This is a genomic window from Sphingomonas sp. GW821-FHT10C01, assembly GCF_059415525.1.
This window is the reverse complement of the sequence record NZ_JBWKNK010000001.1, coordinates 2,138,546-2,249,084: the sequence shown is the minus strand read 5'-3', so window position 1 is coordinate 2,249,084 and position 110,539 is coordinate 2,138,546. Positions and strand designations below refer to the sequence as shown.

The following is a 110,539-nucleotide window of genomic DNA, read 5'->3' as shown; positions in this document are numbered from 1 at the left end:
TGCGCGAGCGCGGGATCGAGATGCTCGACGCGGACGCGATCGTCGGTGAGGTCGCCGAGTGGATCGAGAATCACTTCCGCCTTCAGATCTTCCCGATCCTGACCCCGCAGGCGCTCGATCCCGCGCACCCGTTCCCGTTCATCCCGAACAAGGGGCTGAGCGTGATCTTCGACCTGGTCCGCCAGAGCGACGGCGAGCCGATCCGCGAGCTGGTGCTGCTGCCCCCGGCCAGCCCGCGCTTCGTGCGCGTGCCGGGTGAGCGCGCTTGTTACGTGCCGGTAGAAACGCTTCTCAAGCGTTTCTCTTCAATCCTTTTTCCGGGATATGACGTCAAGAAGTCAGCGACCTTTCGAGTGCTGCGCGACAGCGATATCGAACTGGAGGAAGAGGCCGAGGATCTGGTCCTCTACTTCCGCACGGCGATCAAGCGGCGGCGGCGTGGGCGCGTCATCCGGCTCGAGATGGAGGAGGGCATCGACCCCGCGCTCGAGGCGGTGTTGCTGGAGGAGCTGGGCGGCAGCGAGGCGCTGCTGACCGAGACCGGCGGCTTTCTGGGCGTGGGCGACCTGTCGATGATCGTCGAGGAGGACCGGCCCGACCTCAAATTCCCGCCCTATGCGCCGCGTTTCCCGGAGCGAATCCGCGAGTTCGGCGGCGATTGCTTCGCGGCGATCAAGGCCAAGGACATCGTCGTTCACCACCCGTACGAGACGTTCGACGTGGTGCTGGCCTTCCTCAAACAGGCGGCGACCGACCCCGATGTCGTGGCGATCAAGCAGACGCTCTATCGCGCGGGCAAGCAGTCGGCGGTGATCCAGGCGCTGATCGCCGCGGCCGAGGCGGGCAAGTCGGTGACGGCGGTGGTCGAACTGAAGGCGCGGTTCGACGAGGAGCAGAATCTGCTGTGGGCATCGGCGCTGGAGCGCGCGGGGGTTCAGGTGATCTATGGCTTCACCACCTGGAAGACGCACGCCAAGGTTTCGATGGTGGTGCGGCGCGAGGGCGACGAGTTCCGCACCTACTGCCATTTCGGCACGGGCAATTATCACCCGGTGACCGCACGCATCTATACCGATTTGAGCTTCTTCACGGCGGATCCGCGCATCGGCCGCGATGCGGCGAAGATCTTCAATTACGTCACCGGCTATGTCGAGCCTGAGGATCTGGAACTGCTGACGGTGTCGCCACGGCATCTGCGCGATCGGCTGATGGAGCTGGTGGACGGCGAGATCGCCAATGCGCTCGCCGGGAAACCGGCGGCGGTGTGGGCGAAGATGAACTCGCTCGTCGATCCGGCGATGATCGAGAAGCTCTATGAGGCGAGCAATGCCGGGGTTGAGGTCGATCTGGTGATTCGCGGCATTTGCTGCCTGCGGCCCGGCATTGCGGGCATGTCCGAGAATATCACCGTCAAGTCGGTGGTCGGCCGCTTCCTTGAGCACAGCCGCATCTGGGCGTTCGGCAACGGTAAGGCGCTGCCCAATGACGGGGCGAAACTGTTCATTTCCTCCGCCGACTGGATGCCGCGCAACTTTGACCGGCGTGTGGAGTTCATGCTTCCGTTGCAGAATCCGACGGTCCACGATCAGGTGCTGGACCAGGTGATGGTCGCCAATTTGATCGACACCGAGCAGAGCTGGGAGCTGGAAAGCGATGGCCGCTATGTCCGTGAAGATCCGGGTCCCAAGCCGTTCAACCTGCATCGCTATTTCATGACCAATCCGTCGCTGTCGGGCCGTGGCGCGGCGCTGGAGACGAGCGAGGCGGTGCCCAAGCTGTCGTTGCGCCGATGGCGCGCGGAGCGTAGCGGGTGAGCGTGACCTCCATTCTGTTCCGTAAACCTCGCGCCGAGCCGGTGCCATCCGCTCAGCGCACCGCGATCATCGATATCGGCTCCAACTCGATCCGCCTCGTCGTCTATGACGGGGCGGCGCGACTGCCCGCGACTTTGTTCAACGAAAAGGTGATGGCGGGACTGGGCCGCTCGCTCAGCGAAACCGGGGCGATCGATCAGGCCGCGCTGACTATGGCGACCACAGCGCTCGCTCGCTTCGCGAGCCTGGCGCGTGAGATGGAGGCTGATTCGATCCGTACCGTCGCCACGGCGGCGGTGCGCGAGGCGTCGAACGGTGGCCAGCTGATCGCGATCGCGCGGTCGCTGGGGCTGGATGTCGAATTGCTTTCGGGCGAGGCCGAGGCGCTGGCGGCGGGCTATGGCGTGCTTTCAGGCATTCCCGACGCGGATGGCATCGTCGGCGACCTGGGCGGTGGCTCACTGGAGCTGGTGCGGGTAGTGGCGGGCACGGTGACCGATCGGGTTTCCTTCCCGCTGGGTGTGCTGCGCATCGGCGCGATCCGGGAGAAGGGGAAGGGGACGCTCGACCGCACCGTCGCCGACCTGTTGAAGCAGGCGGGCTGGACAGGGCGTGGGGCGGAGCTGCCCTTCTATCTGGTCGGTGGGTCCTGGCGCGCGCTGGCGCGGCTCGACATGCATCTGACCGGCTATCCGCTCCCGGTTATCCACGAATATGCGATGCCGGCGGCGACCGTGACGCGGCTCCAGCGCACGATCCAGCAATTGGGCAAGGGCAAGATCCGCGCGGTGCCCAACCTCTCGTCCGGCCGTGTCACGACGATGGAGGACGCGGCCGCGCTGCTCGGCGTGCTCATCAAGCATCTGGGCAGCCGCGAGACGGTGGCTTCCGCCTTCGGACTGCGCGAGGGGCTGCTGTACGGCGAGTTGACGGTCGATCAGCGCCAGGAAGACCCGCTGATCGTCGCCGCGCGCGACGAGGCGCAACGGTCGGGCCGTTTTCCGGAGCATGGCGACCTGCTCGACGCATGGATCGCACCGCTGTTCGACGATGACGTCGATCTGGCGCGGATCCGACATGCGGCGTGCCTGCTGGCCGATGTGGGCTGGCGCGCGAACCCGGAGTTCCGGGCGGAACGCGGTCTGGAGATCGCGCTTCATGGCAATTGGGTCGGGATCGACGCGCGGGGCCGGGCTTTACTCGCGCAGGCGCTGTTCACCTCATTGGGAGGCGGGTTCGAATCGCCGCCGCCGATCGGCCAGCTCGCCAGTCTCGACGATCTGGAACATGCCAAGCTCTGGGGTCTGGCCATGCGGCTGGGCCAGCGGCTGAGCGGCGGTGTTGCTGGGCCGTTACGGCGCTCGTCGCTGGGCGTAACCGAAGAGGAATTGACGCTGAGCCTAGAGGGTGACGACGCCGCGCTCTATGGTGAGGCGGTCGAAAAGCGCCATCGCGCGCTGGCGGGGGCGTTGGGGCTGACCGCCGCCGTGGAAATCTAAGCGCACATACCGTCATTTTCGGTTCATGTTTCTCAGGTGAAACGAACGCTTCCGTTCTAAAGGAGGCTTCATGCTCGATCGCCGAACCATGCTGGCTGGCTGCCTGTGCGGCGGCGTTGCACTAGGTCCGGCATGGGCGCTTTCTTCGACCGGTAAGGATGATCCGCTGGTCGACGCCTTTGTTCACGCCAACAATTTCCACGGCGTCGTGGTCAAGGCGCACGCGGGTCGCATTCGCTATGCCCGCGCCTTCGGCATGGCCGACATCGCGGCGAAGCGACCGGCGAGTGTGGACAGCGTCTATGCGATCGCATCGATCTCCAAATGGTTGACCAGCGTCACCCTGCTCAAGCTGGTCGAGCAGAGCAAGACGACGTTGGACACACCGATTGCGGCCCTGCTTCCGGACTTTCGCGCTGACACCGGCGCGCGCGTGAAGCTGGTTCATCTGTTGTCCAATACCAGTGGCATTCCAAACGGCTTCATCGCTGCGGCCAAGCTCGATCCGTCGCTCCTGACCACGGATCTCGGTACCGCGGAGTCGCTCCGCCGCTTTTGTCACGGCGACCTCGCGTTCGAGCCGGGGAGCAAGTTCGACTATGCGATGACCAACTGGTTCATCCTGCTGGCGATCGTCGAACGGCTGACGGGCAAGCCGTTCCAAGAGGCGGTGCGTACGATCACGCTCGATCCGCTGGGGCTGAACCACAGCGGGACGGACGGAGCGGGCGCCGCCTCATCCTATCGCACCGTCGAGCCGCCGGTCCTGTGGCCCGATCCGCGTGCGCCGGTGATGGCGGCGGGTGGCGGCTATTTCAGCACCGCCGCCGATCTCGTTCGCGCGGCACATGGCGTGTTCGATCGCGGCTTCCTGAAGCCCGAATCGATCGCGGCGCTGCGGACGATCCATGTGCCCGAGCAGGACTATTCGCTGGGCGGGCGTGTGCGGACGATGACGATCGCGGGCAAGCCGGTACAGGCGGCGTGGCAGACCGGACGGACCGCTGGTTTCCGGTCCGTCCTGGGCCATCGCTATGACGATCGCTCGACCGTCGTGATCCTCAACAACACCGGCCTGTCGCAGAAGCTGCTCGACGAGTTTGCCGACCAGCTGTTCGGCGCGGCGCCGCGAACGGGCTGAGGCTCAGCCGCAGTGCAGGCGGCGGATCATGTTGCGATGATCGACCTCGACATTGAGCCGGTCCGACCGGAAGTCCATCGTCACGGCCTGGCCGGGGCGGATCACACGGACATCGCGGGCGCCGGCCCGCCGCTTGACGTTCTGGATCACGCGGGGCCGCGCTTCACGTCCGACTGCACCCTGCACAATCCCGGCATTGCAGCGGATCGGTCCGGGCATCGGATCCGGCATCGGCGCACAGGCGATCAGGCCAACGGGCAGCAGCAGGGCGGTGAAGCGGATCATGACGCGTTCTCCTAGTCTTGGGGCTGTTCGGTACGAGTCATTTTGAGCTTACCATTTCGCACGGTGAACCCCAACTGCCCCTCGACCAGCGCGAGCGCGTCGCGCCCGAACTGTTCAAACCGCCAGCCGTTCAGGATCGAGAGACCCTCGCGCTGCCCTGCGGCGAGCGCTTCGAGATCGTCCGAGCGGGCGAGAAGGCGCGCGGCGACGTTGATGTCGCGGGCGCGGATCTTGAGCAGCAGCTTGAGCAGATCGGCGACCAGCGCACCTTCCTTGCCGAGCGGGAGTTTGCGGTCGTCACGCGCCGGCATTTCCGATGCGGGCATCGCCGTCGCATTCTCGATCGCCGCCATCAGCCGTCCTCCGATATCATTGCCGCCCCATGAAGCGGACAGCCCGCGGACGCGGGTCAGGTCGGCTTGCTTGCGCGGCGGGTTGGCGGCGAGATCGGCGATCGTTTCATCCTTCACGATACGACCGCGAGGCAAATTCTTCCCCTGCGCTTCCTTCTCGCGCCACGCCGCCAGCGCCTTGAGGCGGCCCAGCACTTCGGCCTTGCGGCTTGAGATGCGGATGCGCTGCCACGCCTGATCGGGGTCGTTGCGGTAGTTCTCCGGGTCGGCGATCCGCTCCATCTCTTCGTCCAGCCAGCCGCCACGGCCGGTCTTGCGCAGCTTTTCCAGCATCTTGGGGAAGATTTCGGACAGGTGGGTCACGTCGGCGATGGCGTAGTCGATCTGGCGCTTGTCGAGCGGTCGCCGCGACCAGTCGGTGAAGCGCGCGCCCTTGTCGACGGTGATGCCGAGATAGGTTTCGACCAGGTTGGAATAGCCGATCTGCTCGCCCTGGCCGAGTGCCATCGCCGCGATCTGGGTATCGAACAGCGGGTGCGGGGTCTTGCCGGTGAGGTTGTAGACGATCTCGAGGTCCTGGCCGCCGGCGTGGAAGACCTTGAGCACGTCCTCGTTATTGACCAGCAGGTCGAGCAGCGGCGTCATGTCGAGCCCGGGCGCCATCGGATCGATCGCCGCCGCTTCGTTGGTGTCGGCGATCTGGATGAGGCAAAGCTCAGGCCAGAAGGTGTTTTCCCGCATGAACTCGGTATCGACCGTGATGAACGGTTGCTGCGCGAGGCGGGTGCAGAGATTGGCGAGAGTTGCCGAGTCTTCGATCAGGCCGTGAATATGCATCGCAGGCCCATAGACGCGCGCGAGCGGGTTGACAAAGGGCTGTGTGAAGGAGAAGCGCCCCACCTTGGAAACAATCCGCAATCGCGGACTGTCCGCATGCGCGGACGAAAACCGAGAGATCGAAGAAATGCACGCCTATCGTTCGCACAATTGCGGCCAGCTGACCGCAGCACAGGTCGGTGAAACCGTCCGCCTTTCGGGCTGGATCCACCGCAAGCGCGACCATGGGGGCGTGCTGTTCGTCGATCTGCGCGACCATTATGGCGTGACCCAGATCGTCGCCGACAGCGACTCGCCGGCGCTTCCTGTGCTGGAAGGACTGCGCGTCGAATCGGTCGTGACGATCGACGGCGTGGTGAAGGCGCGGTCGGACGCGACGGTGAACCCGAACCTGTCGACCGGCGAGATCGAGGTGTTCGCCAAGGGCGTCACCGTCCAGTCGGCCGCGCAGGAGCTACCGATGCCGGTGTTCGGCGATGCGGAATATCCGGAGGAAATCCGCCTCCGCAACCGCTTCCTCGACCTGCGCCGCGAAGGGCTGCACGCCAACATCATGCTGCGCAGCCATGTCATCGCCAGCCTGCGCCGCCGGATGATCGACCAGGGCTTTACCGAGTTCCAGACGCCGATCCTGACCGCGTCGTCGCCGGAGGGCGCGCGCGACTATCTGGTCGCCAGCCGCGTGCATCCGGGCAAGTTCTACGCGCTCCCGCAGGCGCCGCAGATGTTCAAGCAGCTGCTGATGGTCGCGGGTTTCGACCGCTATTTCCAGATCGCGCCCTGCTTTCGCGACGAGGATGCGCGCGCCGACCGTTCTCCGGGTGAGTTCTACCAGCTCGACTTCGAGATGAGCTACGTCACGCAGGATGACGTGTTCGCGGCGATTGAGCCGGTGCTGCACGGCGTGTTCGAGGAATTCGCCAACTGGCAGGGCAAGGGCCGCACCGTCAGCCCGCTGCCGTTCAAGCGCATCCCCTACCGCGAATCGATGCTGAAATACGGCAACGACAAGCCCGACCTGCGCAACCCGATCCTGATTTCGGACGTGAGCGCGCATTTCGAAGGCTCGGGCTTCGGCCGCTTCGCCTCGATCGTTGAAGCCGGGGACGTGGTCCGTGCGATCCCGGCACCGGGCACCGCCGAGAAGAGCCGCAAGTTCTTCGACGACATGAATAGCTGGGCGCAGGCCGAAGGCTTTGCCGGCCTTGGCTATGCGACGCGCAAGGGCGGCGAATGGGGTGGCCCGATCGCCAAGAACCATGGCGAGGACAAGATGTCGGCGCTGGCCGACGAACTGGGCCTTGGCCCGGACGACGGCATCTTCTTTGCCGCCGGCAAGGAAGCCCAGGCGGCGAAGCTCGCCGGCCTCGCCCGTACCCGCGTCGCAGAACAGCTCGAGCTGATCGACAAGAGCCGCTTCGAATTCTGCTGGATCGTCGACTTCCCGATGTTCGAATATGACGAGGACGCCAAGAAGATCGATTTCAGCCACAACCCGTTCAGCATGCCGCAGGGCGAGTTGGAAGCGCTGGAGACCAAGGACCCGCTCGACATCCTTGCCTGGCAGTATGACATCGTCTGCAACGGCATCGAGCTGTCGTCCGGCGCGATCCGGAACCACCGCCCTGAGATCATGTACAAGGCGTTCGAGATCGCCGGGTACAGCCAGCAGGATGTGGACACCAACTTCGCGGGCATGATCAACGCGTTCAAGTTCGGCGCGCCGCCGCACGGCGGATCGGCGCCGGGAGTCGACCGTATCGTGATGCTGCTGGCCGACCAGCCCAACATCCGCGAGGTCATCGTCTTCCCGATGAACCAGAAGGCCGAGGACCTGATGATGCAGGCTCCGTCCTTCGTCAGCGACAAGCAGCTCAAGGAACTGCACATCCGGCTTGCGCCGGGCGTCGCGCCGACCGAATAAGGCCTCTGACGTAAGGGCAGGCGAACAAACGCCGCCCGTTGGAGGGATTTGATGCTGGACGGTTCGGGAATGGCGGCGCGGCAGCGCGTTGAGGCGACGATCGGCTTGGCCGATCTGTTCACCATCGGTATCGGACCGTCGAGTTCGCACACCGTCGGACCGATGCGCGCGGCCTGCGCCTTTTCCGAGGCTGCGCTGGATCGCGGTATCCCGGTGTCGGTCTCATGCGAACTGTTCGGGTCGCTGGCGCTGACCGGCAAGGGCCACGCCACCGATACAGCGGTGATCCTGGGCCTGGCCGGGCATCAGCCCGAGAGCGTCGACCCCGACGCGGTGGCGAGCATCGTCGCGACGATCCAGTCCGAGCAGCGCCTGTCGCTGGGTGGGCAGGTGACAGTGCCCTTCGTCGAGGGCAGGCACCTGATCTTCCGCTCCGATCGGTTCCTGCCCGCGCATCCCAACGGCATGCGCTTCGTCGCGCACTATCCCGATGGCGAGCCGTACGAGACCTTCTGGTACTCGATCGGCGGCGGCGCGGTCGTCGAGGGCGGGTGCGAGGCGCCGCGCTCGAACGTAACGCTGCCGATGAACTTCTCCTCGGGTGCAGAGCTGCTGGCGGTGGCGGAGGAGAAGGGCGTGACGATCGCCGATATCGTCCGCGCCAATGAGGCCGCGTGGCGTGACGATACCGAGACCGATGCCTTCCTCGATTCGCTACGCGCGGCGATGTCTGCCTGCATCGAGCGGGGGATGCGCGGTGAAGGTGAACTGCCCGGCGGCCTCAAGGTCAAGCGCCGTGCCCGCGACCTGCACAACAAGCTGGTCGCGCGTGGACCGCGATCCGATCCGTCCTTGGTGTTCGATTGGGTGAGCCTGTGGGCGCTGGCGGTGAACGAGGAAAACGCCGCGGGCGGCCGCGTCGTCACCGCGCCGACCAATGGCGCAGCCGGCGTGATTCCGGCGGTGCTGCGCTACTACGAAACATTCTGCGCCAGCCCCACACCGGCGGGCGCGCGAACCTTTCTGCTGACGACCGCAGCGATCGGCTTCCTCTACAAGAAGCGCGCTTCGATCTCGGCCGCCGAGATGGGCTGCCAGGGCGAGGTTGGTGTTGCCTGCTCGATGGCTGCGGCGGGGCTGGCGGCGGCGCTTGGGGCGACCAATGCCCAGATCGAGAATGCCGCCGAGATCGGCATGGAGCACAATCTGGGCCTGACCTGCGATCCGATCGGTGGCCTCGTCCAGATCCCGTGTATCGAGCGCAACACGATGGGCGCGATCAAGGCGATCAACGCCGCCTATCTCGCGATGCACGGTGATGGCAGCCATGTCGTCAGCCTCGACGCGGTGATCGAGACGATGCGCCAGACCGGCGAGGATATGCGGTCGAAATACAAGGAAACCGCTCAGGGCGGGCTGGCGGTCAACGTCGTCGCGTGCTGATCTGGGCCTTGGCCAAAGGGAGCAGCCATGCGCGTCGCGGTGTTCGGGACCAAGGGATATGACCGGCGCTTCCTGAGCGAGGCGAACGCGGTCCACGGCCATGAACTGCTGTTCCTCGAGCCGCGGCTGGACATTTCGACCGCGCCGCTCGCCGTCGGATGCGGGGCGGTGTGCGTGTTCGTCAACGACTGCGTCGATGCTGGGGTGCTGGAAACGCTGGCGGAGCTGGGCGTGCGGCACGTCGCGCTTCGCTGCGCCGGGTTCAACAATGTCGATTTGGGGTCGGCTAACCGGCTCGGGATCGATGTGGTGCGCGTTCCTGCTTACTCGCCGCATGCGGTGGCGGAATTCACCATTGGCCTGATGCTGGCGGTCGATCGTCATATCCCGCGCGCCTGGTCACGGGTACGCGACAACAACTTTGCGCTGGATGGCCTGATCGGCCGCAACCTGCATGGCCGGACCGTGGGTGTGGTTGGCACCGGCAAGATCGGGGCGCTGGTCGCGAAGAGCTTGCGCGCCGGCTTTGGGTGCGAAGTGCTGGCGAGCGATGTGGTGACCGACCCGGCGCTTGAGGCGGTCGGGGTACGTTACGTCTCGCGCGCGACCCTGTTGGCGGAAGCGGAGGTCATCACGCTCCATTGTCCGCTGACGCCGGAGACGCGCCACCTGATCGATGCCACGGCGATCGAGCGAGCACGGGAGGGGTTGTTGATCGTCAACACCAGCCGCGGCGCGCTGATCGACACTGCGGCGCTGATCGAGGGCCTCAAGTCGCGCAAGATCGGCGGCGTGGCACTGGACGTCTATGAGCAGGAGGCCGATCTGTTCTTCGAGGATCTGTCGAACGAGATCGTCGGCGACGACGTATTCCAGCGGCTACTAACCTTTCCCAACGTGCTCGTCACCGGGCATCAGGCGTTCCTGACCGAGGAGGCGCTGACCGCAATCGCGGAGACGACGCTGGCGAGCATTGCCGATGCGGAGGCGGGGCGGCCGCTGGTCAACCGCGTCGGGATCGAGCGGGTGGCGGCCTGATGGCGACGCGGACTCTCAACAAGTTCGTTCGGCGCTACACCACGCTGTCCAGCGCGCTCGACACGCTGGTGCACCAACGATTGGTGCTGCTCAGCCCGTCCAAATGGGACGACACCAACGATGTCGAGTTCATGGAGCTGTATCGCGCCCATGCCGATGCCAAGTCGGTGCTGGCGCTGTGCTGTGCGATGGCGAGCGAGACCTATCATCACTGGCGCGTGTTCACCCAGGGGATGGAGGGTGTGTGCATCGAGTTCGAGAAGGCGGCGCTTGAAACCGCTGTGGCCGCCCATCCCGGGGTCATTTCCGGGCCAGTCGACTATCTTCAGATCAGACAGCTCGAAGCACTGACGCCCGAGGACGCGCATCGGCTGCCGTTCGTGAAGCGCGAGGGGTATAGCGACGAGCGCGAATGGCGGATCGTGGCGACATACCTGGAGGCGCCGGCCTTTTCATCGCCGATCACGATCGATCTCGGTTCGATCACCCGGCTCGTGCTCAATCCGTGGATGCCGCCGGTACTGGCCGATAATCTGCGGGGGATCATCCGTGGGCTGCCGGGCTGCGCGAAGCTTAAGATCGAAGCGTCCGCGCTGACGAACAGCGATCGCTGGAAGGCGGCGGGGAAGAAGCTGGCGGGCTGACCCGCGGCGGCCATTTGCGGAAAGCGGTGCTGAAGCGGACCCGGAAGATCCAGAAGAACATCACCGCGAGTACCAGCAGCGGCAACGCGTCCCACAGGTAGAAACCCTGCCACGCCTTCGGAAACTCGTCCCTCTGCCCGTTGAAGAACGACGAGGTGGCGATCAGCATCGCGGTCGACATGCGCCACAGATGCCGGCCGATGCGCTGGACGCCCGACAACTGCCCCTTGCGCAGGAAATTAAGGTCGAGCGCGACCGCGAGCAGGGCAAGGGCGCCGAAGACGAAGTGGACCTGCCACGGCAAGCTGTCGACCTTGCCATCGGGGTCATTGAACCCGGTGAACCCAAGGAACAGTTGGCCGGTCGCGCAGCCGATCGCGATCGCCAGCGCAACCCGGTCGGCTTTCGTCGGCCTGCCGTCTCGTCGCCGCGCGGCCATCCACGCCGTCGCCACGAGATAGCAGGTGAAAGTCCCCACAAGCGCGGTTCCGCGTTCGGGCTTGAGCGCGGCGATCACGGCACCGGTGGCCCCCATGACGAGCATGGAGGCGAAGAAGGCGGTGCCGGCGCGAGCGTGCCAGCGGCCCCCTTTCCGGACGGCCAGTGCCGCGGCTCCCGACAACAGAGCGATGCTTCCCCCGATGATATGCACCAGCATGAATGCGTTCATGCGCGCCTCCCTTGCGTTCGATTTGCAAGGGCGTATTATTTTAATAGTACACTTCCGCCCATGATCGGGGGGATCAAAGACATGATCGAAGGTAACACGGACGAGGGGTCCAGACGGTCGAAGGCGGTGGGGGCGCTACGCTTCATCGCGGGGGAGATCGCGCGTGAAATGCGCAGGTACCGCGTGGGCAAGTTCAGCGTGCGCCGAGAGGTCGAACGGCATATCGAACCGCTGCTGGCATCGGGTGGAGCGCGGATCGACCGCGTGGCGAGCGCGATGGGATGCAGCCGCCAGACGCTCTATCGCCGCCTGAAGGCTGAAGAGGTCACGTTCGAACAGGTGCTCGACGGGGTCCGGCACCGGCTTGCGCTCAAGTTGATGCGAGGCGGGAAGCTTGCCGTGAAGGACGTGGCCTACCGGCTCGGCTTCTCCGATCCCGCGGCCTTCTCCCGCGCGTTCAAGCGGTGGACGGGGCAAAGCCCTGCGACGTTTAAGGCCACCGGGCGCCAGCGCGACGCCCGGTAGGCCGGATCAGAAGCCGAGGCGCAGCGTTGCGCGGACATTGCGCGGTTCGCCATAGACATAGCCGGCAAACCAGAGATTGTTGTTGAAGTAGCGCTTGTCGAACAGGTTATTGACGTTGAGCTGGAGCGAGACATTGTCGTTCAGCTTGTAGCGCGCCATCGCGTTGACCAGCAGATAGGCCGGCTGTCCGACATTCTCACGCAGCTTGGTGGCTGGATTGATGCCGGTCTTGGGCGGCTCGCTCTCCCACCGAGCCGAACCACCGATGCTGAACCCGTCGAGCATGCCGCTGAAGTCGTAGCGCGTGGACAGGCGCAGGATGCGGCGGGGGTGATGCTGCTGTACGTGTTCGCCATTCGCGTCCTTGGCACGGAAGGCGCTCCACCCCAGGCTGAGGTCCCAGCCGGAGAGGATCTTGCCCGCGAGCTCGGCTTCATAGCCTTCGGAAACGGTGCCGCGCGCGGGACGCATGGCGGGGTTGGTGGTGCCGGGGACGAAGAACCCTTCGTCAACCACCGCGAAATTGTCCTGCTCGATCCGGAAGATGGCGGCGGAGGCGCGCAGACGTCCGTTCATCCATTCGCTCTTCAGGCCCGCTTCGTAGCTGTTGCCGACGACCGGGGGCAGATAGTTGCCGTTGCGGTCCTTGCTGTCCTGCGGATTGAAGATGCTGGTGAAGCTCGCATAGGCGGAGATGTTGCCGGTCACGTCGAACACCAGGCCGGCATAGGGCGTCACGCGGCCCCTGTGGCTGATGGTGTAGGCGGTCGGCGTGTACAGCGCGACTTCCTCGTTGCGCTCCCACCAGCTGACCCGCGCACCGGCGATCAGCTTGAGCGGGTCGAGCAACTGGAGGCGGACGGCGCCGTAAAATGCATATTGCTCGGTCGTGCCGAAGCCGCTCATCCGATAGCGGCTGCCCCAGACCGGCTCGGCGTGCTTGCTGCCGTCCCACAGGTTGAAATTGCCGATCGGTGCCATCGTGGCGGGATCGGGATCGCGATTGGTCCAGCCGCCGCTCAGATGGCGATAATTGCCGCCGACGATCAGTTCGTGCTCGCGGCCGAGCAGATTGAAGTTGCCGCGTGCCGAAGCGCTGACGTTCCATTGCTTGGGGCGCGTTTCGTACCAATAGCCCTCGGCGGTCATGCCGATGCCGGTGACGCGATCGGGATAGCCCCCGGTCCACAGAAGCTTCGAATCCTCGAACTGCTCATGATAGGCGACGTCGGCGCGCAGCGACCAGTTGCTGCCGAGGCGCTGTTCGACGGTCAGGAACGCGGTCTTCTCGGTCGTGTCCCACAGGTTCCAGCCCGCGCCAGTGGTCTTGGAGCGTGGCCAGTTGGTGCGCGTGCCGTCGGCGTACCAATAGGGCAGCTGGCCCCAGAGCGTGCCATCGCGCTCGTCGCGCTGATAGCTCGCGCCGATGCTGAGACGGGTGTTCGCGCCGAGATCGGCGTCGATCACGCCATAGAACAGATACCCCTTCGACCTCTCGATATCGACGAACGAATCCTGCCGGTAATATTGCGCGACGAACCGGCCGCGCACCGATCCGTCGGCGGTGATGGGCACGGTGATGTCGCCGGTCGCGGCAAAGCGGTTCCACGATCCGCCCTCAAGTTCCAGCGTGCCGGTCAACTGGCGCGAGGTGGCGTGCTTGCGGACCAGATTGATCGTCGCCGAGGGCTCGCCCGAGCCCTGCATCAGTCCGTTGGCGCCGCGGATCACCTCGATCCGTTCGAACGTCGCGCTGCTGTTCTTCTCCAGCCCGATATTGCCTGTGACGAAGGGCGCACCGTCGATCTGATAGTTGGTGATGTCGAAGCCACGCGCCGCCAGCGTGTTGCGGCCGCGATCGACCGCCTTGACCGAGATGCCCGTGGTGTAGCCGAGCGCTTCGCCGACGTTCGCTGCTGCCTGATCCTCAAGCTGCTCGCGTGTGATGACGCTGATCGACTGCGGCGTCTGGCGTGGGGACAGGTCGAGCCCGGTAGCGAGCGTGTTCTTCTGCTCGCCGCGGCCATAGACGACAATCTCGTCGGACTTCTGTTCCTCGTCCACCGGCGGCTCCTCATGCGCCGCGAGCGCGGTCGTGGGCAGGATCAGCGCCAATGCGGCGGTGGCCAACAAGCCGTAGGTCATCTTCATGGAAACCCCCTGTACTGCGCGCCGCCGTTGAGGCGCCCGACAGGGGCGGGCAGCGCGTTGCGCGTGCCCTGAGCATGATCGCTATTGCGAGTCAATCTTAATTGCAATGAACTCAGCCCGGGTAGCTGATTTCCATCACTTCAAATTCCTTCTCGCCGGCGGGCAGCATCACGCGTCGCAGATCGCCGATCGCGGCGCCGCGAAGTGCGCGGGCGAGGGGGGCGTTCCAGCCGACCAGTCCCTTGCCGGCGTCCGCCTCGTCATCACCGACGAAGGTGAGGGTGCGGTGCTTGTCGTCCTCGTCGGCGATCGTGGCGGTGGCGCCGAACCAGATGCGGCTGCGATCTTCCTGGCGAGCAGGATCGACCACCTTCGCTGCCTTCATCCGCTTCGACAGCCAGCCCAGGCGCCGGTCGATCTCGCGCAGCCGCTTGCGGCCGTAGATGTAATCGCCATTCTCGGAACGATCTCCGTTTCCGGCGGCCCAAGCGATGGTTTCGACCAGCTTGGGGCGCTCGCCGCCGAACAGCGCGTCATATTCGGCCTTGAGCGCCGAATAGCCTGCCAGCGTGATGTAGTTGGGACGATCGATACTCACAGAAGGCGGCCCATGCTGATGATCGGCTCCTCGCCATAACCCATGCGCGCCCAGAAGCGGGCGGCCTCGTCATTGCCGCTGCGTACCTGAAGATTGAGCTTGGTACAGCCCTTTGCAGCGAGCTTCCCTTCCGCGGCGCGGACCAGATTCGTCCCGATTCCGCAATGCCGGGCATTGGGGTGCACGGCGAGCTTGTAGAGCCAGCCACGATGTCCGTCATAGCCGGCCAGGACCGTGCCGAGCACGCGGCCGTCTTCGACGGCGACCAGGAACAGCTCGCGCTGGACCGCCAGCTTCTGCGGAATGGCGGCGGCGGCGTGGCTGTGCGGCGGGTCTTCGGGGAAGACGGTGCGCCACAGTGCATCGACTTCCCCGAACTGTGCTTCGTTGTACGAAAGAACCTCGATCACGTCAGCCGGGGCGGTTCTTGCCGAGGTACCAGCTCAGATGCGCCGGGCCGCGCGATCGGGCGTAGTTCGGGTGCAGCAGGTCGTAGACCACGGCATTCTCGAGCACGCGCTGGACGTAGTTCTTGGTCTCGAAAATCGGAATCGCCTCGACCCAATCGATCACCTCGATGCCGCCGGTGCGCGGATCGCCATAGGCACGCAGCCATTTGTTCACATTGCCGGGGCCGGCATTATAGGCGGCGACCGCCAGCGGGTAGCTGCCGCCATAATAGCTCAGCATGCGCTGGAAATAGCTCGAGCCGAGGCGGATGTTGTAATCCGTGTCCACGGTGAGTGAGGACATGTTGTAGCCAAGGCCGAGCTTGCCGGCGGTCTCGCGCGCGGTCCCGGGCATCAGCTGCATCAGCCCGCGCGCGCCGGCATGGCTGACGGCGGCCTTGTCGAACTGGCTCTCCTGCCGCGCGATGGCGTGGATGATCGTGAAATAGCCTTCCTCGCCCGACGGGACACGCACCGACGGATAGCCAGCGACGGTATAGTCGCTGAGGCCGTTCAACAGCGCACTGCGCCCGACCATCACGCCAAGGTCAGGGCGGCCGATACTGCGCGACAGCTCGCTGGCCAGGACGTGATCCTCGGCGCTGCTCGCGTCGGCGGCGATCTGGCGCAGGAACAGGCTCTGATCCTGCCAGCGTCCGAGCGTGCCGAGCAGCCGCGCGGCCTGAACCACCTCGCGATTGTAGAAGGCGGTGCGCGCGCTCGACGAGGTGCGGGTGCCGTCGAAAGCGGGTGGGGCCTTGAGCGCACGGTTCACGCGCTCGGCCGCGAGCTGGCCATAATAGAGGTCGGAGAAGGCTGCGGCGCGTTCGTAATAGCCCTGCGCCGCGGCCTGTTGCCCCGCAGCCTCGGCGGCGCGACCGGCCCAGTAGAGCCCCTTTGACTGGGTCGTCGGGGTGCGGCTGCCGCGCGAATAGCGGTCGAACATCATCACCGCATCGGCGGGGCGGCGCAGCTTCTGCATCGCGACATTGCCCGCCAGCCAGACCAGGCTGGTGTAATCGTCACGGATGCCCAGGCTCATCGCCGCGACATCGGCGCCCGGCGCCAACGCGTCGTCGACCTGTGAGGCGATGGAGTAGGCGAGTGAGTATTGACCGTCGCTCTCGGCGGCACGGGCGTTGACGAGCAGGACCTCGTACCATTTCTCGACATTGCCGGGCTGCGTCGCGAGGCTGCGCTGGCGGGCGAGGTATGAGCGCGCCGATCCGCTGGCGCCGTTGTTGCGGTACCACATGGCGCGATCGGCGATGAAGCCGGGGTCGCGTGCGCCAAGGGCCTCGGCCGCGGCGGCCTTGTCCTGCGCGTCGGGCCAGCTGCTCCGCATCGACAGGCGCGCGTCGAACAACGAACGGTTCTGCGGCGAGGTATAGGCGATCTGCCGCGCGGCGGCGGTGCGGCCATCCTGCCAGAGCAAAGCGTCCATCCGCGCATCGTGATCGGCCGGTGTCAGCGCGCCGGGGAAGCCGGACAGGATCGCGCTTTCGTCGGTGGGGCGGAGCGCGCCATTGCGCCAGGCACGGCGGGCCTGCTCGTTCGCCTCGGCTCGGCGACCCGTGGCGGCGAGCGCCTCGGCATAGCGGACGCGCCCGGCGGCGGTGGCGGGAGGAAACCGCTCAAAGAAGCGGATGACGAGCGACGGTGCCTCCGTACCCGAAGTCAGCGAGGTCTCCGCCGCGGCGCGACGGCTGGTCTCACCCGGCCAGCCGGGATGCGCGAGCATGAAGTTGGCATAGTCGGTGAACGGCCAGCGATCCGACTGCTGCAGCCGCTTCCACTGGTCGAGATTATACTGAAGCCCCGAACTGGCCGGAGCAGGATAGTCCTGTGGCGTTGCGGTCAACGCCGCAAGCTGACCGCGCGCGCGTTCCGCTCCATCCTGCACGACCTGAGAAGAGACCGCGACACCCGATACGCCGGCGAGCAGAAGCCCGCTCCTGAACAAAGAGGCAAGCATCTGGACATGATACGCAACCGACGCCTATTGGCCACCCCGAAATTCGGAAAATTGGGGCTTTTTGGCGCATATGTTCACCGGTTCGATCCCAGCGCTCATCACGCCCTTCCATAACGGCGACTTTGCCGAGGGTGTCTTCCGTGACTTCGTCGAATGGCAGATCGCCGAGGGATCGTCCGCGCTGGTCCCCGTGGGCACCACCGGCGAGGCCGCGACGCTGAGCAAGGACGAGCATTTCGAAGTGGTCCGCGTCTGCGCCGATCAGGTGCGCGGCCGCGTCCCGGTGATCGCCGGCACCGGATCGAACGATACCCGCGTCGCGATCGGCAACGTCAAGGCGGCGAAGGAAGCCGGCGCCGACGCGGTGCTGATGGTGCCGCCCTATTACAACCGTCCGAGCCAGGAAGGCATCTTCCGCCATTTCGAGGCGGTCGCGGCCGAATGCGAGCTGCCGATCATTCTCTATAACGTGCCCGGCCGCACGGTGACGGATATACAGCCCGAGACGGTGATCCGCATCGTCGAGGCCTTCCCCGGCAAGTTCGTCGCGATCAAGGACGCCACCGGAGACCTGGCGCGCGTCTCGAAGCATCGCGCGGCGCTGCGGTCAGGCTTTGCGCAGCTTTCGGGCAATGATGAAACCGCGCTGGCGTTCAATGCAATGGGCGGGGTGGGGTGCATCTCGGTCGCCGCCAATGTCGCGCCCAAGCTGTGCGCGCAGTTCCAGGCGGCCTGGGCCGAGGGCAACACCGTGGTGGCGCTGGCGCTGCACGACCGGCTGTTCGCGCTGCATCTGGCGCTGTTCACCGACGCTTCGCCGGGTCCGGTCAAGTACGCCGTCAACAAGCTGCGGCCGGAGATTTCGGCCGAGCTGCGACTGCCGATGGTTGAGCCGTCCGAGGCGAGCAAGGCCGCGGTCGATGCGGCGATGCAGGCCGCCGGGATTATCTGACGCTCGCGGCTTCCCTTCCGCGTCGCGCGGGCCTACATCGCCCGTCCTTATGGCCCGCCCGCGTCCCACCGAATTCGACAAGAAGAAGATCGTCGCCGAGAACCGGAAGGCGCGCTTCGAGTATTTCATCGAGGACACCTTTGAAGCCGGCATCGCGCTTCAGGGCACCGAGGTGAAGTCGCTGCGCTTTGGTGAGGGGTCGATCGCGGAGAGCTATGCCGAGATCCGCAACGAACAGGCCTGGCTGGTCAATGCCAATATTCCCGAATTCAGCCACGGCAACCGCTTCAACCACGAGCCGAAGCGCCCCCGTAAATTGCTCCTTCATCTGCGGCAGATAGAAAAGCTGCACGGCGCGGTGGCGCGCGAGGGGATGACCCTGGTGCCGCTGTCGATCTACTTCAACTCGCGCGGTCGCGCGAAGGTGGAGCTGGCGCTGGCGAAGGGCAAGAAGACTCACGACAAGCGCGAGTCGATCAAGGAGCGGGATTGGAAGCGTGAGCAGGGAAGGATCCTCCGCGACCGTGGCTAAGCGGACCTTCTGGGACCGGGCGCGGGCATGGGCGGATCGCAACATGCCGACCCGCGAGAGCCTGGAGGCGAACCGCTTCCTGCGCCCCGTGGCGCATCGCGTGCTGGCGCCGGAGCTGTGGCGCTTCACCCGCCGGTCGGTGCCGCGCGGTGTCGCGCTGGGGATGGTGACGGGGATCATGATCCCGGTCGCGCAGATCTTCTTCTCCGCGCTGCTCGCGCTGCCGTTCCGGGCGAACATCCCGGTAGCGTCGCTGACGACCTTCCTGACCAACCCCTTCACAACCCCGCCGCTCTGGGCATTCGCTTATTGGGTCGGGCGCAAGATCCTGCATTTCGACGCGACCGTGCCCGGCCAGCCGATCGCGACCCATGTCGCGAACGACAGCTGGCTCAACTGGCTGTGGTCCGAAGCGGGACCGGCGCTGATCACCGGGCTGGTGACGATCACGATCATCTCGTCGATCCTGGGCTATATCATCAGCGCGGTGGGCTGGCGGCTGTGGATCGCGAACAAATGGCGCAAGCGGAAGAAGGAACGCGCCGCCGGCAATTGATCCCGGTAACATCCGAGACTTGATCCGCCGTATCATCGGCGTAAGACACGCGCATCCCGACTCCTGTCCATAGGTGGATGATGCGTCTTTTCGTTACCTCGATCCTTCTCGCCGGCACCGCCATCGTGGGGGCGTCGACGGCGCTGACCGCGCGCGAGCCTACCGCGCCCGCACCTGCCCCCGCCGCTGAAACCGGCTCCAAGCCGCAGCTCGGCACCTTCGGCTTCGACGAGAAGGGCATGGACAAGACCGTCGCGCCCGGCGACGATTTCTACGGCTTCGCCAACGGTGCATGGGCCAAGGCGACCGCGATCCCGGCCGACAAGTCCAACTATGGCATGTTCACCGTGCTCGACGACTTGTCGAAGCAGCGCGTGCGCGAGATCCTGGATGCGGTGAAGGGCGATGCGAACAGCGCGATCGGCCGCGCCTATACCAGCTATCTGGATACCTCGACCGTCGAGTATCGCGGCCTCGCGCCGATCCAGCCCTGGCTGAACAAGGTCAAGGCGATCGACAGCAAGGCCGGCTATTCGGCGCTAGTGGTCGAAGCGGCGAAGATGGGCATCAGCGGCCCGTTCGGCGGATATGTCGGCCAGGACGACAAGCACCCGGAGAGCTACATCTTCACCATCTACCAGGGCGGCACCGGTCTGCCCGATCGTGACATGTACCTGCTCGACAATCCCAAGATGGCGGCGATCCGTACCGCCTATGTCGCGCATCTCGCCAAGATGCTGACGCTGGCGGGTGAAGACAATGCCGAGGCGCGCGCCAAGGCGGTGATGGAACTGGAGACCCAGATCGCGAAGGTCCAGTGGACCCGCGAGGATGCGTCGGATTCGGTCAAGGCGTACAACAAGTTCACGCTGGCCCAGACCGCGCAGTTCGCGACCCCGACGCTGGACATGCCCGTGATGCTGAAGGCGATCAGCCCGAAGATCACCGATGTGCTGATCGGCCAGCCGAGCGCGATCAAGGGCACCGCCGATATCCTCGACAAGGCGCCGCTCGGCGTACTCAAGGATCAGATGCTGCTGAACAGCCTGACCGGCCTTGCCAACTACCTGCCCGACGCAATCGCGGACCAGAATTTCGCCTTCTACGGCACCACACTGCAAGGCACGCCCCAGCGTGAGATCCGCTGGAAGCGCGCCGTCAGCTTCACCGAGGGCACGCTGGGCGAGGAAGTCGGCAAGATCTACGCCGCACGCTATTTCCCGCCCGAGTACAAGGCGGAGATGAACAAGCTGGTCGCCAACGTGCTCGACGCCATGGGCCGGCGGATCGATGCGCTCGAATGGATGCAGCCCAAGACCAAGGCGCGCGCCAAGGCGAAGCTCAAGAACTTCACCGTCAAGGTCGGCTATCCCGACCGCTGGCGCAGCTATGCGGGTCTTGAGATCAAGAGCGACGACCTGTTCGGCAACGCCGTGCGCTCCAACCAGTTCGACTATCAATACATGATCGACAAGCTGGGCGGGCCGGTGCGCAAGTGGGAATGGGGAATGCTGCCCCAGACCATCAACGCCTATGCCAATTTCGGCATGATGGAAGTGGTGTTCCCGGCCGCGATCCTGCAGCCACCTTTCTTCGATCCCAAGGCCGACCCTGCGGTCAACTATGGCGGCATCGGCGCGGTGATCGGGCATGAGATCAGCCATCACTTCGACGATCAGGGCGCCAAGTATAACGAGAAGGGCGAGCTGTCCGACTGGTGGACCCCGGCCGACACCAAGGCGTTCGAGGCGGCGAGCAAGGCGCTGGTCGCCCAGTATGACGCCTATGAGGCGCTGCCGGGCGAGCATGTGAAGGGCGAGTTCACGCTGGGCGAGAATATCGGCGACCTTGCCGGCCTGACCATCGCCTATGACGCCTACAAGCATTCGCTGGGCGGCAAGAAGGCGCCGGTCCTCGACGGCTTCACCGCCGACCAGCGCTTCTACCTGGGCTGGGCCCAGGTCTGGCGCCGTAACTATCGCGAGGCGAATCTGCGCGCGCGTCTGCTGACCGATCCGCACAGCCCGTCGATCCAGCGCGCCTGGGTCGTCCGCAACCTCGACCCCTGGTACGGCGCGTTCGGCGCGAAGGAAGGGCAGAAGCTCTACCTCGCTCCGGCGAAACGCGTCCGCATCTGGTAAGCGCACCCTGCGACTCCGGCTGGCGCTGAACGCTTGACCGGAGCGCGGGGGGGCGGGAAAGGAGGCGATGGCCTCCGCACCTTTCGCCGATGATCCTCGCTCCGTTGCCGCACCGCTGATCATCGCGATCGCGGCCGGGACGGCGGCGGCGGGCATCGTGCTGTTCCTGACCGGCTCGATCATGGTCGCGGTCGGATTCCTCGCCGCATCCCTCGCGGTGGCGGGCGTGGTGTATCTCGCCGCAAGGCTGTGGCCGGCGGCGAAGGAGGATGAGCCCGCGATCGACTGGTCGGTTGCGCACACGCTCGCGTCGATGAGCAGCGACGCGCTGGCGGTGACCGATCGCGCGGGTCGCCTGGTCTGCGCCAATGAGCGTTTCGGTGCCTTCTTCCCGACCTATCCGGCACCACCGGGCGTGGTGCCGGGCGAATGGGTCTCGGCGCAGCTCGGCACAGCCGGGCGTACCGCATGGCGCGACGGGCAGGCGTCGAGCGGGGCGTTCGACGCCGCGGGGACCAAGCTGACGGCGCATATCACCCGCGTCGGCGATTCGATGCTGGTGTGGCGCTTCGCCGGCACCGATGTGGTCGATCTCGCCAAGCAGGCGCAGGCACTGGTCGCGGGGCATTCGGGCGATCGTCTTGGCAGCGCCGGGATCATGATGACATTGCTGGGCGCCGACGGGCGCGTCCGTGCCGCCAACCGCGTGGTCCGCCAGCGCGCGATGGGCGACGAGAACGCGATGATCGAGGGGCGCGACTTCACCCGCTTCCTGATCACCGATAATCTCGGCATCGTCCGGTTCGAGCGCGAGGGCCTGTCGGGCACGCCGCTGCGCGTGCTGGAGATTCCGTTCCTCGACGGCGACAATGCGCCGATGCTGGTGGCGCTTCTTGATGACGAGCTGGCGATCCCGCAGCCGGCGATCGGCGATACCGCAGGCGCCCATGTCCGCTCGCTGATTTCACTGCTTCCCTCGGGCATTGCCTTGATCGGCGGGGACGGGCGCTTCGTGCATATGAACGACGCCTTTGTTCGCGCCGCGCATGTCAACCAGGCCAATCCGCCCGTCTATCCGGGCGATCTGGTGGTGAGGGAGGACAAGGCCGCGCTCGCCGATGCGATCCGTCGCTTCGCCAGCGGCGCGGCGCATTCGGTGGATATGACGGTGCGCTTCGCCGAGGCGCCGGACGAGGGCGTCGCCATCTCGATCGCCGCCGCGCGCGGCCTGGGTGAGGCGGCCGTGCTGATCAGCCTGCGCGACGCGGGCGAGGAAGGACGGCTCAAGCGCCAGGTGGCACAGGCGACCAAGATGCAGGCGGTCGGCCAGCTCGCCGGCGGTGTCGCGCATGACTTCAACAACATTCTGACCGCGGTGATCGGCCATTGCGACCTGATGCTGATGCGTCACGCGCCGGGCGACAGCGACTATGACGACATTCAGCAGATCCTGATCAACTCCAACCGTGCCGCCGCACTGACGCGCCAGCTGCTCGCCTTCTCGCGCCAGCAGACGCTGCGGCCGCAGGTGCTTCAGCTGCCGGACGTGATCTCGGAAGTGTCGAACCTGCTCAAGCGCCTGCTCGGCGAGACGGTCGAGCTGGTGGTCAACCATGGCCGCAACCTGGGGCCTGTTCGCGCCGATCCGGGGCAGCTCGAGCAGGTGGTCGTCAACCTTGCCGTCAACGCGCGCGATGCGATGCTGGCGAAGAACCCCAGCGGCGGCGGCACCCTCACGATCGAGACCTTCGGCGTGCCCGCGCATGAAGTACGGGCGATGGACGAGGATGTGTTGCCCGTCGGCGACTATACCGCGCTGCGCATCTCCGACACCGGCACCGGCATTTCGGGCGAGGTGCTCGCGCATATCTGGGAGCCGTTCTTCACCACCAAGGAAGTGGGGAAGGGGACCGGCTTGGGTCTCTCCACCGTCTACGGCATCATCAAACAGTCGGGCGGATTCATCTTCGCCGAGAGCCCCAAGGGCAAGGGCGCGGTCTTCACCATCTATCTTCCCGTCGACTCAGCCGGTGACGCGGCGGCCAAGGCGCCGGTCGCCAAGCCGGTGCAGGGCGATTTGTGGGGCACAGGCACCGTGCTGCTGGTCGAGGATGAGGCGATGGTCCGCGCCGTCGCCGAACGTGCCCTCGCGCGCCAGGGCTATACCGTGCTGACCGCCGAGAATGGCGAGGCGGCGCTGGAATTGCTCCAGACCAGCGCCAAACCGGACCTTCTGATCTCGGACGTGGTGATGCCGACGATGGATGGTCCGACGATGGTCCGCCACGCCCGCAAACGCTATCCCGACCTCAAGATCATCTTCATGTCGGGCTATGCCGAGGAGCAGCTGCGCAAGTCGATCGATCTCGACAATGTCGCCTTCCTGCCCAAGCCCTTTTCGGTCCAGCAACTCGCGGAAGCCGCCCGCGCCGCGCTGACCGCGAAATAAGAGTTTGGTGAGGATCAATTTTCTCAGCTAGATCACCAACAATGACTGCCCATACCCGTTTTTTGATCGTCGAAGACGAGCCGCTGATCGCGATGATGCTCGAGGATTATCTCGATATCCTCGGCAAGAGGGTCGTCGGCGTGGCCGATAGTGTCTCCACCGCGTTGCCGCTGGTGGCGGAGGGCGGGATCGACGCGGCGATCGTCGACGTCAACCTGACCGGGGGCGAGAAATGCTGGCCGGTCGCCGATGCGCTGGCCGCGGCGGGGATCCCCTTCATGGTCGCGACGGGCGGCGGCGACGACATGATCGCCGAAGGGCACAAGCACCGGCCTGTGCTCGCCAAGCCCTTCACCATGGACGCGATCGAGCAGGCGCTAGAGAGCCTCTAGGCGATCCGCCCCGGCACGTCCTCTGCATCGGCGGCAATCGATGCGGCGGACGCTACCGCCTCCCACGGGAACACGAACCAGTCCTTGGTCACTGTCCGGTCGAGGGCGCGCGCGGCATATTCGACGCGCTGGCTCGACGTCATATTGTCGAGCAGTGTGGCGAAGCGGATCGCGCCCGGCGTTGCGCCCGCATCGGCGAGCTTGGCACGCAGCTTGGCGATGGTTGCGCCGCTGTCGTTGATGTCGTCCAGGAACAGCAATTTCTCCCCGGCCCGCGTCCGTTCGGCCAGGCGTTCGAGCGGCGCGTCGGCGAAGTCGTGCACCTGCGAGCTATGATCGACCGACAGCATCGGCATGCCCGTCGCGTGGCTGAGATACACCGCCGGAGCCAGGCCGCCACGGCCGATGCCGATGATGAAATCGGGCCGCCACTCGCGGTCGGCATGGATCGCGGCGGCGATAGCCAGCACGTCGGCGACGAACTGCTCGTGCGAGATGGGGGTGAAGACCGGCATCAGTTCGCCGCCACGAACGCGTCGAGCCGGGTGAGGTGCTCTGCCTTGGTATCCTCGTCCAGGAACGATCCGGTGAAGCTGTTGCGCGCGAGCGTGGCCAGTTCCGCCTTGCTGAGGCCACGCGCTTTCGCGACCGCGCGGTAATTGTCGGCGACATAGCCTCCGAAATAGGCGGGGTCGTCGGAGTTGATCGTGGCGCGAAGCCCCTCACCGAGCATCCGGTCGATCGGGTGGTTGGCCAGATCGTCGACCACGCAGAGCTTGTGGTTGGAAAGCGGGCAGACGGTGAGCGTCATCCCTTCGTCCGCCAGTCGCTTCACCAGCACGGGATCCTCCAGGCTGCGATTGCCATGATCGAGCCGATCGATGCCGAGCAGGTCGAGCGCCTGCCAGACATAATCGGGCGGACCTTCCTCACCCGCATGGGCGACACGCTTGAGGCCAAGACCGCCGGCCGCGGCAAACACCCGCGCGAATTTCTCGGGTGGGTGGCCGACCTCCGAGGAATCCAGACCGACCCCCTCGATCCGGTCGAGCCAGGGTTCGGCGGCCTTGAGCGTGGCGAACGCTGCCTGCTCGTCCAGGTGGCGCAGGAAACAGAGGATCAACTTGGAGCTGAGACCGTGCCTGCTCTCGGCGTCGCGCATCGCCGCCAGCAGGCCATCGGCGACTACCTGAAACGGGATGCCGCGATCGGTATGCGTCTGCGGATCGAAGAAGATTTCCGCATGGACGACACCGTCCGCTGCGGCGCGGGCGAAATAGGCGTCGGCCAGGTCGTAGAAATTCTGCTCGGTCCGCAGCACATCGGCCCCAGCATAATAGATATCGAGAAAGTCCTGGAGCCGGCTGAAACTGTACGCCGCGCGCACCGCCTCGACGCTGCCGAACGGGATCGCGACCTTGTTTCGTCTGGCCAGCGCGAACATCAACTCCGGCTCAAGGCTGCCCTCGATATGCAGATGCAGTTCGGCCTTGGGCAGGCCGGTGATGAAGGCGGAAAGATCATTGCTCATGGCCGCGCAGGATCGCGCGAACGGGCGGGGAGGGCAAGCGTCAGGCGTAGCTCACCCAGCCGCGCCAGGTGAAGGCCGCGTAGAAAGGTGTAACCTCATCAAATCCGGCGGCGCGCAGCACAGCCTCATCCCGTTCGGGCGACAGCATATTGACCGCCGCGCTGACTGCATTGCGCGCGCCATGGGCCTGTTCGGGGATCGCGCCCGCGGCGATGGCGAAGGCGGCATAGCGATCGAGCCAGCGTTCACGCGCTTCGTCTTGGGGATAGCTGCCATGCGCGGCGACGAACGGGGCGCCGGGTTTCAACCGCGCGCGGATCGCCACCGCGGTGCGAGTGCGTTCCTCTTCGCCGAGGAAGTGCAGGGTGAGCAGGCACACGGCGCCGTCGAACGGGCCCGTCGGCGCGTCGTCGATATAGCCCTCGATCAAGTCCGCGCGGTTCGCGTCGGCGCCAAGCGTGCGCGCGGCGAGATCGAGCATGGCGCCCGCCGGATCGACCCCGGTGAAGCGCCAGCCGGGATAGGCGGTCGCCAGTGCCTTTAGTTCCAGCCCGCCGCCCGCGCCGACCACCAGGATATGCGCGTCGTCCGGTACCCGCTCGGCGAGCAGCACGCCGGTCATGCGGTGGAGGTCGGCGAAGCCCGGCACATAGCGCGGCGGGTTTTCGGCATAGTTGGCGACCGCTTCCGGATCGGCGAAACGCTCAAGGAATTGCTGCTCGCCGCTATCGGCCATGGGGCGGGTCCTTCTCGCAAGGGGTGGCGCGCGCGTCGAAGCGGGCGCGGAAATCGGCGTCGAGATCGGCGAGCGTCACCCGGCGCAGCCGTTCGAGCAACAGCGTCTCGGCGGCGGCGAACGTCTCGTCTAGCGCGGCGTTGACCGCCTGCTCGACCAGGCATTGCGGCGCCTGTGACCGGTTGCCGATCGCGAGCAGGGCAGGGCGCCCCAGCGCCTCATAGACATCGTGCAGCGTCAGTTCGGCGAGGCGGCGGGTGAGCGTCCAGCCGCCGCCATGCCCCTTTTCGGAGCGCACATGCCCACGCTCGCGCAACCCGGCCAGCGTACGGCGGATCACCGCCGGGTTGGTGTCCATCGCCTTGGCGAGGGTCTCGGAAGATACCGGCCCTTCGCTCTCGGCAAGATGGAGCAGCAGATGGAGAACGCCCGAAAGGCGGCTGTCGCGAATCATGTAACATTAGATGTTACATGATATTCACGGCGTCAAGGGCGGCTAGACCTGCTCGCGCCGGAAGCAGGTCGCGGCGTGATCATTGACCATCCCGACTCCTTGCATCCAGGCATAGACGATCACCGGCCCCACGAACTTGAAGCCAAGTGTCTTGAGTGCCTTGGAGATCGCTTCGGACGTCGCGGTCTTGGCGGGCACGGTCTTGCCATCACCTTTCAAGGGGGCGCCTCCCGCGAGCCTCCAAGCCCAGTCCCCGAAATCCTCGCCCCGTTCGGCAAAGGCGAGATAGGCGCGGGCATTGCCGATCGCCGCCTCGATCTTGGCGCGGGCACGGACGATGCCGGGATCGGCCATCAGCCGCTCGATATCGGCGGGGCCGAACGCCGCGACCTTCACCGGATCCCACTCCGCAAAGGCGGCGTGGAACCCGTCGCGCTTTTTCAGAATCGTCGACCAGGACAGCCCGGCCTGAAATCCCTCCAGCATTAGCATTTCCCATAACAGCCGCGAGTCGCGGACGGGAACGCCCCATTCGCTGTCGTGATAGGCGATATCCAGCGGGTTACTCTGCGCCCAGCGGCAACGTGTCGGTTCAGTCATTGCGACCCTCGGTGAAATGAGAACAAAAAAAGATCGTTCCACTCTTGTTCTGCCGGAACAAATGCTATACGCAATCGTCAAGAACGGGGCGACAGGCCTGTTGAAGACAAGGCGTAAAGCCTCTAGCGACGGAGACTTCGGATGGCAGCTTCCCTCAAGGTGATCGACGGAAACATGGCGATTTCTTCGGATAAACAGAAGGCGCTCGACGCCGCGCTCGCGCAGATCGACCGCGCGTTCGGCAAGGGCTCGGCAATGCGGCTTGGCTCGAAGGAGACGATGCAGGTCGAGGCGATCTCGACCGGCTCGCTCGGGCTCGACATCGCGCTCGGCGTCGGCGGTCTGCCACGCGGCCGCGTGATCGAGGTCTATGGCCCGGAAAGCTCGGGCAAGACCACGCTGGCACTGCACGTCATTGCAGAGGCCCAGCGGACGGGCGGCGTCGCCGCGTTCGTCGATGCCGAGCATGCGCTCGACCCCGTCTATGCCAAGAAGCTGGGCGTCAACATCGACGAGTTGATCGTCTCGCAGCCCGATACCGGCGAGCAGGCGCTCGAGATCGTCGACACGCTGGTCCGTTCGAACGCGATCGACGTTCTGGTGGTGGACTCAGTTGCCGCGCTGGTGCCGCGCGCCGAGATCGAGGGCGAGATGGGCGACAGCCATGTCGGTCTTCAGGCGCGCCTGATGTCGCAGTCGCTGCGCAAGCTGACCGGCTCGATCAGCCGCTCGCGCTGCATGGTGATCTTCATCAACCAGCTGCGCATGAAGATCGGCGTGATGTATGGCAACCCGGAGACCACCACGGGCGGCAACGCGCTGAAATTCTATGCTTCGGTCCGTCTCGACATCCGCCGCACCGGTCAGATCAAGGATCGCGACGACATCGTTGGCAACGCGACCCGCGTGAAGGTGGTGAAGAACAAGGTCGCACCGCCGTTCAAGCAGGTCGAATTCGACATCATGTATGGCGAAGGCATCTCGAAGATCGGTGAGATCCTAGATCTCGGCGTCAAGGCGGGGCTGGTCGAGAAGGCTGGTGCATGGTTCAGCTATGACAGCATCCGCATCGGCCAAGGCCGGGAGAATTCCAAGACCTTCCTCAAGGAGAACCCGGATATCTGCGCCCGGATCGAAACCGCGATCCGTAGCCGTACGGCACAGGTTGCCGAGGAGATGATGACCGGGCCTGACGCCGAGGACGACGACTCCGAGGACTGACAGGGTACGTTGTGAGCGACGTTCGCCACTTTGGTGGCGGACAATTCACAAATCACATTGGGCCGCGCCGTTTCGTGAAGAACGGGGGCGGTCACGGGACTGGTTCCCATCGGAAGGTCCGGCGCCCCACGCGCCGGGCCTTTCGGTTTTTCAGTGGCTCATTGACCATCGCCGATATGATACGTATACGTTTCATATATTCGAATGATGTAAGAGACTGTCATGGGCATCGTGAAGATCGACGACGACCTGCATGAGGATGTGCGCCGAGCCAGCGCGGTGATGTGCCGCTCGATCAATGCGCAGGCCGAGTTCTGGATGAAGATCGGTATGTTGGCCGAAGCTAATCCAACCCTGTCGTTCAACGAGATCGTCAAGATGCAGCTTGCCACGATTCAGCCGCCGCTGCTGGACACGGTGGCTGCCTGACATGGTGAAGACCCCGGACGAACTCGCGCTGATGCGCATCTCGGGCAAACTGCTGGCATCGGTGTTCGAAATGCTGGACGGACAGCAGCTCGCCGGCATGTCGACGATGCAGGTCAATGATCTGGTCGAGCGCTTCATCACGACGGACCTGGCGGCCCGCCCGGCGAGCAAGGGACAATATGGGTTTGCCTATGTCCTCAACTGCTCGATCAACCATGTCGTCTGTCACGGCATTCCCGATGATGGAGAGGTTATCCGTGACGGCGACATCATCAACCTCGACATCACGCTCGAGAAGAACGGCTTCATCGCGGATTCGAGCAAGACCTACATGGTCGGCACCGTTTCGCCGGCGGCGCGACGGCTGGTGAAGGTTGCCCAGGAAGCCATGTGGCAGGGCATCGGGCAGGTCCGGCCTGGCGCGCATCTGGGCGATATCGGCTTCGCGATCGAGCGCCATGCCAAGCGCAATGGTTATTCGGTCGTCCGCGACTATTGCGGGCACGGGATCGGCCGGGAGATGCATGAGGAACCCTCGGTGCTCAATTTCGGGCGTCGGGGAGCGGGCATGCAGTTGCGCGAGGGCATGGTCTTCACGATTGAGCCGATGCTGAACCAGGGCAGTCGCAGGGTTTCCACGCTGGACGACGATTGGACGGTCGTGACCGCCGATGGCAAGCTTTCCGCCCAGTTCGAGCATACGGTCGCGGTCACCGCCACTGGGGTTGAGGTCCTGACGCTGCGCCGCGACGAGACACGTCCACACGCCACCTAGATTTGCCGCTGGTCATCGCAGCCGTAACGACGCACGTTCGTTGAGTATCAGCGAGGAAGACCGGCCGATGATCACCGTCCACCATCTGGAGAATTCGCGATCGCAGCGTGTGCTGTGGCTGCTCGAGGAGCTCGGGCTGCCCTACGTCATCAGGCGCTATGAACGGAACAAGGCGACCATGCTCGCTCCGCCGGAGCTGCGCGCGGTGCATCCGCTCGGCAAATCGCCGGTGATCGTCGATGACGAAGCGGACGGTGGACTGGGCCGAACGATCGCGGAGACGGGCGCGATCATCGAGTATCTGGTCGAGAAAGCCGACGGACGGCTTGGCCCGCCCGCGCATCGCGACGCCGTGCTGCGCTACCGCCATTTCCTCCACTATGCCGAAGGCTCGCTGATGCCGCCGCTGCTGGTCAAGCTGGTGCTTGGCCGTGTGCCGCTGCTCGGCAAGACCGCGCAGAAGAAGATCCAGCCGATGATCGATGTGCACCTCGACTATGTCGAAGCGCATCTGACCGAACATGGCTGGTTCGCGGGCGACGATTTCAGCGCCGCGGATGTGATGATGAGCTTTCCGCTCGAGGCGGCTCGAAGCCGGGCGGGGCTGGCTGCCTCGCGCCCGGCAACGATCGCATGGCTGGCCAGAATCCATGCGCGGCCCGCCTTTCAGGCCGCGCTGGAAGCTGGCGGGCCTTACGCTTACGCTTGAGAGCCGGCCGGCGGGGGCGCGCCGACCTCACTGAAGCTCTGCACGTTCTCGGCGGGTCCACCACCCGTCGGAGCGTGCGGTGGTTCGGAATCGGCGGGTTCGATCGGATCGAGGCGCCCACCTTCCCATTTCGCGACGACCGCACTCGCCACCGCATTGCCGACGACGTTGGTCGCCGAACGACCCATGTCGAGGAAATGGTCGATACCGAGGATCAGCAACAAACCCGCCTCAGGAATGTCGAAGAAGCCGAGCGTCGCGGCGATCACGACGAGGCTGGCGCGCGGCACGCCGGCGATGCCCTTGCTGGTGACCATCAGCACCAGCAGCATCGTGATTTCCTGACCCAGGGTCAGGTCGATGCCGTAGGCCTGCGCGATGAAGATCGTCGCGAAGGTCATGTAGATCATCGAGCCGTCGAGGTTGAAGCTATAGCCCAGCGGCAGCACGAAGCTGGCGATGCGCGGCGGCACGCCGAAGCGGTCGAGCGCTTCCAGCGTGCGCGGATAGGCGGCTTCGGACGACGCGGTCGAGAAGGCGAGGAGCAAGGGATCGCGGATGTAGCGGACCAGCAGCGTGGTGCGCTTGCCGACGATCAGATAGCAGACGCCGATCAGCAACGCCCACAGGATCAGCATGCCGAGGTAGAAGGTGCCCATGAAGTAGGCGAGGTTACCGATGATCGCCGGACCACGCTCCGCCAGCGTCGCCGCCACCGCCGCGAACACCGCGATCGGGGCGAAGCGCATGACGTAATTCGTCACCTGGAGCATTACATGGACCAGCGCCTCGACCGCGCTGACCAGCGGCTTGGCCTTTTCGCCAACCGCGGTGATCGCAACGCCTATGAACAGCGAGAAGACGACGATCTGGAGAATCTCGTTCTTCGCCATCGCCTCGATCCCCGATTTGGGGAAGACGTGCGTGAAGAAGTCCTTGAGGTTGAAGGCAACCTTGTCGACGCCGCTGGTCGCGTCAACCGGAGGCAACGGGAAGTTGAGACCGACACCGGGCTGGAAGAAGTTGACGAGGATCAGGCCCAGCGTGAGCGAGACGAGGCTGGCGCAGATGAACCACAGGACCGCACGACCGCCCACGCGTCCCAGCGCAGCGGTATCGCCCATATGCGCGATGCCCGCGACGAGGGTCGCGAAGACCAGGGGCGCGATGATCATCTTGATCAGGTTGAGGAAGATCGCGGTGATGATCGAGAAATAGTCGGCGATCTTCTTGAGCTGCGTCTCGGCGCCAGCCGAATCGGCGCCGTAGCTCTGGTGGATGCCGTAATGGAGCCCCAGGCCCACAATCGCGCCTAATACCAGCGCGATCAGGATAAATGTCGTCAGTTTCTTGGCCATTGGGCTCCCCTCGTTGCGGCGCCTAGACAGGGGATTGCGGCCTGCGGGTCAAGAGCCGTATCGCTAGCGACCATGAACTTCTCCCGCCGATCGCTTATCGCCGCTGCTGCTGCGGCCCCCTTTGTTGCTCATGCTAGAGTCCTGCAAACGGGCGAACCCTCTGTTCCCGACCTAAAAAACATCACCGCCGACGCGATTCCGATCGGACCGGAGGAACGCCGGGCGCGATTGGCGCGGGCGCAGGCGCTGATGAAGGCCAACGGCATCGGCGCGATCCTGGTCGAGCCGGGGTCGAGCCTGCTCTATTTCACGGGAGTCCGCTGGGGCCGCAGCGAGCGGCTGACCGCGGCGGTTATCCCGGTGGAGGGCGATCCGATGATCGTCACGCCGTTCTTCGAGGAGCCGTCGGTCCGCGAATCGCTGGGCGTGCCTGCACAGGTACGCGTGTGGCAGGAGCATGAGAGCCCGTTCGCGGTGATCGCGAACTGGCTGCGCGAGAAGAAGCTGCACAACCACCGAATCGGCATCGAGGAGACGGTTCGCCACTTCGCGGTGACCGGTCTGGCGCAGGCGATCGGCGACGCACGCCTGCTCGTCTCCGCCAACTCGGTCGTACGCGGATGCCGGATGATCAAGACCCCGGCCGAGATCGCGCTGATGCAAAAGGCCGCCGATGTGACGATCGCCGCCTATCGCTGGACGCACCCCCAGGTTGAGGCGGGGATGACGCCGCAGGATATCGCCGCGCTGATGAGCGCCGCGACGCGCAAGCTGGGCGGAGAGGTCGCGTTCAACCTGGTCCTGCTGGGCGAGGCGTCGGCCTATCCGCACGGCACCGGCAAGCCGCAACGCGTGGTGAAGGGCGAAGTGGTGCTGATGGACTGCGGCGCGCGGGTCCATGGCTATGAAAGCGACATCTCCCGCACCTTTGTGCACGGCGAGGCGACCGCCGAGCAGCGCAAGGTTTGGAACGAGATGAAGCGCGGCCAGGAAATCGCCTTCGCCGCGGCCCGGATCGGGACGCCGGCGGGCGCGGTGGATGATGCGGTGCGCGGCTACTATACCTCGCTTGGCTATGGGCCGGATTACAAGCTGCCCGGCCTGTCGCACCGCACCGGGCACGGCATCGGCATGGACGGGCATGAGCCGATCAACCTGGTGCGAGGCGAGACGGTGAAGCTGGCCGCTGGCATGTGCTTCTCGAACGAGCCGGGCATCTATCTGCCGGGCAAGTTCGGGGTGCGGCTGGAGGATTGCTTCCATATGACCAAGACGGGGCCGCAGTGGTTTAGCGAACCGCCGAAATCGATCGAGCAGCCGATGGGCTGAGGCGGGTATGGTGACACGCGGTTTACAAAGTTGACAGAAATCGCGGGTTTTCCAGGCGGCCATGGAGGGGTGCATGACATCGGCGCGCCGGTTAAGCGCCGGAAACGCGCCAGCAAGGCGACGCCAACGCTTCGGCGACGCGCCGGTGACGCTACACCGACGCCGCACTAGTGCGCCACAGACGCTACGCTGACGCGCCGGTCGCGCGCCATTGACGCGCCGGCATGGGAAGGGGAGGTCGACCGTTCAAAGAGCGGGGCCGGTGGCAGCCGCAGGATCAAGGCAAGCAGAGCAAATCCAACATTGCAATCGCCTGCTGCCGGGAGATCGAGTTATGTTCCTCAGGCTCTGCTTCCGGATCTCTTTCAATCGTCGCCCCAGCCCTGTGCCGGGGTCCACCGGGAGGCGAGGACTGAGCAAGAGGCTCTGGCGCCGCCGGAGAGGTGGAGTGGACCCCGGCGCGAGGCCGGGGTGACGGAGAAGACAGGGACAGAACCCCAATTCGATCCGGCCGAGCCGGCAAGCGAACGTCAACCGGGTCTTGCGACCCAATGGAGGTGGCCCATGCTGTTTCGCCGCGAGACGGTAGAAGGGATCGCGAACGGGTCCATCACCCTCGCGTTTCGCCGCTGGCGCAGCGCGGCGGCAGTGAGCGGCGGTACCCAGCGTACCGCTTATGGCGTCGTGCAGTTCGGTCAGGTCGAGCGGATCGCGCTGGAGGCGATCGTCGCCGAAGACGTGATCGCCGCGGGCTATGCCGATCGCGATGCGCTGTTGCGAGAGCTGAACGCCCGTGCCGGCGATCTGTACCGGATTGAACTGGCGGGGATCGATAGCGATCCGCGGGAGACGCTGCGTGAAGACACCGATATCCATCCGGACGTGCTGGCATGGCTCAAGCGGATCGACTGGGCGTTGCCTGTGCTGAACGCCATCGACCAATTTCCCGAAGTTAGGGCCGCCGATATCGCGGCTCCGCTGGGCATGCCCCGCGACCGCTTCAAGGCGCGGGTGCGCGAGCTCAAGAATCGCGGTCTGACGATCTCGCTCGAAACCGGCTACCGGATCAGTCCGCGCGGTGCCGCGGCGCTGGCGAAACTGTCCCGATTGTTGTGATCGAAGTGTTTCGCTTGAGCGAAGCGCCGTGCGCCCCTAAGTCGGCGCGATGACTTCGACCAACGATATTCGCCGCAGCTTCCTCGACTATTTCGAAGGCCAGGGACACGCGCGCGTACAGTCCGCACCGCTGGTGCCGCACAACGATCCCACGCTGATGTTCGTCAACGCGGGCATGGTGCCGTTCAAGAACGTCTTCACCGGTCTTGAAACGCGGCCCTATTCGACGGCGACAAGCAGCCAGAAGTGCGTCCGTGCAGGCGGCAAGCACAATGATCTCGACAATGTCGGCTACACCGCGCGCCACCACACCTTCTTCGAGATGCTCGGCAACTTCTCGTTCGGGGACTATTTCAAGGAACAGGCGATCACGCACGCGTGGACGCTGCTGACCCGGGAATGGGGCCTGTCGCCGGACAGACTGACCGCGACCGTCTACCACACCGACGATCAGGCGTTCGACCTGTGGAAGAAGATCGCGGGCCTGCCCGAAGAGCGCATCATCCGTATCCCGACCAAGGACAATTTCTGGGCGATGGGATCGGACGGGCCTTGCGGGCCGTGCTCGGAAATCTTCTACGACCATGGCGACCATATCTGGGGCGGCCCTCCGGGTAGCCCGGAAGAGGATGGCGACCGCTTCGTCGAGATCTGGAACCTCGTCTTCATGCAGTATCTGCAGGAGAATGACGAGATCGTCAGCGAGCTGCCCAAGCCCAGCATCGACACCGGCATGGGTCTAGAACGCGTCGCGGCGGTGCTTCAGGGCGTTCACGACAATTACGACATCGACGTCTTCAAGGCGCTGATCGCCGAGAGCGGCGCGCTGACCGGTGCCTCGACCACGGGCGAGCATCAGGCGAGCCACCGCGTGATCGCCGATCACCTGCGCTCGGCCGGGTTCCTGGTCGCGGACGGCGTGCTGCCCGCGAATGAGGGCCGTGGCTATGTGCTGCGCCGGATCATGCGCCGCGCCATGCGTCACGCCCATATCCTGGGCGCGAAAGAGCCGTTGATGTACCGCATGGTACCGTCGCTGGTGGCCGAGATGGGCGGCGCCTATCCCGAGCTGGTGCGCGCGCAGCCGCTGATCGAGGCGACGTTGCTGCAGGAGGAAACGCGTTTCCGCCAGACGCTGGCGAATGGTCTCAAGCTGCTCGACGAGGCGACGTCGGACATGGGCGAGGGCGATACGCTGTCCGGCGAGACCGCGTTCAAGCTCTATGACACCTATGGCTTCCCCTATGACCTGACCGAGGATGCGCTGCGTCCGCAGGGCATGGCGGTGGATCGCGACGGCTTCGACGCGGCGATGAAGCGGCAGAAGGATGCCGCGCGCGCCGCCTGGAAGGGGTCGGGCGCCAAGGCGTCGGACGATGTCTGGTTCGACATCGCCGAAGAACTGGGCGGCACCGAATTCACCGGCTACACCGCGACCGACGGTGAGGGCCAGGTGGTCGCGCTGGTTAAGGACGGCGTGCGCGTCGACAGGGCCGGGCAGGGCGACGAGGTGTTCATCCTCACCAACCAGACCCCCTTCTATGGCGAGAGCGGCGGCCAGATGGGTGATGCCGGCGTCATCAGCGGCGACAAGGTCAAGGCCGCCGTGAGCGACACCAGCAAGCCGCTGGGCCGCCTTCATGCGCATCACGCAACGATCGAGAGCGGTGAGCTCACGGTCGGCGATACGGTGAAGCTGGCGATCGACGTTGCACGCCGCGACGCCATTCGCGCGAACCACTCGGCCACGCATTTGCTGCATGCCGCGCTGCGCAATCGCCTCGGTGGGCATGTGACGCAAAAGGGCAGCCTGGTGGCACCCGATCGCTTCCGCTTCGACTTCTCGCACCCCTCGGCGCTGACGCCGCAGGAAATTGCCGAGATCGAGGCCGATGTGAACGCGGAGATCCGTGCGAACGAAGCGGTCAGCACTCGGTTGATGACCCCGGACGACGCGGTCGCCGCCGGTGCGCTGGCGCTGTTCGGCGAGAAATATGGCGACGAGGTCCGCGTCCTCTCGATGGGCCGTGTCACCGACAAGCGCTATTCGGTCGAACTGTGCGGGGGCACCCATGTCCGTGCCACCGGCGATATCGCGATCTTCAAGATCGTGAGCGAAAGCGCCGTGTCGAGCGGCGTGCGCCGGATCGAGGCACTGACCGGTGAGGCCGCGCGGCTGTGGCTGGCCGATCGCGATGCCAAGCTGCGCGAGGTGGCGGCGACGCTCAAGACCTCGCCTGACGAGGTGCCCGGACGCATCGCCGCACTGGTCGATGAGCGCCGCAAGCTCGAGAAGGAACTGGCGGAGGCCAAGAAGGCGCTGGCGCTGGGCGGGGGCGCAGGGGCTGCCGCGCCCGCCGGGCCGGAGCAGATTGGCGGCGTGAACTTTGTCGGCCAGATCCTCGACGGGCTCGATCCCAAGGCGCTGCGTGGCGCGGTGGACGAGGCCAAGGGCCGGATCGGTTCAGGTGTGGTAGCTTTTGTCGCGGTAAATGAAGGGCGTGCAGCGATTGCGGTCGGCGTCACCGACGATTTGACCGGAAGCCTGAGCGCCGTTGAGCTCGTCAAGCGTGGTGTCGCCGCGTTGGGCGGGCAGGGCGGCGGCGGGCGCCCGGACATGGCGCAGGGTGGCGGGCCGGAGGGCGAAAACGGCCCGGCCGCGATCGAAGCCGTGAAGGGGGCGCTTGCCGAGGAGAAAGAAGCTGCCTGACCGTGTTTTCCTGACCGCCGCTGCCGCTGCGGTCCTGTTCGTCAGCCCCGGCGTTTCCGCGCAGGGGAAACTGCCGCCTTATCCCGACGCACTGCGCTGCGCCGCGCTGACCAATGCCGCCGCCAAGATCGGCAAGGGCACGCCGCAGGAATCGGCGCTGTTCGATCATGTGATCTTCTGGGGCATGGCGGCGTCCGATGCCGGCCGTGGCGCGGGCAAGACCGCCAAGGCGGTCGAGGCCGAGGTCGCGCGCGATGCCGCCGCGGCTGAATCGCGGCTGCGCGCGCAGGACGGGGCAACCAGCTCCGCGCTGGCGGCCTGCGTCCGCCAGGTACCCGCGCTCAACAACTGATCTGATGGAGTGACAAGACCGATGCCGATGCGCCGCCGTTCGTTCATGGGTTCGGCCGGCGCTGCGGCGCTGGTCGCAGCGCTGCCCGCCACCGCCCGTCAGGCAACCGCGACAGGCAGCGCGGACGCGAAGTTCCGGGTGCTGCTCGACAAGATCTTCGAGGATCGGCTGGCGGAGAACCCCGAAGGCGCGACGTCGCTCGGCCTCGATACCGGCAAGAACGCCGCGCTCAAGTCGCAGCTTTCGGGACGTACGCCGGCGGACGATGCGCGCGATCTCGCGCGGTCGAAGCGTGAGCTGGCGGCGGTGCGAGCGTTCGCCCCGGCGACGTTGGGCGAGGACGCGAAGCTCGATCGGGATGTGCTGACCTATCAGCTCGAGCGCAGCATCGCGGGCCGGCAGCAGTTCACCTATGGCGATAGCGGCGGTCGCTTTGTACCGTTCCGGCTCAGCCAGTTGAGCGGTGCTTACCGCGAGGTGCCCGATTTCCTCGACACCCAGCACCGGGTGAAGGACGCGGTCGATGCCGATGCCTATCTCGCACGTCTCGGCGCGTTCGCGACGGTGCTGGACCAGGAGACTGAGCGGCAGCGAGCGGATGCCGCGCGTGGGGTGTTCGCGCCCGACTATATCCTCGACACCACGCTCAAGCAGTTCGTCGCGCTGCGCGATAAGCCGGCCGCCGAGATGGGGCTGGTGACCGGCTATGCCGACAAGCTCAAGGCCGCGAACCTGCCGCCCGAGCGTGCGGCACAGGCCGCCAAGATCGTGGCGGAAAAGGTTTTCCCGGCGCTCGACCGTCAGCGCGCGCTGGTCACCGAGCTGCGCGCCAAGGCGTCGCATGACGCGGGCGTGTGGCGGTTGCCCGATGGCGAGGCCTATTATGCCTCCGCCGCCGAGGCCGCGACGACGGTGCGGATGACGGGCGACGAGATCCACAAGCTGGGTCTTGAGCAGGTCGCGGAGATCAGCGCGCGGATCGATGCGATCCTGAAGTCGCAGGGCATCAGCGAAGGGACGGTCGGCGCGCGCCTGGTGGCGCTCAATGAGCGGCCGGATCAGCTCTTCCCGAACACCGATCCGGGTAGGGAGGCGCTGCTCGAAACGCTGCGTGCCCAGGTGCGGGCGATGGAAAAGCGGCTGCCCGAGCAGTTCGCGAGCCTGCCCAAGGCGCCGGTTGAGGTCCGCCGCGTGCCGCCGTCGATCCAGGCTGGGGCGCCGGGCGGCTATTATCAGGCCGCGACACTCGATGGCTCGCGCCCGGGCATCTACTATATCAACCTGCGCGACACGTTCGACCGGCCGAAGTTCGGGCTGGCGACGCTGAGCTATCACGAAGCGGTGCCGGGCCATCATCTTCAGGTGATGCTGGCGCTCGAATCCTCGGCCATTCCGTTGATCCGCCGCCGCGGCGGGTTCAGCGGCTATAGCGAGGGGTGGGCGCTCTATACCGAGCAGCTGGCCGACGAGATGGGGATGTACGAGGGCGATCCGCTGGGGCAGGTCGGCTATCTCCAGTCGCTGCTGTTCCGCGCCACCCGGTTGGTGGTCGATAGCGGCATGCACGCCAAGCGCTGGAGCCGCGAGAAGGCGACGGACTATTTCATCGCCACCACCGGTATCGCGCGCGGCCGCAGCCAGGGCGAAATCGACCGCTACACCGTCTGGCCCGGCCAGGCGTGCAGCTACAAGATCGGGCATACCGTCTGGGTCAGGCTGCGCGACGAAGCCAAGGCGAAGGCCGGCGCCAACTGGGATCCGCGCCAGTTCCATGAGGTATTGCGCAAGGGCGCGATGCCGCTTGCGGTGCTCGAGCGCGTGGTACGGGCGCGAATGAGTTAGGCTTCGGCCTCGGTCCGCCTTACCCGCCGCAAGCGCGGTTCGCGCTCCAGACCTGCGGTTTCCTTGATCTCCTTGCGCATCTCGTCGCGCTTCTCGTGGATCGAGGCGATCACGGGTCCGACGGCGACACCGAGATCGACCAGCACGGCTTCGGAGAGCTGGAGCGAGCTTTCGAGCGTTTCCGGAACGGCATCGGTCGCCCCTGCCTTGTAGAGCTCGGCGGCATGAGCGGTGTCGCGAGCGCGAGCAATGATCGGGATATCGGGTACCCAACTGCGCACCCGACGCGTGAGACGAACCGTGAGTACAGGGTCGTCCATGGTCAGAATGAGCGCGTCGGCATGGCCGAGGTTGAGCCGATCGACCAGCTCGCTGCGCGCCACGTCGCCGAACATCACCGTATAGCCTTCGCGCCGGGCGGCCGCGATGCCGTCGATGTCGGCGTCGACGGCGATATAGGGCTTTCCATGCGCTTTGAGCATGTCGGCGACGGTCCGGCCGACGCGGCCAAAGCCCATGATGACCGTGCCGCCGGGCGTGATTTCAGGGTTCGCGGCGACCTCGCCCTCCACATCGCGCTCCTCCAATTTGCGGGACGCGAAGCTCCCGGCCTTGGCCAGTAGAGGCGTAACCGTCAGGCCGATCGCGGTGACCGTGGTCCAGAAGGCGGCGGTTGAGGGCTGGATCAGCCCCGCAGTCGCGGCGACGCCAAGCACGATCAGCGTGGTCTCCGACGGGCTGGCCATCAGCACGCCAGCTTCGGCCGCAGTGCCCGTGCGCGCGCCTGAGAGCTTGAGGAGGGTCATTGTGACCATGACCTTGACCCCCATCACGCCCAAAATCGCGGCGAGCAGCAGCGACCAGTCATTCATCACCATGCGCAGGTCCAGCCGCATTCCGACGGTGATCAGGAAGACGCCGAGCGCGAGACCCTTGAAGGGAGCGGTGATGACTTCGACCTCGCTGTGATACTCGGTCTCGGCGATCAGCAGGCCAGCGAGCAGCGCGCCGACGATGGGCGACAGACCGACCGCGGTGGTGGCCATGCTGGCGACGATCACGACCAGCAGGCTGGCGGCGAGGAACAGTTCGGGCGATTTAGTCCGGGCCGCCTGCGCGAACAGGCGAGGAAGGTACAGGCGACCGCCGATGTAGAGGATCGCGACCACGATGGCGCTGCGGCCAAGCACGACGGCCAGTTCGCTGATTCCGACATCTCCTGCAGCCGGAGCGAGTGCGCCGAGCAGGAAGATGATCGGCACCAGCGCCAGATCCTCGAACAGCAGCATCGCAAAGGCCGAGCGGCCGACGGCACTGGTCGTTCCGGCGATCGGAAGCACCAGCGCGGTGGAGGAAAGGGCGAGCGCAAGCCCGAGGCCGAGTGCGCCTGTCCAGCTCTGGCCGAGGAAATAGAGACCCGCACCGATCAGCAGCGCGGCCCCGAGCAACTCGGCCGCGCCGACCCCGAACACGAGCTTTCGCATCGACCATAGTCGTTTGAAGGAAAGCTCAAGCCCGATCGAGAAGAGCAGCAGGATGATGCCGAATTCGGCAAAGGGTTCGATCGAATGGGGATCGGTGATGGTGAGATAGTAGAGCCAGGGGAACTGCGGAACCAACTGGCCCAGACCGGCGGGACCGACGAGCATTCCGACCAGGATGAAACCGATGACGGGGCTAACCCGAAAGCGGGCGAAGGCCGGGATGACCAACCCCGCGGCCCCCAAGATGACGAGGGTATCGCTGAAGGTGTGGTTGGTCAGATCAAGCGCCATGCCTCACTCTTAACCGGGCGCGACGATTTGTCATGGGTGGGGCGGCCCGATTTTTCGGGTTGGGTCGATATCGGCGCCCTGACGGCTCAGCGTTGCTCCAGTGTTTGTAGTGTCTTGGCCAGTTTCTGGTTTGATGGGTTCAGCGTCAGGGAGCGCCGATAGGCGACGATCGCGGCGGGAACATCACCGGTCAGGGAGTGGAGATAGCCGATGTTCTCGGCGGCATCCGCGCTGTCCGGGTATAGGGAAGCGGCAAGCGCGAAGATCGCCTGCGCACGCTGCGGTCGGGCGGATCTGAGCATCCGGTAGCCCCAGTTGCTCAACTCCCTCTCGGGAAAGACGATCGCCGGATGGGCGCGGCGTAGTTCGTCCGCGATGCTTCCCAGCTGGTCGAACCCGCGCTTCTGTGCCGCAGCGCGCAGCTGAGTGATCGGGGGCAACTCGAACCCCCGCACGTAATTCGCCGCGATGCGATCCAGGAGCAGCTCGGGCGAGGCACCCTGCAGGTTGCTGAGCACGACCACCGCCACATTGTCGTCGGGGTAGATCGCGAATGCGCCGCGATTTCCGCCAGACAGACCGACCCAGCGGTTCGCGGTACGACTATCCGTCGCCCAACCGGCCGCCCGCTGCGTCCTGGTGCCATCGGCAAGGGTCGCGGGCGACCACATCACAGGCAGCGACGCGTGCTCGATCAGGCGTCCATCCAGCACGGCGACGATCCAGCGTGCCATGTCGCCCGCGGTCCCCTCCATCCCGGCGGCGGTGCGTATCATCGGTGAGAACTCGACGTCCGCGCGCTCCAGCGTGCCAGGACTGTTCAGCGTGGGACGGCTGAAACGATAGGATTTCGCCTTGCCCGGCGCCCAGTCGCGGATGTCGCCAAAGCCGGTGTGCCGCATGCCGGCCGGACCGAACTGGCGGGCACGAAAGAAGGCGGTGAAGGGCTGCCCGGCGAGCCGGTCGATGATGCGCCCGAGCAGGACATAGTTGGTCTGGTTGTAGCTGCTGCGCGAGCCGGGGGCCGAGACGAGAGGTAGTGCGGTGACGGCGGTCCAGGCCGCTTCTTCTCCGCCCTTGCCGATCAGATCTCCGGAATCCGGATCGACGATGTCCGGAAGGCCGGAGCTGTGGGTCAGCAGCTGGTGCACCGTGATCGCACGCCATTCGGCTGGAAGATCCGAAAGGTAGCGGGAAATCGGCGCCGAAAGGTCGAGCCTTCCAGAAGCCACCAGCTGCATCGCGGCGACGCCGGTGAACGCCTTGGTCATCGAATTGAACGGGAAGATCGTGTCGCATGTGACCCGTGCGCCGCTCTCGACGTCGGCAACGCCCCATGCGCCTTCGAACACCAGGCGGCCATCGCGCACGACCGCCACCTGAAGCCCGGGAATGCGGCTGTCCCGCATTTCTTCAAGAAGAAGCTCGGTCGTCGCGCGGTTGGCGATGGCAACCGGAGGCTGCGGTGCGGCAACAGCGATAGCGGGAGATGCGATCGTCACCGCTAGCGCGGCGATCAGAGACGAGCCGGATGGCAGCTGGAATGGCATGCCATCAATCTAACCCGCGCTCCGCCGCTGGGCAAACCGTCACGGCGCCGGAACGAAACATCCCGGCGCGGGCGGCTCGCGGAGCAATGCGCCCCACGATCCGGCCCGGCCGGGATGTCTGGAAATCAGCGAATGCTGATTTCGATCAGTTCCACGTCGCCATTTCGGCTTCGAGGTTCGCACGGATCGCCTCGAAGAACTGCTCGGTGGTCATCCAGGGCTGTTCCGGGCCGATCAGCAGCGCGAGATCCTTGGTCATCTTGCCGCTCTCGACGGTCTCGATGCAGACGCGCTCCAGCGTTTCGGCGAACTTCACCACTTCGGGCGTGTCATCGAACTTACCGCGGAACTTGAGGCCGCCGGTCCAGGCGAAGATCGACGCGATCGGGTTGGTCGAGGTCGCCTTGCCCTGCTGGTGCTGACGATAGTGGCGGGTGACGGTGCCGTGCGCCGCCTCGGCCTCGACGGTCTTGCCGTCCGGCGAGAGCAGGACCGAGGTCATCAGACCCAGCGAACCGAAGCCCTGTGCGACCTGATCCGACTGGACGTCGCCGTCATAGTTCTTGCACGCCCACACGAATTCGCCGCTCCACTTGAGCGCCGAGGCGACCATGTCGTCGATCAGGCGGTGCTCATAGACGATGCCGGCTTCCTTGAACTTCTCGGCGAAGCCCTCGGTCTCGAACACTTCCTGGAACAGGTCCTTGAAGCGGCCGTCATAGGCCTTGAGGATGGTGTTCTTGGTCGACAGATACACCGGCCACTTGAGATTGAGGCCGTAGTTGAACGACGCGCGAGCGAAATCGCGGATCGAATCGTCGAGGTTGTACATCGCCATCGCGACGCCCGAACCCGGGAAGTTGAACACTTCGCGGTCGATGACCTGGCCGTCGGCACCTTCGAAGACGAGGCGCAGCTTGCCGGCGCCCGGAACCTTGAAGTCGGTCGCGCGATACTGGTCGCCGAACGCGTGACGGCCGACGACGATCGGCTTGGTCCAGCCCGGGATCAGGCGCGGCACGTTCGAGATCACGATCGGCTCGCGGAACACGACGCCGCCCAGGATGTTGCGGATCGTGCCGTTGGGCGACTTCCACATTTCCTTGAGGTTGAATTCCTCGACGCGCTGCTCGTCCGGGGTGATCGTCGCGCACTTCACGCCGACGCCGAATTCCTTGATCGCGTTGGCCGCGTCGACCGTGATCTGGTCGTTGGTCTCGTCGCGCTTCTCGACGCCCAGGTCGTAATATTTCAGGTCGATGTCGAGGTACGGCTTGATCAGGCGCTCACGGATCCATTCCCAGATGATCCGCGTCATTTCGTCGCCGTCGATCTCGACGACCGGGTTCTTGACCTTGATCTTCGCCATGCTCGCTTTCCTGTTCATGAGGGAGGTTTGGCGGAGCGTCTAGGAGGAAGGGGCGGGGGGATCAAGGGTGGCGACAATAACTGCACGAGGCCGTTCAGTTGGTTGGCAATGTTGACACGAACCGCGTGTTTTCTCGCGGTGACAGGCGCGCATTTCATTGCGGAACGCTGGCACACACCTTCGCGGCGCGAGCACAGCAGGCGAAATCCAACATTGCAAGTCACCCACAGACAAAGTGCGACGAGCGATTGTCAGGGACAGGCGAACCCGGCTAAAGCCCAGCGATGCCTTCACTAGAAAAGCCGCCCACCGGCAATCCCCCGGTCAAATGGCGCTGGCCCGCCGTGCACCCCGAGGGGCGCAAATACGTCCTCATTTCCGCCGCGATCACGGCGCTGTTCCTGTTCGCGATCTGGGACGAGCTGGGCTTCCTGCTGGTCGGCGTGACCATCTGGGTCGCCGCCTTCTTCCGCGACCCGATCCGCGTGACCCCGCAGGCCGAGGGACTGATCGTCTCGCCCGCCGACGGCCTGGTCACGATGATCGAACGCGTGCCGGTGCCGCGCGAAATCGCCGGACCGGAAGGACTGAACGAGGAAACGCGGGTGCGCGTTTCGATCTTCATGAGCGTGTTCGACGTCCACATCAACCGCACGCCCGTGGCGGGAACGATCCGCCAGGTCGTCTATATCGCCGGCAAGTTCCTCAACGCCGACCTCGACAAGGCGAGCGACGAGAATGAGCGCCAGCATTTCGTGGTCGAGACCCGCGATGGCCTGCGCGTCGGCTTCACCCAGATCGCGGGCCTGGTCGCCCGGCGTATCGTGACCTTCGTCAAGCCCGGCGACATGGTCGCGGTGGGCCAGCGCATCGGCCTGATCCGCTTCGGCAGCCGCGTCGACGTGTTCCTGCCCGATGATTATGCGCCGCAGGTGGCGCTGGGCCAGCGCTGCGTCGCCGGTGAGACGGTGGTCGGCCGCAAGGGCGGCATCGCGGCGGAGGGCGTGGCACAGTGAGTTTGAAGCCGCGGCCCCAGCGGCGCGGCATCCCGCTGCGCACCATCGCCCCCAACGCGATCACGGCGCTGGCGCTGTGCTCGGGCCTGACCGGTGTGCGCTTCGCCATCGCGCAGGATTGGGAGCGCGCGGTGATGATGATCATGATCGCCGCCGCGCTCGACGGCATCGACGGCCAGATCGCGCGGATGATCCGCGGCGAGAGCAAGTTCGGCGCCGAGCTGGACAGCCTGTCCGACGCGATCTCGTTCGGGGTCGCGCCGGCGCTGATCCTGTATCTGTGGGCGCTGATGTATGTGCCCAAGGTCGGCTGGATCGTGGCGCTGCTCTACGCGGTGTTCTGCGCGCTTAGGCTGGCGCGGTTCAATTCGCAGATCGATACCGAGCAGCCGCGCAAGCTGGCCGGCTATCTGACCGGAATCCCGGCCCCTGCGGGCGCGGCGCTGGCGATGCTGCCGCTTTATGTCTGGCTGTGGAGCGGCGAGGAACTGGCGCGGTCGCCCTGGATCGTCACCCCGTGGGTCGGCTTCGTCGGCCTGCTGATGGTCTCAAGCCTGGCGACCTATTCGTGGAAGTCGCTGCGGCTGCGGCGTAACGTGCGGTTCGAGGCGATGGTGGTGGTCGCCATCCTGCTCGCCGCACTGGTGACGGCGCCGTGGCAGACACTGACGGTGCTGTGCGTGGGCTATCTGGCGACGCTACCGTTCAGCGTGCGGGCGTATTTGCGGTCGGGCAGGGTGGGGGCGGCGTAGAGCTACCCCATTCCTCCCCCGGAGGGGGGATCGCCGCAGGCGGTGGAGGTCTCCCCGCGCTGTGGCGACGATGTGTCGGACAGTACCTTCCAGATTCCTAGAACTTCCGTGGCAGTTCGTACGTCTTGCTCAGCGACCCACACGTGATCCGGCTGGTCACCGCGCCCGTGGGCTTCGCCATCCACTTCGATTGCCAGTCTGAATCGCGCGCAGAAGAAATCGAGTATGTATCGCCCGGCCGGGTGCTGATGGCGGAAGCGAAGGCCGCCAAGCCGCTTACGGAGCTCTCGCCATAACAAGAACTATTGCCCTGCGGAGGTCCTTGGCGCGCTTCTGGGTTTGCTTCGGGCCGTGCAGCATTTGGTGAGCTACCCCTCCGCCGCCTTTGCCGGTCCCCCTCCGGGGAAGGATCGAAGCGAGCTTAGGCCGCCGCGCGGAGCGGAATCGCGCTTGCGGTCGGCGCCGTCAGGGGACGCAGCGTGCGGACGCGGGGGGCCACTGCCGGAGCAAGCGCCGGAACCGTTTCGCCCGTCAGCAGCGCGCGCATATAGTCGAGGCGCGGCTGGATCGTGATCCACATCGACCAGACCGAGACCGCGATGGCGACGGTGAAGAGCAAAGCGACGAGCAGTGCGGTCATCTGAACCTCCAGTTGGTCTCAAGCTAGTGCCTGAGTGCGGCGCATGTTCCATGTCCGCCGTGTGAACCCTTTATGTTCCACTCGCGTTCCGACTGTCAATCTCTTTTTGTTCTCATGTTCCGGCCGCTCACCGAACGGCTGGAACATGCGCGTTCCGCCGCTATGCGCCTTGCGCCAGCAGCCGCTTGCCGAGCCAGCGGCGGACCGGGAGATCGTAGAGCTTGAGGCTGGCATAGGCGATGACGATCGCGCCGACGGCCACCGCGACGCCGCCGAGGATGGCTGCGTTCGTCGTCGGCTTATCGGTCACCACCCACGCCATGTAGATGTACACGAGTGGATAGTGGGTGATGTAGAGCGGGTAGGAGAGGTCGCCGAAGAAACGCGCGATGCGCAGCGACACGCCGTCCATCTGTTGCTGCCCTGCGCCGATCGCGACCACCAGCGGGAAGAGCACGAGCACGCAGAGTGCCTCGTACAGGCCGTTCATCCAGAGGTTGGCGGTGCCGCCGAAACGCGGGAGCGAGAGTGCGACGATCAGCAACAGGCTGCTGGCCCAGAACGCGCCCTTCATGCGGATCCGCATGCCGAGCCGCATCATCAGCACGCCGGCGAAGAAGGGGAAGAGCAGGCGGACGAAGCCGATATACACACCCTCGCCAGTGAGCGTCCAACCGCCGACGAGATCGCCGCGCTCACCGAACACCGCGAGGTGGAACAGCGCCGCGCCGGCGATGGCGACGAGCAGGCCGAGCCAGCGGTTCGACAATTTGTACAAGCCGACCGCGTAGAGGATGTTCGCGCAATATTCGAAGAACAGCGACCAGGCCGGACCGTTGAGCGGAAAGGTTTCGCCCCAGCCACGCACGTCCATGGACGGGAGAACGGGGATCAGGGTGAAGCCGATCACCATCAGCACCAACACCTGCCAGAGCGAGGCGCCGGCGGCGAGCGGGTAGAAGGGATCGATCTGGAACACGAACAGCGCGGCGCCGATGATCGAGCCGAGGATCACCATCGGCTGAAGCCGGATGAGACGGCGCTTGTAGAAGTCCCATTGGGTCATCCCGCCCCAGCGGTCGTCATAGGCGTAGGCGACAACGAAGCCCGACAGCAGGAAGAAGAAGTCCACCGCGAGATAGCCGTGGTTGATGATCATCTTGTGCAGGTCGCCGCCGGTATGCCCCTCGAACAGGTGCATGAGCAGGACCATCAGCGCGGCGACACCGCGCAGGCCATCCAGAATGACATAGTGGTTCTTGGCCGGCGTAATCATACTCGCCGGCGCCGCATCAGCACGCGCCACGTTTCCCCTCCCATTGTCGTTCCGTCCGCAAGGTCCGCGGCGTCTTCAATGGGACATATACAATACCACTCCATTTATAATGCAATACCAATTATGCCGGACGCGTTACGATCGCCGGGCATTGCAATCCGCTGCGGCCTCGGCTAAGGGCGCCGCCTCAACCCCACATGGGAAGCATCATATCCCGGTGCCGCGGGCCATCAGGTTCGTCGGTCACTCGCTTCCCAGAGGATCAACCGGAAGGAGTTATCCCTATGGCGGCACCTGTCGTCTCCATGCAGCAGCTGCTCGAATCGGGCGCGCATTTCGGCCACCAGACCCACCGCTGGAACCCGAAGATGAAGCCCTACATCTTTGGCGAGCGCAACGGCGTCCACATCATCGACCTGTCGCAGACCGTGCCGCTGTTCGCGCGCGCTCTCGAGTTCGTGTCGTCGACCGTCGCCGCCGGCGGCAAGGTGCTGTTCGTCGGCACCAAGCGCCAGGCGCAGGAAGCGATCGCCGAGGCGGCCCGCAAGTCGAACCAGCACTTCGTCAACCATCGCTGGCTGGGCGGCATGCTCACCAACTGGAAGACCATCTCGCAGTCGATCAAGCGCCTCAAGACGCTTGAAGAGCAGCTTTCGGGCGACACGCACGGCCTGACCAAGAAGGAAGTGCTGAACCTGACCCGCGAGAAGGACAAGCTCGAGCTGTCGCTCGGCGGCATCCGTGACCTGGGCGGCATTCCGGACATCATGTTCGTGATCGACGCCAACAAGGAAGAGCTGGCGATCAAGGAAGCCAACACGCTGGGTATCCCGGTCGTTGCGATCCTCGATTCGAACGTCTCGCCCGACGGCATCGCGTTCCCGGTTCCGGCGAATGACGACGCGTCGCGCGCGATCCGCCTGTACTGCGAAGCCATCGCCATCGCGGCGACCCGCGGCAACCAGCACGCGCAGGTCGTGAGCGGCGCGGACTTCGGCGCGGCCGAAGTGCCGCCGGTCGAAGCCGCGCTGGCCGAGCCGGCGCCTGCCGTCGTCGCCGAGCCGGAAGCCCCGGCCGCTTCGAGCGAGCCGGAAACGGCTGCGGAAGGCGAGCGTCAGATCGACGCGTAAGCGTCCGGTCATCGAACCGTAATGGGGGCGGGGCAGGGCGTTTCAGCTTTGCCCCGCCCGCACCATATTCAAGCCCATTCAAACCTTGAGGAATTAGACATGGCCGAGATCACTGCAGCAGCCGTCAAGGAACTGCGCGAGAAGAGCGGCGCCGGCATGATGGACTGCAAGAAGGCGCTTGCGGAAACCAATGGCGACCTGGAAGCGGCAGTCGACTGGCTGCGCACCAAGGGCCTGGCCGCCGCCGACAAGAAGTCGAGCCGCACCGCGGCCGAGGGCCTGGTCGGCGTTGCCGTCGCCGGCACCAAGGGCGTGGCCGTCGAGGTCAACTCGCAGACCGACTTCGTCGCGAAGAACGAGATCTTCCAGGGTTTCGTGCGTGACGTGACCTCGATCGCGCTGGAAAATGGCGACGATATCGAAGCGCTGAAGGGCGCGACGATGCCCCAGGGTGGGATCGTCAGCGAAGTGCTGGTCAACAACATCGCCACGATCGGCGAGAACCAGGTGCTGCGTCGCGCGAAGGCGGTGTCGGTTTCGAACGGCGCGGTGATCCCGTACGTCCACAACGCCGCGGCCCCGGGCCTTGGCAAGATCGGCGTGCTGGTCGCGCTTGAGAGCGACGCCGGCATCGACGTGCTGGAGCCGCTGGGCAAGCAGATCGCGATGCACGTCGCGGCGGCATTCCCGCTGGCGCTGTCGGTCGACGACCTCGATCCCGAGATCGTCGAGCGTGAAGCCGCGGTCCTGCGCGAGAAGAACGCCGACCGCACCGTCGGCAAGCCGGCGGACGTCGTCGAGAAGATCCTCAACGGCCCGATCGAGAAGTTCAAGAAGGAGAACGCGCTGTTGACGCAGGCGTTCGTGATGGACGGCAAGACCCCGGTCGCCGACGTCATCGCCAAGGCCGGCAAGGATGCGGGCGCGACCATCGTGCTCAAGGACTATGTCCGCTTCCAGCTCGGCGAAGGCATCGAGAAGGAAGAGAGCGACTTCGCGGCGGAAGTCGCGGCGACGGCGGGCCTGAACCGCTAATCGCTTCGCTTTGCGAACAAGGAGGGGCGTGGCCGTGGCCGCGCCCCTTTTTCGTTGATCAGTCCGCCTCTTCCTCGATCGGAAGCTCTCCCAGCGGATCGTCTTCGGTGAGGTCGGCGACCTGTTCGTAGACGGCGGCGTTCTCGCTCATTTCATCCAGCAATTCGGGGTTTTGCGCGCCGACGTCGCGGAAGAAGATCGCGGCGTCGCGCAGGAGCTTGGCGGCGAGCTGAGCGTGGTTGGGCATGGGATCGGCACCTTTGTTGAGCGGCATCTCAGCCGAAATCGTCCACGGCCGTTTGGCGCAATGCGGCGTCGCGCCTAGGTTTGGACGTCCTTCTTCGCGCCCCATTCGACACGGTTCCGGCCATTCTGCTTGGCAAGATAGAGGCGACTGTCCGCGATGGCCACAAGTTCGGCGAGAGGCATCGCGCCGGCCTGCGCCTCGACCACGCCGACACTGATCGTCGCTTTCAGTACATCGCCAGTGTCGTCGAACAAGCGTAACTGAGCGACGACCGCGCGCAGGCGTTCGGCAACGACGGCCCCGTCACCTTCCGCCACGATCGGAAGAAGGATTGCGAACTCCTCCCCGCCAAAGCGGCCGAGCAACGCGCCGTCACGCAGCTGCGCGCGTATCGCGTGCGTGAATGCCTGAAGAATTCTGTCCCCGCCGCCGTGGCCATGACGATCATTGACCTGCTTGAAATGGTCGATGTCGAGCATGAGGGCCGCGATCTGGCGTTCCTGACGGGCGAGGACTTTCATCGATCGAGCGCCGCGATGGAAGAAGGCGCGGCGGTTCAGGGCTCCGGTGAGCGGATCGGTGGAAGCGAGCCGTTCCAGATCATGCACGAGGGCATTCCGCTCGGCGATGACCGTTGCGACATAGAGCGGTGTGAAGGCGATGAGCGCAACGCCGAGCCGCACCGAAAGGGCGAAGGTCTGCGATCCGATACCATCCAGTAGCCGGATGTGGTCGTGGTTGACCTCAGTCAGCACCGCGCAACTTGTCAGCAGGCCCAGCAGCGCGACGACGGGGATCGAGTAGCGGAGGCCGCACCAGAACAGGCCGGGCAAGGTGAACACGAGCGCGCCAGGGCCGCCGATCAACATGGCCAGCAACAATCCGACGATGAGCGAAGCCCCGGGAAGCAGCTTGCGCAGCAGATCGGCATTCAGCAGCGCCCGGGTGCGGCGGCGTTCGGCCGGACCATAGCGAAGCCGCCGCCATCGCGGCCTTGGCAGGGTCAAAAGAACCGGCAGAAACGCCACGTAATTGACGGCTTCGGTCGCGAACCAGAAGAGGAATCCGTGCCAGGAACCGCCCCCGAAGATGACCGGATTGGCGATCGTGCCGACAAGCCCGGCCGCAAACGCGGCGAGGATGATCGCGGCCGCGACCTGATGGAGGGAACGCGGATCCGACAGCTTGAGATTGCGGTACTCAAGTTGTGAGAGCAGCAGATATCCGGTGATGACCCCGGCAAGGTTTCCCGCGAGCAGCAGGATCAGGCTTGCGGTATCTTCGCCGGTGATCAGGTCGGCGAGCAGATATCCGACGATCCCGCCCAGCCAACCGGACACGTTGGCGAGACGCGGGAAACGGATCAGCAGCCCCAGCATGACCGCGTTGGCGGGCCAGATCGTCGCGAGGACTGCCGGAGAACGAGTGAGGATACTGAACATCGCCGACGCGAAAACGGCGGCGAAGATCAGCAGGAACGGCGACAGAAAGCGTGAAAGCGATAGCTGTGGTCGCATGTGATCGAACCGGCCGGCCTCGACTCCAGAAATGACAGCCACCCACACCCCCAAAATACCCGAGGTTTCCCTAGCTGGATCATGGTTAATGCTCAATCAGCCATGCCGTTGGCGCGGCGCGGTTGGGAGCAATGATGCAGCTTCGCGGCTTGTCCCTGTCGCGAGGCTCATCTAGGGTCCGCGCCACTCCCCATAACCCAAAGAATCAAGGGCCCAATGACCGCGCCACGCTTCAAACGAATCCTGCTCAAGCTTTCGGGCGAAGTGCTGATGGGACAAGGCCAGTTCGGCATCGATCCCGCCACCTGCGAGCGCGTCGCGCGCGAGGTGAAGGCGGCAACCGAGGCCGGGTTCGAAATCTGCATGGTCGTCGGCGGCGGCAATATCTTCCGCGGGCTTGCCGGCGCGGCACAGGGCTTCGAGCGGGCGAGCGCCGACTATATGGGCATGCTCGCCACCGTGATGAACGCGTTGGCGATGCAGAACACGCTCGAGCGGCTCGGCGTCGACACGCGCGTCCAGTCGGCGATCCCGATGGCGAGCGTCTCCGAACCCTATATCCGCCGCAAGGCGATGCGGCACATGGAGAAGGGCCGCGTGGTGATCTTTGCCGCGGGCACCGGTCTGCCGTTCTTCACCACCGACACCACGGCGGCGCTGCGCGCGGCTGAGATGAACTGCGACGCGTTGTTCAAGGGTACCAGCGTCGACGGTGTCTACAATGCCGACCCCAAGAAGGTGCCGACCGCGACCCGCTACGAGGAACTGAGCTTCGACCGCGTGCTGGTCGACAACCTCAAGGTCATGGACGCGACCGCCGTGGCTTTGTGCCGCGACAACGACATTCCGATCGTGGTGTTCAACATCCGCGACGAGGGCACGCTGGAAGCCGTGCTGCGCGGCGAGGGCACCTCCACGATCGTCCGCAATCAATCCGAATCCGCATAAGAGGAAGCTGAACATGGCCGCTTACGACAAGGCCGACCTGGAGCGCCGCATGAACGGCGCGGTCGAGGCGCTGAAACACGACCTGCAGGGCCTGCGCACGGGCCGCGCGAGCACCACATTGCTCGATCCGGTGACGGTCGAGGTCTATGGCGCGCACATGCCGATCACCCAGGTGGCGACGGTTGCGGCTCCCGAGCCGCGCCTGCTGTCGGTGACGGTGTGGGACAAGTCCAATGTCGGCCCGGTCGACAAGGCGATCCGCTCGGCGGGCCTCGGCCTCAACCCGATCGTCGACGGGCAGACGCTGCGCCTGCCGATCCCCGACCTGACCGAGGAACGCCGCAAGGAGCTGGCCAAGCTTGCCAGCAAATATGCCGAGAATGCCCGCATCGCCGCGCGCAACGTGCGTCGCGACGGCAATGACAGCCTGAAGGCCGACGAGAAGAAGGGCCTGTTCGGCGAGGACGAGCGCAAGCGCCACGAGACCGAAGTCCAGAAGCTGACCGACAGCACCATCGCCGATATCGATGCGGCCGCGGCGGCGAAGGAAAAGGAAATCCTGGGCAAGTGACCGCGGCTTCCGCGCCTCTTCCGGCCAGCCCGGAAGGCGGGGCTGTTCCCCGCCACGTCGCGATCATCATGGACGGCAACGGACGCTGGGCGAAGGCCCGGCGGATGCCGAGGCTTGCCGGGCACAAGCAGGGCGTGGACGCGGTGAAACGCGTGTCCAAGGCCGCGCGCGAACTGGGCGTCGAGGTGCTGACACTCTATGCCTTCTCGTCCGAGAATTGGCGGCGGCCCGAGGAGGAGGTGCGCGACCTGATGGGTCTGCTGCGCTATTTCCTCAAGAACGAGCTGCGCGACCTGGTCGCCGAGAATGTCCGGCTGCGCGTGATCGGCGACTATCACGCGCTTTCAGGCGATCTGGTGGCGATGATCGACGACGCGATCGAACGCACATCGGTCAACACCGGCGCCACGCTGGTGATCGCGCTCAACTATGGCGCGCAGGCCGAGATCGTCGCGGCGGCGCGACGGCTGGCGGCGGCGGCCAAGGCGGGCGAGCTGGATCCGGCGGCGATCGACGACACGATGTTCGGTGACGCGCTGACCACGCACGGCCTGCCACCCCTGGACCTGCTGATCCGCACATCGGGCGAGCAGCGCCTCTCGAACTTCCTGTTGTGGCAGGCGGCCTATGCCGAGCTGCTGTTCGTCGATACGTTGTGGCCCGATTTCGACGGCGCCGCGCTGGCCGATGCGATCGCGCAGTTCGGCAACCGGCAGCGGCGGTTCGGAGGGCTGTGACGCAAGTACCGCCACGGAAGAATGCTGACCTGCCGGTGCGTGCGCTGGTGGGCGTTTTGCTGATCGTCGTGGCGGCGACCGCGCTGTGGCTGGGCGGGCTCGCTTTCTGGGCACTGACCACGATCGCCGCGATCATCATGATCCACGAATGGGGCGGGCTGCACGGCGCGACGCCGGAGCAGAAGAAGCTCGCGCAATATGCGTTGACGGTGCCGTTGGCGATCATGGCGCCGATCGCGGCCGGCCCGGGGTTCCTGGCGTTCGGGCTCGTGCTGGGGGCGATGTTCTTCATCGCGGCGGTGACGCGCAACGGGATGCTGGGTGCGGGAGCGATCTATGTCGGGTTGCCGGTGCTGGCGTTGCTGGTGCTGCGCGATGCCCAGCAAGGCTTGCTGCTGGCCTTTTGGGCGATGGCATTGGTGTGGGCATGCGATATCGGCGCCTATTTCGCCGGACGCACGATCGGCGGGGCGAAGCTGATGCCCAAGGTGAGCCCCAACAAGACCTGGGCCGGGCTACTGGGCGGCGTGGCGGGGGCGGGACTGTTCGCCGCGATCCTGACCTTGTGGGGCCTGGATTGGCGCCTTGCCGCCGCGACGCCCTTGCTGGCGGTACTCGCGCAGGCGGGCGACCTCTATGAGAGTTGGCTGAAGCGTTGTGCGGGGGTCAAGGATTCGGGCAATCTGCTTCCCGGCCATGGCGGGGTTCTCGACCGACTGGATGGACTGGTGCCGGTAGCGCCGGTCGCGGCATTGCTGGTGCTGGCGGTTCGATGAGGCAGGTCACAATCCTGGGTGCGACCGGATCGGTCGGCACGTCGACGCTCGATCTGATCGAGCGCGCGCCTGACCGGTTCGAGGTGGTGGCGCTCACCGCCAATCGCGATGTCGATGGATTGGCCACCGCCGCGAAGCGCGTGAAGGCCCGCGCCGCGGTCGTCGCCGACGAGGCGCGACTGCCGGCGTTGCGAACGGCGCTGGCGGGGAGTGGCGTCGAAGCGGCCGGTGGCGTGGATGCCGTCTGTGCGGCGGCCCGGATGGGCGCGGACTGGACGATGGCGGCGATCGTCGGCACCGCGGGCCTCAAGCCGGTCATGGCGGCGATCGAGGGTGGTGGAACCATCGCGCTGGCAAACAAGGAATCGCTGGTTTCCGCCGGCGAGATCGTGACCCGCGCCGTCGCCGAACACGGTGCGACGCTGCTGCCCGTCGATTCGGAGCATAATGCTATATTTCAATGCTTTGAATCCGATAATGCGGACAAAGTCTCAAAGATCATCCTGACCGCGAGTGGCGGACCGTTCCGCGAGCGCAGCCTTGAGGAGATGCGCGGAATCACCCCCGAACAGGCGGTCGCGCACCCCAATTGGTCGATGGGAGCCAAGATCAGCGTCGATTCGGCGACCCTGATGAACAAGGGTCTCGAACTGATCGAGGCGTTCCATTTGTTCCCCGTCGCGCACGAACAGCTCGAGGTGATCGTCCATCGCCAATCGGTGATCCATTCGATGGTCGAGTATGCTGATGGGTCGGTGCTGGCGCAGCTCGGCTCGCCCGACATGCGGGTGCCGATCGCCTATACCCTGGCCTGGCCGCAGCGGATGGAAACACCGTGCCAGCGGCTCGACCTCACCCGCATCGGCCGGCTTGATTTCGAAGCACCGGACTATGATCGATTCCCGTGCCTGAGGCTGGCGCGCGAGGCTTTGGCGGCGGGTGGGGCCCGTCCGGCGGTGCTCAATGCGGCGAACGAAGTGGCAGTGGCCGCGTTCCTGGCACGGCGCATCGGCTTTCTTGAAATTGCCGCAATCGTCTCGGATACGCTGGAGCGCTATGATCCGGCCGCGCCGGCAGCGCTCGATCACTTGCTTGCGATCGACGCGGAAGCGCGGAAAATCGCGGGCGAGCGTGTGAAGGACTGCGTCATTTGACCGAAAATCCCGGTTTCTTCCTGTACATTCTCGCATTCCTGCTGGTGATCGGGCCGCTCGTTTTCGTCCACGAGCTCGGCCACTATGCCGCCGGGCGGATGTTCAGGATCAAGGCGGACGCCTTCTCGATCGGTTTCGGGCGCGAGATCGTCGGCTTTACCGACAAGCGTGGCACGCGCTGGAAGTTCGGCTGGCTGCCGCTAGGCGGCTACGTCAAGTTCGCCGGCGACATGAATCCGGCGAGCCAGCCGGACCCCGCCTGGCTGTCGCTTCCCGCAGCAGAGCGCGCGCAGACCTTCCAGGCCAAGCCGGTTTGGCAGCGCGCGATCGTGGTCGCGGCGGGGCCGGTGACGAATTTCGTGGTGGCGATCCTGATTTTGGCGGTGTTTGTTGCGGTGTTTGGCGAGAATCGGACGCCTCCGCTGGTCGCCGGCATTGCCCCAAATAGCACTGCGGCAAGTGCGGGGTTGCGCGAAGGGGACCGGATCACCGCGATCGACGGCCGGGGCATGGAATCCTTCGGGGACCTGCGCGATTATGTCGTCCTGCGCCCTGACGAGACAATAAGCCTTACGGTCGATCGCAAGGGCGAGATCATCACGCTTCCGGCGCGCGTCGGTGTACGGACCGAGATGGATCGGTTCGGAAATGAATATCGCCTGGGTCAACTTGGCGTTGCTTCGGCTCCACCTGTTCAGGTTCAGGTTGGCCTGCTGGCAGCGATTCCCGCCGGGATTCGCATGACCGGTAACGTGATCCAGATGCAGATCGACGGACTTGGCCAAATCATTACCGGCCGGCGCTCGGTGACCGAACTGGGCGGCCCGTTGCGAATCGCGCAGGCGTCAGGCGAGCGCCTTGCGCTTGGGCTGACCGAGTTCGTGTTCCTGATCGCGCTCGTCTCGATTAATCTGGGATTCATCAACCTGTTGCCAGTCCCGGTGCTGGATGGCGGCCATCTTCTGTTCTATGCGGTCGAAGCGGTGCGGCGGAAACCCGTCGGACCGGAGGTGATGGAATGGGCGTTTCGCGGCGGGATGGTGGCGATCCTGGCGCTGATGCTTCTTGTAACGTTCAACGATCTCGGCGCCTTTGGCGTGTGGAGAAATCTGGCTGGGTTGATCGGCTGACGCGGTTGGGGCAGGGCGGTTTGCCGTCGGCCCACGCTTCGGCCTGAAAAACTCTCAAAGTCCGACGACTGGGGTAGGATAGTGACTGCAATCAAGGTTACGAAAATCGGCGTGCGCGCCACCGCGCTGCTCCTGACGGGTTCAGTCCTGTCCGGCGTGGCGCTCGCGCAGCAGGCGCCGCAGCAGCCCGCCCCGGCGCAGCCGACGGCACAGCAGCCGGCGCAACCGCAAACAACCACTCCGGTGGTGGTTCCCGAAGCGCCGCGCACGGTCCGCAGCCTCCGCGTTGAGGGCACGCAGCGCCTCGAGCCGGAGACGGTGCTTTCCTATACCCGTGTCCGCGTGGGCCAGTCCTACACCACCGAAAGTCTCGACCAGGCGATCCGCGACCTGCTGGCGAGCGAGCTGCTTGCCGATGTGACGATCGAGGGCGTCGAGAGCGGCGACATCGTTGTGCGCGTTCGCGAAAATCCGATCATCAACCGCGTGGTGCTGGAGGGCAACAAGCGGCTGAAGAACGACAAGATCGTCAAGGAAATCAAGCTGGCGCCGCGCCAGATGTTCACGCGCACCGCGGTGCGCGCGGACGTCGCCCGGATCATCGAACTCTATCGTCGCCAGGGTCGCTTCGCCGCGACCGTCGAGCCCAAGATGGTCAGCCTCGACCAGAACCGCGTCGACGTGATCTTCGAGATCGAGGAAGGCGCGAAGTCCAAGGTCCGTCAGATCAACATCATCGGCAACGAGGTGTTCAAGGACGGCAAGCTTCGCGGCGAGATGGCGACCAAGCAGGCGCGCCTGACTACCATCATGAGCTCGAACACCAGCTATGATCAGGACCGGCTGGCCTATGACCAGCAGAAGCTGCGCCAGTTCTACCTGACCCAGGGCTATGCCGATTTCCGCGTCGTTTCGGCGGTCGCCGAGCTGACGCCCGACAAAAAAGACTTCATCATCACCTATGTCGTCGAGGAAGGGCCGCGCTACAAGTTCGGGCCGGTCACGGTGGACAGCAACATCCGCGACTTCGACGACAAGGTGCTGGCCGGCAACCTCGCGATCAAGGAGGGCGCCTGGTACAACGCCAAGATGGTCGAGGACACGGTCGAGCAGCTCTCCGAAACGGCGGGCATGTTCGGCTATGCGTTCGCCAACGTCTCGCCCGAGTTCAAGCGCGACCGTGAAACCCTCACGATGACGCTCAACTTCAACATCGCCGAGGCGCGTCGCACCTATGTCGAGCGGATCGACATCGTCGGCAACACGCAGACCCAGGACAAGGTGATCCGTCGCGAACTGCGCCTGGCCGAAGGCGACGCGTTCAACACCTTCCTGGTCAAGCGCTCACAGGACCGTATCAACTCGCTCGGCTATTTCGGCGAGAAGTTCGAGATCGATCAGAAGGAAGGCTCGACCCCCGATCGCGTCATCCTGACCGCCAATGTCGAAGAAAAATCGACCGGCGAGCTGACGCTGTCGGCGGGCTTTTCCAGCCTTGAGCGATTCATCTTCCAGGGGTCGATCCGTCAGCGCAACTTCCGCGGCAAGGGCCAGGACCTGCGCCTGTCGGTCGATTATTCGAGCTATTCGAAGTCGATCGAACTCGGGTTCACCGAGCCATATCTGTTCGACCAGAACATCGCGCTGGGCGGCACGATTTTCCGCCGCGACTACAACTCGTTCAACTATCTCGGCTCCGACCGACGGACCACCTATCAGCAGGTGTCGACCGGCGGCCAGCTGGTTCTGGGCGTTCCGCTGACCGAATATTGGACCGCGTCGGCACGCTATTCGCTGACGCATGATTCGGTGGGTCTGGACCAGAACAGCTTCTTCACCGGCGGTGTTTGCGATCCGCTCAAGGCGGGCCGTTACCTCTGCGAAGCGCTGGGCAAGCGCTGGACGTCCGCTGTCGGCCTGTCGCTGATCTATGACAGCCTCAACAGCCGCTTGCGCCCGACCGCGGGCCAGCGCCTGGTGCTGGGTACGGACTTCGCGGGACTGGGCGGCGATGTGAAATATGCTCGCGCCCGTTTCGATGCGGACAAATACTGGAATATCGGCGGCGGCTGGATCTTCTCGGCGGGCCTCGAAGGCGGTTATATCCACAGCCTGGAAAAGTCCTTGGCAGGCGTCGATCCGGTGCGGATCACCGATCGCTTCTTCCTGGGTGAGCCGCAGTTCCGCGGCTTCGACATTCGTGGCGTGGGTCCGCGCATCCAGCGCATCGGCTACACCGGTACGGTCGCGGCGGGGAACCAGACCCTTATCACCGACAAGGAACAGATTTTCGACGATGCGCTCGGTGGACGCGCCTATTATCTGGGTAAGCTTGAACTCGAGATTCCGCTCGGCGCCGGCGCGCGCGAAATGGGCATTCGTCCGTCGATCTTCGTGATGGCCGGCGCGAACTGGGGCGTGCGGCGGCCGAACCCGACGGCAGCGTTCACCCAGGCGACCGACTCCGCCGGAAACAAGCTGTTCAACGCCGACGGGTCGCCATCGCTGCTGCCGATTCAAACGCCGCAATTCGATTCCGAAGGACGTCCGGTCTATATCGTTCCGTCGACCGACGCGGTCGCCGGCGGTCTGGCAACGACCTGCTCGATCGGTTACTCGGCCACCGCGGGCGGCCCGTGCTCCGGCACTTCCATCAACAGCCGCTACAATGTCGAGACCGCTCCGTTCCTTGAACGGTTCCTGGGCGACTCGCCGCGGCCGCGCGTTTCGGTCGGCATCGGTGCCAATTGGAATTCGCCGTTTGGCCCGCTACGACTCGATCTTGCCTATGCTCTCACCAAGATCGAGGGCGACGATGACAAACTCTTCAGCTTCAACGTGGGGACTTCCTTCTAATGTCGAACACCAAGACCATTATCGCCGCTCTGGCGATCGCGGGCGCCTCGCTGGGTGCTGGCGCCGCTGCCGCGCAGACTCTCGCCGACGCCAAGGTGGCGGTCGTCGATATCGAGCGTGTGATGAGCCAGTGCGTCGCCTGCGTGGCGGCCAATGGCCAGCTTCAGACGCAGCAGACGCAGTTCCAGCAGTTCGCGCAGCAGCAGAGCCAGCCGCTTCAGGCCGAGCGCACCGCGATCGAAACCGCGCTGCGCGCCGCCAATGGCAAGCCGGATGCGGCGCTCGAAGCGCGCGTCCGCGCCTTCCAGACCCGCGCCGAGCCCGTGCAGCGCTCGATCACCGAGCGTGAGCAGACCCTGCGCCGCAATGCGCAGTATGTTGAGCAGCAGGTCGCCCAGCGCCTGGTTCCGGTCATCGAGCAGGTCGCCAACCAGCGTGGCGCGACGATCGCCGTTGCCAAGGGCAGCGTGCTGTTCGCCGCAACCTCGGCCGACATCACCGACCCGGTTCTCGCCGCCCTGAACCAGCAGCTGCCGTCGGTCAGCACGACCGCTCCGCCGCCGCAGCAGCAGCCCGCCGCTCCGGCGCCTGCCGCTCAGCAGCCCGCACGTCCGGCCCCGCAGGGCCGATGAGCGATTCGGCAGTGACGGGAGGTTCCATCGGCCCGCTCAATATCGGGCGGGTGATGGCGGCGCTCCCGCACCGCTACCCGATGCTGCTGGTCGACCGGGTCGAAAGCCTGATCCCCGACCAGCGCATCGTCGCGATCAAGGCGGTGACGATCAATGAGGAGTTCTTCCAGGGACATTTCCCCGGAAGGCCGATCATGCCCGGCGTGCTTCAGATCGAGGCGCTGGCACAGGCTGCGGGCGTGCTTGCGGTCGAGAGCCTTGGCCTCGCCGGCACCGGAAAGCTCGTCTATTTCATGTCGATCGACGGCGTGAAGTTTCGCAAGCCCGTCGAGCCTGGCGTATTGCTGCGGCTTGAGGTGGAGTTCGTGCAGAAGCGTTCGCGCGTCTGCAAGTTCGCCGGCAAGGCGTATCTGGGCGATGACCTCGCGACTGAATGCGAGTTCACCGCGATGATCGCGGACCCGCCTTCGACCTGATTTCAGGCAGCTGAGCCTTCGCATTGCAACACGGGCGCGGTTCTGTTAGGGGCCGCGCCTCTTGCTGCCGGTCGGAAACCGGTGGCCTATCTCAAGGAATTGCCCGTGAAGAACGACACGCACCCCGACTATCACATGATCAAGGTGCAGATGACCGACGGCACCGTGTTCGAAACCCGCTCCACCTGGGGCAAGGAAGGCGACACGATGCAGCTCGACATCGATCCGCTGGCGCACCCGGCCTGGACCGGCGGTCGCGGCCAGATGCTTGACGCGGGCGGCCAGGTCGCACGCTTCAACAAGCGTTTCGGCGGGCTTTCGCTCTCCAAGAAGTAAGTTCTGCGGGGCTAACGCCGTTAACGCGGCGTTAGCCATGACAGCCTAGGCTTGCCCGATGATCTCGACGGGCAAGCACAGCTTCACAGCAGAATTCGAACCAGCGGTTCTTGGCCGGCGGCGCTCCATGCGCGCGCCGGTTTCGCTTGATGCGAAAGTCGGCCGCGGCGGTCTCGACCGCGCGCTCTGCAAGGTTGTGGACCTCTCGCTTCACGGCGCCAAGATCGAGACCTTCTCCGAACTGCGTCGCGATTCGATGATCTGGCTGACGCTGCCGCATGTCGGCCATTGGGCTGCCCGCGTCGTGTGGGCCACCGATTTCGAGGCCGGGCTCGAATTCCAGATCTCGCTGTCCGAAGACGAGTTCGAGAAGCTGGCCGCCTGAGGCCGCATTATCGTGACATCCATGTGAATCCGGGTTTGGACTTGAGCGGCGAATCCGCCTAAAGGCGGCGAAACGCCGTGATCCACGCACTCGCCAACCCAACGCGCTTCCTCAAGATCGCGCGCCCGCTGACGCCCATCCTGTTCTGGAGCGGGCTGCTGCTAGTGCTTGTCGGCGCCTGGGGCGGCTTGACGCAGACGCCGCCCGACTATCTCCAGAAGGAAAGCGTCCGTATCCTCTACATCCATGTGCCCAGCGCATGGTTGGGGATGGGCGGCTGGACCTCGCTCGCCATCGCCTGTTTCGCTTATCTGGTGTGGAAACATCCGCTGGCCAGCCTTGCGGCGCGCGCGACCGCGCCGGTCGGCGCCATGTTCGCCGCGCTTTGCCTGATCACCGGATCGATCTGGGGACGCCCGACCTGGGGCACCTGGTGGGAATGGGACGGGCGGCTGACATCGATGCTGCTGTTGTTCTTTATCTATATCGCCTGGATCGCGCTGGAGCGGGCCGATCGGGAACGAGGCGGGGACGGGCGTATCCCCGCATTGTTCGGGATCGCGGGAACGGCACTGCTGCCGGTGATACGCTATTCGGTGGTGTGGTGGCAGACGCTGCATCAGGGGCAGAGCATCACGCTGACGCAATCGAGCATCCATGATTCGATGCTGTGGCCGCTGCTGCTGACGTCCTCCGGCTTTGCCCTGATGTTTGGCGGGATCGTGCTGATGCGGATGCGCGCGGCGCTTGCGACTCAGCGCGTCGAAGCCCGATTGCGGCGAATGGCGGCATGAACCACTGGCCCTTCATCCTCGCCGCCTATGCGGTCGTGACCGCCGGCGTCGGCGGGCTTTCGCTGGCGAGCTGGCTATCGATGCGTAGCGCCGAGCGCGCGTCCGACGCATTGAGGGACCGCAAATGAAGCGCAAGCATCAACGGCTTGTGCTGGGCCTTGCCGCGCTCGTCGCGATCGGTGGGGCGAGCGGCCTGGCGCTGTCCGCGCTCAAGGATGAGGCGGCGTTCTTCTACACGCCGAGCGACGTCGCCACCAAGAACCCTGAGATCGGCAAGGCCGTCCGCCTGGGCGGGATGGTCGAGACCGGATCGATCAAGCACCTGCCCGACGGGGTGACCATCAGCTTCGTCGTTGCGGACAAGGAAGCGAAGATCCCGGTGCGCTTCACTGGCGTGGCGCCTGACCTGTTCAAGGAAGGCTCGGGCGTGGTCGCTGAGGGCAAGTTCACCGCCGATGGCGGCTTCGTCGCGGACAATCTGCTCGCCAAGCACGACGAGCGCTACATGCCGCCGGAAATCGCGAAGAAGATGCCTTCGCCCGAGACGCTGAGTAAATGATCGCAGAAGCGGGACTTGCGGCGCTGTGGCTGGCCGCGGCGATGGCGCTGATGCAGCTGGCGATGGCCGCGCTCGGCCTGCGCCTCAAACAGAGCGAACTGGTCGCGGCGGTGCGTCCCGCAGCGATCGTCCAGGGCGCGCTTGCGGCGCTGTCGTTCGGACTGCTGATCGTCCTGTTCCTGCGATCCGACATGTCGGTGCTGCTGGTCGCGCAGAACAGCCATTCGGCCAAACCCTTGCTCTACAAGTTTGCGGGCGCATGGGGGAACCATGAAGGCTCGATGCTGCTGTGGGTCACCGTACTTGCGCTGGCCGGCGCGGCGATCGCATTGCTGGAGCGCAAGCTCGACCGCGCCACGCTGACCGCCACGCTGGGCGCACAGGCGTTCATCGCGCTCGGCTTCTACGCCTTCCTGCTGGTCGCCTCGAGCCCGTTCACCCGGCTTGATCCGCCCGCACTCGATGGACTGGGACTCAACCCGCTGCTGCAGGATCCGGGCTTGGCGTTCCATCCGCCGACGCTCTATTTCGGCTATGTCGGCCTCTCGATCGCGTTTTCCTTCGCGGTCGGCGCAATGGTGACGCGCGAGGTTGGGCCGGCGTTCGCGCGCGCGATGCGGCCATGGGTGCTGGCTGCCTGGGTATTCCTGACGATCGGCATCACGGCTGGCAGCTATTGGGCCTATTACGAGCTGGGCTGGGGCGGCTGGTGGTTCTGGGATCCGGTCGAGAACGCGTCGCTGATGCCGTGGCTGGCGGCGACGGCCTTGCTCCATTCAGTCAATGTGCTGGCGGCACGCGATGGGCTGCGCGCCTGGACGCTGATGCTGGCGGTCGTTGCCTTCTCGATGTCGATGGTCGGCACCTTCCTCGTCCGTTCTGGCATCCTGACCAGCGTCCACGCTTTCGCGGTCGATCCGGAGCGCGGGAGCTTCATCCTCTTCCTGCTCGTCATCTATATTGGCGGCGCGCTCACCCTTTACGGTGCACGGGTCGGGCGCGTGAAGGCCGGGCAGGGGTTCGATCTGCTGAGCCGCGAGGGTGGGCTGGTGCTCAACAACCTGCTGCTCTCGGTCATCCTGGGCATCGTGCTGATCGGCACGCTCTATCCGATCTTCGCGCAGGCGATGGGCGAACAGCTTTCGGTCGGGCCACCCTTCTTCAACAAGGCCGCGGGTCCGATCGCATTGCTGTTGGTCGCGGCGATGGCGGTAGGGCCGCTGCTCAACTGGCGGCGAGACGATTTCAACGCGCTGCTGACCAAGCTCACCGTGCCGGTGACGCTCAGCGTGCTGGTGATGGCGGTCACCTTCTTTGCCGCGCCAGGTACCGGCTGGATGGAGATCGTCGGCCTGGGCCTTGCCGCGGGTCTCGCGGTGGCGAGCTTCGCGCCGCTGTGGAAGCGCAAGCTGCTGCGCACGCCGCTGTTCACGTGGGGCATGGTGATCGCGCATTTCGGCGTGGCGGTGAGCCTGGCCGGCATGGCCGCGGACAGCGCCTTTACCAGCGAGCGGCTGGTCGCCGCGCGTTATGGCCAGCCCTATTATGTCGGACCGTGGCGCGTGGTGCTGAACGGCGTCGCGCCGGTGGTCGGTGACAATTGGTCGGCGGTCGAAGGCCGGGTGACGGCAAGTCGCGGACCGGTGGACGGGGCGATGGTCCTGCTGCGACCACAGCGGCGCTTCTATGCCTCGCCGCCGACCGACACGGCCGAGGCCGCGATCTCGACCCGGCTCGACGGACAGCTCTATGCCGTGCTCGGCGCGCAGGACGCGCAGGGGCGCTGGCAGCTGCGGCTGTGGTGGAAGCCGTTCGTGACGTTGATCTGGTTCGGCGGCGGGTTGATCGCGCTGGGCGGCGCGCTGTCGCTGATCGGACGGCTGAAGCGTGAGCGGCGCAACGTCAAACGGCGTGAGGAGGCCGAGCTGTGAGGCGCTGGAGGCTCTGGGTTCCCCTCGCGGTGTTCCTTGCGGTGGTCGCACTCGCGGCGTGGCGTCTGCAGGACAGCCGCGAGACGGTGGTGAAGTCCGCGCTGGTCGGCAAGCCGCTGCCCGAATTTACCCTTCCGGCAATGGTCGAGGGAAAGCCCGGCATTTCGCGCGCCGATCTGGCGACGGGCAAGCCGCGGCTGCTCAACGTCTTTGCGAGTTGGTGCGTCCCCTGCATCGCGGAGGCGCCCCAGCTGATGAAACTCAAGGCCGCTGGCGTTCAGATCGACGCGGTCGCGATCAAGGACAGCCCCGACGCGGTAAAGGCATTCCTCTCCCGCCATGGCGACCCCTATGCGCGGATCGGCAATGACTATGACCGGATCGTGCAGATCGGCATCGGATCATCGGGCGTCCCCGAGACCTTTGTGATCGACGGTCAGGGCAAAATCGCGGCCCAGCACATCGGCGATATCCGCGAGGATGATGTGCCCAAGCTGCTCAAGGCGCTGGAGGAGGCGAAATGAGCGTGTTGCTCGGCCTGGCGCTGGCGACGGGCGTGCCCGCGGACCTTGGCTATTCGCAGATCCCCGACGCCGGCAAGGAAGCGCAGGCGGCCAAGCTGATGGGCACGTTGCGCTGTCTGGTCTGCCAAGGGCAGTCGATCGCGGACAGTGATGTCGACATGGCCGCCGACATGCGCCGGATCGTGCGCCAGAAGATCGCCGCGGGCGAAACGCCGGATGCGGTACGTGGCTGGCTGATCGAGCGCTATGGCAGCTACGTGACCTATGACCCGCCGTTGAGCTGGACGACGGCGCCGCTATGGCTGGCGCCGCTGTTGCTGCTCGGCGCCGGACTGTGGCTGGCGCGCGGAACCTTGCGGAGACGACGCAAATGATGGGCTGGATCGCACTTGCCGCGATCGGCGCCACCGCGTTCGCGCTGCTATGGCTGCTTGGCGTGCCGCGAACCCTGTGGTCGTTCGTAGGCGCGGCGCTGATGCTGGGCGCGGCGGGCTATGCGTTGCAGGCGCGGCCCGATCTGCCCGGCGCACCGGTGGCGGCGGAAAAGAAGGTTCAGGCGGATCAGCCCGAGCTGCACAAGCTGCGCGGGGAGATGTTCGGACGCTTTACCGTCAACGACACCTATTTCATCGCGGCCGATGCGCTCGTGCGAGGGGGAGACCCGGACAAGGCCGCGAAGATGATGCTCGGGGGCGTACGATCCGCACCGCAGGATCCGTCCATGTGGACCTGGCTGGGGATGACATTGGTCGAATCGGATGCGGGCACCATGTCGCCCGCAGCGGCGCTTGCGTTCCGTCGCGGCGTGACGCTGGCGCCCAAGCACCCCGGGCCGGCCCTTTTCTACGGTCTCGCCCAGGCGCGAACAGGAAATCTGGACGCAGCGTTGCCATGGTTGCGCCGGGCGCTGGCTCTGACGCCAGCCAATGCCGGATATCGCGCCGATGTTGAGCGGTCCCTGAAGTCTGTGGCGTTTTTTGCCGCGATGAAGGCGCGCGAGCAGCAGGGACCGCCGCCAGCTCGCTGAGCGTTCAGCCCGCTGCGCCGGCCTTCTTCGCACGCTGGGCCTCGACCAGCTGGATCGCCTTTTCCACCGCAGCCTCGATCGAGAGAAAGCTGGTGTCGAGGACCGCGGCGTCGACCGCGGCGGTGAGAGGCGCCTCTGCTCGCTTCGAATCGCGCTCGTCACGGGCACGAATATCGACGAGCACCTTGTCGAGGCTCGCCGTGATACCGTTGCGGCGAAGCTCGGCATGACGGCGCTGGGCCCGAATCGTGGGGGTCGCCTTCACGAACAGCTTGGCATCGGCGTCCGGAGCAATCACCGTACCGATATCGCGCCCGTCGAGGACCGCGCCGCCAGGCTGGTGCGCGAATCGTTTCTGGCGCTGGAGCAGGGCCGCACGGACGAGCGGATGCGCCGAGACGACCGACGCCACCTTGCCGACTTCATCCGTGCGCAGCCAGTCATCGGCGAGCAGGAGGTCGTCGAACCCGGTGGCCGCCACGGCGTCGGCCTCTTTCTCGGGGTTCATCTCCTCGCGGAGGACGGTTGCAGCGACCGCCCGGTAGAGCAGTCCGGTATCGAGATGCGGCAGTTCGTAATGGCGCGCGAGCGCGCGGGCGATGGTGCCTTTTCCCGATGCCGCAGGGCCGTCGACGGCGATAATCATTCTTCAGTCCTGCCGGTCAGCGAGTCGAGTGTGGCAAAGAAGCCGGGATAGCTGGTGGCAACCGGCGCCACATCGTCGATGCTCACATCGGCCTTTGCGCCAAGTCCAGCCACGGCCATGCTCATCGCGATGCGATGGTCGAGTTTCGAGGCGACCGGAGCACCACCGGCGATCAGTTCGCCGCCCGTCCCGGTGATTGCCAGGCCGTCTTCGAACTCCTCCAGCACCACGCCATTGGGCTGGAGTGCGGCGACCATCGCGGCGATGCGGTCCGATTCCTTGACGCGCAGTTCGTCCGCACCACGCGCCACGGTGCGGCCCTGAGCGAAAGCCGCAGCGACGAACAGCACGGGATACTCGTCGATCATGCTGGGTGCGAGATCGTGCGGCACCTCGATCGCCTTGAGCGGCGCGTGGCGGACGCGAAGGTCCGCCACCGGCTCGCCGCCGACGATGCGCGGGTTCAACTCGGCGATGTCCGCGCCCATCATGCGTAGCGCGGTGATCAGGCCGGTACGCGTCGGATTGAGGCCGACATTGGCGATGACGATGTCCGAACAGGGCACGATCGACGCCGCGACCATCCAGAACCCGGCGGAAGAGGGATCGCCCGGCACGGTGATCTGCTGAGGCTTGAACTCCGCCTCGCCCCGGATCGAGATGATCCGTCCCTGCGGGGTTTCCTCGACGGTCAGGTCGGCACCGAATCCGGCCAACATCCGCTCGCTATGATCGCGGGTCAGCACCGGCTCGATCACGCGGGTGATGCCAGGCGTATTGAGGCCCGCGAGCAGCACCGCCGACTTGACCTGAGCCGATGCCACCGGGAGCGTGTACTCGATCGGTATCGCCGGGCAGAGGCCGCGCATCGTGAGTGGCAGGCGTCCGCCGGGACTGGAGGTGAAGTCCGCCCCCATTTTTGACAGGGGATCGATCACCCGGCCCATCGGACGCTTGGAGAGCGAGGCGTCGCCGGTGAAGGTCGCGGTGATCGGGTGGCTGGCAACCAGGCCCATTAGCAAGCGCGTCGAGGTGCCCGAATTGCCCATCTCAAGCGCCGTCTCAGGCTGAAGCAGGCCACCGACACCCACGCCCCAGACATGCCACACGCCATCGCCGTCACGCTCGATCCGTGCGCCCATCGCGCGCATCGCGGCGGCGGTAGCGAGCACGTCCTCACCCTCCAACAGCCCCTCGATCCGACTTTCCCCGACGGCAAGGCCGGCGAACATCAGCGAGCGATGGCTGATCGACTTGTCACCGGGAACGGTAAGGGTACCGCGCAGCGGGCCGCGAGCGGAAATGGCGAAGGGGAGGGGAGTTGCACTGCTCATCGGCGGCGGCTTTGACAGCGGGCTTGCGCTATGGCAAGGCGCCCGCCACTTCAAACGGGGACACAAACTTCCCGTCACCCTGCAAAATCGAAGAAAAGGTTAGAGCGGCACATGGTGAAGCCGGAATGGGGCACGAAACGGACCTGCCCGAAATGCGCGACGCGCTTCTATGACCTGACCAAGGAAGAGCCGGTCACTTGCATCAGCTGCGGCTTTGCCTGGGATCCCGAGCCCATCCTGAAGTCGAAGCAGCCGCTGCCGTTCGAGGTGGTGAAGGAAGCCGACAAGAAGAAGGACGACGCGGATCTCGGTGACGATGATCTGGACGTCGATGAGGACGCCGAGGGTTCGCCCGACGACGACGTCGATCTGGGTGGCGACGACGATCTGGGCGTCGACACCGGCGATGCCGACGAAGAAACCTGATCGGGAAAACAAAAATCGGGAAAGCGAAAAAACCCGGTTGCAAACCACGCGATGGCTGCTAGAGGCCATCGCCTTCCCGGAACGGATGGGGCCGTAGCTCAGCTGGGAGAGCGCTGCAATGGCATTGCAGAGGTCAGGGGTTCGATCCCCCTCGGCTCCACCATCCTGTTCAAAACAGGGAAGAAAACAGGGCGCACGCATCACCGGATGCGGCGCCCTTTTTCGTTGGCGGCGATGCTGACCCGTGTCCCCGAACAGGACAGGGATTAACCACCCTTCGCGCGGGACAAAATCGTAAACAGCGCGTTAACTGTTGGCCATGGAACGCCTGCAGTATCTCGCCGAGTCAGACCGCGGTCATCCCTTTCGTACCGCACTGCCGATCGTTCGCCGGCGCGCGCGCAAGCGCGAGGACGAAAGCGACCTCAAGCTGTTCCTATTGAGCTACGCCGCATTCTTCGTCTGCTTCTACACCTTCTTCATCTGAAGAAGGTGGCCTGCGACCGGAGCCGCAGGCGCGCAAGGAAATAGGAGGACCGCGCCTAATCGCAGGCGCGATGCAGCTTCTGGGCGATCCAGGCCGAGATCAAGCACATGCCCGACACGACGAGGAGCATATCCTCAGACGTGACGCCTGCCGCTGACAGGCCAAGCACGAACAGCGATCCGAACACCATTGCACCCGCGTTGACGATGTTGTTCGCAGCGACGGTGCGCGCGGTTTGATCCTTGGTCACCGTCGTCGTCAGGAATGCATAGAGCGGGACCACGAACATGCCGCCGGTGATCGCGATCGCGGTAAGGGTGACGATGACGATCCAGGCCTGCCGCTGCAGTACGAAGCTGGAGAAGTCGTAAAGTGTCCCAGCTGCCGCAGGGACCCACAGCCGGACCTCGATCGAGAAGAGCACTACGATCACCGCCATCGCGATGACCGAGATGGGCGAGTACTTCGCCGACACCTTGCCCTTGAGCATCGCGTTGATGACCATCGACCCGATCGCAACGCCGACCGAGAACACGGCGACCAGCAGCGAGGACACCCGCGCGTCGGCGGTGAGGACGTTCTTTACCAGCGGCGGGAAGATGATGATCAGCACCGAGCCGATCGTCCAGAAGAAGCTGATCGCGCAGATCGACAGATAGAGACGCGGAATGTGCATCGTCGCGGCGATCAAGCGCCAGGACGAGGTGAAGGGGTTGAAGTTGATCTTGAGCTTTGGTCCGACGCGCGGGGCCGCAGGAACCATGCGGCCGGTGATCCAGCCGATAAGCGCGACCACAAACACCAGCGCCGCCGCGATTCGCATGTCATGCGCGACCCAACCGGCGGTAACGGTGCCCATCAGGATCGACAGATAGGTCGCGGCCTCGACCATTCCGGTACCGCCCAGCACCTCTTCATCCTTCAGATGCTGGGGCAGGATCGCGTATTTGATCGGACCGAAGAAGGTGGAATGGGCGCCGAGGCCGAGCACGGCGCCCAGCATCATGCCAAGACCGGTGAAGGCATAGCCCGCCTGGGCCACCAGCATCCCGGCGCCGCCGAACAGCATCAGGCCGATCTCGGCGGTCTTCACCCAGCGGATGATCGACGCCTTGTCATGCGTGTCCGCGAGCTGCCCGGCGAGCGCCGACAGCATGAAGAAGGGAATCAGGCTGATCCCGGTCGCCAGCGCGTTGAACTGGAACTCGACCGCCGGATCGCTGAAGATCTGGTAGGTCGCGAACAGCACCATCGCGGTCTTGAACAAATTGTCGTTATAGGCCCCCAGGAACTGGGTGATGAAGAGGGGGAGAAACCGGCGCTCCTTGAGCAATCCGAGCGCGTTATGCATGCGTTGGCGGGCCTTCGTCCGTCGAAACTATCCTGGGCATAGCCGTGCGTGCGGCGTGGCGGCAACCGCTATCGGTGTCATGTGACAGGCAAATGTCCTGGCCGGGCGGAAAAGCATGTCGTGCGGGGATGATTGCATCCGAATGCGGTGCTAGAGCAGGGGCACGATGCTGACGCTGCCCAATATCCTGACGCTGTCCCGAATCTTCACCGTGCCGCTGCTGGTGTTCTTCCTGTGGTGGCCCGAATGGCGAGCCGGCTATGCGATCGCCTTTGCGACCTACTGCCTGATGGGGGTCACCGACTATTTTGATGGCTATCTCGCGCGGTCGCGCGGGACGGTATCGAAGCTGGGTATTTTCCTGGATCCGATCGCCGACAAGATCATGGTCGCGGCCGTGATCCTGATGCTCTGCGCAAAGGGCATTATCGCCGATCTGCATGTGATCGCCGCATTGGTCATCCTGCTGCGCGAGATTGCGGTATCGGGACTGCGCGAGTTCCTGGGAGGCGCCCAGGTGTCGGTGCCGGTTTCGGCGCTTGCCAAGTGGAAGACGGCGCTCCAGCTCACCTCGCTCGGCGGGCTGGTTCTTGCGGGAGCGGTGCCTGGATCGCCCTGGGTACTGGATGTCAGCCTGGCGATGCTGTGGGCCGCGGCGGTGCTGACGCTGATCACGGGCTGGGACTATCTGCGCGTCGGCCTGAAGCATATGGATAGCTGATGCGACTGCTCTACTTCGCCTGGGTTCGCGAGCGAATCGGTGCCGGCGAGGAGACGGTCGAACCGCCCGTGACGGTGCGGACGGTCAGCGAACTGGCCGAGTGGCTGAAGGATCGCAGCCCGGGTCATGCCGAGGCGCTGGGCGATCTCTCGAACCTACGAGCGGCGGTGGATCAGCGATTCGTGCCGATCGACAGCGAGTTGGGTACCGCCAATGAAGTCGCCTTCTTTCCGCCGGTGACGGGCGGATGATCCGTGTTTCGGTCGATCATGCGCCGATCGACATCGGCACCGAACTGGCCGGGGTTGAAGAGACCGGGGCGGGGGCGGTGGCGAGCTTCACCGGGGTCGTTCGCGCCGATGACGGCGTGACCGCCATGGAGCTGGAACATTATCCCGGTATGACCGAAGCGGTGTTATGCGATCTGGCCGAGCAGGCGATGGCGCGCTGGGGGTTGCTTTCAGCGGTGATCGTCCATCGCGTCGGGCCCATGGTACCCGGCGACCGGGTTGTGCTGGTCGCGACCGCGGCGACGCATCGGCGCGAGGCGCTGGACGCCTGCGCCTTTCTGATCGACCGGCTCAAGACTGAAGCGCCCTTCTGGAAACGCGAGATACGAGGCGGGGCGGTTCGCTGGGTTGCGGCGCGCGCCGGCGATAATCAGGCCGCCGCACGCTGGGCCGGGGGCAACCCCGACTGAGCCAATACCTCTGCGAGCAGGCGGAAGTCGCGCTCACGCGGAGACGCCTTACGCCAGACCAAGGCGATGCGGCGGGCGGGATTGTCGGCCTTGAGCGGGCGTGCGGTCACCTGGGTATGATCGAGGATACCGGCATCGAGCGCCATTTCGGGCAGCATCGTCACGCCCAGGCCATTGTCGACCATCTGCACCATCGTATGCAGCGAGGTGCCAAGCATCGTCGCCTCGGCGCGCAGCTCGGGCCGATTGCAAGCGGCCAGCGCATGGTCCTTCAGGCAATGCCCGTCCTCGAGCAGCAGCAGCCGGGTTTCGTCGATTTCACCGGCGGTGATACTGTGATGGTCGGGTTCGTACTCGCCCTCGGGAAAGGCGACGAACAGGCGATCCTCGAACAACGGCGCGGTCTCGACGTCGCCACAGGCATAGGGAAGAGCGAGCAGAACGCAGTCGGTGCGCCCGGTGTGAAGGCTTTCGCATGCGGCGCCGCTCGGCTCTTCGCGCAGGAACAGCTTGAGGTCGGGATAGCCCTCACGGAGCCGGGGAAGGATGCGCGGAAGCAGGAAGGGGGCGATGGTGGGGATGACGCTCATCCGCATCTCGCCCGACAAGGGCCGACCAGCGGCACGGGCCAGGTCGGCCAGTTCCTCCGCTTCACGCAACACGCGCCGCGCCTTGTCGACGATACGCTCGCCGAGGGGCGTGAAACGGACGACGCGGCGGGTGCGCTCGACGAGGACTACGCCGATTAGCGTTTCCAACTCACGCAAACCTGCAGATAGGGTCGACTGGGTGACGAAGCTCGCCTCGGCCGCGCGACCGAAATGCCCATGATCCTTGAGCGCAACCAGATATTGAAGCTGCTTGAGCGTGGGGAGGTAAGTTTGCGCCATTGATCGTCCCGAGCGATGAATGATGCGGATATAAGTGGCTTGAACGATTGTAAAAGGCTGGAACGGCGCCGGATTAGAGAATTATGAACCCGGCGCCATCGACTTAGCCGGCGTGTGCCAGCGCGATCGCATCAGGCCCGGCCGGGAAGCTGAGCCGGTCGCTCTCGTCATGCACCGCCCGCCAAACGCCGTCGGCGACATCCGCAGCCGTAGTCGTTGGCCCCGGAGTGGCGAAGGCGCCCAGAATGGGTTCAGCGAAGAGCATATAGGGAGCGGGGATCGCTTCCTCGATCGTCACATCGGTGTTGTGGGTGAAGCGCGTGTCCGGGCCATAGCCAGGCTGGACCAGCGCAACCCGTACGCCGAATGCGCCGAGTTCATGCGCAAGCGACCCGGTGAACCCCTCGATCGCGGTCTTGCTGGCGGTATAGACGGAGACCAGCGGCATCGGTGCCAGCGCCACGCTCGACGTCACATTGACGATGACGCCCGACCCGCGTGCGCGGAATGCGGGGATCACCGCTTGAGTCATCGCCATCACGCCGAAGGTGTTGGTTTCGAAGATCATGCGGGCCTTGGCCATCGAGGTCGCTTCGAGCGCGCCGATCAGGCCGATCCCAGCATTGTTGACCAGCACGTCGATCGGACCGGCGGCGATAAGCGCCGCAGCAATGCTCTCTGACTTCGTCACGTCGAGCGCCAGGATACGAAGCCGGTCGGAAGGGGGCAGGATATCCTCGCGCGGGGTGCGCATCGTCGCGATGACATTCCAGCCCATGGCGAGGAAATGGCGGGCCGTTTCGAGACCGTAGCCCGAGGAGCAGCCGGTGATGAGGATGGTCTTCATGATCGTCTTCCTTGCGATTGTCGATGGCAAGGAAGTGCCGAAAGTGATCAGGATGATCTATAATTGATAATCTATATTTCATTAGCTATCGTCCAAATGTGGCCGACCCCCTGTCTCAAGTGATTGCCCTGCTCCAACCGAGGGGCGTGTCGTCCAAGCTGATCGGCGGAGCGGGGCGCTGGGGCGTGCGCTATGGCGACTATGGCGCGCCGAGCTTCTGTACGGTGATCGAGGGGACGTGCCGGCTGGCAGTCGACGGACAAGAGCCGGTAACGTTGCGGGCAGGGGATTTCGTGCTGATGCCCGCAACGCCGGGGTTCGTCCTGTCGGGATTCGATCCGGTCGTCCCGGGCTTCATCGACCCGAAGGCAGCGCAGGCACCGGGAGATGAGGTTCGGCATGGCGACTGGGACTGCCCGCCCGATGTCCGGTTGCTTGGTGGCTTCTTCCTGTTCGGATCGCCAGATACGTCGCTGCTGGTCTCCCTGATGCCCACGCTGGTCCATCTTCGCGATGCCGAGCGGCTGTCGTTGCTAGTCCGGCTGGTCGCGGAGGAAAGCGGATCGGCTCAGCCGGGCCGCGACATGGTGCTGGAACGGCTGGTCGAGATCCTGCTGATCGAAGCGTTGCGCACCACGCAGCGGGACGGGGCGCCGCCGGGGCTGTTGCGGGGGCTGAGCGATCATAAACTGGCTGAAGCGATGCGACGGATGCACGCCGATCCGGCGCGGCCCTGGACGGTCGAGCAACTCGCGTGCGCCGCGGGAATGTCGCGCTCGGCCTTTTTCGAGCGGTTCACCGGCGCGGTGGGCGTACCGCCGATGGAATATCTGCTGGCATGGCGGATGGCGCTGGCCAAGGATTTGCTGCGCCGCCGTGACGTTCCGCTGGCGGAGGTGGCCGAGCGGGTCGGCTATGGCTCGGCGAGTGCGTTCAGCACGGCGTTCAACCGCCATGTCGGTCAGCCGCCCGGACGCTATGCCCGGGCGGCCGCCTGACGTCGTGGCTCAGGCCGCCGCAGCCTCGATCTCTTCCGCGGGCAGGCGGATGAGATAATCGAAGGCGGAGAGGGCGGCGGTGGAACCCGCACCCATCGCGATCACGATCTGCTTGTACGGCACAGTCGTGGCGTCACCCGCAGCGAAGATACCGGGCTGGCTGGTCTCACCGCGCGCATCGATCTCGATCTCGCCGCGCGGGGTGAGGGCGATGCTGTCCTTGAGCCATTCGGTGTTGGGCACCAGGCCGATCTGGACGAAGATGCCCTCCAGCTCGATGTCATGCTCTTCACCGCTGTTGCGGTCCTTGTAGGTGAGGCCCGTCACCTTCTCCGCGCCGTTGACGCGAGTGGTGAGCGCCGAGGTGACGATCTTGACGTTGGGAAGGCTGGCGAGCTTGCGCTGGAGGACGGCGTCGGCGCGAAGTTGGCTGTCATACTCGATCAGCGTGACGTGCGCGACGATGCCGGCGAGATCGATCGCAGCCTCGACGCCCGAATTGCCGCCGCCGATCACCGCGACGCGCTTGCCCTTGAACAACGGGCCGTCGCAGTGCGGGCAATAGGCCACGCCCTTGTTGCGATATTCGTCCTCGCCCGGAACGCCCATCTGGCGCCAGCGGGCACCGGTGGACAGGATCACGGTCTTTGCCTTGAGCTTTGCTCCGTTCGCCAGCACGACCTCATGAAGCCCGCCTTCGACGCGCGACGGGATCAGCTTCTCGGCGCGCTGGAGGTTCATGATGTCGACGTCATTGTCCTTGACGTGGCTTTCGAGCTGCGCGGCGAGCTTCGGTCCTTCGGTGTAGGGGACCGAGATGAAGTTCTCGATGCCCATGGTGTCGAGCACCTGGCCGCCGAAGCGCTCGGCGGCGACGCCGACGCGAAGGCCCTTGCGTGCGGTGTAGATCGCCGATGCGGCACCGGCGGGCCCGCCGCCGACGACGAGTACGTCGAACGGCTCCTTCGCCTCGAGCTTCGCCGCCGCCTTGGCATCGGCGCCGCTGTCGAGCTTGGCGACGATCTGCTCCAGTTCCATCCGGCCCGAACCGAACGGTTCGCCGTTGAGGAAAACGGTGGGGACGGCGAGCACCTGACGCGCATCGACTTCCGCCTTGAACAGCGCGCCGTCGATCGCGACGTGGCTGATCTGGGGGTTGAGGACAGCCATCAGGTTAAGCGCCTGAACCACGTCCGGGCAATTCTGGCACGACAGCGAGAAATAGGTCTCGAAGTGCAGTTCGCCTTCGAGGCCCTTGACCTGCTCGATCACGTCCTGCGCCGCCTTGGACGGGTGGCCGCCGACCTGAAGCAGGGCGAGGACGAGGCTGGTGAACTCATGCCCCATCGGAATGCCGGCGAACCGCACGCCGATATCGGTGCCCGCACGGCGGATCATGAAGCTCGGCTTGCGCTTATCGTCGGCACGGATCAGCGCGATCTTGCCGCTCAAGCCCGCGATTTCGGTAAGCAGGGTCCCGAGCTCGCGCGACTTGGCGTCGTCGCCCAGGCTGGCGACGAGCTCGATCGGCTCGCGAATATTCACCAGATAGCCTTCAAGCTGCTGCTTGAGATGTGCGTCGAGCATCGGAAACTCCTGAAACTGGAAACAATACGGCCCGGGGCTACGGGAAGTTAGCCCCGGGCCGCTTGGGCGCCCGCACAGGGGGAGGGGGACGGGCGCTTAGATCTTCGGCTTAGATCTTGCCGACGAGGTCGAGCGACGGGGCCAGGGTGGTTTCACCCTCTTCCCACTTCGCCGGGCAGACTTCACCCGGGTGCGCCGCAACATACTGTGCCGCCTTGATCTTGCGCAGCAGCTCCTGCGCATTGCGGCCGACGCCCTCGCTGGTGATCTCGACGATCTGGATCACGCCTTCCGGATCGATCACGAAGGTGCCGCGGTCGGCAAGGCCCTGGCCTTCACGCAGCACGTCGAAGTTGGTCGACAGCGAGTGGTTCTGATCGCCCAGCATGTAATAGTTGATCTTGCCGATCGCGGGCGAGGTGTCGTGCCATGCCTTGTGGCTGAAATGCGTGTCGGTCGAAACCGAATACACCTCGACGCCCATCTTCTGCAGGGTCGGGTAGACGTCGGCGAGATCCTCGAGCTCGGTCGGGCAGACGAAGGTGAAGTCGGCCGGGTAGAAGAAGAAGACGGCCCACTTGCCGCGCACGTCGGCGTCGGTGACGTCGACAAACTTGCCTTCCTTGAAGGCGGTCGCGGTGAACGGCTTGAGCGAGCTTCCGATGAGGGCCATGTTCTGGTTTCTCCGTTATGATGCAGTGCAACTTGTGCGACGCCGCATATAGGTTGCGCTGCAACGGAGATGAAACCGGAAGTCTCGCTTTGATTGATCGATACAATCACTCAATCAATTGGAACTGATTGAGCGCCTCAGGCAAGCGCCTTGTAGACGCTGAAGCTGCTGGTAAGCGTCAGGACGATGCCGACCAGGATCAGCAGTGTCTTGGTCGGCACGCGTTTGGCCAGAATCGCGCCGAACGGCGCGGCGAGGACGCCGCCGATCAGCAGCCCAACCACTGCCTCGGTGAAGGCCGAGAAGCCGAGATGGATGATGAAGGTGATCGACACCGACAGGGTCAGGAAGAACTCGACGCTGTTGACCGTGCCGATCACATAGCGTGGCTGTGTGCCCTGGATCAGAAGGTTGCTCGTGACGACGGGGCCCCAGCCACCGCCGCCCGCGGCGTCGAGGAAGCCACCGGCAAGGCCGAGCGGCTCGACGATCTTTGGTTCCTTATGGTGCCGGGTCGGGAAGCTGATGCCGCGCCACAGCAGATAGACGCCGATCAGCGCGAGATACCCCATCACGAACGGTCGGGTGATCGACGCATCAAGCGAGGTGAGCAGATAGGCGCCGGTGACGCCACCGATCACGCCGGGGACGAGCAAGCGGAAGAACAGTTTCCAGTTCACATTCTTGTGAAGCGCGTGGCTGATCCCCGACACACCGGTGGTGAAACATTCGGCGAGGTGGACGCCGGCCGAAGCGGTCGCCGGCGGAACGCCCAGCACGCTGACCAGCAATGTGCTGGAGATGACGCCGAACGCCATGCCCAAAGCGCCATCCACAATCTGCGCGGCAAAACCGACGGCAATGAAGGGAAGCAGTGCCTGAAAGTCGATCGCTTCGAACATCTAATCCCTTTCGCCCCAATCCCGGTATTCAGCCGCGACGCGGTCGCAGGCGCCCGGTTTGGCGGCACCACCCAATCCCTACAAGATACATCGTGTTTAGACGGGCCAAGCGGGAAACGCGCCAAACTGGAAAATGCCCCAATCCTCGCCTAAATACCGTCCAGTACAAAAGGGGCCTGTTCATGTTCCGTGGTCTGGGAGCCTATCTGGATTCGATTCGCGCGCGTGATCCCGCGCCGCGGAGCCGTGCGGAGATTTTACTCTATCCGGGCGTGTGGGCGGTGTTCTGGCACCGGGTCGCGCACCGGCTGTTCAAAGCGAACCTGTTCTTCCTCGCTCGGTTCGTGAACCATACGTCGCGCTGGCTGACGGGAATCGACATCCATCCGGGTGCGAAGATCGGTCGCAACTTCTTCATCGATCACGGCTTTGTCGTGATCGGCGAGACTGCGGAGATTGGCGACGACGTCACCATCTACCAGTGCGTGACGCTGGGCGGCACCAGTCCCGATAATGGCGTCGCGGGCAAGCGGCACCCGACGCTGATGGACGGCGTGATCATCGGCTCGGGCGCACAGGTACTCGGCCCGATCACGGTGAGCCCACGCGCGCGGATCGGCGCCAATGCCGTCGTCACCAAGGATGTGCCCGAGGGCGCGGTCATGGTCGGTATCCCCGCCAAGGCGACCCTGGTCGAAGCGGACAAGTGGCAGAAGGACTTCGTTCCCTACGGCACGCCGTGCAGCGACATGTTCGATCCCGCGACTCAGAAGCTGGAGATCATGCGTTGCGAGCTGGAGGCGATGCGCAAGCGCGTCGATGAGGTGCTCGCCGAACGCGGGAGCAACGGCCGCACCGGGAAGCAGCGCGACCGGGCGTGAGCGCGATCGTTACCCCCTTTCCGCTCAGGGCGCCCGACCAGGTCGGGTTCGAGCGCCTTGAACTGAACCGCATCCTCGACCTGTACGGCCGGATGGTCGCGGCCGGACACTGGCGCGACTATGCGATCCAGTTCGGACGCGACGCCGCGATCTTCGCCGCGTTCCGCCGTGCCGCCGAACGTCCCGAATTCCGTGTCGAGAAGCGCCCGTCGCTGCGCAACCGCCAGGGCATGTGGGCGCTGGTCAATGAAAGCGGTGCCGTGCTGAAGCGCGGGCACGAGCTTGGTCCGGTACTCGCCCCGGTCGAGCGGCGACTGATGAAGCTAGTCGAAGATTAGGCTCTAGGCGGTGAACCGCTTGGTGAAGCCCTTCACATTGCCGGCCTCGGCAGGCATCGCATCGACCTTGGCGACATTGGCCATAACCGGCCCCTCGCGGCAGCGGTCGACAAAGGTATCGAGTGCCATGTCCTCGCCATCAGCCAAAATCTCGACCCGGCCATCCTGAAGGTTGCGGACCCATCCGATCACGCCCAGTTGCTTTGCGGTGCGTACCGCCCAGTCGCGATAGCCCACGCGCTGCACACGCCCCTCGATTACCAAACGCTGCGCCGCCATAATTACTCGTTCCCGGATACAAGTGCGCGACCCCTGCGCACCTGGCTGTCATAATTCACGGATAGGGCGCCTGCGAAGGCCGCTAGGGCGCGAATGCAGGGCATTTCAGCGCGCTTTCGACGATGTTACGCTATCCGTCATGAAAATTGACCTCAACGACTATGAGCGCGGCGACAAGTTCGCCGGGGATTATGACAAGGCGCTTGCCGATGTGCAGGCGCGGCTGGAGCGCATCCAGGTTGCGCATATCGTCCACAAACGACCGGCGATCCTAGTGCTCGAAGGATGGGACGCGGCAGGGAAGGGCGGCATCATCAAGCGTGTGAAAGCACGATGGGACCCCCGATTCTTCAAGGTGATGCCGATCAGCGCGCCGAGCCAGGACGAACTGGCGCATCATTTCCTGTGGCGTTTCTGGACGCAGCTGCCGGGGAAGGGGCACATCGCGATTTTCGACCGTAGCTGGTACGGACGCGTGTTGGTCGAGCGGGTCGAGGGCTATGCGAGCAAGGCCGAGTGGAAGCGCGGCTATGACGAGATCAACGATTTCGAGACGCAGCAGATCGATGCGGGGGCGACGATGGTGAAGCTGTTCGTCCACATCACCCAGGAAAAGCAGGACAAGGAACTGGCCGAACGGCTCGACGATCCCTGGAAACGCTGGAAGACCGGACCCGATGACTATCGCAACCGGGCGAAGCGCGCCGAATATCTGGAGGCGATCGAGGACATGTTCGCCAAGACCAGCACGAAACAGGCGCCCTGGACGGTGATCGACGGCAACAGCCGCAAGGCCGGGCGTATCGCCGCGCTCACCACGATCGCCGATCAGCTCGAGGCAAGGGTGCCGATGACTCCACCACCGATCGATCCCGAATTCGAGAAGGCGGCGCGGGCAGCGCTGGCGAAGGAGTGAGCTTCAGTAAAAGCGGCAGCGTCGGATCGTATAGGCGGTGATGGTGATCGACGGGTTGTAGACGCCCGGTCCGACCGCCTCATCCGCGCGTATGAGGGCTGGATCGATCCCGTCGAGCGCGCCGATCGCGTTGATCGCAACGGCGGTCAGGACCGCCCAGTCGCCCGCCTTCAACCCGGCGCGCTGATCGCCGGAAAGGTGGCCTGCCGCTTCGCGTGCGGCATGTGCCAAGATCCTGGCATTTCCCGAGCGGCAGACGAACGCATCGCCCATTGTCCGATAGGCTTCGCCTTGGTTGATCTGGAGGCGATCATAGACCGCGACCGTAAGCTGCCCGGTCGTCGCGTCGTCCGGCAACGATCCGTCGTCAGGAAATTCGATCGGCCGCACGAGCCGCGGCACATTCTGTCCGGCGGCTGGAAGCACGGTTGCCAGAAGAAGCAGAGCCAGTACCGGCATCATCGAACTCCGTTGTTCAGGCCGGGGCGAAATCCCCATTCTCGTCCATGACATGCAGCACGCCGTCGCGAATCGCGAAATAGGCGCCATGGATCGTCAAACGGCCATCCGCCTCGCGTTCGGGAATGAAGGGGAATGTTCGCAGATTGGCGATCGAGGTCCGGACCGTCTCGAGTTCCATCTCGCGCGACGCTTCCGGCCCATCGCCATACTTCGCCTTCACCCGTTCACGGGCCTTGTCGAGCAGGCTGACCCAGGCATGGACGAAGCCGCCGTCACCCGGCTCGGCATCCTGAAACATTTCCGTCAGCGCGGCATGGGCGCCGCCGCACATGCCGTGGCCCATCACCACCACTTCTTCAACATTGAGCTTGGTGACCGCGAATTCGAGCGCCGCCGAGACGCCATGCCGGCCACCGTCATTCTCGAATGGGGGAACCAGATTGGCGACGTTGCGCACTACGAAGATCTCACCGGGCAGCGTGTCGAAAATCTGCGCCGGTTCCACGCGGCTGTCGGAACAGGCGATCACCATCACCTTGGGCGACTGTGCCTCCGCAAGCTGGACCCAACGCTCATGCTGGCGGCGGTAGTCCGAAGTACGGAAGCGGCGGTAGCCATCGACGAGATCGGTGAAGTGAGTCATGCGCGCTTCATTGGCGCAGGCCGTAGGGGCTGGCAAGCTGCGTTCGGGATCGCTATCTGCGCGCGATGAGCGAAATGGCACCGATCCCCGAAGCCCGTCCGGAACGTCAGCGCAAGCCTGATTGGATCCGCGTGAAAGCGCCGACCTCCGCCGGATTTGCCGCCACGCGCGCACTGATGCGCTCGAAAAGCCTGACGACGGTTTGCGAGGAAGCCGCCTGCCCGAATATCGGCGAGTGCTGGAGCAAGAAGCACGCGACGGTGATGATCCTGGGCGATACCTGCACCCGCGCCTGCGCCTTCTGCAACGTCAAGACCGGCATGCCGCGTGCCGTCGATCCGATGGAACCGAACAACGTCGCCGACGCTGCGGTGCAGATGGGCCTCGAGCACATCGTCATCACATCGGTCGATCGCGATGACCTGCCCGATGGCGGTGCGAAGCAGTTCGTCAAGGTGATCGAGGCGATCCGCAAGGCCAGCCCGACGACGACGATCGAGATCCTGACGCCGGATTTCCGTAACAAGCACGAGCAGGCGATCGAGATGATCGTCGCGGCGCGGCCTGACGTCTACAACCACAATCTCGAGACGGTGCCGAGGCTTTATCCGACGATCCGCCCGGGTGCACGCTACTATGCCTCGATCCGGCTGCTGGAGACGGTCAAGAAGCTCGATCCGTCGATCTTCACCAAGTCGGGCGTGATGCTCGGCCTGGGCGAAGAGCGGCTGGAGGTCCACCAGGTGATGGACGACATGCGCAGCGCGGACATCGATTTCCTGACGATGGGCCAGTATCTCCAGCCCACGCCTCGCCACGCCAAGGTGCAGGATTTCGTGACCCCTGCGGCGTTCGACGCCTATGCCGCGATCGCTCGCGCCAAGGGCTTCCTGCTGGTCGCGTCCTCCCCGTTGACCCGGTCGAGCTATCATGCCGGCGACGACTTCGCGAAAATGCGCGACGCACGGGCCGCCAAGCTGGCGAAGGCGGCGGTCACCGCCTGATGCCGCGGCACAGCGAGACCCGGCGGCTGCCCTATTCGCCGGAGCAGATGTTCGATCTGGTGGCCGATGTTGGCCGCTATGGCGAGTTCCTGCCCTGGGTCAGCGCGGTGCGGGTGCGTTCGAACAGCGAGACCGAAATGGTCGCGGACCTGATCGTCGGCTTCAAGGGGCTGCGCGAGACGTTCAGCAGCCGGGTGAGCAAGCAGCGGCCGGAGCATATCCGGGTCGACTATCTCGAAGGGCCGCTGAAGCACCTGCACAATGACTGGAAGTTCCGGTCTGACGGGCAGGGCGGGGTGCTGATCGATTTCGAGGTCGATTTCACCTTCAAGAGCCGGATGTTCGAGATGCTGGCGGGGCAGGTGTTCGACCGCGCGCTGCGGATGATGATCAACGCGTTCGAACAGCGCGCCGCGGCGCTTTACGGCGACTCGTCGGCCGGCACCGCGGGCTCGCCGGGCAGCAGCAGTTCGAGCGCGCACAGCGCCGCCTGAAGCCGCACGCCGCCCCGGCCGATATCGCCGAACTCGCGGGTATCGGCCACCACCACATCGGGACTGGCCCCCTTCTCCGCGCGGGCGAAGACGACATGGCCGACCGGCTTCTTGTCGCTTCCACCGCCCGGACCCGCGATGCCGGTGATCGCCACCGCGACATCGGCGTCGCTCGCTTCCAGCGCGCCCTGCGCCATGCTCCAGGCCGTCGCGATCGAGACCGCGCCGAACGTCTCCAGCACGTCGCGGCTGACGCGCAGCTGCGCCATCTTGGCCTCGTTCGAATAGGTGACGAAACCGGCACTCATCACGTCGGACGAGCCAGGAATCTCGGTGATCGCGGCGGAGACGAGGCCGCCGGTGCAGCTCTCGGCAATCGCGACCTTGCGGCCCGCGACGCGGTTCGCGTCGACGACCTTGCGCGCGGCCTCAACCAGCGCCTTGGGGAGAATCACTTCATTCATCGCGGGCGGCCCATAGGGCATATCGGCAGCCTTGGCGCGCGCTTTTCGTCGTTCTGACTAAGCTGGAGCAGCCCCGCGAACACAGCCGCCAGATTACGCGGCGGAAGGGGCGCGAGGTTGGTGACGATCTTGTCGAGGCCGCCGCAATCGGCGGGCTTCACGGTCTGCGCGATGGCCGGCCCGATGATCGCGCGGACTGCAGGAATCGCGAACTGCGAATCGGCGATAAACCCCGCATCCGGCCCCAGGAGCTTGCGGATCCCCGCCTGCGCCGAAGGCATGGCCGGCGCCACCCCGGCATCGATCCGCGCCATGAAGCCAGCACTGGGCTGTCGCAGGAAGGCGTTGGCGGGCAGGGCCGCGCAGACCCGCCCCATCTCGCGGATCACATCGGGCAGCATCACCTGGAACAGCGCCTCCGCCTCGTTGCCGGTGAGGCAGGGGCGGGCGGATTGGGCCGATGCCGCCGACGAGGCGGCAAGACCGGCCCAGAGCAGGGCCGTGGCGGCAGAACGGGGGATACGCATAACCAAACTCCATTTTCACACGCGGCAGCGCAGCGCTTCTAGCCTTCCGCCGGCTTGCAGATGTTTGGAAAGGCCGAGCGGGGCTTCGCCGCCGTCCTCTGCCGCCGGGTGTCACTTGCGGTCATATCGAGAATGGTCGTGAACAGCCCCGAAACGTTGCGGACCGGCATCGGATCAAGATACCCGAACATGCGATCGATGTTCGGGCAGTCCTTCGTCTTGAGATCCTGGCTGAGCTTCGGACCGACCACCGCCTTCATGACCGTCGCCATGGCGTCGAGCGGCAAGTCCTTACCCTTGACCCCGATCATCTTGCCGACCGCGGCCAGCATGGCGGGCTTGGTGGCCTCTGCCTCCGCTTCGAACTTGCCGGCCAGCCCTTCACCCTTTGTCAGCAGATAGGCGTTGGCGGGCAGGACAGGTTTGCACGTTTCGGCGATCCCTCGAACGATATCGGGCAGGACGAGAAGAAGGACTGCTTCAACCTCTGCCTCGGTCATGCACGCGGCCTCGGTATTCTGCGCGGCTTGCACTGCATTGGCGCTTAGCGCGAGCGATGCAGCCGCAACAAAGAAAGCGCGATTCTTCCTCATCCCCTTGCTCCCCCAGCGAGCCGCACGGTCGCGATGGCCTGTGCGGCGATGCCTTCCCCCCGGCCGGCGAAACCGAGCCGTTCCGTCGTCGTCGCCTTGACACTGACCGCTCCGGAATCGAGCCGCAAGATCGCAGCGACGCGGGCGCGGATCGCCTCCCGGTGCGGGCCGATCTTAGGCGCCTCGCAGATCAAAGTCAGGTCGACGAAATCGATGATCCCGCCCTGTTCGCGCACCAGTCCGGCGGCATGCTCGAGGAACTGGGCCGAGGCCGCGCCGCGCCATTTGGGGTCGCTGGGCGGGAAGTGCATGCCGATATCGCCGGCGCCGATCGTGCCGAGCAGCGCGTCGGTGATCGCATGGAGCGCAACATCGGCATCGCTATGTCCCGACAGCCCCTTATCATGCGGGATCAGTACGCCGCCGAGCCAGAGTTCCTGCCCCGCCTCAAGCCGGTGGACATCGAAGCCCATCGCGCTGCGGGAAATCAGGCTGGCGGCATGGCGCGCCTCGGCAGCGACGAAATCGGCGGGGTGAGTGATCTTTTCGAGCATCGGATCTCCGGGCACCAGCATGACGTCGTGACCCATGCGGCGGAGCATCTGGGCGTCGTCGGTCGCTTCTTCGCCGTCCGGCCAGGCGTGGTGCGCGGCGAGGATGGCGTCGAAGTGGAAGGCCTGTGGCGTCTGGATGCGGTTGAGGCCGGCGCGCGGAACGTTGTCACCGAGGATGGTGCCACCCTTCGCCAGCGTATCGGCGACGGGGAGAGCGGGGACGGCACCGGGAGCGTGGTCGAGCGCCGCGAGCAGGGCGTCGATGACGGTGGTGGGAAGGAAGGGGCGGGCGGCGTCGTGGATCAAGACGCGGGTCACGCCCCTGCCCACGAGCGAGTCGAGCCCGGCGCGAACCGAGTCACGGCGTTCGGCGCCGCCTGTCACCCGATTTACACAGTTGACAGAATCGCCCAGTTTTTCACGGGCGTCATCCTCTTGGCCTTGACCGATCACAAGCGTGACTTCGGTTATCGCTGAGTGAGAAGATAGCGCGATAACACTATGCATAAGCATTGGTTTTCCGCAAAGATTTGCGAACTGCTTGGGAATATTTCCACCCGCGCGGACGCCCTTTCCGGCGGCGACGATGATCGTGGCAACGGTCATGACGCGCCTGCAACGCGACGGGGACGCGACAGCGACGCGACAGTTGCGCGACGCCCACGCGACACTGACGCGACCGGTTTGCGCGACAAGGCGCCGGGTGCGCGACGCTCAGGCGCCACAACGGCTACTCCGGCGACGGCAAGAACAGGAACTGCAGCGGATCGCATCAAGCCTGCCTAGCGGGGCGGGCGCCTGTAGGAAAGTTGTTAGGCCCGGCACGGAATGGTTCGGGCGTCCTGTGCGGAGTATTATGTCGACCTTGCCAGCGCTCTGCGCATGGGCTCGGTCACAAAGAGAACGACCGCGATCGAAGCGGCATCCGCTCCGAAGTCGGCCCAACTGGCTTCTCGTCCAAGGGCGGGAATCACCTGCAACAGTTCGATGGCCCCTCCGGCAAGTACCAGTCCGCCTAGGATCAGCGCCCAGTGCAGCCGGGGAAAGCCAAATCGCGCGAGCGCCGTCAGCACCGCAAAGGCAAGGATGTGTTGAATTTTGTCGTTCGTCTGAACGAGAAGTGCAGGCGGCTGGGGCCGGGTGGCCATGAACACAGCGAAGGCAAGGGCCGCCCAGAACACGGCGGCGAACAAACGCGAGTTACTCAACATTCGGGCCGCCTAGGGCGGATAGTGCGCCATGCCAAGTAGGGAGAGGTGGTTCGAGCCACACGCAGGAGCGGCTGGAATGGATAAGAAGAGCGCGGCCCCATGGGGCTGGGCCGCGCTCGAAAGGGTTGCGTGATCTCAACTAACCGCGCGTCGCCGCCGGGAAGCCGTGGCTGCGGGCCGCCGCGGCGACCAACAGGGTTGCGGCGAGCAGGGCGAGCACCGCGATCGGGAAGGCTCCGACGCCGACGCCCTCCAGAAGCAGTCCGCCGGCAATGCCGCCGCCCGCGACCGCGAGGTTCCAGGTGGTGACCAGCATCGATTGGGCGACATCGGCCGCTTCGCCCGCGGTCTTGGCCGATGCGGTCTGGAACAGGGTCGCCGCGCCGCCAAAGGCCAGGCCCCAGATCGCCGCCGAGGTATAGACCACCGCCGGGACGGTGCCCGCGATACCCAGCGCCACCGCCGACAAGGCGAACAGCACGATGCTGACCAGGACCAGTTCGCGCAGCCAGCGGTCGATCAGCACGCCGGTGACCCAGATGCTGGCGAGCGAGGCGACGCCGAACACCAGCAGCACCGTATCCACCCGATCGGTGATCCCGGCCTGAGCCAGGAACGGGGCGATATAGGTGTAGAGGATGTTGTGGGCGAAGACATAGGCGAAGATGACGAACAGCACCGGCCGGATGCCCGGGATGGTCAGCACCGACTTGAGCGAGAACGCCTGACCCTGCTTCTGGCCTGGGAAGTCGGGCACCTTGGCCAGCACCCAGAAGACCAGCACCACCGTCAGCGCGCTCATGATGCCGAAGGTCCAGCGCCAGCCGATCATCGTGCCCATGAAGGTGCCCGCCGGGATACCGAGCGACAGTGCAAGCGGCGCGCCGACCATCGCGACGGCGATCGCGCGGCCCTGAAGATGCTCAGGCACCATGCGCGCGGCGTAGCCCGCCGCCAGCGCCCAAAGCAGGCCGGCGCTGACCCCGGCGAAGAAGCGGGCGATCAGCGTGATGACATAATTGTCGGAGATCGCCGTCACGGTGTTGACCACCGCGAACCCGCCGATCGCGAGCAGCAGCAAGGTTCGCCGCCGCCAGTTCTGGGTCAGGATCGTCAGCGGGATGGCCGTCAGCAGTGAGCCGACGGCATAGACGGTGACGAGCTGGCCGATCAGGGCCTCTGACTTGTCGAGGCTGGCGGCCATTTGCGGGAGCAGACCCGAGGGGAGGATCTCGGTCAGGAGGGTGATGAAGGCGGCCATGGCAAGCGCCAGCAGGCCACTTAGCGGCAACCGGGCCTGCGCCGGGCTGTCTGGTATCGCAATCGTTGCGCTTGTCATGATCGGAACCCCTTGTTGAAACATGTTGCAGAGCAGCAATCAGCTCGGCGGGGGAAATAGGGCGTTCCGGATGAGCGAAAAATAGGCCATAGTGCAAAACACTTTGGCCATTTTGTCGGGCATAAAGGAGCTGTCATGGACAGTCTGGGAGCGCTTCACGCCTTCGTGCAGGCGGTCGATGCGGAGGGCTTTACCGAGGCCGGCCGGAGGCTGGGCACGTCAGCGTCCGCGATCAGCAAGGCGGTGGCGCGACTGGAAGATCAACTGGGCGTACGGCTGTTCCACCGGTCGACGCGGAGCATCACGCTGACGCAGGAAGGCGCGATCTTCCTCGAGCGCGCTAGGCGCATCCTGTGCGAGTTCGAAGCGGCGCAGCTGGAGGTAACGCAAGGCCAGGCGGTGCCGCAGGGCAGGCTGCGGGTCAGCGTGCCGTCGATGAGCATGGTGCCGATGCCGCAGCTCGCCGTGTTCAAGCGCCGCTATCCCGATATCGAGCTGGAGCTGGATGCCAACGACCGCGTGGTCGATGTGATCGGGGAGGGGTTCGACGCGGTGATCCGCACCGGCGAACATGACGATTCCCGGTTGATGACGCGGACGCTCGGCCATTTCCGGCGGATGATCGTGGGGTCGCCGGACTATTTCCGCGAGGCGGGGACGCCGGAAACGCCCGCCGACCTGATCCGGCATCCCGCGCTCGTCTATCGCTACACCTCAAGCGGCAGGCTCGATCAATGGCCGCTCGCGCAGGACGGCGAGCCGGTGCCGTTCGAGATGAACGTCAGCCTGGTCACCAACGCATTGGAGGCGCAGATCGGTCTTGCCGAGCTTGGCCTGGGCATTGCCTGCGTTCCCGACATCTCGGTGACGGAGCAGTTGAAGCGCGGGACGCTGGTCAGCGTGCTCGACGACTATCTGGAGAAACGCACCAAGGTGTGCGTGATGTGGCCGAGCAGCCGGCATGCGTCGCCCAAGCTGCGCGCATTCGTCGACTTCGCGCCGAACCTGTTGCCGCGCTGAGCTTGCATCAACGCGGTTGCACCTGTAGAGGCCGCTGCCTATTTTTCAGGCACTGATGACGATGTTGAAGCCTATCCAGATCGGCCCAGTGACGGTCGAGACGCCGGTGCTGCTCGCGCCGATGACGGGGGTCACCGATCTGCCGTTCCGCCGGCTCGTGCGCCGCTATGGATCGGGGCTCAACGTCACCGAGATGATCGCGAGCCAGGCGGCGATCCGCGAGACGCGCCAGTCGATCCAGAAGGCGGCATGGGATCCGATCGAGGAACCGGTGTCGATGCAGCTGGTCGGCTGCACCCCCTATGAAATGGGCGAGGCGGCGAAGCTCAACGAGGATCGCGGCGCGGCGATCATCGACATCAACATGGGCTGCCCGGTGCGCAAGGTCACCAATGGCGACGCTGGATCGGCGCTGATGCGCGTGCCCGAGCTGGCCGCGCAGTTGATCGAGGCGTGCGTCAAGGCGGTGAAGGTGCCGGTGACGGTCAAGATGCGCATGGGCTGGTGCCATGACAGCCTCAACGCGCCCGAGCTGGCGCGCGTGGCGCAGGAAATCGGTGCGCAGATGATCACCGTGCACGGCCGCACGCGCAACCAGATGTACAAGGGCAGCGCTGACTGGGCGTTCGTGCGCAAGGTCAAGGACGCGGTGTCGATCCCGGTGATCGTCAATGGCGACATCTGTTCGCCCGCCGACGCGCGCAGGGCGCTGGAGCAGTCGGGCGCGGACGGGGTGATGATCGGGCGCGGTGCCTATGGCCGGCCGTGGCTGCTGCGGCAGGTGATGGATGCGTTGACGGGGCAGGGTGAGCGGGAAGACCCCAGCATCGACGAACAATATGCCCTAATCGCAGAGCATTACGCGACGATGCTCGACCATTATGGCGAGATGACCGGCGTCAATCTGATGCGCAAGCATATCGGCTGGTACACCAAGGGGCTGCACGGATCGGCCGAGTTCCGCAACACGGTGAACCAGGAAGCCAGTGCCGCGAAGGTGCTGGCGATGCTCGACGAATTCTACGCGCAGTTCCGCGGCAAGCCTCTGCACGAGCTATGGCGCCCCCAAGAAGCGGCCTGAGGCCGCCGCCGCAAGCCGGCGAACCCGACCTGACCGAGATCTTCGGCGGGCTTCCGGTGGCCGCATTGGTGCTCGACCCGCAAGACCGGGTGGTTCGCGCCAACATGGCGTGCGAGCATCTGCTCAATCATAGCGAGAAGGCGATGCTGGGGCAGCGGCTCGACCGCATCGTCACGCCGCCCGACGGCTATCTGGGGCGGCGCGACGGACATGGCTTTGCCGCGTTCGACGTCGAGATCGAGCCGACCCGCAGTCCGCGTACCCGGGTCGACTTCGTCGAACAGCCGATCGCCGAGCATCCCGGCTGGCGGATCGTGACGCTGCATCAGGCCCCGACGTCGCGGCGGCTTTCCGTCGGGGCGGACCGCAGCGCGGGCGCGCGGGCGGCGGTGGGCGCGGCGGCGATGCTGGCGCATGAGATCAAGAACCCGCTGTCGGGTATCCGTGGCGCGGCGCAGTTGCTGGCGGACGATGACGGCTCCGATGGCGGTGAGGGCCGAGCGGAACTGACCAAATTGATCACCGACGAGGTCGACCGCATCGCGGCGCTGATCGACCGGATGCAGGACTTCACCGACACGCGCCCGCCCAAGCTGGCGCCGCACAATATCTACCCGCTGCTCGATCATGCGCGGCGCGTGGCGCAGGCGGGGTTCGCGCGCGGGATCATCATCGAGGAACGGTTCGACCCCTCATTGCCGCCGGTGATGATGGACAAGGATGCGTTCCTGCAGGTGGCGATGAACCTGCTCAAGAACGCCGCCGAGGCGCTCAAGGACACGCCCGATCCCCGGATCGTGCTGGTGACCCAATATCGCCATGGCGTCGCGATGCGCCCCGGCCCGGACCAACCACGACGCTGGCTGCCGATCGAATTTTCGGTGAGCGACAACGGCCCAGGCGCGCCGGCCGACATCGCCAGCCATCTGTTCGAGCCGTTCGTGTCCGGAAAGCCCGAGGGCAAGGGGCTGGGGCTTCCGCTGGTCGAGAAGCTGGTGCGCGATATGGGCGGGGTGGTCGAATATGCCCGGGCGGGTGATCCCGAGATGACCGTCTTCCGCGTCAACCTGCCACGAGCGGACGGATGACCATGGACTGGGTCGATATCGTCGGCTGGGCGGGGGCGGTGCTAGTGCTCGCGGCCTATGGCCTGGTTTCGACCAAGCGGCTCGATGGCGACAGCGTGGTCTATCAAACGCTCAATGTCGCCGGGGCGGTGGGGATGTTGGTCAACACCTATGTTCGCGGCGCGCTGCCCTCGGCGGCGCTCAACGTGATCTGGATCGGGGTGGGCATCTATGTGCTGGCCAGGGTTCTTCTTCGAAAGCGGCAAGACGCATGAGCGTGACGGGCTCCATCCTGATCTGTGACGATGACGCCGCGATCCGCACCGTGGTGACGCAGGCGCTGCGTCGTGCTGGACACAAGGTGACGGCGACGGCATCGCTGGGGGATCTCAAGCGCGAGATGCGCAGCGTCCTGCCCGATGTGGTGGTGACCGACGTTGTTCTGCCAGATGGCAATGGCCTGGATTTGGTGGCGACGCTGACCGGCGAGTATCCCGACCTTCCCGTCATCGTGCTGTCGGCGCAGAACACGCTGGCGACTGCGGTGCGCGCGACGGAGGCGGGGGCGTTCGACTATCTGCCCAAGCCGTTCGACCTGGATGCGCTGACGACGACGGTGGCGAGCGCGCTGGCGCGGGGACGGCGGCTGGTCGACGATGTCGCGGCGAGCGACGATCATGCCGTGGCGTTGATCGGTCGATCGCCGGCGATGCAAGACGTGTATCGCGTGATCGCCCGTGTCGTCTCCAACGAACTGACGGTGCTGGTCACCGGCGAGAGCGGCACTGGCAAGGAACTGGTCGCACAGGCGATCCACGACCTGGGATCACGGCGACGCGCGCCGTTCGTCGCGATCAACATGGCGGCGATTCCACGCGAGCTGATCGAGGCCGAGCTGTTCGGGCATGAGAAGGGCGCCTTCACCGGCGCCGCGGCACGGGTAGCGGGCAAGTTCGAGCAAGCCTCGGGCGGGACCCTGTTCCTGGACGAGATCGGCGACATGCCGATGGAAGCGCAGACGCGACTGCTGCGCGTGCTCCAGTCGGGCGAGTTCACCACGGTCGGCGGCGGTCGGGCGATCCGCGCCGATGTGCGCATCGTCGCCGCGACCAACAAGGACCTGATGAGCCGGGTGGTGGCGGGCCAGTTTCGCGAGGATCTGTTCTATCGGTTGAACGTCGTGCCGATCGCGCTGCCCGCGCTGCGTGAGCGGCGTCAGGACATCAAGCTGCTCGCGCGCCACTTCCTCGACCGCGCGGCCGAGGACGGGTTGCCGCGCAAGGCGATCGGCGACGACGCGATCGCGACGCTGGAAGCACATGATTGGCCCGGCAATGTCCGCGAGCTGGAGAATCTGATGCGGCGCATGGCCGCGCTCCATCGTGACGAGTGGATCGACGCGGCGGCGGTACGGACAATGCTCGGCGAGGCGGCGGCGATGCTGCCCGCGACGCGGGACGAGGGAATCGAGGCGGCGGTACTGGCTCGGCTTCAGCGCATCGCGATCGAGGAACCCAAGGTGCTTGAGGACGGCACGCTGTATGATCGCATCATCGGTGAGGTCGAGCGCCCGCTGATCGAGGCGATGCTGGCGCGCCATGGCCAGAATCAGCTGCGCGCCGCGCGGGCACTGGGGATCAACCGCAACACGCTGCGCAAGCGGCTGGATACGTTGGGCATCGATGTCGGCGGCTCGCGACAGGATGATATGCCCTAGCGGCGGCCCGTTTGAAGAAGTGTGTTTCCAAAGCAACGGCACTGTTGTAGCCATGCAACGATGACCGCTGTCGCCGAGCCGATTGCTGACACTTTGCCGACCGCACGGCGGTTCACGCTCACGCCCATTCTGGAGCTGGTGGTCTTCGGCGTCGCGGTCGGGATGATGCTGACCACCTATCTGGTGATCAGCGGCAATACCGGCTCCCAACGACTGCTGACCCCCCCACTCGTTGCGCTGCTGCTGGTGGCGAACCTGGTTCCGCTCGTTGCACTGATCGTGCTGGTCGGCCGCCGGATCGCGATGCGGCGCGCGGCGCGATCGCCGCTCGGCGGCCGTGCACGGCTGCACGTACGGCTGGTGGCGATCTTCTCGATCCTGGCGAGCGTGCCGACGATCTTCGTGTCGATCGTGGCATCGCTGCTGTTCCAATATGGCGTCGAGTTCTGGTATTCGGATCGAGCGCGATCGATGCTCGAGAATGCGTCGCTCGTTGCGTCAGGAAGCTTCGATGACCTCAAGGACCGCGTCGGGCTCAATGCAGCAAAAATGGCATTGGATGTTGCCGGCGAGCTTTCCGAGACGCAGATCGACGCACCGCGCTTTTCCCAGTTCTTCGCATTTCAAACTCAACAGCGTGAGCTGTCCGAAGCAGCGCTCGTACGAGAAATGCCATCTGGCGAGTTTCAGACGCTTATCATCCTCAATCCATATGAGGCGTTGATCGAGCAGCAGATCAATCCGGCAGCTGTCCGTCAGATCAAAGCCGGCGCGCAAGACCCTGTCGTTGAGGACGTGGGAGGGCGCGTACGTGCATTAGTCCGCCTGCCACGTTCCGCGGATCTGTATCTCTATGTCGCGCGGGTGGTCGACCCCGTGCTGCTTGAGCGCAGAAGTCGTGCGGAATCGGTGGTCCGCGACTATACCTCGCTCACCGAGCGCTCGCGCAGCCTCCAGCTGCAGTTCAACATCGCATTGCTGGTCCTCTCGCTGCTGATCGTTGGCCTCGCGGTCTGGGTCGCACTCGAAATTGCCGACCGGCTGGTCCGCCCGGTGGGCGATCTGGTGAAGGCCGCGCGAGATGTGGCCGAGGGCGACCTGGCCACGCGCGTACCGAACCGCAAGGCGGATGACGAACTTGGCATCCTTGGCACCGCGTTCAATCGGATGACCGATAGGCTGCAGGAGCAGACCAACGCGCTGGTCACCGCCAACGCCGAGTCGGAAAGCCGACGTGCGCTGATCGAGGCGGTGATGTCGGGCGTGACCGCGGGCGTCGTCTCGATCGACGGGGACCGGCGCATCCGCGTGATCAACAGTTCGGCGATGGCGCTGCTCAATCCGGGCGAGGCGCCGGTTGGGCGGTTGCTGATCGATGCTGCGCCAGAGCTTGACTATCTGCTCGACGGGGAAGCGCGCGAGGATATCGTCCAGCTTACCAGCGGCGGCGAGGCGCGGACGCTCGCGGTGAAAATCACCCGCGACGAGGACGGGCAGGTGCTGACGTTCGACGACATCACCCAGCAGCTGCTCGACCAGCGGCGCGCGGCATGGTCCGACGTGGCGCGGCGCATCGCGCATGAGATCAAGAACCCGTTGACCCCGATCCAGCTCGCCGCCGAGCGACTCCAGCGCCGATATGGCAAGCAGGTGGATGCCGAGGACGGCACCTTCGCCAAGCTGACCGACACGATCGTGCGGCAGGTGGGCGATCTGCGGCGGATGGTCGATGAATTCTCGTCCTTCGCGCGGATGCCCAAGCCGGTGTTCCGCGAGGAATCACTGCTCGATATCGCGCGCCAGACGATGTTCCTGCACGAGGTGGCGAAGCCCGAGATCCGCTTCACCATGACGCATCCCGATCCGGTGCCGGCGCTGGTGTGCGACCGCCGTCAGCTCGGCCAGGCGCTGACCAACCTGGTCAAGAACGCCACAGAGGCGGTCGAGGCAGTCGAGACGCGTCCTGAAGGCGAGCGCGGCGAGGTCACGATGACGATCCGGGACGGCGAGCCGGGGCAGTTGCTGATCGATGTCGACGACAATGGCATCGGCCTGCCCGCCGAGCGCGAGCGCATCGTCGAGCCGTACATGACGACGCGCAGCCGCGGCACCGGCCTTGGCCTCGCGATCGTGAAGAAGATCGTCGAGGAGCATTTCGGAACGATGAGCTTTGCCGACCGTCCCGGCGGCGGCACGCGAGTGACTCTGTGCTTCGACACCGCGACGCTCGAGCGGATGGCGGGAACCGGCGACGACGATGGCGGTGACGAAACCGGCGGCACGGTGCCCGTCGGCCTCACCAGAACAAAGAACGGGTAAAGCGTATGAGCTTGGACATTCTGGTCGTCGATGACGAGCGCGACATTCGCGAACTGGTCGCGGGCGTGCTCGAGGACGAGGGCTATGAGACGCGCGGCGCCGCCGACAGCGATTCTGCGCTGGAGGCGATCGCGGAGCGGCGGCCGAGCCTGGTGCTGCTCGACGTATGGCTTCAGGGGTCGCGGCTCGACGGGCTGGAACTGCTCGACGAGATCAAGCGGCGCGATCCGTCGATCCCGGTTCTGGTGATCTCCGGCCATGGTAATCTCGACACTGCGGTGGCGGCGATCCGGCGGGGCGCGAGCGACTTCATCGAGAAGCCGTTCGAGGCCGAGCGGCTGCTGCTGCTGGTCGAACGCGCGACCGAAACCGAGCGGCTGCGGCGCGAGGTCGCGTCGCTGCGCGCGAGCGTGGGACGCGAGACCGACCTGACCGGCACCTCGGGTTCGATCAACGGCGTGCGCGCGACGTTGAAGCGTGTTGCGGCAACCGGCAGCCGGGTAATGATCACCGGTGGGCCAGGAACCGGCAAAGAGGTCGCCGCGCGCCTGCTTCACGAATGGAGCAACCGGGTTGCCGGTCCGTTCGTGATCGTGAGCGCTGCGCGGATGACACCCGAGCGTGTGGAAGAGGAATTGTTCGGCGTCGAGGACGGCGACCTGGTCCATCCCGGCCTGCTCGAGCAGGCGCATGGCGGGACGCTGTTCCTGGACGAGATCGCCGATATGCCGATGGCGACACAGGGACGGATCCTGCGCGTGCTGACCGAACAGAAATTCAGCCGTGTCGGCGGGCAGCGCCAGGTGAAGGTCGATGTGCGCGTCGTCTCCGCGACCGGACGCGATCTGATGGTGGAGATCGCCGAGGGTCGGTTCCGCGAAGACCTGTTCTACCGGCTCAACGTCGTGCCCGTGACCATCCCGATGCTGACCGAACGGCGTGAGGACATCCCCCCGCTCGTCGAACATTTCGTCGCGCATTACGCCGCCGAGCGCCGCGTACCGACCCCGGAGGTCGCGCCTGACGCGATGGTCGCGCTGCAGAGCTATGAATGGCCGGGCAATGTCCGCCAGCTGCGCAACGTGGTCGAAGCGACCGTGATCCTTGCGCCGGGGGACCGGATCGGCCGGATCGACATCGACATGCTGCCCGCCGATGTGCTCGGCCGGCGCAGCGGCGAAGGCGATGGCGCCGGCGCGACCGCGATGATGGGCGCACCGCTCAAGGAAGCGCGCGAGACGTTCGAACGGGAATATCTGCGCATCCAGATCCGCCGCTTCTCGGGAAATATCTCACGCACCGCGCATTTCATCGGGATGGAGCGATCGGCGCTGCACCGTAAGCTGAAGCTGCTGGGCATCCACGAGGAACGCGAAGAGTAAGACCCGACGTTCGTCGAAAAGCGGCTTGCAACGGCGGGGAGGGCCACTGGACCTTCCCCGACCGACCGCCTACATTGCCGCTACGCGCCGCGGGTGGCGCGTCTCCGACGCCGGGAAACGGCGCTCTCGCGGGAAAAATCCCGCCAAGAATAGTGGAAGCCGCACAATATGGCCGACAAGCAGACCTCGCTCCAGGACCTGTTCCTGAACGCACTCCGCAAATCCAAGACCCCGGTCACGATGTTCCTGGTGAAGGGCGTGAAGCTCCAAGGCATCGTCACCTGGTTCGACAATTTCTCCGTGCTGCTGCGCCGCGACGGCCAGTCGCAGCTGATCTACAAGCACGCGATCTCGACGATCATGCCGTCGGGCGCGGTCGATGTCGCGTCGATCGTGGACGCGGTACCGGAATCATCCTCAAAGAACCCGGTTCTGCAGGAAATTTTCCTGAACGCGGTCAAGCGCCAGCACGAGAACGTCACGATGTTCCTGGTCAATGGCGTGATGCTGCAGGGCGGGATCGCCGCGTTCGACCTGTTCTGTATGCTGTTGCAGCGCGATGGCGTTTACCAGCTGGTCTACAAGCATGCCGTTTCGACCATCCAGCCCGCGCATCCGCTGAATCTGGCCGATGACGGCGAGGAAGGCTGAGGGGCGGACCGCCTGAACCTATGAGTACGGGTTTCGATCGCGATTCCGACGAGTTCGCGCGTGGTGCACGCGCCGTGGTGGTCTATCCGGACCTCGGCGGCAGCACACGCGACGCCGAGGCTCGACTGGAGGAAACCGCGGGCCTCGCGCTCGCGATCGGCGTCGAAGTGGTCGAGCGGGTGGCGTTGCGCATCCGTGCGCCCAAGCCGGGCACGCTGATCGGATCGGGCCAGGTGGAGGCGCTCGCGGAGACGGTGCGCGACAGTGAACTGGGCCTGGCGGTGTTCGACGCATCGCTGACGCCGGTGCAGCAGCGCAATCTTGAGACCGCGCTCGGCTGCAAGGTGATCGACCGCACCGGGCTGATCCTCGAGATTTTCGGCGAACGCGCGCGGACGGCCGAAGGTCGGCTGCAGGTGGAACTGGCGCATCTCGACTATCAGGCGGGACGGCTGGTGCGCAGCTGGACCCACCTTGAGCGTCAGCGCGGCGGTTTCGGATTCCTGGGTGGCCCCGGCGAGACGCAGATCGAAGCCGACCGCCGGCTGATCCGCGACCGCATGGCACGACTGAAGCGCGAGCTGGATTCGGTGAGTCGCACACGCGGACTCCATCGCGACCGGCGCCAACGCGCGCCGTGGCCGGTGATCGCGCTGGTCGGCTATACCAATGCCGGAAAGTCGACGCTTTTCAATCGCCTGACCGGCGCTGACGTCATGGCGGAGAATCTGCTGTTCGCGACGCTCGACCCGACGCTGCGGCAGATTTCGCTGCCCGGCATCGACAAGGCGATCCTGTCGGATACGGTGGGCTTCGTATCCGAGCTGCCCACCCAGCTGGTCGCCGCGTTCAAGGCGACGCTGGAAGAAGTGGTGTCGGCTGACCTGCTGATCCATGTCCGCGACATCGCGCATCCCGATACGCAGGCGCAGAAGGACGATGTCGAGACCGTGCTGAAGGAAATCGGGGTCGATCCCGCGACTCCGCGGTTCGAGGTCTGGAACAAGCTCGACCTGCTCGACGCGGAACAGCGCGCCGATCTGTTCGCCGAAGCGGGTAAACGCGACGATGTCGTCGCGGTGTCGGCGCTGAGCGGGGAGGGGATCGAGACGCTGATCGGCAAGGTCTCCGGCCTGCTGACCCAGGGGCACCGGCGCTATACGATCCGGCTCGACCCAAGCGACGGCGCGGGTGCCGCCTGGCTGCACCAGCATGGCGACGTCGTCGAGCACTGGATGGATGGCGACGATGCCGTCTATGAGGTCCGCATGGCACCCAAGGATTATGAGAGGTTCGAGGTTCGCGGCGTATAATGTTGAACCGACGTATTTTTCTTGCGTTCTCGGCCCTGTCTCTCATTTCGGCCGCGTCACCGCCGGAGCCGACGACGGTGCGGGTCCGGCTGATCACGTCGGCAGGCACTATCACACTGGCACTCGATTCCAGGCGCGCGCCGAAAACGGTCGCGAACTTCATGCTGTATGTCGATGACGGGCGGTTGGAGGGGACCGAATTCTACCGCACTGCCCGCCGGACCAGCGATCCGAAGCTCGGCTTTGTCCAGGGCGGGATCGGCACCGACGCGCGCCGCATACTTCCCGCGCTGCCGTTGGAGCCGACCAACCGTACCGGGATCAGGCATCTCGACGGCACCATATCCATGGCGCACGGGGCAGACCCCAATTCGGCGAACGGCAATTTTTCGATCATGGTCGGGGATAACCCCTCGCTGGATGCGCGTTCCAACACGCCCGGGTTCGCCGCGTTCGGAAGGGTGATCGGCGGGATGGACGTCGTCCACCGGATGCTCGCGATGCCGAGCGGTGGGGGCAGGGGCGCGATGCGCGGCCAGATGATCCTGAAGCCGGTGAAGATCATCCGCGCCCAACGGATGGACGGGACCGCAAAGCCGAGCGGGGGACCGAAACCCTGGCTGGTGACGCTACCCTGGCAGAAGAAATAGCGGGCCTGACAAAGGGCATAACGGATTTTCCAACCAGTTGGACGATTCTCCACTTGCTGCAACGCAACATAGTCGCCAGATTGTTGCCATGGATACCGCTAACGGAGCCGAATCACCGGCCAACCCGACACCGATCGTGCTGGAAGGGATCGTCAGGCAGCTGTGCCTGAACGCCTTCTACAACCGCACGCGCATGGTGCTGGCGCCGCATATCCTCTACATGCGCGGCGATGCGCTGTACGTCGATGCGCAGATCGTCTCGCGCGATTTCGTGATCCCACGCGAAGAGAAGATCGGCACGTTCAAGATCGATGGCCTCAAGAACCTGGCGCTGACCGAGCGCGGCTTCACGATCAGCAGGCTGTTCGAGCGGGAGGCCGAGAAATATGCCGGCGCGTTGATGGCGGTGGAGGCCGCAACCGAAGCCGCTTGATCGCAGCCCTATCTTCGCGTGATCGGGGAGGGGAGCCAGCGCGCTAGTCGATCGGTGCCCGGCAGATCATGCCCAGCTTGTTGCCCACCGGATCGCGGACATAGGCGGCGTACCAGTTGGGCCCGTAATGCGGGCGAAGCCCGGGCGCTCCTTCATCACTCCCGCCATGGTCGAGCGCCGCGGCGTGAAACGCATCGACCTGGGCGCGGTCGGTCGCGAACAGGCCGATCATCGAGCCGTTGCCCTGATCAGCAATGCCACCGTCAAAGGGACGGGCGATCCAGATCGTGAAGCCTTCACCCCTGCCGCCTTCGGAATAGGCGCGCCAGCCGGGAAATTCGACATGGCTGGACCAGCCGATCGTGCCGAGCACGGCGTCGTAGAAGCGGTTCGACGCTTCGGAATCATTGGCGCCAATCGTGACATAGGCCGACATTTCAGTTCTCCTCTGCAGGAGAGGAGGGCTACCCCGCTGCGCGGAACGTAACAAGAACAAAAAATCAGCGGCGCTTGACCTGCTGCCAGAGCGCTTCCTGTGCATCGAGATCGAGTGTGGCGAATGCCTCGCCGGCTTCGGCCTCCATCGCGCGGAAGCGAGTTTCGAACTTGGTGTTGGCGGCGCGTAACGCAGCCTCCGGGTCAACGCCCAGCTTGCGCGACCAATTGACCATCGCGAAGAGCAGGTCGCCGATCTCCTCGGCACGGTGCGCATCGGACGTGGCGGCCTCGACCTCAGCCAGTTCCTCATCGATCTTGGCGCGGGCGCCCGAGGGATCGGGCCAGTCGAAGCCGGTGCGCGCGGCGCGCTTCTGAAGCTTCTCAGCGCGAAGCAGGGCCGGGAGGCCGGTCGCGACGCCGTCCAATGCGCCGGTCGTGCCCTTGCTTCCCCGCTCTTCGGCCTTGATTTGTTCCCACAGGTGATGGCCGCCCTCGGCCGCGCCGAGGAAGATGTGCGGATGGCGGCGTTCCATCTTGGCGCAGATGCCGGCGATGACGTCGGACAGGTCGAAATCACCGGCTTCCTGCGCCATGCGGCTGTGGAAGATCACCTGGAGCAGCAGGTCGCCGAGTTCGTCCTTGAGATCGGCCATGTCGTGACGTTCGATCGCGTCGGCGACTTCATACGCTTCCTCGATCGTGTACGGCGCGATCGTCGCAAAGGTTTGGACGGTATCCCATTCGCAGCCAGTGACGGGATCCCGCAGCCGCGCCATGATCGCCATCAGCCGCTCAATCCCAGGGGGTTCTATCGCGGCGATATCGATAGCGGGGGGTACTTCCCGGTCACTCATGCGAAAGTCCGATAATATACATTATGTAAAATCAAACTGTGGTTTTCGGGCGCGGTTCAAGGATCAGCACGTTCCCTTCCACCCGCCAGGATTTGAGCCGCGACAGGAAGTTCATGCCCAGCACATCGAGATCGCCGAAGTTCGAAGCAACGAACACGGTGAGATCGTCGGTACCGAGCGGCCCGACCTCGACGCGTTCGGCGCGTGCCCGACGCGCTTCGACGGTACCGTTAGCGGTCGATACGCTCACCGGCGCGCCGCGCGCATAATCGATCCCTGCGACCTTGGCGGTTTCCTCACTGATCGCGCTGACTGTCGCACCGCTGTCGATCAGCATCCGCCGTTCGACGCCGTTGATCGTCGCGCGTGCCCAGAAATGACCGTCAGGCGACAGCTGGATGCGGATCGTGTCACCCTCAGCAACCTGTGGCGCCTCCGATATACCGATCCTGGCGCCGATGGTGTTGAACTGATCGGCGATGGTGTGACGGTTGATCACGAGCAGATAGATCACGCCAGCGATCACCGCCCAGCCAATCACGGTCTTGAGAATGAACCCGATCGGCAACCGGCGGATGCTGAGCGAACCCAGCACCAGCACCAGAAAGCCGACCAGCGAAACCAGCTGTAGGATTTGCGTTTCGCTCAAACCACGATCTCCATGCCGTCATAGCCCGGTTCTACCCCCCCGGGCAGTTCGGCAAGCAGCGTCCTATAGTCCATCGTCTTGTCCATATGCACAAGGACGGTTCGTGGCGAACGGCATTTGCGCGCCCAGCCGAGCGTCTGTTCCAGATGCGGATGCGTGGGATGCGGCTCACGCCGCAGCGCATCGGCGACCCACAGGTCGAGATCGGTGTAGAGATGCTCCATCTCAAGCGTGAATTCATTGAAATCAGTGGCATAGCCGATCGACTTCCCATCATGCTCAAAGCGCAATCCGGCTGAAGTGATTCCGCCGTGCGGCTGATCCACGGTGCGGACGACGATGTCGCCGATGATCGTGCCGTCCGCAAGCGGATCGATCGTGGCGGTGGCGCGATAGGGTCCCCCGCCCTCGAACACATAGCGGAAGCGCGCAGCGAGGCCGGCAAGCGTCGCGGGCGGTGCGAAGCCCGGAACCGGCTCACCCCGCGCGTGCATCAGCTGGCGCAGATCGTCGATGCCATGGGTGTGATCGGCATGATCGTGCGTCCAGATCACCGCGTCGACATCGTCGATATCGGCAGCGAGCAGTTGTTCGCGCATGTCGGGGCTGGTGTCGACCAGGATTCGGGTCGTGGCGCTTTCGATCAGGATCGAGGCGCGGGTGCGACGGTTGCGCGGTTCGGCCGGATCGCAGTCGCCCCAGTCATTGCCGATCCGCGGCACGCCCGACGAGGTGCCGGAGCCGAGGATACGGACCTTCACTTGCCCACCTACGCCAGCGTTTTCGCGAACAATTTGTGGAAGTTGGCGCGCGTAGCCTCGGCCAGTTCCTCGGCATCCATGCCGCGCAGCTGGGCGAGGAAGCGGCAGGTGTCTGCGACAAACGCCGGCTCGCCGGTCTTGCCGCGATGCGGGACCGGAGCGAGGAAGGGGGCATCGGTCTCGATCAGCAGGCGATCGAGCGGGAGCCGCGCGGCGGTTTCCTGCAAGTCGCGCGCATTCTTAAAGGTCACGATGCCCGAGATCGAGATGTAGAAGCCGAGCGCCATCGCCTTGTCGGCGAAGTCGCCGCTGGCGGTGAAGCAGTGGATCACACCGGGATAGGCGCCCTTCCCCATCTCATCCGCCAGGATGTTCGCGGTATCCTCCTCGGCGTCGCGGGTGTGAACGATCAGCGGGAGGCCGGTTTCCCGGCTCGCGGCGATATGGGCGCGGAAGCTGGCCTGCTGCTGCGCGCGATCGCTATGCTCGTAATAATAGTCGAGTCCGGTCTCGCCGATGCCGACGACGCGCGGATGCTGCGCACGGGCGACCAGCTTGGCGGTGTCGATATGCGGATGTTCGTCCGCCTCATGCGGGTGGATGCCGACCGTCGCCCAGACATCCGCCTCACGCTCGGCGGTGGCCAGTACCTCGTCCCATTCGCGCTCGCGCGTGGCGATGTTGAGCATCGCCACCACGCCGCTTTCACGGGCACGCGCGAGGACTTCGGGCTGCTGCTCGCCCAGTCCCTTGTAGTTCAGGTGACAATGGCTGTCGGCGAGCCTCATGCCGCAGGGACCGCCGCCAGTTCGAGCCGGGGAAAAACCCCGGTGGGCGGTGCCAGGCGGAAGCCCGATGCCGTCAGGGCATCATACCAGCCCTTGTCGTCGAGCGCCGCATGGTCACGCGCGTCCTGACCAATCTGGTCGAGGATCTTGCCGGCGGACTCGGGGATCACCGGAAGAACGAGGATGGCGAGATCACGGATCGCGCGGACAAGAGTACCGAGCACGGCGTGCATCCGTTCCGGATCGGTCTTGCGTAGCGCCCAGGGCGCTTGGGCGTCGATATACTGGTTGCAGGCGAAGACCGCGCGCATCCATGCGTCGAGCGCCTGACCCAGCGCGAGTTGCTCGAACGCTTCGCGGAACTCGTGCCCGGCGTCGGTCACGGCGATCAGCAGTTCGGCGTCCGCGGCCTCGCCACGGCCGTTTCCGGGCAGCTCGCCCTCGAGGTTCTTGGCGATGAAGGCGAGCGTGCGCTGCGCCAGATTGCCGAAGCTGTTGGCGAGATCGGCATTGGCGCGGGTGACGATCGCTTCGTCGCTGAAGCTGCCGTCGCTGCCGAACGCAACCTCGCGCAGCAGGAAATAACGCAGCGATTCGACACCATAGAGACGCGCCAGCTCCATCGGATCGACGACATTGCCGGTCGATTTCGACATCTTCTCACCCCGGTTGAGGATGAAACCGTGCGCGAAAACCTGCTTGGGCAGCGCGATCCCGGCCGACATCAGGAAGGCCGGCCAGTAGACGGCGTGGAAGCGGGTGATGTCCTTGCCGATCAGGTGCAGGTTCGCCGGCCAGTAATGCGCGAGCTCGCTCCCAGAGTCGGGATAGCCGATGCCCGTCAGGTAATTGGTCAGCGCATCGACCCAGACATACATGACGTGACCGGGCGAATCCGGGACCGGCACGCCCCAGTCGAAGCTGGTGCGCGAGATCGACAGATCGACCAGCCCGCCCTCGACGAACTTGACGATCTCGTTCCGCGAACGCTCGGGCCGGATGAAGTCGGGCTGCGCGGCATAGAGGTCGAGCAGCTTCTGCTGGTATTTGGAGAGCTTGAAGAACCAGGTTTCCTCGGCGGTCCACTCGACCGGCGTGCCCTGGGGCGAGAGCTTGACGCCCCCTTCCCCCTCGGTCAGTTCCTTCTCTTCGTAGAAGGCCTCGTCGCGGACCGAGTACCAGCCCTCATAGCGATCGAGATAGAGGTCGCCATTGGCCTCCATCGCCTTCCAGATGGCCTGACTCGCGGCATAATGATCAGTATCGCTGGTGCGGATGAAACGATCATATGAGATATTCAGATCACGCGCCATATCACTGAAATAGGCTGACATTTCGTCGGCAAGCTGGCGTGCGGTCAAATCGCGGGCACGCGCGGTCTGGGCCATTTTCAGGCCATGCTCGTCGGTGCCGGTCATGAAGCGCACGTCGCGCCCCGCCTGACGTTGGAAGCGGGCGATCGCATCGGCGGCGATCATCTCATAGGCATGGCCGATATGCGGCTTGCCGTTGGGGTAATGGATCGCGGTGGTGATGTAATAAGGTTCGGCCATGCGGGCGCTCTAGAGCAAGCGCGCGCCGGTTTGAAGCGCTAGCGCGCAGCAAGCCGCGCGAGGATACCGCCCATCTCGAACACCGTCGCCTGCGCGTCGAGCGATTGGGCGAGCGCGAGGGGGCCGAGCCGGGCCGCCGTTTCATAGGCGCCAAGTGCGTCGGTGAGCGCCCTTCCCTGCCTACCGCGCGCTTCCACCGCGATGAAGGCGGGGACGCGGGCGAGGAACGCCTCATAGCGCGGTTGAGCCGCCTTTGGCCCTAGCGTCTTCGCGAGGCGCGAGCGGATCGCGTTATCCGGGTCGCCATGCGATGCGATGGCGGACATCTCGGTATCTAGCGTGGCGAGGTCGAGACCGGCGAAACCCAGCGCCTTGCCCGGCGAACCGCTGCCCGCACGGACGAGCGCATCGATCTCGACCGCGCTCGCCTCGGGCAGTTCGGCCCGAAGGACAGAAGCGACCTCGACATCGCTCAGCGGATCGAAGCGCAACAGGCGGCAGCGTGAGCGGATCGTCGGGAGCAACCGGCCCGGCGAATGGCTGACGAGCAGGAAGATCGTCCCCTCGGGCGGTTCCTCGAGGTTCTTGAGCAGGGCATTGGCGGCGCCGGGGCGCTCGACATCGTCGATCGCGTCGATCACCACCACGCGGCGCGACGACATGCTCGGCTTGGTCGCGAACATCGGGTTGAGACCGCGCACCTGAGCGATCGGGATCGAGCGAGCAAGGTTCTCGCCTGGCTTGTCGGCATCCTTGGGCAAACGCTCCATCACGCGATAATCGGGATGCGCGCCCGCCTCGATCATGCGGCGCGTCGGGTGATCCTGGGGCACGTCGAAGTCGCCGGTGAGGTCGCCCTTGCCCGAAGCCTCAGCCAGCATCCGCATTGCCGCTTGCCGCGCGAAGGCCGCCTTGCCTACCCCCTCCGGCCCGGTGAACAGCCAGGCATGATGGAGTTGTGCACCGGATAACGCGGCGCGAAACGCGGCCTTTGCCGCGGCGTTGCCGGCAAGTGACGTCATGGCAGCAGATCGGCGAGCGCGTCCAGAAGTGACGTCGTGACGTCATCCGGCGTGCCCGAGGCATCGATCAGCCGCACCCGATCCGGCTCGGCCGCGGCGATGCGGCGGAACCCCGAGGTGACGGCAGCATGGAATTCCGGGCCGCGCGCGCCGAACCGGTCCGCGGCGCCACCATCGCGCGCGAGCGAGCGAGCATGGCCGGCGCCATCCGGCAGATCGAGAATGAAGGTCCGGTCGGGCAGCAACCCCTTCGACCCGAAGCCGTGCAGCGCCAGGATCGCGGCATCGTCGATATCCTGCGCGCCCTGATACGCCCGCGTCGAATCGACATAGCGGTCGCAGATCACCCAGTTGCCCGCCTCGACCGACGGGCGGATCAGCTTTTCGACATGATCCGCGCGAGCGGCGGCAAAGAGCAGGGTCTCGGCATGCGCGCTCCAGCGGTTGACCGCGCCCTGCATCAGCAGGCCGCGGATCGCCTCCGCCCCCTCGGTACCGCCCGGCTCGCGGGTCAGCACCACGGGGATCCCGCGTGCCTCCAGTGCCTCCGCCAGGCGGCGGACCTGGGTGGACTTGCCTGCGCCCTCCCCGCCCTCAAGGCTGAGGAAGCGCCCCCTCACGCGAAGAACGAGGTGAGGCCGGCCCAGACACGGCCGAAGAAGCCAGCTTCACCGACATCGCTCTCCGCAACCAGCGGCATGCGCTGTTCGGGCAGGCCGGGCGCGGTGATGACCAGGTCGGCGATATGCGCGCCGGCCTTGATCGGGGCCTTGATCGGCCCCTGATAGGACACGGTGGCCTTGAACTGCGGGCTGGTGCCGGCGGGGATCGCGACCGAGAGATCGCGCGGCGCGACGAGGCCGACTTCGGACGCATCGCCGAGCTGAACCTGCGCCGCATCGACCTTGCGGCCCTTGCTCACCACCTTCTGCGCCGACCAGGCACGGAAGCCCCAGTCCATGAACTTGACCGATTCCTCGATCCGCTGATTGGTGCTGGTGAGGCCAGCGACAACCATGACAATACGGCGGCCATTCTGCTCGGCCGAGCCGGTGAAGCCATAGCCCGCCTCATCGGTATGGCCGGTCTTGAGGCCGTCCGAACCCTTGACGCGACCCAGCAGCGGATCGCGATTCGCCTGGGTGATCGGCGCCCCGCCCATGGTGGTACCGAAGGTGAAGCTCTCCCGCGAGTAGAAGCGCTTGTAGAGATCCGGGTGGTTCGAGATCGTCGCCTTGGCGAGATGCGCGAGATCGCGCGCCGTCACATAGGTGCGCCCCTCGTCCGGCCAGCCGTTCGACGTGCCGAAGCGGCTGTTATTGAGTCCGATCTCCTTCGCCTTCTGGTTCATCAGGTTGACGAAGGCTTCCTCGGTCCCCGCTACCGCCTCAGCCAGCACGACGCAGGCGTCATTGCCCGACACGACGACGATGCCGTTGATCAGATTCTCGACGCTGACCTTCTGACCCGGTGACAGGAACATGGTCGAACCTGCTGTGGGACCATGCCATTTCCGCCAGGTTTCCGGCCGGACATCGACCATCTGGTCAAGCTTGAGCTTGCCCTGCTTGATGAGATCGAACGCGACATAGGCGGTCATCATCTTCGCCATCGACGCGGGCGGCATCCGCATGTCCGCCTTTTTGTCATAGAGCACCGCGCCCGACGACAGATCCTCCATGAACGCGACCGGCGCCGCGGTTTCGAACGGCGGCGCCTGCACGGCCGGACCAGCGCTATTCTGGGCGGTGGTCGGCGCGATCGCGGTGGTGAGAGCGGCGGCGGAAAGCAGGAACTTCTTCATGGGGCTTGTGGAGTCCGAAAAATTGGAGGTCAGGGCGTGGTGATGATGCGCGCGTCGCCATAGCCGCGTTTGGCGGCATCCGCACGTGCGCGTTCGGCGGATGCCTTGTCGGCGAACGGGCCGAGCTGGACGCGATGGATATTGCCCGCGCTGCGCACGCTGCCGCCAAGCTGATCGGCGAGCGTTCGGGCGCGCTGAGCATTGGAGAGCGCCGCGACCTGGACGGTCAGGGTGCCGCGAGCCGCGGGCTTGGGCGCCGGTTGGACCTTGGGCGGCGTCGGCGTCTCCGCCCTTACAGGCTGCGCAGCTACCGATTCGGGCTTCACCGGCTGTGGTTTCGTGGGCTTTGGTTTTGCCGGCTGCGGTCTGGCAGTGGTTGGCTGAGGCGGCCTTGCCGCGACTTGGACCGGCGCGGGCTGCTGTTCGGCGAGCATCCGGCGAAGCCCAACAAGCAGTGCCTGTGGCGCATCGGCACGAGTCGGCGCGGCGCGACTGGCGGAAAGCAGGACCGAATCCTGCGGCGTCACGGTCACTCGACGAATGCGAACGGGCGCATTGCCCACGACGCCAAGCTGTGTTGCCGCCGCGGGCGACAGCGCGACCAGCCCGCTTCCCTCGCCGCGCACCTGAACCAGAATGGTCCTGCCGGTGTCGAGGGCGGTGACCTCAGCGAAGCTGTTCGGGGCAAGCTCGCCGCTGAGCGCGAACGTCCCCTCTCCCTCGGCCAGCGAGATGCGGCCGACGCGGTCGAAGCGCGCCTCACCGGGGCGAAGCTGCGACGAGCCCTGCGGTGCCGAGCTGGGCGGCGGTGCGCCATAATCCGCCCCGGTACGCGGCGGCTCCTGCGCCGCGCTCGCGCCGGTGGCGGCGAGCAGCAGCAGAACGAGACTAGTTTGCGACTTCATCGGCGAGCAACCCCACGGACAGCGCGTAGAAATTGGAGCAATTATAGTCGAGAATCACGCGATAGTTTCCGGTGAGCAGATAGGCCGTGCGCCCCGGACCATCGGGTTCGAGCAGGGTCGCCTGGATATTGTCCGCCGGCCAACTGCCCGCTTGCGGCAGGATTCCCAGCGCGCGCCATTCGGCCATCGTCTTCCAGCCCGAATGGCGATCGAACACGCGGCCGCATCGCGGTGAACGCGTGCGGTTCGCGACCGTGGCGCGATTGAAACCCGCCGGCACGTTGACCGCAAAGCCCCAGGGCTGCCCCGGACGCCAGCCGGCATTGACGAAATAGTTGGCGATCGAAGCCAGCGTGTCGGCTTCGTTCGACCAGATATTGGCGACACCGTCGCCATCGCCATCACGTGCAAGGCGGAGGTAGATCGAGGGCAGGAACTGCGGATAGCCGAACGCGCCGGCCCAGCTGCCCTTCAACCGCTCGCGCGGAACGCCACGGTCGACCATCTTCATCGTCGCGATGAACTCGCCCGCGAACAGCGTGCGGCGGCGCCCTTCATAGGCGAGCGTCGCCAGGCTGCGCGGCAGATCGAAGTCCCCGGTATAGCTTCCATAATTGGTCTCATGGCCGAAGATCGCGACCATGATCGATTCGGGTACCCCCGTTTCCCGCTCGACGCGGGCGAGCTGCGGACGCAGGCGACTATAGGTGACGCGACCGCGGTTGATCCGCGCGGCGTCGACATGGCGTGCCTTGTAGGGTGCGAAACTGGGGATCGACGCCGTCGCGGTCGGCGGCCCGCCGGGCTGGGCGCGGTCAAGCTCGATCACGCGTGCATTATAGGTGAGTGAGGGCAGCACCGCGTCGAGCGTCCGCGCGCTCACGCCCTCCCGCAATGCCTGCTGGCGGAGCGGGCCGTTGATATAGGCCTGGAATCCCGCCTCGTCCTGAGCCACCGCCGGGGCGTTTGCGAGCGTACACGCCGCAATCACCGTCCCCAGCACACTGATACGCCGTACAAGGCCCTGAAAATCCCGCATCAGGCATCTGTGCCACAGCGTTTCGCGGGCATGAACCCCCTTGCGCGATGAAATCGCAGGCCTCTTGCAGAAAACGCGGCGAACGCCCAAAGGCGCTTCCCAGCGCGGAAGGGTGGCCGAGTGGTTTAAGGCAGCGGTCTTGAAAACCGCCGTGGGTGCAAGCTCACCGTGGGTTCGAATCCCACCCCTTCCGCCAACGATCCGTTGCCCTGTAATTGTCATCACATCGGTGAAAGATCCGCATCGCCTGGAGGCGAACGAGGCATGACTAACAGCGCAGCCGAATCAGCCCATACCGAATCCGCTCTGGCCCTGGCCAATCAGGGCATCGCGCATGGCGCAAATGGAGCGCGCGATGCTGCGGTGGAAGCGTGGGAAGCAGCATCGCACTATGCCGATACGCATTTGGCGGGCGCGGACATCGATTACTGGATCAAGAGCGGCCTAGGCGCGGCGCTGTTCGAGGCCGGCGCCTATGAGCGAGGCATCGCCGTTTCGGAACTGGCGCTCGACTGGTGTTCGAAGCTGAAGCAGCCGCTCCCAGCTCTAACGATCGCGCAATGCCATCTGCGGCTGGGGAATCGGAAATTGGCGCTCGACTCGATCGACCAGGCGCGGCGCCTCGCCGGTAATTCCGTACTCGAACGGCTGGAGCCGGTTGACCGGATGCTCCTTCTGGAAGGCTGAGGCCGCTCAGGCGCGCACCAGACGGCGATAGTCCTCCAGCGACCGTTGAATCGCGGTGGCGATATCCCCCCTGCCCTCAATCACGCAGAGCAGCGCGGTGCCCTCGATCAGGGCGAGGCAGTGATCGGCGATTGCCTCGGGCGTCAGCGATACGGAGAGCGCTCCCCGCTTCTGGTCGAGCGCGGCGGCGAAGATGATGCGCTGCCGTGCGCCCGCCATCTCTTCCCTGATCTGGTCCTTCACCTTGGGTAGGATCGAGAAGATGAAGCGGTAATAGGCGATGCGGTCCGACACGACCGTCGAGATCGCGTCCATGAGGCGGACATAGCCGGCGCACAGATCGGTGAAGACCGCGTCCAGTGTCTCGTTCTCGGCAGGAGCGGCAGCCCCTTCCGTACCGAAGAAGCGCAGGAAGAAATGCTCGATCGCCGCATCGTGCAGCGCATCCTTGTCCTTGAAATGGTGG

Annotated in this window: 118 protein-coding genes and 2 tRNA genes (2 of these 120 cut by a window edge); 70 read left to right on the top strand and 50 right to left on the bottom strand. The window is 65.2% G+C overall.

The window, feature by feature from the left end; all coding sequences use genetic code 11:
• The 3 genes from AC07M1_RS11005 to AC07M1_RS10995 all read left to right on the top strand — a co-directional run.
• Window positions 1-1,814, top strand: partial view of an RNA degradosome polyphosphate kinase gene (locus AC07M1_RS11005; protein ID WP_495162582.1) — the 3' portion only. The gene continues 352 nt to the left of window position 1, outside the view; the window shows 1,814 of its 2,166 coding nt (coding positions 353-2,166); the start codon falls outside the window, past its left edge; it ends in the stop codon at window positions 1,812-1,814.
• A gap of 2 nt (window positions 1,815-1,816) precedes the next feature.
• The gene (locus AC07M1_RS11000; protein WP_495162581.1) at window positions 1,817-3,313 is read left to right on the top strand and encodes a Ppx/GppA phosphatase family protein; all 1,497 of its coding nucleotides are present in this window, start codon (window positions 1,817-1,819) and stop codon (window positions 3,311-3,313) included.
• Between the two features lie 70 nt (window positions 3,314-3,383).
• A complete protein-coding gene (locus AC07M1_RS10995; protein ID WP_495162580.1) occupies window positions 3,384-4,454 on the top strand; it encodes a serine hydrolase domain-containing protein in 1,071 nt (356 codons plus the stop codon).
• Between the two features lie 3 nt (window positions 4,455-4,457).
• Here the strand turns inward: AC07M1_RS10995 and AC07M1_RS10990 are convergent, their stop codons facing one another.
• Complete coding sequence (locus tag AC07M1_RS10990) at window positions 4,458-4,739, bottom strand: I78 family peptidase inhibitor (RefSeq protein WP_495162579.1); 282 nt, start codon at window positions 4,737-4,739, stop codon at window positions 4,458-4,460.
• Window positions 4,740-4,750: 11 nt separating this feature from the next.
• Entirely contained in the window at window positions 4,751-5,929 is a 1,179-nt protein-coding gene (rnd, locus tag AC07M1_RS10985) for a ribonuclease D (protein WP_495162578.1), read from the bottom strand.
• 127 nt (window positions 5,930-6,056) lie between these two features.
• On the opposite strand from rnd, the gene aspS reads away from it, so the two are divergent.
• The 4 genes from aspS to AC07M1_RS10965 are packed head-to-tail and all read left to right on the top strand — an operon-like array spanning window position 6,057 to window position 10,978.
• The gene (aspS, locus tag AC07M1_RS10980; RefSeq protein WP_495162577.1) at window positions 6,057-7,853 is read left to right on the top strand and encodes an aspartate--tRNA ligase; all 1,797 of its coding nucleotides are present in this window, start codon (window positions 6,057-6,059) and stop codon (window positions 7,851-7,853) included.
• 51 nt (window positions 7,854-7,904) lie between these two features.
• Window positions 7,905-9,296: an L-serine ammonia-lyase gene (locus AC07M1_RS10975; protein WP_495162576.1), complete on the top strand. Its 1,392-nt coding sequence runs from the start codon at window positions 7,905-7,907 to the stop codon at window positions 9,294-9,296.
• 27 nt (window positions 9,297-9,323) lie between these two features.
• Window positions 9,324-10,334: a 2-hydroxyacid dehydrogenase gene (locus tag AC07M1_RS10970; RefSeq protein ID WP_495162575.1), complete on the top strand. Its 1,011-nt coding sequence runs from the start codon at window positions 9,324-9,326 to the stop codon at window positions 10,332-10,334.
• Window positions 10,334-10,978, top strand: a complete 645-nt coding sequence (locus AC07M1_RS10965; protein WP_495162574.1) for a hypothetical protein — start codon at window positions 10,334-10,336, stop codon at window positions 10,976-10,978. The genes AC07M1_RS10970 and AC07M1_RS10965 overlap by 1 nt, the downstream gene beginning before the upstream one ends.
• On the opposite strand, the gene AC07M1_RS10960 is transcribed toward AC07M1_RS10965, so the two are convergent.
• Window positions 10,908-11,648: a hypothetical protein gene (locus tag AC07M1_RS10960; RefSeq protein ID WP_495162573.1), complete on the bottom strand. Its 741-nt coding sequence runs from the start codon at window positions 11,646-11,648 to the stop codon at window positions 10,908-10,910. The genes AC07M1_RS10965 and AC07M1_RS10960 overlap by 71 nt on opposite strands.
• Window positions 11,649-11,729: 81 nt before the next feature.
• Here AC07M1_RS10960 and AC07M1_RS10955 point away from each other — a divergent pair, with 81 nt between their 5' ends.
• Window positions 11,730-12,173 carry a helix-turn-helix domain-containing protein gene (locus AC07M1_RS10955; RefSeq protein ID WP_495162572.1) on the top strand — a complete coding sequence of 148 codons (444 nt, stop codon included), beginning with the start codon at window positions 11,730-11,732 and terminating at the stop codon, window positions 12,171-12,173.
• 6 nt (window positions 12,174-12,179) lie between these two features.
• Here the strand turns inward: AC07M1_RS10955 and AC07M1_RS10950 are convergent, their stop codons facing one another.
• The 4 genes from AC07M1_RS10950 to AC07M1_RS10935 all read right to left on the bottom strand — a co-directional run bounded on the left by AC07M1_RS10950 (window position 12,180) and on the right by AC07M1_RS10935 (window position 17,346).
• The gene (locus AC07M1_RS10950; protein ID WP_495162571.1) at window positions 12,180-14,324 is read right to left on the bottom strand and encodes a TonB-dependent siderophore receptor; all 2,145 of its coding nucleotides are present in this window, start codon (window positions 14,322-14,324) and stop codon (window positions 12,180-12,182) included.
• A 112-nt stretch (window positions 14,325-14,436) separates the two neighbouring features.
• The gene (locus AC07M1_RS10945; RefSeq protein ID WP_495162848.1) at window positions 14,437-14,916 is read right to left on the bottom strand and encodes a GreA/GreB family elongation factor; all 480 of its coding nucleotides are present in this window, start codon (window positions 14,914-14,916) and stop codon (window positions 14,437-14,439) included.
• A 2-nt stretch (window positions 14,917-14,918) separates the two neighbouring features.
• Window positions 14,919-15,332 carry a GNAT family acetyltransferase gene (locus tag AC07M1_RS10940; protein WP_495162570.1) on the bottom strand — a complete coding sequence of 138 codons (414 nt, stop codon included), beginning with the start codon at window positions 15,330-15,332 and terminating at the stop codon, window positions 14,919-14,921.
• Between the two features lies 1 nt (window position 15,333).
• Complete coding sequence (locus AC07M1_RS10935) at window positions 15,334-17,346, bottom strand: lytic transglycosylase domain-containing protein (protein WP_495162569.1); 2,013 nt, start codon at window positions 17,344-17,346, stop codon at window positions 15,334-15,336.
• A 70-nt stretch (window positions 17,347-17,416) separates the two neighbouring features.
• Here AC07M1_RS10935 and dapA point away from each other — a divergent pair, with 70 nt between their 5' ends.
• From dapA to AC07M1_RS10905, 6 genes are all read left to right on the top strand, one after another.
• Window positions 17,417-18,298 (top strand): 4-hydroxy-tetrahydrodipicolinate synthase, encoded by an 882-nt coding sequence (dapA, locus tag AC07M1_RS10930; protein ID WP_495162847.1) that lies wholly within the window; start codon window positions 17,417-17,419, stop codon window positions 18,296-18,298.
• Window positions 18,299-18,347: 49 nt separating this feature from the next.
• Window positions 18,348-18,830 carry an SsrA-binding protein SmpB gene (gene smpB / locus AC07M1_RS10925; RefSeq protein WP_495162568.1) on the top strand — a complete coding sequence of 161 codons (483 nt, stop codon included), beginning with the start codon at window positions 18,348-18,350 and terminating at the stop codon, window positions 18,828-18,830.
• Between the two features lie 43 nt (window positions 18,831-18,873).
• Window positions 18,874-19,386 (top strand): DUF2062 domain-containing protein, encoded by a 513-nt coding sequence (locus tag AC07M1_RS10920; RefSeq protein WP_495162846.1) that lies wholly within the window; start codon window positions 18,874-18,876, stop codon window positions 19,384-19,386.
• Between the two features lie 77 nt (window positions 19,387-19,463).
• Window positions 19,464-21,527, top strand: coding sequence for a M13 family metallopeptidase (locus AC07M1_RS10915; RefSeq protein ID WP_495162567.1), 2,064 nt, complete (start codon window positions 19,464-19,466; stop codon window positions 21,525-21,527).
• A gap of 67 nt (window positions 21,528-21,594) precedes the next feature.
• Entirely contained in the window at window positions 21,595-23,976 is a 2,382-nt protein-coding gene (locus tag AC07M1_RS10910) for a response regulator (RefSeq protein WP_495162566.1), read from the top strand.
• Between the two features lie 41 nt (window positions 23,977-24,017).
• A complete protein-coding gene (locus tag AC07M1_RS10905; protein ID WP_495162565.1) occupies window positions 24,018-24,368 on the top strand; it encodes a response regulator in 351 nt (116 codons plus the stop codon).
• Here the strand turns inward: AC07M1_RS10905 and AC07M1_RS10900 are convergent.
• Genes AC07M1_RS10900 through AC07M1_RS10880 form a run of 5 tightly spaced genes read right to left on the bottom strand, consistent with a single transcriptional unit; the run spans window position 24,365 to window position 27,689 of the window.
• Entirely contained in the window at window positions 24,365-24,883 is a 519-nt protein-coding gene (locus tag AC07M1_RS10900) for a phosphoribosyltransferase (RefSeq protein ID WP_495162564.1), read from the bottom strand. The genes AC07M1_RS10905 and AC07M1_RS10900 overlap by 4 nt on opposite strands.
• The gene (locus AC07M1_RS10895) at window positions 24,883-25,899 is read right to left on the bottom strand and encodes an adenosine deaminase (RefSeq protein ID WP_495162563.1); all 1,017 of its coding nucleotides are present in this window, start codon (window positions 25,897-25,899) and stop codon (window positions 24,883-24,885) included. Before AC07M1_RS10895 ends, AC07M1_RS10900 begins: the two co-directional genes overlap by 1 nt.
• A gap of 40 nt (window positions 25,900-25,939) precedes the next feature.
• On the bottom strand, window positions 25,940-26,635 hold the full coding sequence (locus AC07M1_RS10890) for a class I SAM-dependent methyltransferase (protein ID WP_495162562.1): 696 nt from the start codon (window positions 26,633-26,635) through the stop codon (window positions 25,940-25,942).
• Window positions 26,625-27,089 (bottom strand): Rrf2 family transcriptional regulator, encoded by a 465-nt coding sequence (locus AC07M1_RS10885; RefSeq protein WP_495162561.1) that lies wholly within the window; start codon window positions 27,087-27,089, stop codon window positions 26,625-26,627. Before AC07M1_RS10885 ends, AC07M1_RS10890 begins: the two co-directional genes overlap by 11 nt.
• A 42-nt stretch (window positions 27,090-27,131) precedes the next feature.
• Window positions 27,132-27,689, bottom strand: coding sequence for a DNA-3-methyladenine glycosylase I (locus AC07M1_RS10880; RefSeq protein ID WP_495162560.1), 558 nt, complete (start codon window positions 27,687-27,689; stop codon window positions 27,132-27,134).
• Window positions 27,690-27,830: 141 nt separating this feature from the next.
• On the opposite strand from AC07M1_RS10880, the gene recA reads away from it, so the two are divergent.
• The 4 genes from recA to AC07M1_RS10860 all read left to right on the top strand — a co-directional run bounded on the left by recA (window position 27,831) and on the right by AC07M1_RS10860 (window position 30,823).
• Window positions 27,831-28,910: a recombinase RecA gene (recA, locus tag AC07M1_RS10875; RefSeq protein ID WP_495162559.1), complete on the top strand. Its 1,080-nt coding sequence runs from the start codon at window positions 27,831-27,833 to the stop codon at window positions 28,908-28,910.
• A 222-nt stretch (window positions 28,911-29,132) separates the two neighbouring features.
• Complete coding sequence (locus AC07M1_RS10870; RefSeq protein WP_495162558.1) at window positions 29,133-29,339, top strand: ParD-like family protein; 207 nt, start codon at window positions 29,133-29,135, stop codon at window positions 29,337-29,339.
• 1 nt (window position 29,340) lies between these two features.
• Window positions 29,341-30,114 carry a type I methionyl aminopeptidase gene (map, locus tag AC07M1_RS10865; RefSeq protein ID WP_495162557.1) on the top strand — a complete coding sequence of 258 codons (774 nt, stop codon included), beginning with the start codon at window positions 29,341-29,343 and terminating at the stop codon, window positions 30,112-30,114.
• Between the two features lie 67 nt (window positions 30,115-30,181).
• Window positions 30,182-30,823, top strand: coding sequence for a glutathione S-transferase family protein (locus AC07M1_RS10860; protein WP_495162845.1), 642 nt, complete (start codon window positions 30,182-30,184; stop codon window positions 30,821-30,823).
• Here AC07M1_RS10860 and AC07M1_RS10855 read toward each other — a convergent pair.
• Window positions 30,814-32,181: a dicarboxylate/amino acid:cation symporter gene (locus tag AC07M1_RS10855; protein ID WP_495162556.1), complete on the bottom strand. Its 1,368-nt coding sequence runs from the start codon at window positions 32,179-32,181 to the stop codon at window positions 30,814-30,816. The genes AC07M1_RS10860 and AC07M1_RS10855 overlap by 10 nt on opposite strands.
• Window positions 32,182-32,253: 72 nt before the next feature.
• Here AC07M1_RS10855 and AC07M1_RS10850 point away from each other — a divergent pair, with 72 nt between their 5' ends.
• From AC07M1_RS10850 to AC07M1_RS10830, 5 genes are all read left to right on the top strand, one after another.
• Complete coding sequence (locus AC07M1_RS10850) at window positions 32,254-33,510, top strand: M24 family metallopeptidase (protein WP_495162555.1); 1,257 nt, start codon at window positions 32,254-32,256, stop codon at window positions 33,508-33,510.
• A 564-nt stretch (window positions 33,511-34,074) separates the two neighbouring features.
• A complete protein-coding gene (locus tag AC07M1_RS10845) occupies window positions 34,075-34,626 on the top strand; it encodes a hypothetical protein (RefSeq protein ID WP_495162554.1) in 552 nt (183 codons plus the stop codon).
• Between the two features lie 49 nt (window positions 34,627-34,675).
• Window positions 34,676-37,336 (top strand): alanine--tRNA ligase, encoded by a 2,661-nt coding sequence (gene alaS, locus AC07M1_RS10840; protein ID WP_495162553.1) that lies wholly within the window; start codon window positions 34,676-34,678, stop codon window positions 37,334-37,336.
• Complete coding sequence (locus tag AC07M1_RS10835) at window positions 37,311-37,688, top strand: hypothetical protein (protein ID WP_495162552.1); 378 nt, start codon at window positions 37,311-37,313, stop codon at window positions 37,686-37,688. Before alaS ends, AC07M1_RS10835 begins: the two co-directional genes overlap by 26 nt.
• A gap of 27 nt (window positions 37,689-37,715) precedes the next feature.
• Window positions 37,716-39,530, top strand: coding sequence for a DUF885 domain-containing protein (locus AC07M1_RS10830; RefSeq protein WP_495162844.1), 1,815 nt, complete (start codon window positions 37,716-37,718; stop codon window positions 39,528-39,530).
• On the opposite strand, the gene AC07M1_RS10825 is transcribed toward AC07M1_RS10830, so the two are convergent.
• From AC07M1_RS10825 to AC07M1_RS10815, 3 genes are all read right to left on the bottom strand, one after another.
• Window positions 39,527-41,305 (bottom strand): cation:proton antiporter domain-containing protein, encoded by a 1,779-nt coding sequence (locus AC07M1_RS10825; RefSeq protein ID WP_495162551.1) that lies wholly within the window; start codon window positions 41,303-41,305, stop codon window positions 39,527-39,529. The two genes, AC07M1_RS10830 and AC07M1_RS10825, sit on opposite strands and share 4 nt — an antisense overlap.
• 86 nt (window positions 41,306-41,391) lie before the next feature.
• Window positions 41,392-42,855, bottom strand: coding sequence for a serine hydrolase (locus tag AC07M1_RS10820; protein ID WP_495162550.1), 1,464 nt, complete (start codon window positions 42,853-42,855; stop codon window positions 41,392-41,394).
• A 145-nt stretch (window positions 42,856-43,000) separates the two neighbouring features.
• The gene (locus tag AC07M1_RS10815) at window positions 43,001-44,224 is read right to left on the bottom strand and encodes an NADP-dependent isocitrate dehydrogenase (RefSeq protein WP_495162549.1); all 1,224 of its coding nucleotides are present in this window, start codon (window positions 44,222-44,224) and stop codon (window positions 43,001-43,003) included.
• A gap of 284 nt (window positions 44,225-44,508) precedes the next feature.
• On the opposite strand from AC07M1_RS10815, the gene AC07M1_RS10810 reads away from it, so the two are divergent.
• Both AC07M1_RS10810 and AC07M1_RS10805 read left to right on the top strand, forming a co-directional pair.
• Window positions 44,509-45,240, top strand: a complete 732-nt coding sequence (locus tag AC07M1_RS10810; RefSeq protein ID WP_495162548.1) for a phosphatidylserine decarboxylase — start codon at window positions 44,509-44,511, stop codon at window positions 45,238-45,240.
• Complete coding sequence (locus tag AC07M1_RS10805; protein WP_495162547.1) at window positions 45,237-45,992, top strand: CDP-alcohol phosphatidyltransferase family protein; 756 nt, start codon at window positions 45,237-45,239, stop codon at window positions 45,990-45,992. The genes AC07M1_RS10810 and AC07M1_RS10805 overlap by 4 nt, the downstream gene beginning before the upstream one ends.
• 2 nt (window positions 45,993-45,994) lie before the next feature.
• Here AC07M1_RS10805 and AC07M1_RS10800 read toward each other — a convergent pair whose 3' ends face one another.
• From AC07M1_RS10800 to AC07M1_RS10790, 3 genes are all read right to left on the bottom strand, one after another.
• The gene (locus AC07M1_RS10800; RefSeq protein WP_495162546.1) at window positions 45,995-46,291 is read right to left on the bottom strand and encodes an endonuclease domain-containing protein; all 297 of its coding nucleotides are present in this window, start codon (window positions 46,289-46,291) and stop codon (window positions 45,995-45,997) included.
• A 122-nt stretch (window positions 46,292-46,413) separates the two neighbouring features.
• On the bottom strand, window positions 46,414-46,632 hold the full coding sequence (locus tag AC07M1_RS10795) for a hypothetical protein (protein ID WP_495162545.1): 219 nt from the start codon (window positions 46,630-46,632) through the stop codon (window positions 46,414-46,416).
• 160 nt (window positions 46,633-46,792) lie between these two features.
• Window positions 46,793-47,938: an acyltransferase family protein gene (locus AC07M1_RS10790; RefSeq protein WP_495162544.1), complete on the bottom strand. Its 1,146-nt coding sequence runs from the start codon at window positions 47,936-47,938 to the stop codon at window positions 46,793-46,795.
• A 254-nt stretch (window positions 47,939-48,192) separates the two neighbouring features.
• Between AC07M1_RS10790 and rpsB the strand changes: the two genes are divergently transcribed.
• Window positions 48,193-49,038, top strand: a complete 846-nt coding sequence (gene rpsB, locus AC07M1_RS10785; protein ID WP_495162543.1) for a 30S ribosomal protein S2 — start codon at window positions 48,193-48,195, stop codon at window positions 49,036-49,038.
• Between the two features lie 99 nt (window positions 49,039-49,137).
• Window positions 49,138-50,073: a translation elongation factor Ts gene (tsf, locus tag AC07M1_RS10780; RefSeq protein ID WP_495162542.1), complete on the top strand. Its 936-nt coding sequence runs from the start codon at window positions 49,138-49,140 to the stop codon at window positions 50,071-50,073.
• Between the two features lie 58 nt (window positions 50,074-50,131).
• Here tsf and AC07M1_RS10775 read toward each other — a convergent pair whose 3' ends face one another.
• Together AC07M1_RS10775 and AC07M1_RS10770 are read right to left on the bottom strand one after the other, a co-directional pair.
• On the bottom strand, window positions 50,132-50,347 hold the full coding sequence (locus AC07M1_RS10775; RefSeq protein WP_495162541.1) for a hypothetical protein: 216 nt from the start codon (window positions 50,345-50,347) through the stop codon (window positions 50,132-50,134).
• Window positions 50,348-50,394: 47 nt separating this feature from the next.
• The gene (locus tag AC07M1_RS10770) at window positions 50,395-51,933 is read right to left on the bottom strand and encodes a GGDEF domain-containing protein (RefSeq protein ID WP_495162540.1); all 1,539 of its coding nucleotides are present in this window, start codon (window positions 51,931-51,933) and stop codon (window positions 50,395-50,397) included.
• Window positions 51,934-52,053: 120 nt separating this feature from the next.
• Between AC07M1_RS10770 and pyrH the strand changes: the two genes are divergently transcribed.
• The 18 genes from pyrH to AC07M1_RS10680 all read left to right on the top strand — a co-directional run bounded on the left by pyrH (window position 52,054) and on the right by AC07M1_RS10680 (window position 66,673).
• Window positions 52,054-52,785 carry a UMP kinase gene (gene pyrH / locus AC07M1_RS10765; protein ID WP_495162539.1) on the top strand — a complete coding sequence of 244 codons (732 nt, stop codon included), beginning with the start codon at window positions 52,054-52,056 and terminating at the stop codon, window positions 52,783-52,785.
• Window positions 52,786-52,798: 13 nt separating this feature from the next.
• Window positions 52,799-53,356 carry a ribosome recycling factor gene (frr, locus tag AC07M1_RS10760; protein ID WP_495162538.1) on the top strand — a complete coding sequence of 186 codons (558 nt, stop codon included), beginning with the start codon at window positions 52,799-52,801 and terminating at the stop codon, window positions 53,354-53,356.
• On the top strand, window positions 53,353-54,093 hold the full coding sequence (locus tag AC07M1_RS10755; RefSeq protein WP_495162537.1) for an isoprenyl transferase: 741 nt from the start codon (window positions 53,353-53,355) through the stop codon (window positions 54,091-54,093). The genes frr and AC07M1_RS10755 overlap by 4 nt, the downstream gene beginning before the upstream one ends.
• A gap of 35 nt (window positions 54,094-54,128) precedes the next feature.
• Window positions 54,129-54,869, top strand: coding sequence for a phosphatidate cytidylyltransferase (locus AC07M1_RS10750; RefSeq protein ID WP_495162536.1), 741 nt, complete (start codon window positions 54,129-54,131; stop codon window positions 54,867-54,869).
• The gene (locus AC07M1_RS10745; RefSeq protein WP_495162535.1) at window positions 54,866-56,023 is read left to right on the top strand and encodes a 1-deoxy-D-xylulose-5-phosphate reductoisomerase; all 1,158 of its coding nucleotides are present in this window, start codon (window positions 54,866-54,868) and stop codon (window positions 56,021-56,023) included. Before AC07M1_RS10750 ends, AC07M1_RS10745 begins: the two co-directional genes overlap by 4 nt.
• On the top strand, window positions 56,020-57,153 hold the full coding sequence (gene rseP / locus AC07M1_RS10740) for an RIP metalloprotease RseP (RefSeq protein ID WP_495162534.1): 1,134 nt from the start codon (window positions 56,020-56,022) through the stop codon (window positions 57,151-57,153). Before AC07M1_RS10745 ends, rseP begins: the two co-directional genes overlap by 4 nt.
• An 81-nt stretch (window positions 57,154-57,234) precedes the next feature.
• Window positions 57,235-60,009, top strand: a complete 2,775-nt coding sequence (gene bamA / locus AC07M1_RS10735; protein WP_495162533.1) for an outer membrane protein assembly factor BamA — start codon at window positions 57,235-57,237, stop codon at window positions 60,007-60,009.
• A complete protein-coding gene (locus tag AC07M1_RS10730; protein ID WP_495162532.1) occupies window positions 60,009-60,641 on the top strand; it encodes an OmpH/Skp family outer membrane protein in 633 nt (210 codons plus the stop codon). The genes bamA and AC07M1_RS10730 overlap by 1 nt, the downstream gene beginning before the upstream one ends.
• On the top strand, window positions 60,638-61,117 hold the full coding sequence (gene fabZ / locus AC07M1_RS10725) for a 3-hydroxyacyl-ACP dehydratase FabZ (protein ID WP_495162531.1): 480 nt from the start codon (window positions 60,638-60,640) through the stop codon (window positions 61,115-61,117). The genes AC07M1_RS10730 and fabZ overlap by 4 nt, the downstream gene beginning before the upstream one ends.
• A 105-nt stretch (window positions 61,118-61,222) precedes the next feature.
• Entirely contained in the window at window positions 61,223-61,453 is a 231-nt protein-coding gene (gene rpmE, locus AC07M1_RS10720; protein ID WP_495162530.1) for a 50S ribosomal protein L31, read from the top strand.
• Between the two features lie 127 nt (window positions 61,454-61,580).
• Window positions 61,581-61,838, top strand: coding sequence for a PilZ domain-containing protein (locus AC07M1_RS10715; protein WP_495162529.1), 258 nt, complete (start codon window positions 61,581-61,583; stop codon window positions 61,836-61,838).
• A 77-nt stretch (window positions 61,839-61,915) separates the two neighbouring features.
• A complete protein-coding gene (gene ccmC, locus AC07M1_RS10710; RefSeq protein WP_495162528.1) occupies window positions 61,916-62,632 on the top strand; it encodes a heme ABC transporter permease CcmC in 717 nt (238 codons plus the stop codon).
• Window positions 62,629-62,760, top strand: a complete 132-nt coding sequence (gene ccmD / locus AC07M1_RS10705; RefSeq protein WP_495162527.1) for a heme exporter protein CcmD — start codon at window positions 62,629-62,631, stop codon at window positions 62,758-62,760. The genes ccmC and ccmD overlap by 4 nt, the downstream gene beginning before the upstream one ends.
• Window positions 62,757-63,191: a cytochrome c maturation protein CcmE gene (gene ccmE / locus AC07M1_RS10700; protein WP_495162526.1), complete on the top strand. Its 435-nt coding sequence runs from the start codon at window positions 62,757-62,759 to the stop codon at window positions 63,189-63,191. Before ccmD ends, ccmE begins: the two co-directional genes overlap by 4 nt.
• The gene (locus tag AC07M1_RS10695; protein ID WP_495162525.1) at window positions 63,188-65,122 is read left to right on the top strand and encodes a heme lyase CcmF/NrfE family subunit; all 1,935 of its coding nucleotides are present in this window, start codon (window positions 63,188-63,190) and stop codon (window positions 65,120-65,122) included. Before ccmE ends, AC07M1_RS10695 begins: the two co-directional genes overlap by 4 nt.
• Window positions 65,119-65,646, top strand: coding sequence for a DsbE family thiol:disulfide interchange protein (locus AC07M1_RS10690; protein WP_495162524.1), 528 nt, complete (start codon window positions 65,119-65,121; stop codon window positions 65,644-65,646). The genes AC07M1_RS10695 and AC07M1_RS10690 overlap by 4 nt, the downstream gene beginning before the upstream one ends.
• Entirely contained in the window at window positions 65,643-66,020 is a 378-nt protein-coding gene (locus AC07M1_RS10685; RefSeq protein ID WP_495162523.1) for a cytochrome c-type biogenesis protein, read from the top strand. Before AC07M1_RS10690 ends, AC07M1_RS10685 begins: the two co-directional genes overlap by 4 nt.
• Window positions 66,017-66,673: a tetratricopeptide repeat protein gene (locus tag AC07M1_RS10680; protein WP_495162522.1), complete on the top strand. Its 657-nt coding sequence runs from the start codon at window positions 66,017-66,019 to the stop codon at window positions 66,671-66,673. The genes AC07M1_RS10685 and AC07M1_RS10680 overlap by 4 nt, the downstream gene beginning before the upstream one ends.
• A 4-nt stretch (window positions 66,674-66,677) precedes the next feature.
• On the opposite strand, the gene cmk is transcribed toward AC07M1_RS10680, so the two are convergent.
• Both cmk and aroA read right to left on the bottom strand, forming a co-directional pair.
• Complete coding sequence (gene cmk, locus AC07M1_RS10675; RefSeq protein WP_495162521.1) at window positions 66,678-67,319, bottom strand: (d)CMP kinase; 642 nt, start codon at window positions 67,317-67,319, stop codon at window positions 66,678-66,680.
• Window positions 67,316-68,653, bottom strand: coding sequence for a 3-phosphoshikimate 1-carboxyvinyltransferase (aroA, locus tag AC07M1_RS10670; protein ID WP_495162520.1), 1,338 nt, complete (start codon window positions 68,651-68,653; stop codon window positions 67,316-67,318). The genes cmk and aroA overlap by 4 nt, the downstream gene beginning before the upstream one ends.
• 111 nt (window positions 68,654-68,764) lie before the next feature.
• Between aroA and AC07M1_RS10665 the strand changes: the two genes are divergently transcribed.
• The 3 genes from AC07M1_RS10665 (at window position 68,765) to AC07M1_RS10655 (ending at window position 69,566) form a co-directional block, all read left to right on the top strand.
• Entirely contained in the window at window positions 68,765-69,079 is a 315-nt protein-coding gene (locus AC07M1_RS10665) for an FYDLN acid domain-containing protein (RefSeq protein ID WP_495162519.1), read from the top strand.
• Between the two features lie 87 nt (window positions 69,080-69,166).
• Window positions 69,167-69,242: transfer RNA gene (locus tag AC07M1_RS10660), tRNA-Ala, on the top strand.
• Between the two features lie 156 nt (window positions 69,243-69,398).
• Window positions 69,399-69,566 (top strand): hypothetical protein, encoded by a 168-nt coding sequence (locus tag AC07M1_RS10655; RefSeq protein ID WP_495162518.1) that lies wholly within the window; start codon window positions 69,399-69,401, stop codon window positions 69,564-69,566.
• Between the two features lie 55 nt (window positions 69,567-69,621).
• Here AC07M1_RS10655 and AC07M1_RS10650 read toward each other — a convergent pair whose 3' ends face one another.
• Window positions 69,622-70,917 carry an MFS transporter gene (locus AC07M1_RS10650; protein ID WP_495162517.1) on the bottom strand — a complete coding sequence of 432 codons (1,296 nt, stop codon included), beginning with the start codon at window positions 70,915-70,917 and terminating at the stop codon, window positions 69,622-69,624.
• A gap of 166 nt (window positions 70,918-71,083) precedes the next feature.
• Between AC07M1_RS10650 and pgsA the strand changes: the two genes are divergently transcribed.
• Genes pgsA through AC07M1_RS10635 form a run of 3 tightly spaced genes read left to right on the top strand, consistent with a single transcriptional unit; the run spans window position 71,084 to window position 72,338 of the window.
• Window positions 71,084-71,638: a CDP-diacylglycerol--glycerol-3-phosphate 3-phosphatidyltransferase gene (gene pgsA, locus AC07M1_RS10645; protein ID WP_495162516.1), complete on the top strand. Its 555-nt coding sequence runs from the start codon at window positions 71,084-71,086 to the stop codon at window positions 71,636-71,638.
• Window positions 71,638-71,889: a molybdopterin converting factor subunit 1 gene (moaD, locus tag AC07M1_RS10640; RefSeq protein WP_495162515.1), complete on the top strand. Its 252-nt coding sequence runs from the start codon at window positions 71,638-71,640 to the stop codon at window positions 71,887-71,889. The genes pgsA and moaD overlap by 1 nt, the downstream gene beginning before the upstream one ends.
• Window positions 71,886-72,338, top strand: coding sequence for a molybdenum cofactor biosynthesis protein MoaE (locus AC07M1_RS10635; protein WP_495162514.1), 453 nt, complete (start codon window positions 71,886-71,888; stop codon window positions 72,336-72,338). The genes moaD and AC07M1_RS10635 overlap by 4 nt, the downstream gene beginning before the upstream one ends.
• On the opposite strand, the gene AC07M1_RS10630 is transcribed toward AC07M1_RS10635, so the two are convergent.
• Both AC07M1_RS10630 and AC07M1_RS10625 read right to left on the bottom strand, forming a co-directional pair.
• Window positions 72,299-73,228 carry a hydrogen peroxide-inducible genes activator gene (locus AC07M1_RS10630; protein ID WP_495162513.1) on the bottom strand — a complete coding sequence of 310 codons (930 nt, stop codon included), beginning with the start codon at window positions 73,226-73,228 and terminating at the stop codon, window positions 72,299-72,301. The genes AC07M1_RS10635 and AC07M1_RS10630 overlap by 40 nt on opposite strands.
• A 103-nt stretch (window positions 73,229-73,331) precedes the next feature.
• Complete coding sequence (locus AC07M1_RS10625; RefSeq protein ID WP_495162512.1) at window positions 73,332-74,075, bottom strand: SDR family oxidoreductase; 744 nt, start codon at window positions 74,073-74,075, stop codon at window positions 73,332-73,334.
• Window positions 74,076-74,173: 98 nt separating this feature from the next.
• Here AC07M1_RS10625 and AC07M1_RS10620 point away from each other — a divergent pair, with 98 nt between their 5' ends.
• A complete protein-coding gene (locus AC07M1_RS10620) occupies window positions 74,174-75,073 on the top strand; it encodes an AraC family transcriptional regulator (protein ID WP_495162511.1) in 900 nt (299 codons plus the stop codon).
• Window positions 75,074-75,082: 9 nt separating this feature from the next.
• On the opposite strand, the gene ahpF is transcribed toward AC07M1_RS10620, so the two are convergent.
• From ahpF to AC07M1_RS10605, 3 genes are all read right to left on the bottom strand, one after another.
• On the bottom strand, window positions 75,083-76,660 hold the full coding sequence (gene ahpF, locus AC07M1_RS10615; RefSeq protein WP_495162510.1) for an alkyl hydroperoxide reductase subunit F: 1,578 nt from the start codon (window positions 76,658-76,660) through the stop codon (window positions 75,083-75,085).
• 109 nt (window positions 76,661-76,769) lie between these two features.
• Entirely contained in the window at window positions 76,770-77,333 is a 564-nt protein-coding gene (gene ahpC, locus AC07M1_RS10610) for an alkyl hydroperoxide reductase subunit C (protein WP_495162509.1), read from the bottom strand.
• Window positions 77,334-77,470: 137 nt separating this feature from the next.
• On the bottom strand, window positions 77,471-78,235 hold the full coding sequence (locus AC07M1_RS10605) for a sulfite exporter TauE/SafE family protein (RefSeq protein ID WP_495162508.1): 765 nt from the start codon (window positions 78,233-78,235) through the stop codon (window positions 77,471-77,473).
• Between the two features lie 182 nt (window positions 78,236-78,417).
• Between AC07M1_RS10605 and epsC the strand changes: the two genes are divergently transcribed.
• Complete coding sequence (gene epsC, locus AC07M1_RS10600) at window positions 78,418-79,116, top strand: serine O-acetyltransferase EpsC (RefSeq protein WP_495162507.1); 699 nt, start codon at window positions 78,418-78,420, stop codon at window positions 79,114-79,116.
• On the top strand, window positions 79,113-79,454 hold the full coding sequence (locus AC07M1_RS10595; protein WP_495162506.1) for a DUF2794 domain-containing protein: 342 nt from the start codon (window positions 79,113-79,115) through the stop codon (window positions 79,452-79,454). Before epsC ends, AC07M1_RS10595 begins: the two co-directional genes overlap by 4 nt.
• A 3-nt stretch (window positions 79,455-79,457) precedes the next feature.
• Here AC07M1_RS10595 and AC07M1_RS10590 read toward each other — a convergent pair whose 3' ends face one another.
• Entirely contained in the window at window positions 79,458-79,733 is a 276-nt protein-coding gene (locus tag AC07M1_RS10590) for an acylphosphatase (protein ID WP_495162505.1), read from the bottom strand.
• A 139-nt stretch (window positions 79,734-79,872) separates the two neighbouring features.
• Here AC07M1_RS10590 and AC07M1_RS10585 point away from each other — a divergent pair, with 139 nt between their 5' ends.
• Window positions 79,873-80,649, top strand: coding sequence for a polyphosphate kinase 2 family protein (locus AC07M1_RS10585; RefSeq protein WP_495162504.1), 777 nt, complete (start codon window positions 79,873-79,875; stop codon window positions 80,647-80,649).
• Window positions 80,650-80,652: 3 nt separating this feature from the next.
• Here AC07M1_RS10585 and AC07M1_RS10580 read toward each other — a convergent pair whose 3' ends face one another.
• Together AC07M1_RS10580 and AC07M1_RS10575 are read right to left on the bottom strand one after the other, a co-directional pair.
• Entirely contained in the window at window positions 80,653-81,108 is a 456-nt protein-coding gene (locus AC07M1_RS10580) for a hypothetical protein (RefSeq protein WP_495162503.1), read from the bottom strand.
• A gap of 16 nt (window positions 81,109-81,124) precedes the next feature.
• A complete protein-coding gene (locus tag AC07M1_RS10575; RefSeq protein ID WP_495162502.1) occupies window positions 81,125-81,754 on the bottom strand; it encodes a carbonic anhydrase in 630 nt (209 codons plus the stop codon).
• A gap of 65 nt (window positions 81,755-81,819) precedes the next feature.
• On the opposite strand from AC07M1_RS10575, the gene lipA reads away from it, so the two are divergent.
• Together lipA and AC07M1_RS10565 are read left to right on the top strand one after the other, a co-directional pair.
• Window positions 81,820-82,758 (top strand): lipoyl synthase, encoded by a 939-nt coding sequence (gene lipA, locus AC07M1_RS10570; RefSeq protein ID WP_495162501.1) that lies wholly within the window; start codon window positions 81,820-81,822, stop codon window positions 82,756-82,758.
• Window positions 82,758-83,252, top strand: a complete 495-nt coding sequence (locus tag AC07M1_RS10565; RefSeq protein WP_495162500.1) for a type II toxin-antitoxin system RatA family toxin — start codon at window positions 82,758-82,760, stop codon at window positions 83,250-83,252. Before lipA ends, AC07M1_RS10565 begins: the two co-directional genes overlap by 1 nt.
• Here AC07M1_RS10565 and AC07M1_RS10560 read toward each other — a convergent pair.
• The 6 genes from AC07M1_RS10560 to AC07M1_RS10535 form a co-directional block, all read right to left on the bottom strand.
• Complete coding sequence (locus AC07M1_RS10560; protein WP_495162499.1) at window positions 83,180-83,716, bottom strand: CinA family protein; 537 nt, start codon at window positions 83,714-83,716, stop codon at window positions 83,180-83,182. The genes AC07M1_RS10565 and AC07M1_RS10560 overlap by 73 nt on opposite strands.
• Entirely contained in the window at window positions 83,713-84,243 is a 531-nt protein-coding gene (locus tag AC07M1_RS10555) for a hypothetical protein (protein WP_495162498.1), read from the bottom strand. Before AC07M1_RS10555 ends, AC07M1_RS10560 begins: the two co-directional genes overlap by 4 nt.
• A gap of 38 nt (window positions 84,244-84,281) precedes the next feature.
• Window positions 84,282-84,743 carry a hypothetical protein gene (locus AC07M1_RS10550; RefSeq protein WP_495162497.1) on the bottom strand — a complete coding sequence of 154 codons (462 nt, stop codon included), beginning with the start codon at window positions 84,741-84,743 and terminating at the stop codon, window positions 84,282-84,284.
• Window positions 84,744-84,832: 89 nt separating this feature from the next.
• Complete coding sequence (locus AC07M1_RS10545) at window positions 84,833-85,996, bottom strand: bifunctional 2-C-methyl-D-erythritol 4-phosphate cytidylyltransferase/2-C-methyl-D-erythritol 2,4-cyclodiphosphate synthase (RefSeq protein WP_495162496.1); 1,164 nt, start codon at window positions 85,994-85,996, stop codon at window positions 84,833-84,835.
• Between the two features lie 248 nt (window positions 85,997-86,244).
• Window positions 86,245-86,601, bottom strand: a complete 357-nt coding sequence (locus tag AC07M1_RS10540) for a VanZ family protein (protein ID WP_495162495.1) — start codon at window positions 86,599-86,601, stop codon at window positions 86,245-86,247.
• Between the two features lie 139 nt (window positions 86,602-86,740).
• On the bottom strand, window positions 86,741-87,940 hold the full coding sequence (locus tag AC07M1_RS10535; RefSeq protein ID WP_495162494.1) for an MFS transporter: 1,200 nt from the start codon (window positions 87,938-87,940) through the stop codon (window positions 86,741-86,743).
• 135 nt (window positions 87,941-88,075) lie between these two features.
• On the opposite strand from AC07M1_RS10535, the gene AC07M1_RS10530 reads away from it, so the two are divergent.
• From AC07M1_RS10530 to AC07M1_RS10480, 11 genes are all read left to right on the top strand, one after another.
• On the top strand, window positions 88,076-88,960 hold the full coding sequence (locus tag AC07M1_RS10530; protein ID WP_495162493.1) for a LysR family transcriptional regulator: 885 nt from the start codon (window positions 88,076-88,078) through the stop codon (window positions 88,958-88,960).
• A gap of 55 nt (window positions 88,961-89,015) precedes the next feature.
• The gene (dusB, locus tag AC07M1_RS10525) at window positions 89,016-90,041 is read left to right on the top strand and encodes a tRNA dihydrouridine synthase DusB (protein ID WP_495162492.1); all 1,026 of its coding nucleotides are present in this window, start codon (window positions 89,016-89,018) and stop codon (window positions 90,039-90,041) included.
• The gene (locus AC07M1_RS10520; protein WP_495162491.1) at window positions 90,017-91,129 is read left to right on the top strand and encodes a two-component system sensor histidine kinase NtrB; all 1,113 of its coding nucleotides are present in this window, start codon (window positions 90,017-90,019) and stop codon (window positions 91,127-91,129) included. The genes dusB and AC07M1_RS10520 overlap by 25 nt, the downstream gene beginning before the upstream one ends.
• A gap of 2 nt (window positions 91,130-91,131) precedes the next feature.
• Complete coding sequence (locus AC07M1_RS10515) at window positions 91,132-91,383, top strand: CBU_0592 family membrane protein (RefSeq protein ID WP_495162490.1); 252 nt, start codon at window positions 91,132-91,134, stop codon at window positions 91,381-91,383.
• Window positions 91,380-92,825, top strand: a complete 1,446-nt coding sequence (gene ntrC, locus AC07M1_RS10510; protein ID WP_495162489.1) for a nitrogen regulation protein NR(I) — start codon at window positions 91,380-91,382, stop codon at window positions 92,823-92,825. The genes AC07M1_RS10515 and ntrC overlap by 4 nt, the downstream gene beginning before the upstream one ends.
• Before the next feature lie 60 nt (window positions 92,826-92,885).
• The gene (locus tag AC07M1_RS10505; RefSeq protein WP_495162488.1) at window positions 92,886-95,144 is read left to right on the top strand and encodes a sensor histidine kinase; all 2,259 of its coding nucleotides are present in this window, start codon (window positions 92,886-92,888) and stop codon (window positions 95,142-95,144) included.
• A 5-nt stretch (window positions 95,145-95,149) separates the two neighbouring features.
• Window positions 95,150-96,526, top strand: a complete 1,377-nt coding sequence (ntrX, locus tag AC07M1_RS10500) for a nitrogen assimilation response regulator NtrX (RefSeq protein ID WP_495162487.1) — start codon at window positions 95,150-95,152, stop codon at window positions 96,524-96,526.
• Window positions 96,527-96,694: 168 nt separating this feature from the next.
• Complete coding sequence (gene hfq / locus AC07M1_RS10495) at window positions 96,695-97,177, top strand: RNA chaperone Hfq (RefSeq protein WP_495162486.1); 483 nt, start codon at window positions 96,695-96,697, stop codon at window positions 97,175-97,177.
• 20 nt (window positions 97,178-97,197) lie between these two features.
• Window positions 97,198-98,490 carry a GTPase HflX gene (gene hflX, locus AC07M1_RS10490; RefSeq protein ID WP_495162485.1) on the top strand — a complete coding sequence of 431 codons (1,293 nt, stop codon included), beginning with the start codon at window positions 97,198-97,200 and terminating at the stop codon, window positions 98,488-98,490.
• Window positions 98,490-99,140 (top strand): peptidylprolyl isomerase, encoded by a 651-nt coding sequence (locus tag AC07M1_RS10485; RefSeq protein WP_495162484.1) that lies wholly within the window; start codon window positions 98,490-98,492, stop codon window positions 99,138-99,140. Before hflX ends, AC07M1_RS10485 begins: the two co-directional genes overlap by 1 nt.
• 88 nt (window positions 99,141-99,228) lie before the next feature.
• A complete protein-coding gene (locus AC07M1_RS10480; protein WP_495162483.1) occupies window positions 99,229-99,573 on the top strand; it encodes a hypothetical protein in 345 nt (114 codons plus the stop codon).
• Window positions 99,574-99,616: 43 nt separating this feature from the next.
• On the opposite strand, the gene AC07M1_RS10475 is transcribed toward AC07M1_RS10480, so the two are convergent.
• The 11 genes from AC07M1_RS10475 to AC07M1_RS10425 form a co-directional block, all read right to left on the bottom strand.
• A complete protein-coding gene (locus AC07M1_RS10475; RefSeq protein WP_495162482.1) occupies window positions 99,617-100,009 on the bottom strand; it encodes a VOC family protein in 393 nt (130 codons plus the stop codon).
• 64 nt (window positions 100,010-100,073) lie between these two features.
• Window positions 100,074-100,865, bottom strand: a complete 792-nt coding sequence (gene mazG, locus AC07M1_RS10470) for a nucleoside triphosphate pyrophosphohydrolase (protein WP_495162481.1) — start codon at window positions 100,863-100,865, stop codon at window positions 100,074-100,076.
• A gap of 31 nt (window positions 100,866-100,896) precedes the next feature.
• Window positions 100,897-101,514 (bottom strand): retropepsin-like aspartic protease family protein, encoded by a 618-nt coding sequence (locus tag AC07M1_RS10465; protein ID WP_495162480.1) that lies wholly within the window; start codon window positions 101,512-101,514, stop codon window positions 100,897-100,899.
• Window positions 101,511-102,275: an MBL fold metallo-hydrolase gene (locus AC07M1_RS10460; protein WP_495162479.1), complete on the bottom strand. Its 765-nt coding sequence runs from the start codon at window positions 102,273-102,275 to the stop codon at window positions 101,511-101,513. Before AC07M1_RS10460 ends, AC07M1_RS10465 begins: the two co-directional genes overlap by 4 nt.
• An 8-nt stretch (window positions 102,276-102,283) precedes the next feature.
• Window positions 102,284-103,063 carry a TatD family hydrolase gene (locus AC07M1_RS10455; RefSeq protein ID WP_495162478.1) on the bottom strand — a complete coding sequence of 260 codons (780 nt, stop codon included), beginning with the start codon at window positions 103,061-103,063 and terminating at the stop codon, window positions 102,284-102,286.
• A complete protein-coding gene (gene metG, locus AC07M1_RS10450) occupies window positions 103,060-104,616 on the bottom strand; it encodes a methionine--tRNA ligase (protein WP_495162477.1) in 1,557 nt (518 codons plus the stop codon). Before metG ends, AC07M1_RS10455 begins: the two co-directional genes overlap by 4 nt.
• Before the next feature lie 38 nt (window positions 104,617-104,654).
• Window positions 104,655-105,638, bottom strand: coding sequence for a DNA polymerase III delta subunit-related protein (locus tag AC07M1_RS10445; RefSeq protein ID WP_495162476.1), 984 nt, complete (start codon window positions 105,636-105,638; stop codon window positions 104,655-104,657).
• Window positions 105,635-106,258: a dTMP kinase gene (gene tmk / locus AC07M1_RS10440; RefSeq protein ID WP_495162475.1), complete on the bottom strand. Its 624-nt coding sequence runs from the start codon at window positions 106,256-106,258 to the stop codon at window positions 105,635-105,637. The genes AC07M1_RS10445 and tmk overlap by 4 nt, the downstream gene beginning before the upstream one ends.
• The gene (locus tag AC07M1_RS10435) at window positions 106,255-107,442 is read right to left on the bottom strand and encodes a D-alanyl-D-alanine carboxypeptidase family protein (RefSeq protein ID WP_495162474.1); all 1,188 of its coding nucleotides are present in this window, start codon (window positions 107,440-107,442) and stop codon (window positions 106,255-106,257) included. The genes tmk and AC07M1_RS10435 overlap by 4 nt, the downstream gene beginning before the upstream one ends.
• A 29-nt stretch (window positions 107,443-107,471) precedes the next feature.
• Window positions 107,472-108,347, bottom strand: coding sequence for an SPOR domain-containing protein (locus tag AC07M1_RS10430; RefSeq protein ID WP_495162473.1), 876 nt, complete (start codon window positions 108,345-108,347; stop codon window positions 107,472-107,474).
• Window positions 108,331-109,386 carry a lytic murein transglycosylase gene (locus AC07M1_RS10425; protein ID WP_495162472.1) on the bottom strand — a complete coding sequence of 352 codons (1,056 nt, stop codon included), beginning with the start codon at window positions 109,384-109,386 and terminating at the stop codon, window positions 108,331-108,333. Before AC07M1_RS10425 ends, AC07M1_RS10430 begins: the two co-directional genes overlap by 17 nt.
• A 106-nt stretch (window positions 109,387-109,492) precedes the next feature.
• Here AC07M1_RS10425 and AC07M1_RS10420 point away from each other — a divergent pair.
• Together AC07M1_RS10420 and AC07M1_RS10415 are read left to right on the top strand one after the other, a co-directional pair.
• Window positions 109,493-109,582 (top strand) — tRNA-Ser (locus AC07M1_RS10420).
• A gap of 68 nt (window positions 109,583-109,650) precedes the next feature.
• Window positions 109,651-110,073, top strand: coding sequence for a hypothetical protein (locus AC07M1_RS10415; protein ID WP_495162471.1), 423 nt, complete (start codon window positions 109,651-109,653; stop codon window positions 110,071-110,073).
• A 6-nt stretch (window positions 110,074-110,079) separates the two neighbouring features.
• On the opposite strand, the gene AC07M1_RS10410 is transcribed toward AC07M1_RS10415, so the two are convergent.
• Window positions 110,080-110,539: the 3' portion of a TetR/AcrR family transcriptional regulator gene (locus AC07M1_RS10410; protein WP_495162470.1), read on the bottom strand. It continues 122 nt past the right edge of the window; only the last 460 of its 582 coding nucleotides appear in the window; its start codon lies off the right edge, out of view; its stop codon occupies window positions 110,080-110,082.

Bases quoted from the DNA above. Each gene is read 5' to 3' on its own strand.
- AC07M1_RS10975 (WP_495162576.1), top strand. From the start codon at position 7,905: ATGCTGGACGGTTCGGGAATGGCGGCGCGGCAGCGCGTTGAGGCGACG.
- AC07M1_RS10900 (WP_495162564.1), bottom strand. From the start codon at position 24,883: ATGCCGGTCTTCACCCCCATCTCGCACGAGCAGTTCGTCGCCGACGTG.
- epsC (WP_495162507.1), top strand. From the start codon at position 78,418: ATGTTCCGTGGTCTGGGAGCCTATCTGGATTCGATTCGCGCGCGTGAT.
- AC07M1_RS10715 (WP_495162529.1), top strand. From the start codon at position 61,581: ATGCGCGCGCCGGTTTCGCTTGATGCGAAAGTCGGCCGCGGCGGTCTC.
- AC07M1_RS10630 (WP_495162513.1), bottom strand. From the start codon at position 73,228: ATGGCGCAAACTTACCTCCCCACGCTCAAGCAGCTTCAATATCTGGTT.
- mazG (WP_495162481.1), bottom strand. From the start codon at position 100,865: ATGAGTGACCGGGAAGTACCCCCCGCTATCGATATCGCCGCGATAGAA.
- map (WP_495162557.1), top strand. From the start codon at position 29,341: ATGGTGAAGACCCCGGACGAACTCGCGCTGATGCGCATCTCGGGCAAA.
- AC07M1_RS10540 (WP_495162495.1), bottom strand. From the start codon at position 86,601: ATGTTGAGTAACTCGCGTTTGTTCGCCGCCGTGTTCTGGGCGGCCCTT.
- ahpF (WP_495162510.1), bottom strand. From the start codon at position 76,660: ATGCTCGACGCACATCTCAAGCAGCAGCTTGAAGGCTATCTGGTGAAT.
- AC07M1_RS10480 (WP_495162483.1), top strand. From the start codon at position 99,229: ATGGATACCGCTAACGGAGCCGAATCACCGGCCAACCCGACACCGATC.
- AC07M1_RS10425 (WP_495162472.1), bottom strand. From the start codon at position 109,386: ATGCGGGATTTTCAGGGCCTTGTACGGCGTATCAGTGTGCTGGGGACG.
- recA (WP_495162559.1), top strand. From the start codon at position 27,831: ATGGCAGCTTCCCTCAAGGTGATCGACGGAAACATGGCGATTTCTTCG.
- AC07M1_RS10635 (WP_495162514.1), top strand. From the start codon at position 71,886: ATGATCCGTGTTTCGGTCGATCATGCGCCGATCGACATCGGCACCGAA.
- AC07M1_RS10655 (WP_495162518.1), top strand. From the start codon at position 69,399: ATGGAACGCCTGCAGTATCTCGCCGAGTCAGACCGCGGTCATCCCTTT.
- rpsB (WP_495162543.1), top strand. From the start codon at position 48,193: ATGGCGGCACCTGTCGTCTCCATGCAGCAGCTGCTCGAATCGGGCGCG.
- AC07M1_RS10910 (WP_495162566.1), top strand. From the start codon at position 21,595: ATGGCCTCCGCACCTTTCGCCGATGATCCTCGCTCCGTTGCCGCACCG.
- AC07M1_RS10430 (WP_495162473.1), bottom strand. From the start codon at position 108,347: ATGAAGTCGCAAACTAGTCTCGTTCTGCTGCTGCTCGCCGCCACCGGC.
- AC07M1_RS10605 (WP_495162508.1), bottom strand. From the start codon at position 78,235: ATGTTCGAAGCGATCGACTTTCAGGCACTGCTTCCCTTCATTGCCGTC.
- AC07M1_RS10520 (WP_495162491.1), top strand. From the start codon at position 90,017: ATGGCGCCCCCAAGAAGCGGCCTGAGGCCGCCGCCGCAAGCCGGCGAA.
- ntrC (WP_495162489.1), top strand. From the start codon at position 91,380: ATGAGCGTGACGGGCTCCATCCTGATCTGTGACGATGACGCCGCGATC.
- AC07M1_RS10575 (WP_495162502.1), bottom strand. From the start codon at position 81,754: ATGACTCACTTCACCGATCTCGTCGATGGCTACCGCCGCTTCCGTACT.
- AC07M1_RS10505 (WP_495162488.1), top strand. From the start codon at position 92,886: ATGACCGCTGTCGCCGAGCCGATTGCTGACACTTTGCCGACCGCACGG.
- AC07M1_RS10965 (WP_495162574.1), top strand. From the start codon at position 10,334: ATGGCGACGCGGACTCTCAACAAGTTCGTTCGGCGCTACACCACGCTG.
- AC07M1_RS10960 (WP_495162573.1), bottom strand. From the start codon at position 11,648: ATGAACGCATTCATGCTGGTGCATATCATCGGGGGAAGCATCGCTCTG.
- AC07M1_RS10810 (WP_495162548.1), top strand. From the start codon at position 44,509: ATGCCTTCACTAGAAAAGCCGCCCACCGGCAATCCCCCGGTCAAATGG.
- AC07M1_RS10590 (WP_495162505.1), bottom strand. From the start codon at position 79,733: ATGGCGGCGCAGCGTTTGGTAATCGAGGGGCGTGTGCAGCGCGTGGGC.
- AC07M1_RS10745 (WP_495162535.1), top strand. From the start codon at position 54,866: ATGAGGCAGGTCACAATCCTGGGTGCGACCGGATCGGTCGGCACGTCG.
- AC07M1_RS10530 (WP_495162493.1), top strand. From the start codon at position 88,076: ATGGACAGTCTGGGAGCGCTTCACGCCTTCGTGCAGGCGGTCGATGCG.
- AC07M1_RS10515 (WP_495162490.1), top strand. From the start codon at position 91,132: ATGGACTGGGTCGATATCGTCGGCTGGGCGGGGGCGGTGCTAGTGCTC.
- AC07M1_RS10995 (WP_495162580.1), top strand. From the start codon at position 3,384: ATGCTCGATCGCCGAACCATGCTGGCTGGCTGCCTGTGCGGCGGCGTT.
- AC07M1_RS10585 (WP_495162504.1), top strand. From the start codon at position 79,873: ATGAAAATTGACCTCAACGACTATGAGCGCGGCGACAAGTTCGCCGGG.
- AC07M1_RS10550 (WP_495162497.1), bottom strand. From the start codon at position 84,743: ATGACCGAGGCAGAGGTTGAAGCAGTCCTTCTTCTCGTCCTGCCCGAT.
- hfq (WP_495162486.1), top strand. From the start codon at position 96,695: ATGGCCGACAAGCAGACCTCGCTCCAGGACCTGTTCCTGAACGCACTC.
- AC07M1_RS10445 (WP_495162476.1), bottom strand. From the start codon at position 105,638: ATGACGTCACTTGCCGGCAACGCCGCGGCAAAGGCCGCGTTTCGCGCC.
- AC07M1_RS10885 (WP_495162561.1), bottom strand. From the start codon at position 27,089: ATGATTCGCGACAGCCGCCTTTCGGGCGTTCTCCATCTGCTGCTCCAT.
- AC07M1_RS10565 (WP_495162500.1), top strand. From the start codon at position 82,758: ATGCCGCGGCACAGCGAGACCCGGCGGCTGCCCTATTCGCCGGAGCAG.
- AC07M1_RS10850 (WP_495162555.1), top strand. From the start codon at position 32,254: ATGAACTTCTCCCGCCGATCGCTTATCGCCGCTGCTGCTGCGGCCCCC.
- lipA (WP_495162501.1), top strand. From the start codon at position 81,820: ATGAGCGAAATGGCACCGATCCCCGAAGCCCGTCCGGAACGTCAGCGC.
- AC07M1_RS10905 (WP_495162565.1), top strand. From the start codon at position 24,018: ATGACTGCCCATACCCGTTTTTTGATCGTCGAAGACGAGCCGCTGATC.
- ccmD (WP_495162527.1), top strand. From the start codon at position 62,629: ATGAACCACTGGCCCTTCATCCTCGCCGCCTATGCGGTCGTGACCGCC.
- AC07M1_RS10880 (WP_495162560.1), bottom strand. From the start codon at position 27,689: ATGACTGAACCGACACGTTGCCGCTGGGCGCAGAGTAACCCGCTGGAT.
- pyrH (WP_495162539.1), top strand. From the start codon at position 52,054: ATGACCGCGCCACGCTTCAAACGAATCCTGCTCAAGCTTTCGGGCGAA.
- metG (WP_495162477.1), bottom strand. From the start codon at position 104,616: ATGGCCGAACCTTATTACATCACCACCGCGATCCATTACCCCAACGGC.
- AC07M1_RS10920 (WP_495162846.1), top strand. From the start codon at position 18,874: ATGCCGACCCGCGAGAGCCTGGAGGCGAACCGCTTCCTGCGCCCCGTG.
- ahpC (WP_495162509.1), bottom strand. From the start codon at position 77,333: ATGGCCCTCATCGGAAGCTCGCTCAAGCCGTTCACCGCGACCGCCTTC.
- AC07M1_RS10990 (WP_495162579.1), bottom strand. From the start codon at position 4,739: ATGATCCGCTTCACCGCCCTGCTGCTGCCCGTTGGCCTGATCGCCTGT.
- AC07M1_RS10475 (WP_495162482.1), bottom strand. From the start codon at position 100,009: ATGTCGGCCTATGTCACGATTGGCGCCAATGATTCCGAAGCGTCGAAC.
- AC07M1_RS10970 (WP_495162575.1), top strand. From the start codon at position 9,324: ATGCGCGTCGCGGTGTTCGGGACCAAGGGATATGACCGGCGCTTCCTG.
- AC07M1_RS10860 (WP_495162845.1), top strand. From the start codon at position 30,182: ATGATCACCGTCCACCATCTGGAGAATTCGCGATCGCAGCGTGTGCTG.
- AC07M1_RS10815 (WP_495162549.1), bottom strand. From the start codon at position 44,224: ATGGCGAAGATCAAGGTCAAGAACCCGGTCGTCGAGATCGACGGCGAC.
- alaS (WP_495162553.1), top strand. From the start codon at position 34,676: ATGACTTCGACCAACGATATTCGCCGCAGCTTCCTCGACTATTTCGAA.
- AC07M1_RS10730 (WP_495162532.1), top strand. From the start codon at position 60,009: ATGTCGAACACCAAGACCATTATCGCCGCTCTGGCGATCGCGGGCGCC.
- hflX (WP_495162485.1), top strand. From the start codon at position 97,198: ATGAGTACGGGTTTCGATCGCGATTCCGACGAGTTCGCGCGTGGTGCA.
- tsf (WP_495162542.1), top strand. From the start codon at position 49,138: ATGGCCGAGATCACTGCAGCAGCCGTCAAGGAACTGCGCGAGAAGAGC.
- frr (WP_495162538.1), top strand. From the start codon at position 52,799: ATGGCCGCTTACGACAAGGCCGACCTGGAGCGCCGCATGAACGGCGCG.
- smpB (WP_495162568.1), top strand. From the start codon at position 18,348: ATGGCCCGCCCGCGTCCCACCGAATTCGACAAGAAGAAGATCGTCGCC.
- AC07M1_RS10665 (WP_495162519.1), top strand. From the start codon at position 68,765: ATGGTGAAGCCGGAATGGGGCACGAAACGGACCTGCCCGAAATGCGCG.
- AC07M1_RS10915 (WP_495162567.1), top strand. From the start codon at position 19,464: ATGATGCGTCTTTTCGTTACCTCGATCCTTCTCGCCGGCACCGCCATC.
- ntrX (WP_495162487.1), top strand. From the start codon at position 95,150: ATGAGCTTGGACATTCTGGTCGTCGATGACGAGCGCGACATTCGCGAA.
- AC07M1_RS10560 (WP_495162499.1), bottom strand. From the start codon at position 83,716: ATGAATGAAGTGATTCTCCCCAAGGCGCTGGTTGAGGCCGCGCGCAAG.
- AC07M1_RS10580 (WP_495162503.1), bottom strand. From the start codon at position 81,108: ATGCCGGTACTGGCTCTGCTTCTTCTGGCAACCGTGCTTCCAGCCGCC.
- AC07M1_RS10435 (WP_495162474.1), bottom strand. From the start codon at position 107,442: ATGAAGAAGTTCCTGCTTTCCGCCGCCGCTCTCACCACCGCGATCGCG.
- AC07M1_RS10625 (WP_495162512.1), bottom strand. From the start codon at position 74,075: ATGAAGACCATCCTCATCACCGGCTGCTCCTCGGGCTACGGTCTCGAA.
- AC07M1_RS10845 (WP_495162554.1), top strand. From the start codon at position 34,075: ATGCTGTTTCGCCGCGAGACGGTAGAAGGGATCGCGAACGGGTCCATC.
- AC07M1_RS10825 (WP_495162551.1), bottom strand. From the start codon at position 41,305: ATGGCGCTTGATCTGACCAACCACACCTTCAGCGATACCCTCGTCATC.
- AC07M1_RS10955 (WP_495162572.1), top strand. From the start codon at position 11,730: ATGATCGAAGGTAACACGGACGAGGGGTCCAGACGGTCGAAGGCGGTG.
- AC07M1_RS10950 (WP_495162571.1), bottom strand. From the start codon at position 14,324: ATGAAGATGACCTACGGCTTGTTGGCCACCGCCGCATTGGCGCTGATC.
- cmk (WP_495162521.1), bottom strand. From the start codon at position 67,319: ATGATTATCGCCGTCGACGGCCCTGCGGCATCGGGAAAAGGCACCATC.
- AC07M1_RS10775 (WP_495162541.1), bottom strand. From the start codon at position 50,347: ATGCCGCTCAACAAAGGTGCCGATCCCATGCCCAACCACGCTCAGCTC.
- AC07M1_RS10830 (WP_495162844.1), top strand. From the start codon at position 37,716: ATGCGCCGCCGTTCGTTCATGGGTTCGGCCGGCGCTGCGGCGCTGGTC.
- AC07M1_RS10415 (WP_495162471.1), top strand. From the start codon at position 109,651: ATGACTAACAGCGCAGCCGAATCAGCCCATACCGAATCCGCTCTGGCC.
- aspS (WP_495162577.1), top strand. From the start codon at position 6,057: ATGCACGCCTATCGTTCGCACAATTGCGGCCAGCTGACCGCAGCACAG.
- AC07M1_RS10695 (WP_495162525.1), top strand. From the start codon at position 63,188: ATGATCGCAGAAGCGGGACTTGCGGCGCTGTGGCTGGCCGCGGCGATG.
- dapA (WP_495162847.1), top strand. From the start codon at position 17,417: ATGTTCACCGGTTCGATCCCAGCGCTCATCACGCCCTTCCATAACGGC.
- AC07M1_RS10535 (WP_495162494.1), bottom strand. From the start codon at position 87,940: ATGACAAGCGCAACGATTGCGATACCAGACAGCCCGGCGCAGGCCCGG.
- aroA (WP_495162520.1), bottom strand. From the start codon at position 68,653: ATGAGCAGTGCAACTCCCCTCCCCTTCGCCATTTCCGCTCGCGGCCCG.
- AC07M1_RS10545 (WP_495162496.1), bottom strand. From the start codon at position 85,996: ATGACCGTTGCCACGATCATCGTCGCCGCCGGAAAGGGCGTCCGCGCG.
- AC07M1_RS10685 (WP_495162523.1), top strand. From the start codon at position 65,643: ATGAGCGTGTTGCTCGGCCTGGCGCTGGCGACGGGCGTGCCCGCGGAC.
- AC07M1_RS10935 (WP_495162569.1), bottom strand. From the start codon at position 17,346: ATGCTTGCCTCTTTGTTCAGGAGCGGGCTTCTGCTCGCCGGCGTATCG.
- AC07M1_RS10795 (WP_495162545.1), bottom strand. From the start codon at position 46,632: ATGACCGCACTGCTCGTCGCTTTGCTCTTCACCGTCGCCATCGCGGTC.
- fabZ (WP_495162531.1), top strand. From the start codon at position 60,638: ATGAGCGATTCGGCAGTGACGGGAGGTTCCATCGGCCCGCTCAATATC.
- ccmE (WP_495162526.1), top strand. From the start codon at position 62,757: ATGAAGCGCAAGCATCAACGGCTTGTGCTGGGCCTTGCCGCGCTCGTC.
- AC07M1_RS10455 (WP_495162478.1), bottom strand. From the start codon at position 103,063: ATGAGGCTCGCCGACAGCCATTGTCACCTGAACTACAAGGGACTGGGC.
- AC07M1_RS10650 (WP_495162517.1), bottom strand. From the start codon at position 70,917: ATGCATAACGCGCTCGGATTGCTCAAGGAGCGCCGGTTTCTCCCCCTC.
- AC07M1_RS10485 (WP_495162484.1), top strand. From the start codon at position 98,490: ATGTTGAACCGACGTATTTTTCTTGCGTTCTCGGCCCTGTCTCTCATT.
- AC07M1_RS10890 (WP_495162562.1), bottom strand. From the start codon at position 26,635: ATGGCCGATAGCGGCGAGCAGCAATTCCTTGAGCGTTTCGCCGATCCG.
- moaD (WP_495162515.1), top strand. From the start codon at position 71,638: ATGCGACTGCTCTACTTCGCCTGGGTTCGCGAGCGAATCGGTGCCGGC.
- dusB (WP_495162492.1), top strand. From the start codon at position 89,016: ATGACGATGTTGAAGCCTATCCAGATCGGCCCAGTGACGGTCGAGACG.
- AC07M1_RS10855 (WP_495162556.1), bottom strand. From the start codon at position 32,181: ATGGCCAAGAAACTGACGACATTTATCCTGATCGCGCTGGTATTAGGC.
- AC07M1_RS10680 (WP_495162522.1), top strand. From the start codon at position 66,017: ATGATGGGCTGGATCGCACTTGCCGCGATCGGCGCCACCGCGTTCGCG.
- AC07M1_RS10555 (WP_495162498.1), bottom strand. From the start codon at position 84,243: ATGCGTATCCCCCGTTCTGCCGCCACGGCCCTGCTCTGGGCCGGTCTT.
- AC07M1_RS10895 (WP_495162563.1), bottom strand. From the start codon at position 25,899: ATGAGCAATGATCTTTCCGCCTTCATCACCGGCCTGCCCAAGGCCGAA.
- AC07M1_RS10820 (WP_495162550.1), bottom strand. From the start codon at position 42,855: ATGCCATTCCAGCTGCCATCCGGCTCGTCTCTGATCGCCGCGCTAGCG.
- AC07M1_RS10870 (WP_495162558.1), top strand. From the start codon at position 29,133: ATGGGCATCGTGAAGATCGACGACGACCTGCATGAGGATGTGCGCCGA.
- pgsA (WP_495162516.1), top strand. From the start codon at position 71,084: ATGCTGACGCTGCCCAATATCCTGACGCTGTCCCGAATCTTCACCGTG.
- rnd (WP_495162578.1), bottom strand. From the start codon at position 5,929: ATGCATATTCACGGCCTGATCGAAGACTCGGCAACTCTCGCCAATCTC.